The organism is Oceanihabitans sp. 2_MG-2023, assembly GCF_030547245.1.
Taxonomy (GTDB): Bacteria; Bacteroidota; Bacteroidia; order Flavobacteriales; family Flavobacteriaceae; genus Oceanihabitans.
The window spans coordinates 288,357-403,699 of record NZ_JAUOQT010000001.1; the positions used below are offsets into that span (position 1 = coordinate 288,357).

At 31.9% G+C, this 115,343-nt stretch carries 99 protein-coding genes (2 of these 99 cut by a window edge); 44 read left to right on the top strand and 55 right to left on the bottom strand.

Going from position 1 to position 115,343, the window contains the following annotated elements:
- The 3 genes from Q4512_RS01255 to Q4512_RS01265 form a co-directional block, all read left to right on the top strand.
- Positions 1-159, top strand: the final stretch of a protein-coding gene (locus Q4512_RS01255; RefSeq protein ID WP_303420771.1) for an undecaprenyl-diphosphate phosphatase. Its footprint begins 636 nt before the window's first position; 159 of the gene's 795 nt are visible here — the last part of the coding sequence; its start codon lies beyond the left edge, outside the window; its stop codon occupies positions 157-159.
- Position 160: 1 nt separating this feature from the next.
- Entirely contained in the window at positions 161-853 is a 693-nt protein-coding gene (gene truB, locus Q4512_RS01260) for a tRNA pseudouridine(55) synthase TruB (protein WP_303420775.1), read from the top strand.
- Between the two features lie 95 nt (positions 854-948).
- Positions 949-1,617, top strand: coding sequence for a TonB family protein (locus tag Q4512_RS01265; RefSeq protein ID WP_303420777.1), 669 nt, complete (start codon positions 949-951; stop codon positions 1,615-1,617).
- Between the two features lie 54 nt (positions 1,618-1,671).
- Here Q4512_RS01265 and Q4512_RS01270 read toward each other — a convergent pair whose 3' ends face one another.
- Positions 1,672-2,268 (bottom strand): thioredoxin family protein, encoded by a 597-nt coding sequence (locus tag Q4512_RS01270; RefSeq protein WP_303420779.1) that lies wholly within the window; start codon positions 2,266-2,268, stop codon positions 1,672-1,674.
- A gap of 114 nt (positions 2,269-2,382) precedes the next feature.
- On the opposite strand from Q4512_RS01270, the gene Q4512_RS01275 reads away from it, so the two are divergent.
- Genes Q4512_RS01275 through Q4512_RS01285 form a run of 3 tightly spaced genes read left to right on the top strand, consistent with a single transcriptional unit; the run spans position 2,383 to position 4,219 of the window.
- Positions 2,383-2,946: a DNA-3-methyladenine glycosylase I gene (locus Q4512_RS01275; RefSeq protein ID WP_303420782.1), complete on the top strand. Its 564-nt coding sequence runs from the start codon at positions 2,383-2,385 to the stop codon at positions 2,944-2,946.
- A 15-nt stretch (positions 2,947-2,961) separates the two neighbouring features.
- Positions 2,962-3,552: a hypothetical protein gene (locus Q4512_RS01280; protein ID WP_303420784.1), complete on the top strand. Its 591-nt coding sequence runs from the start codon at positions 2,962-2,964 to the stop codon at positions 3,550-3,552.
- On the top strand, positions 3,539-4,219 hold the full coding sequence (locus Q4512_RS01285) for a DUF2490 domain-containing protein (RefSeq protein ID WP_303420786.1): 681 nt from the start codon (positions 3,539-3,541) through the stop codon (positions 4,217-4,219). The genes Q4512_RS01280 and Q4512_RS01285 overlap by 14 nt, the downstream gene beginning before the upstream one ends.
- On the opposite strand, the gene aat is transcribed toward Q4512_RS01285, so the two are convergent.
- From aat to Q4512_RS01300, 3 genes are all read right to left on the bottom strand, one after another.
- Positions 4,203-4,829, bottom strand: a complete 627-nt coding sequence (gene aat, locus Q4512_RS01290) for a leucyl/phenylalanyl-tRNA--protein transferase (RefSeq protein ID WP_303420788.1) — start codon at positions 4,827-4,829, stop codon at positions 4,203-4,205. The two genes, Q4512_RS01285 and aat, sit on opposite strands and share 17 nt — an antisense overlap.
- 89 nt (positions 4,830-4,918) lie before the next feature.
- On the bottom strand, positions 4,919-5,296 hold the full coding sequence (locus Q4512_RS01295) for a DUF3127 domain-containing protein (protein ID WP_303420790.1): 378 nt from the start codon (positions 5,294-5,296) through the stop codon (positions 4,919-4,921).
- A 45-nt stretch (positions 5,297-5,341) separates the two neighbouring features.
- On the bottom strand, positions 5,342-6,196 hold the full coding sequence (locus Q4512_RS01300) for a flavin reductase family protein (protein ID WP_303420791.1): 855 nt from the start codon (positions 6,194-6,196) through the stop codon (positions 5,342-5,344).
- A gap of 278 nt (positions 6,197-6,474) precedes the next feature.
- On the opposite strand from Q4512_RS01300, the gene Q4512_RS01305 reads away from it, so the two are divergent.
- Both Q4512_RS01305 and Q4512_RS01310 read left to right on the top strand, forming a co-directional pair.
- On the top strand, positions 6,475-7,650 hold the full coding sequence (locus Q4512_RS01305; protein ID WP_303420792.1) for a PAS domain-containing sensor histidine kinase: 1,176 nt from the start codon (positions 6,475-6,477) through the stop codon (positions 7,648-7,650).
- 2 nt (positions 7,651-7,652) lie between these two features.
- On the top strand, positions 7,653-8,000 hold the full coding sequence (locus tag Q4512_RS01310; protein ID WP_303420793.1) for a hypothetical protein: 348 nt from the start codon (positions 7,653-7,655) through the stop codon (positions 7,998-8,000).
- Here the strand turns inward: Q4512_RS01310 and Q4512_RS01315 are convergent.
- Complete coding sequence (locus tag Q4512_RS01315; RefSeq protein ID WP_303420794.1) at positions 7,991-8,380, bottom strand: HIT family protein; 390 nt, start codon at positions 8,378-8,380, stop codon at positions 7,991-7,993. The genes Q4512_RS01310 and Q4512_RS01315 overlap by 10 nt on opposite strands.
- Positions 8,381-8,500: 120 nt before the next feature.
- The gene (gene greA, locus Q4512_RS01320) at positions 8,501-8,974 is read right to left on the bottom strand and encodes a transcription elongation factor GreA (RefSeq protein WP_303420795.1); all 474 of its coding nucleotides are present in this window, start codon (positions 8,972-8,974) and stop codon (positions 8,501-8,503) included.
- A gap of 250 nt (positions 8,975-9,224) precedes the next feature.
- On the opposite strand from greA, the gene Q4512_RS01325 reads away from it, so the two are divergent.
- The gene (locus Q4512_RS01325; RefSeq protein WP_303420796.1) at positions 9,225-9,662 is read left to right on the top strand and encodes a hypothetical protein; all 438 of its coding nucleotides are present in this window, start codon (positions 9,225-9,227) and stop codon (positions 9,660-9,662) included.
- A 199-nt stretch (positions 9,663-9,861) separates the two neighbouring features.
- Here Q4512_RS01325 and Q4512_RS01330 read toward each other — a convergent pair whose 3' ends face one another.
- The 8 genes from Q4512_RS01330 to Q4512_RS01365 all read right to left on the bottom strand — a co-directional run bounded on the left by Q4512_RS01330 (position 9,862) and on the right by Q4512_RS01365 (position 17,209).
- Positions 9,862-12,045, bottom strand: a complete 2,184-nt coding sequence (locus tag Q4512_RS01330) for a TonB-dependent receptor (protein ID WP_303420797.1) — start codon at positions 12,043-12,045, stop codon at positions 9,862-9,864.
- Between the two features lie 437 nt (positions 12,046-12,482).
- A complete protein-coding gene (gene arfB, locus Q4512_RS01335; protein WP_303420799.1) occupies positions 12,483-12,890 on the bottom strand; it encodes an alternative ribosome rescue aminoacyl-tRNA hydrolase ArfB in 408 nt (135 codons plus the stop codon).
- A complete protein-coding gene (locus tag Q4512_RS01340; protein ID WP_303420801.1) occupies positions 12,890-14,446 on the bottom strand; it encodes a DUF4301 family protein in 1,557 nt (518 codons plus the stop codon). The genes arfB and Q4512_RS01340 overlap by 1 nt, the downstream gene beginning before the upstream one ends.
- Positions 14,443-15,012 carry an ATP-binding protein gene (locus Q4512_RS01345; RefSeq protein ID WP_303420803.1) on the bottom strand — a complete coding sequence of 190 codons (570 nt, stop codon included), beginning with the start codon at positions 15,010-15,012 and terminating at the stop codon, positions 14,443-14,445. Before Q4512_RS01345 ends, Q4512_RS01340 begins: the two co-directional genes overlap by 4 nt.
- The gene (pnuC, locus tag Q4512_RS01350; protein ID WP_303420805.1) at positions 14,973-15,605 is read right to left on the bottom strand and encodes a nicotinamide riboside transporter PnuC; all 633 of its coding nucleotides are present in this window, start codon (positions 15,603-15,605) and stop codon (positions 14,973-14,975) included. The genes Q4512_RS01345 and pnuC overlap by 40 nt, the downstream gene beginning before the upstream one ends.
- Positions 15,589-15,849: a hypothetical protein gene (locus Q4512_RS01355; protein WP_303420807.1), complete on the bottom strand. Its 261-nt coding sequence runs from the start codon at positions 15,847-15,849 to the stop codon at positions 15,589-15,591. Before Q4512_RS01355 ends, pnuC begins: the two co-directional genes overlap by 17 nt.
- 7 nt (positions 15,850-15,856) lie before the next feature.
- Positions 15,857-16,579, bottom strand: a complete 723-nt coding sequence (locus Q4512_RS01360) for a geranylgeranylglyceryl/heptaprenylglyceryl phosphate synthase (RefSeq protein ID WP_303420809.1) — start codon at positions 16,577-16,579, stop codon at positions 15,857-15,859.
- The gene (locus tag Q4512_RS01365; RefSeq protein ID WP_303420811.1) at positions 16,580-17,209 is read right to left on the bottom strand and encodes a 4'-phosphopantetheinyl transferase superfamily protein; all 630 of its coding nucleotides are present in this window, start codon (positions 17,207-17,209) and stop codon (positions 16,580-16,582) included.
- 133 nt (positions 17,210-17,342) lie between these two features.
- Here Q4512_RS01365 and ahcY point away from each other — a divergent pair, with 133 nt between their 5' ends.
- Together ahcY and Q4512_RS01375 are read left to right on the top strand one after the other, a co-directional pair.
- Positions 17,343-18,659: an adenosylhomocysteinase gene (ahcY, locus tag Q4512_RS01370; protein ID WP_303420813.1), complete on the top strand. Its 1,317-nt coding sequence runs from the start codon at positions 17,343-17,345 to the stop codon at positions 18,657-18,659.
- Positions 18,660-18,994: 335 nt separating this feature from the next.
- Entirely contained in the window at positions 18,995-19,459 is a 465-nt protein-coding gene (locus Q4512_RS01375; protein WP_303420815.1) for a DUF1569 domain-containing protein, read from the top strand.
- Positions 19,460-19,603: 144 nt separating this feature from the next.
- Here the strand turns inward: Q4512_RS01375 and Q4512_RS01380 are convergent, their stop codons facing one another.
- The 9 genes from Q4512_RS01380 to rplU all read right to left on the bottom strand — a co-directional run bounded on the left by Q4512_RS01380 (position 19,604) and on the right by rplU (position 30,447).
- Entirely contained in the window at positions 19,604-20,374 is a 771-nt protein-coding gene (locus Q4512_RS01380; protein ID WP_303420816.1) for a 3-hydroxybutyrate dehydrogenase, read from the bottom strand.
- A complete protein-coding gene (locus tag Q4512_RS01385) occupies positions 20,367-21,149 on the bottom strand; it encodes an alpha/beta fold hydrolase (protein WP_303420817.1) in 783 nt (260 codons plus the stop codon). Before Q4512_RS01385 ends, Q4512_RS01380 begins: the two co-directional genes overlap by 8 nt.
- A gap of 11 nt (positions 21,150-21,160) precedes the next feature.
- Positions 21,161-23,656: a TonB-dependent receptor gene (locus tag Q4512_RS01390; RefSeq protein WP_303420818.1), complete on the bottom strand. Its 2,496-nt coding sequence runs from the start codon at positions 23,654-23,656 to the stop codon at positions 21,161-21,163.
- Between the two features lie 159 nt (positions 23,657-23,815).
- Complete coding sequence (locus Q4512_RS01395; protein WP_303420819.1) at positions 23,816-25,234, bottom strand: hypothetical protein; 1,419 nt, start codon at positions 25,232-25,234, stop codon at positions 23,816-23,818.
- A 39-nt stretch (positions 25,235-25,273) separates the two neighbouring features.
- Positions 25,274-26,140, bottom strand: coding sequence for an alpha/beta fold hydrolase (locus tag Q4512_RS01400; RefSeq protein ID WP_303420820.1), 867 nt, complete (start codon positions 26,138-26,140; stop codon positions 25,274-25,276).
- A gap of 71 nt (positions 26,141-26,211) precedes the next feature.
- A complete protein-coding gene (locus Q4512_RS01405) occupies positions 26,212-27,729 on the bottom strand; it encodes a class I adenylate-forming enzyme family protein (protein ID WP_303420821.1) in 1,518 nt (505 codons plus the stop codon).
- Entirely contained in the window at positions 27,717-29,213 is a 1,497-nt protein-coding gene (locus tag Q4512_RS01410) for a sodium/pantothenate symporter (RefSeq protein WP_303420823.1), read from the bottom strand. Before Q4512_RS01410 ends, Q4512_RS01405 begins: the two co-directional genes overlap by 13 nt.
- Before the next feature lie 275 nt (positions 29,214-29,488).
- Positions 29,489-29,749 carry a 50S ribosomal protein L27 gene (gene rpmA / locus Q4512_RS01415; protein ID WP_303420825.1) on the bottom strand — a complete coding sequence of 87 codons (261 nt, stop codon included), beginning with the start codon at positions 29,747-29,749 and terminating at the stop codon, positions 29,489-29,491.
- A 41-nt stretch (positions 29,750-29,790) separates the two neighbouring features.
- Entirely contained in the window at positions 29,791-30,447 is a 657-nt protein-coding gene (rplU, locus tag Q4512_RS01420) for a 50S ribosomal protein L21 (RefSeq protein WP_303420827.1), read from the bottom strand.
- A gap of 233 nt (positions 30,448-30,680) precedes the next feature.
- Here rplU and Q4512_RS01425 point away from each other — a divergent pair, with 233 nt between their 5' ends.
- Positions 30,681-32,000: a pitrilysin family protein gene (locus Q4512_RS01425; RefSeq protein WP_303420829.1), complete on the top strand. Its 1,320-nt coding sequence runs from the start codon at positions 30,681-30,683 to the stop codon at positions 31,998-32,000.
- Positions 32,001-32,016: 16 nt separating this feature from the next.
- Positions 32,017-34,080: a pitrilysin family protein gene (locus tag Q4512_RS01430; protein WP_303420831.1), complete on the top strand. Its 2,064-nt coding sequence runs from the start codon at positions 32,017-32,019 to the stop codon at positions 34,078-34,080.
- Positions 34,081-34,127: 47 nt separating this feature from the next.
- Here the strand turns inward: Q4512_RS01430 and Q4512_RS01435 are convergent, their stop codons facing one another.
- Positions 34,128-35,003, bottom strand: coding sequence for a DMT family transporter (locus Q4512_RS01435; RefSeq protein WP_303420833.1), 876 nt, complete (start codon positions 35,001-35,003; stop codon positions 34,128-34,130).
- 98 nt (positions 35,004-35,101) lie between these two features.
- Here Q4512_RS01435 and Q4512_RS01440 point away from each other — a divergent pair, with 98 nt between their 5' ends.
- On the top strand, positions 35,102-35,617 hold the full coding sequence (locus Q4512_RS01440) for a cation transporter (protein WP_303420835.1): 516 nt from the start codon (positions 35,102-35,104) through the stop codon (positions 35,615-35,617).
- Between the two features lie 50 nt (positions 35,618-35,667).
- On the opposite strand, the gene gldD is transcribed toward Q4512_RS01440, so the two are convergent.
- The 4 genes from gldD to mutY all read right to left on the bottom strand — a co-directional run bounded on the left by gldD (position 35,668) and on the right by mutY (position 39,345).
- Complete coding sequence (gene gldD / locus Q4512_RS01445; protein WP_303420838.1) at positions 35,668-36,270, bottom strand: gliding motility lipoprotein GldD; 603 nt, start codon at positions 36,268-36,270, stop codon at positions 35,668-35,670.
- 45 nt (positions 36,271-36,315) lie between these two features.
- Positions 36,316-37,620, bottom strand: a complete 1,305-nt coding sequence (locus Q4512_RS01450; RefSeq protein ID WP_303420840.1) for a gliding motility-associated protein GldE — start codon at positions 37,618-37,620, stop codon at positions 36,316-36,318.
- Positions 37,621-37,642: 22 nt separating this feature from the next.
- Complete coding sequence (locus tag Q4512_RS01455; protein WP_303420842.1) at positions 37,643-38,095, bottom strand: single-stranded DNA-binding protein; 453 nt, start codon at positions 38,093-38,095, stop codon at positions 37,643-37,645.
- 209 nt (positions 38,096-38,304) lie between these two features.
- Positions 38,305-39,345, bottom strand: a complete 1,041-nt coding sequence (mutY, locus tag Q4512_RS01460; RefSeq protein WP_303420843.1) for an A/G-specific adenine glycosylase — start codon at positions 39,343-39,345, stop codon at positions 38,305-38,307.
- A gap of 135 nt (positions 39,346-39,480) precedes the next feature.
- Here mutY and Q4512_RS01465 point away from each other — a divergent pair, with 135 nt between their 5' ends.
- Both Q4512_RS01465 and Q4512_RS01470 read left to right on the top strand, forming a co-directional pair.
- Positions 39,481-39,771, top strand: coding sequence for an HU family DNA-binding protein (locus Q4512_RS01465; RefSeq protein WP_303420844.1), 291 nt, complete (start codon positions 39,481-39,483; stop codon positions 39,769-39,771).
- Between the two features lie 430 nt (positions 39,772-40,201).
- Positions 40,202-41,746 (top strand): ribonuclease E/G, encoded by a 1,545-nt coding sequence (locus tag Q4512_RS01470; protein ID WP_303420845.1) that lies wholly within the window; start codon positions 40,202-40,204, stop codon positions 41,744-41,746.
- Positions 41,747-41,866: 120 nt separating this feature from the next.
- Here the strand turns inward: Q4512_RS01470 and Q4512_RS01475 are convergent, their stop codons facing one another.
- The 6 genes from Q4512_RS01475 to Q4512_RS01500 form a co-directional block, all read right to left on the bottom strand.
- Positions 41,867-43,780, bottom strand: coding sequence for an OmpA family protein (locus tag Q4512_RS01475; RefSeq protein WP_303420846.1), 1,914 nt, complete (start codon positions 43,778-43,780; stop codon positions 41,867-41,869).
- A gap of 20 nt (positions 43,781-43,800) precedes the next feature.
- Positions 43,801-44,706 carry a type IX secretion system membrane protein PorP/SprF gene (locus tag Q4512_RS01480; protein ID WP_303420848.1) on the bottom strand — a complete coding sequence of 302 codons (906 nt, stop codon included), beginning with the start codon at positions 44,704-44,706 and terminating at the stop codon, positions 43,801-43,803.
- Between the two features lie 21 nt (positions 44,707-44,727).
- Positions 44,728-51,426 carry a gliding motility-associated C-terminal domain-containing protein gene (locus tag Q4512_RS01485; RefSeq protein WP_303420850.1) on the bottom strand — a complete coding sequence of 2,233 codons (6,699 nt, stop codon included), beginning with the start codon at positions 51,424-51,426 and terminating at the stop codon, positions 44,728-44,730.
- 238 nt (positions 51,427-51,664) lie between these two features.
- Positions 51,665-52,702, bottom strand: coding sequence for an aldo/keto reductase (locus tag Q4512_RS01490; protein ID WP_303420852.1), 1,038 nt, complete (start codon positions 52,700-52,702; stop codon positions 51,665-51,667).
- 38 nt (positions 52,703-52,740) lie between these two features.
- On the bottom strand, positions 52,741-53,700 hold the full coding sequence (locus Q4512_RS01495; RefSeq protein ID WP_303420853.1) for an OmpA family protein: 960 nt from the start codon (positions 53,698-53,700) through the stop codon (positions 52,741-52,743).
- 62 nt (positions 53,701-53,762) lie between these two features.
- Positions 53,763-54,524 carry an exodeoxyribonuclease III gene (locus Q4512_RS01500; protein WP_303420854.1) on the bottom strand — a complete coding sequence of 254 codons (762 nt, stop codon included), beginning with the start codon at positions 54,522-54,524 and terminating at the stop codon, positions 53,763-53,765.
- 133 nt (positions 54,525-54,657) lie between these two features.
- Here Q4512_RS01500 and Q4512_RS01505 point away from each other — a divergent pair, with 133 nt between their 5' ends.
- The 6 genes from Q4512_RS01505 (at position 54,658) to Q4512_RS01530 (ending at position 66,731) form a co-directional block, all read left to right on the top strand.
- The gene (locus Q4512_RS01505; protein ID WP_303420855.1) at positions 54,658-58,080 is read left to right on the top strand and encodes a hypothetical protein; all 3,423 of its coding nucleotides are present in this window, start codon (positions 54,658-54,660) and stop codon (positions 58,078-58,080) included.
- Positions 58,081-58,139: 59 nt separating this feature from the next.
- The gene (locus tag Q4512_RS01510; protein WP_303420856.1) at positions 58,140-58,529 is read left to right on the top strand and encodes a hypothetical protein; all 390 of its coding nucleotides are present in this window, start codon (positions 58,140-58,142) and stop codon (positions 58,527-58,529) included.
- A 66-nt stretch (positions 58,530-58,595) separates the two neighbouring features.
- Entirely contained in the window at positions 58,596-62,909 is a 4,314-nt protein-coding gene (locus Q4512_RS01515) for a CusA/CzcA family heavy metal efflux RND transporter (protein WP_303420874.1), read from the top strand.
- Between the two features lie 3 nt (positions 62,910-62,912).
- The gene (locus Q4512_RS01520) at positions 62,913-64,049 is read left to right on the top strand and encodes an efflux RND transporter periplasmic adaptor subunit (RefSeq protein ID WP_303420875.1); all 1,137 of its coding nucleotides are present in this window, start codon (positions 62,913-62,915) and stop codon (positions 64,047-64,049) included.
- Between the two features lie 31 nt (positions 64,050-64,080).
- A complete protein-coding gene (locus Q4512_RS01525; protein ID WP_303420876.1) occupies positions 64,081-66,054 on the top strand; it encodes a heavy metal translocating P-type ATPase in 1,974 nt (657 codons plus the stop codon).
- A gap of 95 nt (positions 66,055-66,149) precedes the next feature.
- Positions 66,150-66,731, top strand: coding sequence for a DUF3575 domain-containing protein (locus Q4512_RS01530; RefSeq protein ID WP_303420877.1), 582 nt, complete (start codon positions 66,150-66,152; stop codon positions 66,729-66,731).
- 87 nt (positions 66,732-66,818) lie between these two features.
- Here the strand turns inward: Q4512_RS01530 and Q4512_RS01535 are convergent, their stop codons facing one another.
- Both Q4512_RS01535 and Q4512_RS01540 read right to left on the bottom strand, forming a co-directional pair.
- Positions 66,819-68,360 (bottom strand): glycine--tRNA ligase, encoded by a 1,542-nt coding sequence (locus Q4512_RS01535; protein ID WP_303420883.1) that lies wholly within the window; start codon positions 68,358-68,360, stop codon positions 66,819-66,821.
- A 66-nt stretch (positions 68,361-68,426) separates the two neighbouring features.
- On the bottom strand, positions 68,427-69,308 hold the full coding sequence (locus Q4512_RS01540) for a hypothetical protein (RefSeq protein WP_303420885.1): 882 nt from the start codon (positions 69,306-69,308) through the stop codon (positions 68,427-68,429).
- 131 nt (positions 69,309-69,439) lie between these two features.
- Between Q4512_RS01540 and Q4512_RS01545 the strand changes: the two genes are divergently transcribed.
- A complete protein-coding gene (locus tag Q4512_RS01545; protein WP_303420887.1) occupies positions 69,440-70,117 on the top strand; it encodes a ComF family protein in 678 nt (225 codons plus the stop codon).
- Positions 70,118-70,163: 46 nt separating this feature from the next.
- On the top strand, positions 70,164-71,786 hold the full coding sequence (locus Q4512_RS01550) for an Ig-like domain-containing protein (protein ID WP_303420893.1): 1,623 nt from the start codon (positions 70,164-70,166) through the stop codon (positions 71,784-71,786).
- Here Q4512_RS01550 and Q4512_RS01555 read toward each other — a convergent pair.
- The 3 genes from Q4512_RS01555 to Q4512_RS01565 form a co-directional block, all read right to left on the bottom strand.
- The gene (locus Q4512_RS01555; protein ID WP_303420895.1) at positions 71,770-72,552 is read right to left on the bottom strand and encodes an amidohydrolase; all 783 of its coding nucleotides are present in this window, start codon (positions 72,550-72,552) and stop codon (positions 71,770-71,772) included. The two genes, Q4512_RS01550 and Q4512_RS01555, sit on opposite strands and share 17 nt — an antisense overlap.
- Before the next feature lie 262 nt (positions 72,553-72,814).
- The gene (locus tag Q4512_RS01560) at positions 72,815-73,369 is read right to left on the bottom strand and encodes a hypothetical protein (protein WP_303420897.1); all 555 of its coding nucleotides are present in this window, start codon (positions 73,367-73,369) and stop codon (positions 72,815-72,817) included.
- Positions 73,370-73,428: 59 nt separating this feature from the next.
- Positions 73,429-74,571 carry a methionine aminotransferase gene (locus tag Q4512_RS01565; RefSeq protein ID WP_303420899.1) on the bottom strand — a complete coding sequence of 381 codons (1,143 nt, stop codon included), beginning with the start codon at positions 74,569-74,571 and terminating at the stop codon, positions 73,429-73,431.
- 100 nt (positions 74,572-74,671) lie between these two features.
- Here Q4512_RS01565 and Q4512_RS01570 point away from each other — a divergent pair, with 100 nt between their 5' ends.
- The gene (locus Q4512_RS01570) at positions 74,672-76,768 is read left to right on the top strand and encodes a S46 family peptidase (protein WP_303420901.1); all 2,097 of its coding nucleotides are present in this window, start codon (positions 74,672-74,674) and stop codon (positions 76,766-76,768) included.
- A 75-nt stretch (positions 76,769-76,843) separates the two neighbouring features.
- On the opposite strand, the gene Q4512_RS01575 is transcribed toward Q4512_RS01570, so the two are convergent.
- Complete coding sequence (locus Q4512_RS01575) at positions 76,844-77,539, bottom strand: LytTR family DNA-binding domain-containing protein (RefSeq protein WP_303420903.1); 696 nt, start codon at positions 77,537-77,539, stop codon at positions 76,844-76,846.
- Positions 77,540-77,658: 119 nt separating this feature from the next.
- Positions 77,659-78,630, bottom strand: a complete 972-nt coding sequence (locus tag Q4512_RS01580; protein ID WP_303420905.1) for a sensor histidine kinase — start codon at positions 78,628-78,630, stop codon at positions 77,659-77,661.
- 186 nt (positions 78,631-78,816) lie between these two features.
- Between Q4512_RS01580 and Q4512_RS01585 the strand changes: the two genes are divergently transcribed.
- The 3 genes from Q4512_RS01585 (at position 78,817) to Q4512_RS01595 (ending at position 81,162) form a co-directional block, all read left to right on the top strand.
- Positions 78,817-79,713, top strand: coding sequence for a thioredoxin family protein (locus tag Q4512_RS01585; protein WP_303420907.1), 897 nt, complete (start codon positions 78,817-78,819; stop codon positions 79,711-79,713).
- A gap of 93 nt (positions 79,714-79,806) precedes the next feature.
- On the top strand, positions 79,807-80,346 hold the full coding sequence (locus Q4512_RS01590; RefSeq protein ID WP_303420909.1) for a TlpA disulfide reductase family protein: 540 nt from the start codon (positions 79,807-79,809) through the stop codon (positions 80,344-80,346).
- Positions 80,347-80,370: 24 nt separating this feature from the next.
- Positions 80,371-81,162: a thioredoxin family protein gene (locus Q4512_RS01595; RefSeq protein ID WP_303420911.1), complete on the top strand. Its 792-nt coding sequence runs from the start codon at positions 80,371-80,373 to the stop codon at positions 81,160-81,162.
- Positions 81,163-81,227: 65 nt separating this feature from the next.
- Here the strand turns inward: Q4512_RS01595 and Q4512_RS01600 are convergent, their stop codons facing one another.
- From Q4512_RS01600 to Q4512_RS01630, 7 genes are all read right to left on the bottom strand, one after another.
- Positions 81,228-82,997 (bottom strand): MutS-related protein, encoded by a 1,770-nt coding sequence (locus Q4512_RS01600; RefSeq protein WP_303420913.1) that lies wholly within the window; start codon positions 82,995-82,997, stop codon positions 81,228-81,230.
- Between the two features lie 5 nt (positions 82,998-83,002).
- Entirely contained in the window at positions 83,003-83,941 is a 939-nt protein-coding gene (locus tag Q4512_RS01605) for a M28 family peptidase (protein ID WP_303420915.1), read from the bottom strand.
- Positions 83,942-84,063: 122 nt separating this feature from the next.
- Complete coding sequence (locus Q4512_RS01610) at positions 84,064-84,810, bottom strand: succinate dehydrogenase/fumarate reductase iron-sulfur subunit (RefSeq protein WP_303420917.1); 747 nt, start codon at positions 84,808-84,810, stop codon at positions 84,064-84,066.
- A gap of 14 nt (positions 84,811-84,824) precedes the next feature.
- On the bottom strand, positions 84,825-86,837 hold the full coding sequence (locus Q4512_RS01615; RefSeq protein WP_303420919.1) for a fumarate reductase/succinate dehydrogenase flavoprotein subunit: 2,013 nt from the start codon (positions 86,835-86,837) through the stop codon (positions 84,825-84,827).
- 15 nt (positions 86,838-86,852) lie between these two features.
- On the bottom strand, positions 86,853-87,527 hold the full coding sequence (locus Q4512_RS01620; protein ID WP_303420921.1) for a succinate dehydrogenase cytochrome b subunit: 675 nt from the start codon (positions 87,525-87,527) through the stop codon (positions 86,853-86,855).
- Between the two features lie 99 nt (positions 87,528-87,626).
- On the bottom strand, positions 87,627-88,502 hold the full coding sequence (locus Q4512_RS01625) for a hypothetical protein (RefSeq protein WP_303420923.1): 876 nt from the start codon (positions 88,500-88,502) through the stop codon (positions 87,627-87,629).
- Positions 88,503-88,727: 225 nt separating this feature from the next.
- On the bottom strand, positions 88,728-91,568 hold the full coding sequence (locus Q4512_RS01630) for a VPS10 domain-containing protein (protein WP_303420925.1): 2,841 nt from the start codon (positions 91,566-91,568) through the stop codon (positions 88,728-88,730).
- 473 nt (positions 91,569-92,041) lie between these two features.
- On the opposite strand from Q4512_RS01630, the gene Q4512_RS01635 reads away from it, so the two are divergent.
- The 5 genes from Q4512_RS01635 to Q4512_RS01655 all read left to right on the top strand — a co-directional run bounded on the left by Q4512_RS01635 (position 92,042) and on the right by Q4512_RS01655 (position 99,542).
- The gene (locus Q4512_RS01635; protein WP_303420927.1) at positions 92,042-93,334 is read left to right on the top strand and encodes an aminopeptidase P family protein; all 1,293 of its coding nucleotides are present in this window, start codon (positions 92,042-92,044) and stop codon (positions 93,332-93,334) included.
- 159 nt (positions 93,335-93,493) lie between these two features.
- Positions 93,494-95,338 (top strand): PLP-dependent transferase, encoded by a 1,845-nt coding sequence (locus Q4512_RS01640; protein WP_303420929.1) that lies wholly within the window; start codon positions 93,494-93,496, stop codon positions 95,336-95,338.
- 245 nt (positions 95,339-95,583) lie between these two features.
- Complete coding sequence (locus Q4512_RS01645; RefSeq protein ID WP_303420931.1) at positions 95,584-96,909, top strand: ATP-dependent endonuclease; 1,326 nt, start codon at positions 95,584-95,586, stop codon at positions 96,907-96,909.
- Between the two features lie 162 nt (positions 96,910-97,071).
- Complete coding sequence (locus tag Q4512_RS01650) at positions 97,072-98,868, top strand: AAA family ATPase (RefSeq protein ID WP_303420933.1); 1,797 nt, start codon at positions 97,072-97,074, stop codon at positions 98,866-98,868.
- A gap of 158 nt (positions 98,869-99,026) precedes the next feature.
- Complete coding sequence (locus Q4512_RS01655) at positions 99,027-99,542, top strand: DUF4231 domain-containing protein (RefSeq protein ID WP_303420935.1); 516 nt, start codon at positions 99,027-99,029, stop codon at positions 99,540-99,542.
- A gap of 1 nt (position 99,543) precedes the next feature.
- Here the strand turns inward: Q4512_RS01655 and Q4512_RS01660 are convergent, their stop codons facing one another.
- Complete coding sequence (locus tag Q4512_RS01660) at positions 99,544-100,872, bottom strand: aspartate kinase (RefSeq protein WP_303420937.1); 1,329 nt, start codon at positions 100,870-100,872, stop codon at positions 99,544-99,546.
- Positions 100,873-101,082: 210 nt separating this feature from the next.
- On the opposite strand from Q4512_RS01660, the gene Q4512_RS01665 reads away from it, so the two are divergent.
- Positions 101,083-101,739, top strand: a complete 657-nt coding sequence (locus tag Q4512_RS01665; RefSeq protein WP_303420939.1) for a hypothetical protein — start codon at positions 101,083-101,085, stop codon at positions 101,737-101,739.
- Here the strand turns inward: Q4512_RS01665 and Q4512_RS01670 are convergent.
- From Q4512_RS01670 to brnQ, 5 genes are all read right to left on the bottom strand, one after another.
- Complete coding sequence (locus tag Q4512_RS01670; protein WP_303420941.1) at positions 101,736-102,089, bottom strand: hypothetical protein; 354 nt, start codon at positions 102,087-102,089, stop codon at positions 101,736-101,738. The two genes, Q4512_RS01665 and Q4512_RS01670, sit on opposite strands and share 4 nt — an antisense overlap.
- Before the next feature lie 102 nt (positions 102,090-102,191).
- Positions 102,192-102,578, bottom strand: coding sequence for a cupredoxin domain-containing protein (locus Q4512_RS01675; protein ID WP_303420943.1), 387 nt, complete (start codon positions 102,576-102,578; stop codon positions 102,192-102,194).
- A gap of 37 nt (positions 102,579-102,615) precedes the next feature.
- Positions 102,616-103,176, bottom strand: a complete 561-nt coding sequence (locus Q4512_RS01680) for a carboxymuconolactone decarboxylase family protein (protein WP_303420945.1) — start codon at positions 103,174-103,176, stop codon at positions 102,616-102,618.
- Between the two features lie 400 nt (positions 103,177-103,576).
- Complete coding sequence (locus Q4512_RS01685) at positions 103,577-104,416, bottom strand: helix-turn-helix domain-containing protein (protein ID WP_303420947.1); 840 nt, start codon at positions 104,414-104,416, stop codon at positions 103,577-103,579.
- A 10-nt stretch (positions 104,417-104,426) separates the two neighbouring features.
- Positions 104,427-105,728 carry a branched-chain amino acid transport system II carrier protein gene (brnQ, locus tag Q4512_RS01690; protein ID WP_303420949.1) on the bottom strand — a complete coding sequence of 434 codons (1,302 nt, stop codon included), beginning with the start codon at positions 105,726-105,728 and terminating at the stop codon, positions 104,427-104,429.
- 95 nt (positions 105,729-105,823) lie between these two features.
- Here brnQ and Q4512_RS01695 point away from each other — a divergent pair, with 95 nt between their 5' ends.
- The 3 genes from Q4512_RS01695 (at position 105,824) to Q4512_RS01705 (ending at position 107,221) form a co-directional block, all read left to right on the top strand.
- Positions 105,824-106,597, top strand: coding sequence for an alpha/beta fold hydrolase (locus Q4512_RS01695; protein ID WP_303420951.1), 774 nt, complete (start codon positions 105,824-105,826; stop codon positions 106,595-106,597).
- 65 nt (positions 106,598-106,662) lie between these two features.
- Entirely contained in the window at positions 106,663-106,929 is a 267-nt protein-coding gene (locus Q4512_RS01700) for a hypothetical protein (protein ID WP_303420953.1), read from the top strand.
- 67 nt (positions 106,930-106,996) lie between these two features.
- Positions 106,997-107,221: a hypothetical protein gene (locus Q4512_RS01705; RefSeq protein ID WP_303420955.1), complete on the top strand. Its 225-nt coding sequence runs from the start codon at positions 106,997-106,999 to the stop codon at positions 107,219-107,221.
- Here the strand turns inward: Q4512_RS01705 and thiL are convergent.
- The gene (thiL, locus tag Q4512_RS01710; RefSeq protein ID WP_303420957.1) at positions 107,205-108,257 is read right to left on the bottom strand and encodes a thiamine-phosphate kinase; all 1,053 of its coding nucleotides are present in this window, start codon (positions 108,255-108,257) and stop codon (positions 107,205-107,207) included. The two genes, Q4512_RS01705 and thiL, sit on opposite strands and share 17 nt — an antisense overlap.
- A gap of 192 nt (positions 108,258-108,449) precedes the next feature.
- Here thiL and Q4512_RS01715 point away from each other — a divergent pair, with 192 nt between their 5' ends.
- From Q4512_RS01715 to Q4512_RS01745, 7 genes are all read left to right on the top strand, one after another.
- A complete protein-coding gene (locus Q4512_RS01715) occupies positions 108,450-109,937 on the top strand; it encodes a choice-of-anchor B family protein (RefSeq protein WP_303420959.1) in 1,488 nt (495 codons plus the stop codon).
- Positions 109,930-111,276: a hypothetical protein gene (locus Q4512_RS01720; RefSeq protein WP_303420961.1), complete on the top strand. Its 1,347-nt coding sequence runs from the start codon at positions 109,930-109,932 to the stop codon at positions 111,274-111,276. The genes Q4512_RS01715 and Q4512_RS01720 overlap by 8 nt, the downstream gene beginning before the upstream one ends.
- 3 nt (positions 111,277-111,279) lie before the next feature.
- A complete protein-coding gene (locus Q4512_RS01725) occupies positions 111,280-112,053 on the top strand; it encodes an MbnP family protein (protein ID WP_303420963.1) in 774 nt (257 codons plus the stop codon).
- Positions 112,054-112,055: 2 nt separating this feature from the next.
- Complete coding sequence (locus Q4512_RS01730; protein ID WP_303420965.1) at positions 112,056-113,123, top strand: cytochrome-c peroxidase; 1,068 nt, start codon at positions 112,056-112,058, stop codon at positions 113,121-113,123.
- 102 nt (positions 113,124-113,225) lie between these two features.
- The gene (locus Q4512_RS01735; RefSeq protein ID WP_303420967.1) at positions 113,226-113,555 is read left to right on the top strand and encodes an iron-sulfur cluster assembly accessory protein; all 330 of its coding nucleotides are present in this window, start codon (positions 113,226-113,228) and stop codon (positions 113,553-113,555) included.
- A gap of 53 nt (positions 113,556-113,608) precedes the next feature.
- Positions 113,609-115,057 (top strand): Fe-S cluster assembly protein SufB, encoded by a 1,449-nt coding sequence (sufB, locus tag Q4512_RS01740; RefSeq protein WP_303420969.1) that lies wholly within the window; start codon positions 113,609-113,611, stop codon positions 115,055-115,057.
- 70 nt (positions 115,058-115,127) lie between these two features.
- Positions 115,128-115,343: the 5' portion of a hypothetical protein gene (locus tag Q4512_RS01745; protein ID WP_303420971.1), read on the top strand. It continues 204 nt past the right edge of the window; the window shows 216 of its 420 coding nt (coding positions 1-216); it begins with the start codon at positions 115,128-115,130; the stop codon falls past the right edge of the window.

Sequence of the window (115,343 nt, forward strand, 5' to 3'; positions counted from 1 at the left end):
TTCACTTCCCTTTCTATAGGATTTGTTGCTGCTTTTGTAGCTGGACTTTTTGCTTGTACCTGGATGATTTCATTGGTAAAGAAAAGCAAACTTTCTTATTTTGCTTACTATTGTGCTATTGTTGGTTTAATAGCTATAATTTATTCCGCTTTAAGCTAAAATGTTAACCGAAGAAGACTACAAAACAGGACAGGTTTTATTAATAGACAAACCATTAAACTGGACCTCTTTTCAGGTGGTAAATAAGCTACGTTGGGAAATTCGACAAAAGTTTAATATAAAAAAAATAAAGGTTGGCCATGCTGGAACTTTAGACCCTTTAGCTACAGGCTTATTAATTATTTGTACTGGTAAAATGACCAAGCAAATAAACACCTTTCAAGGGCAAATTAAAGAATATACTGGAACTATTGTATTAGGTAGCACAACACCTTCGTACGATTTAGAGTCGGAAATAAACAAAACTTTTTCTACAGACCATATTACAAATGAATTGGTAGAAGAAACGACCAAACAATTTATTGGTGAGATAGATCAATTTCCCCCTATTTTTTCTGCTTTAAAAAAAGATGGAAAACGTTTATATGAATATGCAAGAGCAGGTGAAGAAGTAGAAATAAAATCTAGAAGAATTACTATTGAAGCTTTTGAAATTACACGTTTTGAAAATAACGAGGTCGATTTTAGAGTAGTTTGTAGTAAAGGTACTTATATTCGTTCTTTAGCGCATGACTTTGGAAAAGCATTACAATCTGGAGGGCACCTTTCGGTTTTAAGACGCACAAAAATTGGCGATTATCATATAAATAACGCGACTAGCATTGAAGCTTTTATAGAAGCATTAGATACTTAAAAATCTTTTTTGGCTTTTTTAACGTATCTTTAAGTGTTGCTCACAATCTTAATACGTTATTAACTTACATGCTATTTAACAATAAACATAAAGCTATGTGCATTACGTTTCTAATTACAGGAACGATAGTTTTGAGCATGTTTAACTTTCATATTTTAAAAGATCAAGAAGAAATTATCGAAACTTTCTACGAAATTGAACCTGCAAATGAAATCATAAAAGAACAACGAACTGCACAAGAAAAAGTTACCAAAGCCGAAACAAATAAAGCATATAATCAAAATCAAGAAAGTAAACATTTTGCTTATGCGCAAAAAAGAATTGCTCCACCTAAAGATTATGTAAGACCAGAATTAAGTAATTCGGATTATGGTTTTTCTAATAAAAATAAGCATTTAAAAAAAGAATCAAGAATTGAAAAAGAAGAATTTAATTCCTTTAGCAAAGCAAACGATGTTTTAAAAAAACAACGAAAAGAAAGTAATAATGCGAAAAGCTCGGTTGGTTATTCTTTAGTAAACAGAAAACATAAATATTTACCAACACCAATATATTTGTGTGAAGCAAGTGGAAAAATAGTAGTAAATATTACCGTTAATACTTCTGGAAAAGTTACTGAAGCATCTTATAATAACGCTTCTAATTCTTCAAATAATTGTTTAATAGAACACGCTATTGAATATGCTAAAAAAGCAAAATTTAATAGTAATACAACCCAAGAATCCCAAATAGGTACTATTACTTTTTATTTTGAAGGGAAATAAGAAAGACAAATTACTCCCTTAAACACAGCTTCCTTTATTTAAAGAAAGCTATTATTAGTTTTGTAACAGTTTTAACAAATCATCTACAGCATTTTGACCTTTATCTTTATTGTACCAACGTTGTAAATCTTCTTTAAACTCTGGAGTTAACTTACCATGTTCTTCTTTATAATCATTTACAAGTTGTGTTGCAGCGCTAGGTCTTGGCCCAAATGTATTAACTACTTCTCCAGAAACGTCATCTACCATAATTAGTTTAGGTATAGATTTTCCTCCATTGGTTAAAAAATTATTCATTAGCGCTTCGTTTTCATCACGTAATACAACTTGAAGCTTAATATTATCATTAAGCTCTGCAACCTTTTGCATTGCTGGCATTACATGTGCAGCATCACCACACCAACTTTCGGTAAGCACTAACCAAGTCACTTTTTTATCTAATTTTTCTATTTGTTCTTTAACAACTTCGTTAACTTTTAAGGTTTTATCCCAACGTTTCATACGTCTTGCATTAAGCATTGTGTATTCTACAAGGTTTTCAGATTTATCTGTTCCAGTAGTATCTTTATTTTCGGCTAATTCTTTTACTAAAGTTACATATTCTGGATATGTAATACTTTTATCTAAACTCTCTTTAATTATATTTTGCATATACTTTATTTCTAACAGTAAAAATAATTTTATATCTATTTTTAATTTATGACTTTTATCATATCTATGTCTATCTTTATAACAAAAACTTACAGGTACTAATAAATTGAAATTATGAAAAAGCATAAATGTGGATGGTGTGTTGGAGATGAATTATATGAAGCATATCATGACCAAGAATGGGGAGTTCCTGTTTTTGATGATGAAACTCTTTTTGAATTCTTAGTTTTAGAAACCTTTCAAGCTGGTTTAAGTTGGATTACAATTTTAAGAAAACGCAATAACTTTTTTGATGCTTTTGATCAATTTGATTATAAAAAAATAGCAAAATACAAACAAGACAAAATAGATTCCCTATTAGAAAACGCAGGAATTATTAGAAATAGATTGAAGATAAAAGCGACAATTACCAATGCGCAAGCATTTATGGAAATTCAAGAAGAGTTTGAGAGTTTCTCCAAATACATATGGGCTTTTGTAGATGAAAAACCATTAAAAAATAAAGTCGAAAATTATAAAGATGCTCCTGCAAATACAGCAATTAGCGATGCTTTGAGTAAAGATTTAAAAAAACGAGGTTTTAAATTTGTTGGTTCCACCGTTATGTACGCCTTTATGCAAGCAACAGGAATGGTAAATGATCATGAAGTTGGTTGTTTTAGATATGAAGAAGTATAATTAAATGCACGACACTTGACAAAAATTAACATTACATACACACTTATACTAGCAATATTGTTTCACTGTAGTTTATTTTCACAAGCTAAAAATGAAGTAGAAATACGTGTTACTGCAGCCCAATTTCCGGATATTGCATTAACCTATTTAAAAGGCCTTCCTGAAAACACAAAACCAATAAAACTATTTAAAGAAACAAATAATGAAAAAAGTAGTTTTGAAGCTAAATTTAAGCTTCGCAAAAAGCACTATAGTATTGAATTTAATAAAGAAGGTATACTAGAAGACATTGAGATTTATATTAAAAAGCGCCATATTAATAAACAAACATTTCATAAAATCGATTCGTATTTAACTAAAAACTACAGTAAATATCGTTTTATTAAAATTCAGAAACAATACAGAAACACCACTAATACAAATACATTTTCGGTTTTAAACGAGGCTATCAAGAATACAGATGTGTCTAATATTTTTTATGAAACAATTACAGAAATCACAATTGAAGGAAAAAGAGAAATCCTAGAAATCACTTTTACTAAAGATGGTGTATTTTCAACTTCACAACCTGTAAATTTAGAATCTTACGAACATGTATTATATTAAAAAACTAATATATATAGGTTTGTTTTTTTGTGCTTCAAAAAGTATTGCACAAGAATCTTTTGAGTCTTTAAGTGAATCTGCATTTTCTGTAAATCATAAATTTTCATCTGTTTACAAAGCAAATTTTGCAATAAAATCTAGGGCATATATTTATCAAAATGATAACTTAAGATATAAACAAAGACAAGTAGATATCGTTCACTTCTCTACATATTCTTTAAACCACAATAATAGTTTGAGTTTAGGTATTCAATATAGAAATAGAGATCTATTTGAAGACAAAAGCAATGAACTAAGACTTACACAACAATACAATTTCACTAAAAAAAGATTAAGCAAGCGTTTTGGACATCGATTTAGAGTAGAACAACGGTTTTTAGAAGCTGTTACTGTACATCGAATACGTTATCGTTTTGCATTAGACTTTCCGTTAAAAGGAGACCAACTAGATATTAATGAAGCATATTTTATATCTTCTATGGAATTATTAAATAGCATGAATGCATTATCTGCACCCGAAATAGACCATAGAACAACAGTACAAATAGGCTGGTTACTTAGTGAAAAAATAAACTTACAAGCAGGATTAGAATATAGATTTGAAGCCTTTAATATAATTACAGAACAAAAGCTTTTTATATTAACATCTGCTATTTTAAAAATTTAAGAAAAGCATCTCTAGTTATCTCTTCTGCACCAAGGCTTTCTAGGTGTTTGGTGTATACTTGGCAATCTATAAGTTTGTAATTGGTATTTTGTATAAAGCTTATAAAAGCAACTTTACTCGCATTACTTACTTTAGTAAACATACTTTCTCCACAAAAAACACCATTATTTAAGTCTAAACCATATAATCCAGCAACAAGTATATCCTTTTGCCAAACCTCAACAGATTTTGCATAACCTAATTGATGTAATTTCAAGTATGCTTGCACCATAGTATCAGTAATCCATGTACCAGATTGTCCTTCTCGCTTTGCTATTGCACATGCCTTAATAACCCCTAAAAAATCTTCATTTATAGTAACCGTAAAATCTGCTTTTCTAAGTACTTGTTTCATACTTTTTGAAACCTTCAATTTTCCTGGAAACAATACAAATCTAGGATCAGGAGACCACCATAAAATTGGATCATTTTCATTAAACCAAGGAAAAACCCCCTTTTTATAAGCAAGTAAGAGCCTTTCAGGACTTAAATCGCCACCAATAGCAAGCAAACCATCTTTATCTGCATCTTCTACATTTGGAAATATTATATTTTGATCTAATAGATACATCTGGTAAAAATAAAAAAACCTCGATACCAATATGGTAATCGAGGTTTTTTTTATAAAATTTTCGCTTTTGCGGAAATTAAAAAAGATATTTAGAACGGTAAATCGTCATGATCTTCTTCTTTTACATCTGTTGCTGGCTCAAAAGCTTCTGCTGGTGGTACTGGTGGCATATCTCCAGATGCACTTCCTGCTTGTAAAGCTTCAATTCTCCATCCTTGTACCGAATTAAAATATTTAGTTTCTCCTTGTGGATTAACCCATTCTCTTCCTCTTAAATTGATATTTACTTTTACAGCTTGTCCTTCTTTATAGTTATTTAAAAGGTCTGTTTTATCTTGCACAAACTCTACTAGTATATGTTGCGGATATTGCTCTTCTGTTGTAACTACTAATTCTCTTTTTCTAAACCCATTACTTCCAAAAGTTTGAGTTTCTCCAATCATTTTTACTTTTCCTTGTACTTCCATTTTCTATATAATTATTAAATATTCGTCTGATTTGATATCGCAAATTTACGATAATAACATTTTCCAAGCACTTTCTAAATCATTAAAACTTAAAAAATCTTTTGCTTTTTTGTGTTTTATTTCGGTGGATAAAGAACTTAAATTATGTTCGTTTTTAAAAGCCTTAATGCTTTTTTCTTCTGGCAAGTTTTCAACATTAGCCAACATACCTAAATCGTTTCCTGTTAAGATAGCACTATTTTTTATTTCTTCGGGCAAACTATCTACACCGATTCCTAATGTAGAAAGCGGCTTTGGTATTTCGAAAAAACCTTCTTTTGCACGACTATAATAACTTCCTCCTGCCCTAGCTACTAGATCTAGTAACTCTTGATTAATAGATTGGTCTTGGTTTAATACGCCTTCTTCAATATGTAGTTTTACAACTTCGCAAACCACTAAATTTCCCGCTCCTCCTTCTGTACCTAGTTTTACTACTTGATTCACCTTGCATTCTAATTGAATAGGTGATTCTGCTACTCGAAAAGGTTTTACAATATCGGATGATAACATCGTTAAACCAGCTTTTTCAAACTCGTTTACACCTTCGGGATATTCTGTACTACTTAAAGACATTTGGTGCACTAAATCATAATTTACCACATTAATTACTACCTCTTTTACAGCTTCCACATTTTCAAGCGTATGCTTTATAGTGTTATCTCGTACACGACGAGCTGGAGAAAATATTAAAATTGGCGGATTGGCACTAAATACATTAAAAAAACTAAATGGCGACAAATTAGGATTCCCATTTGCATCTATAGTACTAGCAAAAGCAATAGGTCTTGGTGCGACTGCGCTTAATAAATACCCATGTAATTTTGGTGTTGTAAGCTCTTGTGGTGTAAATGATAGCATGTACAAAATAATTTATTCAAAAATAAGCCTTTTAACGCGCAACAAAAAACGATTTCCAAAAAGCTAGCACAATATTATTAACAGATTTGCATTGTATACTTAAAACAAATATTTTATTGATTTTTATACTTGCTCTTTTTTACTTTCTGTTCGTAAAAAATTTTAACTATAGTTACTACTATTCTAAAAATGGTTGCCTGCATAAAATAAAAAATATCTAATCCTAAATTACCAAAAACTACTAGCTTTAAGTATATTACAAGCTCTAAATATAATGTATGGTTTTTTCAAAAAACAGAAATCTTATTCGATGGATTATAGTAATAGCCTCTTTTGCTATTATTTCGTTAATTTTATGGAATACCTATGTTTTCTTTCAAAAGTTTAAAGCAGAAGAACGCATTAAAATGGAAAACTGGTCTTTTGCGCAAAATGAGTTCTTAAAGGTAGTAAGCGAACTCTCTACAGACGAAAATGCTTCTTCAAATTTAGATTTAACTTTAAAAATACTTAGTAGTAATAATACAACACCAATGCTTGTTGTAGATAAAGATTCTTCGCTGGTTACTTTTAATAATATTGGTGAAGGAACAAAAAAGGATTCTCTTTTTGCAGTTAAAAATACAAAGATATTAATTAAACAATTTAGTAGTGAAAACGTACCTGTAAGCGTAAACTACGACGGTCAAGTTCTTTATTATGGTAATTCGCCGCTATTAAACAAACTAAAATATTATCCGCTAGCACTATTGTTAATCATTATTTTATTTGCTGCTGTAGTTTACTTTTTCTACAGAAGTAATAAAACTGCTATAGAAAACAAATTATGGTCTGGTATGGCAAAAGAAACTGCGCATCAAATTGGCACACCTTTGTCTTCTTTAATTGGCTGGGCAGAGATATTAAAAACAGAAAATGTAAACCCAGATTATATTAAAGAAATTGAAAAAGATATTAGTAGATTACAAACCATTACAGAACGTTTTAGTAAGATAGGCTCTTTACCAAAATTAGAAAAAACAGATATCGTCGAAGAAACCTTAGCTACTTATGATTATCTTAAAACCAGACTCTCTAAACTAATTGATTTTGAGATCATTGTGCCAGAAAACAAAATTTTTGTAAATTTAAACAAACAGTTATATAGTTGGACTATCGAGAACCTTGTAAAAAATGGTATTGATGCTATGAAAGGAAAAGGGACTCTTAAAATTGAAATCAAACAATTAGAAAACAATATAAGTATTAACATTTCAGATTCTGGAAAAGGTTTATCAAAAAAACAATTTAAAGCTATTTTCGAACCTGGTTTTACTACAAAAAAGAGAGGTTGGGGTTTAGGGCTATCGCTTGCAAAACGTATTATTGAAGAATTTCATGATGGAAAAATTAAAGTATTACATTCTGAAATTAATAAAGGCACTACCATGCAGATTGCATTAAAAAGCATTTAATTATGGACAAAAAATGGATTACAATAAAAGAAGTGACCTTAAATAATAATTGTCCAGAATGCTATAACACAAATGGATTACAATTAACGTTTAAACAAAAATTTATAGAAAACTCTCTTTACAGATCGATAACCAACGAAACTACGCAAGCAATATATTGTAAAACTTGTAATACTGCTATTTTTCCTGTAATGTGGACCGAAGACATAGAGCGTGTATTTGCCTATCAACAAAAAGCATTTACACCTAAAAAAGCTTCCATAAAACTAAAAAAGAAAGCTTGGCTATTTATTACGCTATTTAGCGTTTTAATTCTTTGTGGAATTTTACTTGCAATTCTTTATAAATAAGACTGAATAGCTTTTGCTATTTCTTGAAACTCTTGAGTATTTAATTTTGTTTTCTGCATAAAACTTGCATCTTTCATTGTATTTAACGGAATTAAATGTACATGTACATGCGGCACCTCTAATCCTATAACAGAAACACCAACACGATTACAAACAATTGCTTTTTCTATAGCAATAGCTACTTTTCGTGAAAACTGCATCAAACCAATATAGGTTTCTTCGTCTAGATCAAAGATTTTATCTACTTCCTTTTTAGGTATACAAAGCGTGTGTCCTTTAGCATTTGGATTTACATCTAAAAATGCTAAAAACGCATCGGTTTCTGCAACTTTATAACAAGGTATTTCGCCTTTAACAATTTTCGTGAATATAGAAGCCATAAGATAAAAAGGTTTATTTGTAAATATAAAAATTCCTATTTATAACCGAATCGTTTTACGTTAAAAATAGGAATGAAAATTATTGTACCTTAATAAGGTTGCTGTAATGGCAAGAATAAATTATCTAGAAATCTCTACAATATCAAACTTAATAATACCACTTGGCACTTGTATTTCGGCAACATCACCAACACTTTTACCTAATAAACCTTTACCTATTGGTGAATTAACAGATATTTTACCTGTAGCCAAATCTGCTTCACCATCCGCCACCAAAGTATATAACATTTCCATGCCGTTGGTTTGGTTTTTTATTTTCACTTTAGAAAGTACTAAAATTTTAGAGTTATCCATTTGACTTTCGTCGATAACGCGAGCACCTGCTAGTTGATCTTCTAATTTAGAAATACGCATTTCAAGCATTCCTTGTGCTTCTTTAGCAGCATCGTATTCGGCGTTCTCACTTAAATCTCCTTTATCTCTTGCTTCTGCAATTGCCTTAGAGGCTTTTACGCGTTCTATGTCTTTAAGCTGTTTAAGCTCTTCTCTTAATTTTTTTAAGCCTTCTGCTGTATAATAAGATACTTTACTCATAACTTTATCGTTTATATAAAAGATGCTGAAACCTCCTTAGACAAATGCTCTGAGTAAGAGTTCAGCATAAAAAAATCTCGCATACACGAGATTGTATAACAAAAATACAAAATTTTTATATACTTAGTAAAAAATCTAAACAAAAGTACTTTATCTCAAGGTTTTATTTATGAACAAATGTTCCTTTAGTAAAAGTATTAAACACAGCATTGAAAGTACATTTTTTGTACATTGCCAAACAAAAAAAAGAATGAAAAAGTTATTTCTAATAACTATAAGTAGCTTTATAATGCTAGCTTGTAGTAAAAATGATAATAGTAACGACAACGAATTTCTAACCGATATAAATTTTGACACAGGAACGACTATAAACACAAGTTTTCCGCAGTACAATGATTTACTATTTCCTGGAAACCATGTGGTTTTATATACCTATGGTTTAAGTGGTATTGTAGTGTATTACTCAGGAAGCTCCTATATCGCTTTTGAGTTAAGTGATCCTAATCACTATTATCAAAACTGCTCTGCTTTAACTGTAGATGGTGTTATAGCAACCTGTAGTTGTGATGATGACAATTCTTATGATATATTAACAGGGCAACCTAATGGAACTACCACAGGACCCTATGGGTTAAAACCTTATTTTGTGGAAGTAAGCGGAAGTATCATCAGAGTATACAACAACTAAAGCGCAGAAATTCAACACTATAGAATTAAAATAATTTCGTTTTATAGAAAATATTCTATATGTTTTTCATATCTTAGTAGTGGGAATAAATTTTTAATGTATTAATTGATTAAAAAAAAAGCCATTCTATTTTTTAGAATGGCTTTTACTTTAAGGTATAAACTATGTGAATCTCTACTTTAAAATAACACGAGTTAAATTAAAATTTTAATGTAGCTCCTACTAAGAAATTTCTAGTTGCTTGGGGAAAATACCCAGCGCCTTCAATAGTTGTAGTTTCATCAGGTACAGACCATGTATCATCATAGGTATAATAATAACCGTTTGAAATATACTCTTCATTAAAAATGTTATTCACTAATGCAGTAAATGTAATAGACTTTACAAATGCATTGGTTTCTAATTGATAAGAAACATTAAAATCATTTACAAAATAACTATCTAATTTAGATGCTTCACTATCTGTGTTTCCCATATATTGCTCTCCTACATGTTTAGTTAGCAGTGCTAAATCTAGGCCTTTAACTGGATTAAAAACTAAGGCATTAGACAACACAAACTCTGGTGAAAAAGAAATATTTGTTTTACCTAAATCTGTTAAAGCGCCATCTCTATTTACAACAGTACTTTTATTTTTGTTAGAACTAACAGTTATAGCAGGTTGTATGGTTAACCATTTTAAAGGTTTTACTGCTGCTTCTACTTCTAAACCTAATCGATAACTTTCACCACTATTAGTTCGTACTGGATTACCTACATTGTCTCTTTCTCCGGTAAGCACTAATTGTTCATTATACAACATGAAGTACAAATTGGTATTAATACTAAATATTTCTGATTGATGTCTGTAACCTAATTCAAAATCATTTAATTGTTCTGGGTTAACAGTTTCATTGTTTTCAAAATCATCTCTATTTGGTTCTCTATTCGCTCTTGCATAAGAGAAGTATACGTTATCGTTAGTATTTAATGCATAGGTAATTCCTACTTTAGGATTGAAAAAACTATAATTTTCATCAATTAATAATGGAACTCTATCGGAGGTTAAACCTGTTGTTTTATAATCTACAAATCGCAATTGCAAATCTCCAAAAAGGGAAATTTTTTCATTTAATTTAACGGTTGCTTTAGTAAAAAAACTGGCATCTTTTTTCTTTCCATTTCCGTCGTAATAGGTATCGTTTATTTCACTAGAGCTTGCATTTCTTGCCCAAATAATTTCGCCAAAATGATCTCCATCATAAGCACTATAACTTCCGCCAAAAAGCATATCTAACTTATTTTTCTTAAAATTTGCATTGGCATTTACTACATAAAAATCGTTATCTAACCAACGTCTTCGTATTAAATCTGTCGTATTAATGGTTTCGCCTCCTAGAGTTACTTCATCTAAATCATAATCGGCAAAATCTTCATCTTCTTTATACTGCTCAAAGTATCCTTTACCATGCGTATAATTTAAACTTAAATTTGTTGACCAATAATTATTTATACGTTCTGTGTAATGTAACTGATAATGGTCTTGCTTGTAGTTATCTTCTTCATTTTCGTGAAAACGTGTATTGCCATTTTCATCGGTGTACATTCCTGCAACATTGAATGTTCTGTCGTCTTTTAAAACATCTAAATCTTCCAAACCATACCAAGATTGATACGTTACTTCGTGACCACTAAATGTAATTGCTTTAATTAAGCGATTATCGTCAACATAAGCACCTTGTAAGAAATAAGATTTAAGATCTGAAGTAGCTCTATCTATATAACCATCTGATTTTATTTGCGATAAGCGACCTGCAATTTCAAAATGATTATTTAATTTCCCTGTACTAAACTTCACGTTGTGTTTCCTGGTATTGTAACTACCAAAAGAATTAGAAATTTCACCATTAGCAACTTCGGAAACAGCATCTGTTAACACATTAATACTTGCTCCAAAAGCACCAGAGCCATTGGTAGATGTACCAACACCACGTTGTAGCTGCAAACTTTCTACCGAGGAAGCAAAATCTCCTAGATTTACCCAAAAAGTCCCTAACGATTCTGCATCGTTATAAGGTATACCATTAAGTGTAATATTAGTAGATTGTGCATTAATACCACGAACACGAATATACGTGTAACCAACTCCTGCTCCAGCATCTGTTGTGGTAACTACAGATGGTAAAAAATTAAGTAACACAGGAATATCTTGCCCTAAATTTCGCTTAGCAAGGTCTTCTTTACTAACATTTGTATGTGTAATTGGAGAAGTAGCATTTACACGAACGGCTTTTACTAGAACTTCATCTAGCTGCTCTGTTTTAGTAGAGTCTTGTTTTTTTTCTTGTGCATTAGCACGGACTGTTAACACTAAAAGTGTTAAAAAAAGAAATAGGTTTTTCATTACGATTATGTTTTATAATCGAATAAAAAGAGGTAATTATTCTTTTGTTATTAATTGATTTTGTTTGAGCGTATAAACGAATACGATATTAAAATGTTTCTTTTATTTTAAATCATTACATGCATAATTGTATACATAGTCAAATTTAGAATTAAAATTAACATGGTTAACTTTATCATACTCGCTAAAAATATCTTTAAGACATTTTCTTAACGCTCGCATTCCTAAACAGCATTACCTGTTCTAGGTTCAATGGGTATGATCTCAGCCAAAAAGATTTTTGAATTTTGAATTTTTGATTTATGATTTTTTGAATTTATGAATTCAACAATCTCCAATCCTTTAAGCACCCCTTTTTTGAGAACGATGCAAATGTAATGACGAATTATGAATTAATAAAGACTTCTTGTTACAATTTTATAAAAAAAAGAAAGTATTTAATCTAGGTTTGGTTTTTTTCTGTTTGCTTTCTTTTCAGAATTTACGCGTTTAGATTTTAAGCGTTTTATTTTTACTGCTTTAGGGATCTTAGTTGGTTTTCTTCTTTTAGGAACCACTAATCCTTCTTTAATTATTTGAAGGAATCTTTTTATGGCTATTTGTTTGTTTTTATGCTGACTTCTACTTTCTCCACATTGAAAAAGAAGTACATTTTCTTTTGTAAGTCTAGCATGTAGTTTTATTTTTAAACGTTGCTTTTGGTCTTCATTTAATACCTGAGAATCCTCTAAATTAAATGTAAGTTCTATTTTTGAAGAGACTTTATTTACATGTTGTCCTCCAGCACCAGAACTCCGTATTGCTTTAAACCTTAATTCGTGTATTAACTGTTGTTCATGAAACATTAGTCGTTTATTTGATGTGCCGCTTTTAACAAGTCTGTTACAGTTTTTACTGGATTAAAAGTAATTAGTGGTACTTCTACAAAAATGGTATTCCAATATGCCATAGCGCCATTCCAAAGTCCAGGAAGCTCTAAAGCTTTTAAGTCTTTTCCTGTTTTGGTTTTCATAGTAATAAACCCTGTTTTGGGGTCTACAAATTTATTCAAATCAAATTTTTCGCCTTTATAGTTTTTAATACCACAAACAAGGTCTACAGGATTAAAATGGGTTGCATTTTTTAATATTCTTTTTTGTGTTTTATTCTTTTTATCAATTTGTGCAGACTCTACAATTTGAAGGGAGATATTGCCACTTTCATCTTTGATCCAAAATGGTCCTCCTCCTGGTTCTCCTTCATTTTTCACCATACCACAAATTCGAATTGGACGATTTAATTTTTCCTTTAGATATTCAATTTGATAGGTTTCAGAATATTTTTCAAACTCTATATTAATTACAACATGTAGTTTATTCTTTAAAAATTCTGCTATACTAATTAGCTCTTTTTCCGAAAGGGTATTGCATTCTAATTTTTCTAAATAAGCAAATGCTTGTTCTTGTAATTCTATTAATAAACCACCAAGCATTTTCTTATATTCTGCGACTTCATTTTCATATTTAGAAACTACTATATTATCTATATTTTTAATAAAAATAACATCGGCATCTAGTTTATTTAAGTTATTTAAAAGTGCGCCATGACCAGAAGGTCTAAACAGCAAATCGCCATTATCTTCTCTAAAAGCATCATTTTTTGGTGTTACAGCAACGGTGTCTGTAGATTGGCATTGGTATGAAAATGATATATTAAATTTAGTCTTCGTTTTTGCTTTTACAATTTCTTCTACTCGTTTAAACTCAGCATCAAAAATATTTTTATGTTTTTCCGAAATGGTAAAATGTAAGTCTGCTTCATTATTTGAAGAAGCATAAAGTGCGGATTCAAATAAATGTTCTTCAAAAGCTGTAGATACATGATCTTTATATTGATGAAAAGGTAGTAATCCTTTAGGATAAAAACCATAATTAAGCTTTTCTGGTTCTAACATGGTTTTAATAAATTCTAACTTTTTTTCATCTTGCGTAAGGGAGTTAAAATTTGAGATAAGCGATTTAACTTTGTCAAGAACTTGTCCGTAAAAAGGAAACTTTTCTACACCTACCAAAAACAAAGATAACTCTGTAGCTTTATTTCTATTAATGTATGAATTAACACTTTCTTTATTTACATCATATTCTTTTATAAATTGAAACAAGAATTTAAACATTCTTGTTGCAGCTCCAGAAGCAGGAACAAATTTAAGAATAGATTTCTGGTTTCTTTTATCTTCGAAAAATTGAATTGCTTTCTTTTTTTCTGTTTCCGATAACTTTAAAATACCATTACCAATATTTGCAGCATCTTTTAAATTTACAAATGGAATTCCATTTTTAAAAAGTTGTATTTGAGCATTAACTTTTTCTAAAGTAAGGTTTTTAGATGCTATTTGTAGTTTATCTTTTTCTGTAAATTTCACTTCTTTCTATTTAATAATTCATCAATATGTTTTACTGCCATATCTAAACGAGTTTTCTTATCTCCTTTTAGCAAAACATAGGGTCTATTATATTTTATTAATGTTTCTTGAAATGCATTGAACATACTTAAACGTTCTTCTGGTTTATCTCTTAAATCATCTGCTTCCCAAGGAGTGTCAATATACGTTAAAAAGTATAAATCATATTTATTTTCTAGTGCATATTTTTCAAGAATAGGATCACAAATCCCTGAATAATAAGTTTCTGAATACACTTTAGTTTCCAGTAAATCGGTATCGCAAATTAATACAGAATCTGTTTTTTTAGCTAAAGCATTTTCTAATTTAATTTGCCCAATAGCAATTGGCAGCAAATCTTTAGGCTCGCAAGTTTTACGTTCATTATTCCATTTATCTTGCAGGTATTCTCTAGCATATTCGGGTGTCCAGACCGAATTGTAATATCTTGCTAATTGTCTTGAAAGTGTTGTTTTTCCAGTCGATTCCGGTCCAAACAAAACTACTTTTATACAGTTACTTGCTTCTTGTTTAAGCTTTTCTTCCATGCTAAATATCCTAAAATTGCTATAATTGTAAATCCAAAATACTGAAAACTGGTAAAGGTAAATCCTTTATAAAAATACAAAGGAATAGAAATAATATCACCAATAATCCAGTAGATCCAGTTTTCTATTTTACGTTTTGCCATAAGCCACATTCCTACAAAAAACACAGCTGTTGTAACGGTATCTATGTATGCTACCCAACCATTCCATTTATCAAACGTTTTATAAATAATAAATACAAAAACTAATGTTGCGAAAAAGATAGCTACACTTATTTTTTTTTCTTTATTGGTCGTTCTAGAAATTGGAGTAACATGACTAGCATCTACTTTTCGTGTCCAAATATACCAACCATATACACTCATAATAAAGTAATATGCATTAATCATCATGTCGCCTAAAAGTTGCCATTTTAATAATAAATACACGAATATACAGGTGCTTACCATTCCTGTTGGAAATACTAAAATATTGTTTTTTCTAGAAAACCAAACCGATAGAAATCCAAAAACAACTGCAACAATTTCTAATACAATATCTAGTGTTTGGTAATCGGCATACTGCCCAAAAAGGAAATCAAAAATGTGGTTCATAATCACTTCTATTGGTTTTAACTACCTTCATGGTTAGTACCGAAATATCTACTTCTTGAAAAGAACGTTTTATCTCTTGTGTTAAGAAAGGCATCAAGGTATCGTAATCTCCAAAAATTTGTGTGCTTAACGGATTTTCTAAAACCTTAAATTCAGAATCTCGTAAAGCTTTAATAAATTGAATTACATGTTTTTCATAATCATCCTGTAAAGGAGAAAGAGTAAGATCTACAGATATTTCCATATGTTTTTTATTTTTTTAATTGATTAAAGAAGGATTCATCTTCTTCAAAAGCTGTACCAATAACTACCAAATCGGCTCCTGCTTGGTATGCTGCATCTAATTGTTCTTTACTACGTATTCCTCCTCCAACAATTATTGGAATTCCCAATTCTTCTTTTACTGCGCTAATAATAGAAGAAGGAATCGCTTTTTTAGCGCCACTTCCTGCTTCCAAATAAATAAGTCGCATACCAAGTAACTCGCCTGCTTTTGCTGTATCTACAATAGCTTGTTCATTATTAATTGGCATTGGTGCTGTTTGCGTAACTCGCTGTACAGCTGTTTCTTTTCCGTTTTCTATTAGCAAATAACCTGTTGGTATTACTTCTAAATTGGTATTTCTTAATTTAGAAACTGAGGCTATATGTTTTCCTATTAAATATTCCGGATTTCTTCCAGACAACAAAGACAAGTACAATATAGAATTAGCTTCATTGGTAATTTGCGATATATCTCCAGGGAATAAAACGATTGGTAAATTGCTATGCTTTTTTAATGCTATAACAAGGTTTTCGGTTGCAAATTCTTCCACAGTACTACCTCCAACAAAAATATGTGTCGCAATCGAATTGTTTAATTTTTGCATAAAACCATCTAAGCTTTCTGGTTTTGCTTTATCTGGATCCATTAAAACAGCTAGCAGTTTTTCACGCTTCTCAACAGCAGATAATATGTTTGGGTATAACTTCATTTAGGCAGGCAATACATAAGCACAAGTAAAACCTTCAAACTCAAAAAAAGTAGTTTGGTATCTGTGTTTTGTTTCTTCATAATCAATCCAAGCAATTGTGGCAGCTTCTTCTACAGTAAATGGAATTACTAGAGTATGCTTCAAAAAACTTAAACCTGGAGTAGCAAACAATTTATATAAAGATTCTTTTATACACCAAATAACAGTTAGTTTATTAATGTAATTATCTGCCTTCTTATCTAAATAAATGTTTTCATAATCTAAAAACTTATGCGCGATAACTCCAATTTTCTCGCGTTGTTTTTCAATATCAATACCAACAACAGCATCACTTACTACAACTGCCGAAAACGTAAAAGAATGCGTTATAGAAATATGCTTACCATCTTTTAAATGCGGCTTACCATTTTCGTCATACATTAAATCTTGATCGGTATAACCAAAAGCTGCAAGTAAATGGCGAACACTTAGAAAACCGCGTCTATGCAGTTCACTTTTCATACTCAAAACGCGTTTCATATTCTCTGGTTTTAAAGTAATAGGATCCAGCAAATCTGTATAAGATTCTGTAATCTTCCAGATTTTAACAGTAGTTTGTGAGTTTGGTGTAAGAGTTTTATAAATAGGCATTTAATATTCTAAAAGTTATTAGTTATCTTTGCATCGCCTTAGGCGAATTTGGCATTTAATGATATAGCGAATTTAGTTATTTAAGCCATAAACCCAAAGGCAAGTACAATTTTAAAACAAGATAAAAAATAATATGAGTACAAAAACTGTTGCTTACGTACCTAATAAGGTAAAAGATATGTCGCTTGCGGCTTGGGGAAGAAAAGAAATTAATTTAGCCGAAGCAGAGATGCCAGGCTTAATGAGTTTACGTGAAGAATATAAAAACGAGCAACCTTTAAAAGGTGCACGTATTGCAGGATGTTTACACATGACGATTCAAACTGCTGTTTTAATTGAAACTTTACAAGCTTTAGGAGCAGAAGTTACTTGGAGTTCTTGTAACATTTTCTCTACACAAGATCAAGCTGCTGCTGCTATTGCAGATGCAGGAACTGCTGTATATGCATGGAAAGACATGACCGAAGAAGAGTTTGATTGGTGTATCGAACAAACCCTTTTCTTTGGGGAAGACAGAAAACCATTAAACATGATTTTAGATGATGGTGGTGATTTAACCAATATGGTTTTAGATAAATACCCAGAATTAGCTGCTGGAATTAACGGTTTATCGGAAGAAACAACAACAGGAGTTCACAGACTTTACGAAAGAGTAAAGAACGGAACATTACCTATGCCAGCAATTAATGTTAACGATTCGGTTACAAAATCGAAGTTCGATAACAAATATGGTTGTAAAGAATCTGCAGTAGACGCTATTCGTCGTGCAACAGATATTATGTTAGCTGGAAAACGTGTAACCGTTTGTGGTTATGGTGATGTTGGTAAAGGTACAGCTGCTTCATTTAAAGGTGCCGGGTCTATTGTTACCGTAACAGAAATCGATCCTATTTGCGCATTACAAGCTGCAATGGATGGTTTTGAAGTAAAAAAACTAGAAACAGTTGTTGGAAATAGCGACATCGTGATTACAACAACTGGAAATAAAGATATTGTACGTTCAGAGCACTTTGAAGCTATGAAAGACAAAACAATTGTTTGTAACATTGGGCATTTTGATAACGAAATCCAAATGGGTTGGTTAAACGAAACACATGGAGCAACAAAAGACACGATCAAGCCTCAAGTAGATAAATATACAGTAAACGGAAAAGAAATTATTATTCTTGCCGAAGGTCGTTTAGTAAACTTAGGTTGTGCAACAGGACATCCAAGTTTTGTAATGTCTAACTCGTTTACAAACCAAACGTTAGCACAAATTGAACTTTGGAATAACAAAGAAGCTTACGGAAACGATGTATATATGCTACCAAAAGCTTTAGATGAAAAAGTAGCAAAATTACACCTAGCAAAAATTGGTGTAGAGCTTACAGAACTTAAACCTTACCAAGCAGAATATATTGGTGTAACGGTTGAAGGCCCATACAAACCAGAACATTACAGATATTAATCTGTTATTTCCGCGAAAGTGGGAATCTCATTAATTGAAACTAAATTATATTTAAATCCCAAGCATTCATGTTTGGGATTTTTTTATTGTCACTTCGAGTGCCCTGATTTTTATTGGGATGTATCGAGAAGTTGGGCAATCTGTTTTTGGTAGAAAAAACCAAAAACAACCAGGCTTTACACTATATCTTTTTTTCGTACCTCAAAAAAGGATGCCGTTGCAATCCTTATTGCGGACTACCCTTATACAGCCATTGCTAGAAGTAACAAAGTACAATCTGTTGGTTTTATTTTTCGTTTTTAAATAAGTACCTTCACACTTTAAATATAAAAAACATGAGTTTAAAAAAGGCAACACTAGTACTTAACACCTTAGAATCGCATATAGAAAACCATAATATTTCTAATACTAAAGTATCTAAAAGCGATATTGCCTGGCATATAGACCACAGCCTTAAAGTAATTAATAGCGTTGTTATTTCACTACAAAAATCAGATCCAGATACCTTTAAAAACAATTTTAGCTTTTTAGGGAAAATATTTTTTACACTTGGTTTTTTTCCTAGAGGAAAAGCAAAAGCGCCAAAATATGTAAAACCACCAGAAGTCATCTTAAAAGAAGATCTTTTAACTCAAGTACAACAAGCCAAAACGAATATAGAAACAATAGCTAATTTAAACGAGAATGCTTATTTCAAGCATCCACTATTTGGACATATTAATAAAAAAAGAGTTACTAAGTTTTTAGTGCTACATACCACACATCATTTAAAAATTATAGAGGATATATTGACAAAATAGTAATATTACAAAATACACTTTGCTTATTTTAATACTATAATAAAACTCGTCTTCCTTTTACGATATAAAAGGAAAAGGAACGATTATAAACAAAAAAATGCCTTTCTGTTTCCAGAAAAGCATTTTTAAAAACTAAAACAAAAATTACTGTGCACTCCAACCTCCATCTAATACAAAGGAAGAACCAGTCATGGTTGTAGCGCTGTCTTTTGCTAGAAGTATTGCCATATCTGCAATAGCTTCTAGAGGAACAAATTGTTTTACCGCTTGTTTTTTAAGCATTACTTTTTCTACAACCTCATCTTCGGTCATGTTATGCGCTTTCGCTTGATCTTTTATTTGCCCTACCACTAATGGTGTTTTTACATAACCAGGACAAATAGCGTTACAGGTTATATTAAATGGAGCACCTTCTAAGGCCAATACTTTGGTCATACCAATAACACCATGTTTTGCGGTTACGTAAGCCGATTTAAATTCGGAGGCACGAATACCGTGCACAGAAGACACATTAATAATTCTTCCAAAATTTTGTTTTTTCATCTGTTTCCAAACCGCTTTAGAAGCATAAAAAACAGCATTCATATTAATCGCTATAATATTTTCATATTTGTTATTTGGAAAATCTTCAATGGGAGACACATATTGAATTCCTGCATTATTGACCAGCACATGTAATTCTCCAAATGTTTTTATGGTTTCTGCTATTAAATCTTCAATAGCTTCCGATTGCAATAAATTAGCGTTAGAAAAGGCTACTTTCACTTTATACTTATCGCCTACTTCATTAGCAATTTCAGCTCCATTAGGCTCTAACCCATGAAACATAATATGGTAACCTTCTTTAGCAAATTGTTTCGCAATTCCTAAACCAATTCCGCTAGTACTTCCAGTAATGAGAACGGTTTTATTCATTTTTTAAAAATTTTTGAAGTGTTGTGTTAAAAATATCAGGCTGATCTATAACAACGCCATGTCTAGAATTATTAATTACAACTAAAGAAGCATTTTGTAATTTATTTACATACTTTTCTTTAAAAGAAACTGGCGTATAATCCATGTCAGAAGCAACGACTAACGTTCTAATCGTAATATTTTTTATTCTATCACCTAACCCCCAATCCATTAAGGTTACAAAAGTTTTATAGTACGCATTGTAATCATTTTTTTTGCATCGTTCTTCAAACTTGTTTCGCATATCTATTTGATGTGCTTCTGGAAACATATTAAACGAGATTTCTTTGGCTAATAGCGCTATTCCTTTTGTCTCCAGAAATGCTGTTCTATTTTTTAAAAGATCTTCTCCTATTTTACCCATGTCATTAAAATCTGGACCACTATTTACGATTACTAGATTTTCTATGTACTCTGGAAGTTTGGAAGCCATTTCAAAAGCCACAGCTCCACCCATAGAAAAACCAACAACAGTTGCTTTTTTTATATGTAACCGATCTAAAAACTGCTTTACATCTTCTGTCATTAAAGCTACACTATAAGCGTCTAATGGTTTTGTAGAATCACCATGACCTCTTAAGTCTACAGTAATAACACGATGTGTTTTAGAAAAGAAAGGGACTTGGGCGTCCCAATCTTTTTTTGTGGATCCTAAACCATGAAGAAATAGAATAACGTTTCCTTTTCCAGTATCTTCATAGTCAAGTTCTATATCATTAACTTGTATTTTTGACATGGTTTGGAAGCTTAATTAATAGTTTCAGGTTTCTTTTTAAAGAAGTTTATTTTGTATTTTAATTCGAAAGAAACAAGTGTTTCAATGACAGGAGAAGCTACAAACTCTCTATTTTTAGCGTTAAATAAGTTTGTTATACTTAAACCTAAAGATAGATTATCATTAAAGTTATAACCTGCATTTGCATCTACAGAGAAACCACCTAATTGTCCATAGTTCCAGGTTCTTCCTACTTGTGCATTCTCAACTATTTCATTAACACCATCTCCATCTTGATCTTGTGTTTCTGCAGCTACGTTTATACCAGAGAAGAAATCGTATTTTTCAACAAATCTTCCAAAAAGGGCTCCATAAAATTTACCTTTGCCATAATGAAGACCGACACTAAATTTATGATTAGGAGTATTGATTGGTAATTCACTTTCTAATACTTGACCATCTAAATTTCCATCATTATCTAAATCATCTTTATCTAGGCTTCTATCAAAATAAGAATAGTTTAAAGAAGTTCTAAAGTTATCATTAAAGTAATAGTTTAATCCTATATCTAATCCATAGGTATCTACATGACCAAAGTTTAAATAGGTTAAAATGAACGAACCATCTGAACCTTCAACAACATCTCCAATTGGTTGGTCTCCAATATGTGTTACGTTATTTCCATTTGCTGCATCTGCAATATTACGCAATGGACTAATAAAGTTATCGGATTGGTTATAATAAGCGTTAGTATCTATAAATAATTTATCTGATAATTTTCCTTTATACCCTATTTCGTAAGAATTAATTGTTTCTACTTCTAGCCTTCCTATTTTAGTACCATCTGTAAGTGTAAATCCTTCTCCATTTCCTAACACTAAACCTCCAAATAAGTTTCCTTTAAGATTTAAAATAGATGGAACAGCGATTCCTTTTCCGTAGGTAATTCTAAAAGTTCCGCTTTTTACTTTTTTAGTAATTGCAGCTTTAGGTATAAAATTAGAACCATATAATTCATGATTATCTATTCTTCCTCCCAACAAAAAGCCCCATCCAGAATCTGGTAATTTATACTCTAATTGTGTATAAATACCTGTTTGATCTAAATTTATTCCGTCTTCATCTAAAAGATATGTACCATCAGAATCTGCCATATCTAATTGGTATTGCGCTCCTAATGTTAGATAAAATTTGTTCCAATTATTATTGTATTGCGCTTCTGCATTAAAACGTCTAGACGCATCTTTAAAAAGGGCACCACGCTGTAATGCTAAACCATCTCCTTGATTAGGCCCCGTTTGAAACCATTGTTCTGTAAGCGAACGATCTAGAGCCTCAGCTTCTGTAAAACCATTTTCAATAAAAGAAACATAATTTTGTGTACGTTGGTTTATTGCATAAGTATCGTCTGTTTTACTCCACGTATAGTAGGTATTAGCAAAAAAGTTTTTGGACACGAATTTTAACTGCGCAACATCTATACTCCAATCTTTAATTTGATTACGTCCTGCATTTGTGATACCTAAATTATTACTATTACTATGCCCATAATATCCTGAAAGTTCCGAGCTTTTAGTTGGTTTATAAAATAATGAAGCTCCATATTTTTGACTATCAAAATCACGATCTAGATTCAACTCTTTATACGCAGTTGTTCCTACATATACGCTATCGGAATAGTTAAACTCTTTTCCTTGAGATCTTTCAAAGTGGAATTTATAAGCAAATTTATCATTAAGTACCTGTGCATGTCTTAATCGCATAGTAACTACATTTTGATTCCCAGCACCTACTGCAAAAGTAGTACCTTCTGAACCTCTTGGGTTTTTAGTAATCGTACTTACTAATCCGTTATGCGCATTTGGCCCATATAATGTTCCGTTAGGTCCTAATAATATTTCAACACGTGATATATCGTCTTTGGTTACCGTAGAAAAAGATCCCATTGGCAATCCTGTTGCTATTAATGTAGATAATCTATCGTCTGTTACTTGTAAATTTTTAGAGTTAAACGCAGAGTTAAAACCTCTAATATTAATTCCTGTTCCTAAAACACCACTTCTTACAAAATCTACCCCTTTTTGCCTTGCTGCCAATTCACCAATATTAAAACTAGGAAATTCTTCAATATCTTTTGCAGTAATAACATTTACTGTAGCTGGTACATCTGTAATTTTTTGTGGTTTTTTACCTGCAGTTATAATAACTTCATCTAAAACGCTATTAGATTCGTTTAATGTCGCATTTAATTTTGTTGTGCTATTAGCCGTAACTGAAACACTTTGCGTTGCCGTTTGAAAACCAATATAAGAGATAGACACATCATGAGTACCTTCGGTTACATTTTCAATGGTAAAATTTCCATCAAAATCTGTTACACCACCCTTGTCTATACTTTGAATGTACACAGCCGCTCCTGCTAAAGGCATACCACTAGCATCTGTAATTGTTCCTGCTACGCTTCCAGTATCTTGCGCATTAATAACCAAAGAACTAATTATGGTTAGTAAGAAAAGTAGTTTTTTCATAATTAAGAATATTGTTTTAAGTTAGATTATGATGGCAATCTATTGTGAAAAAGAAAATAAACAAACAACAAAAACACAAATGACAAGTGTGACTTTTAAATTAAAAATACGATTAAATCCAATATAATTTTTAAAGAAAAGGACTATTGCGGCTTAAAACTAGATGTGTGACTTTAGTTTTAAAAAAGCCTCAGGTAGATTGTTTGAGAGTGTATCTATAACCTTTATCATGAGTTGTTTTTGATTTTTTGTTGGCTTAATTCCTTTAAGTGGTGCTTTAATTTCATCTAACAAACGAGAAGAATTTATTTTTCCTTCCATGTACCTAGAAAGCGATATACTCCATGAAATATTAGGAACATAATTACTTTGTTTTTGTCGCTCGCTTTCTTTTTCTATAAGATTAAATTTAGTAGAAAGCTTAAGTACTTCTTCATACTTTTCTTGTATTACCAAAACATTTATATACGATGTAAAGAAGTGATGCCAACGATGTTTAATCACCTCTTTTTTATATTTCATTAAAAACGTTTTAGCTGTAGCTTCGGCAAGTTTATTGTTTTTAAGCTCCGACAAAACACGAATTTGATACGAACAATAACCTATCTTTTGATGATAATTATGTGTTTCTTTATACAATTCTTGATAGGTTTTTAATAAGGCAAATGCTTTTTTTGGACTATTATTTCGCAATAGTATAGCCGATAAATTATTTAAATACATGAGCGTATCATTGTTATTTTGCCTAATAGACAAATAACCATAGAATTCGGCTTCCTTAAATTCATCTTGCTTAGAGTGCAACAAAACGCGACTCGCGTAATAATTAGAAAGAATGCGCCTAGAGTACATTTCACCTTGACTAAAATAATAATCAATCTGGTCAAAAATACTTTTTAACTTATTATTTTCGTTATAATTCGTATAAATAAAAGCAAGTAAAACAAAGGCTTGGTACCTGTTTTTACCGTCCATATTTTTATTATTAAACACATCCAGCAACCACGTTTCTAAATGCTTGGTCTCGTTATTATTTAACGTATATTGATTGGTAATTTCTGTTGTGGCAGTATATAGTTTTTCGTTAATCTCTTTAACTTCCATATAATTCACTTTATATGTCTCTATAAAATCTGCAATTATTTGATGGTCTTTATAGCGCATTCGCACCAATAAATATGATTTATATTCTTTGGCTAAATCGTATAAATTTTGAAAATTAAATTCAATATTCTTATAAGAAGAAATGTAATGAAGAAATTCTTTTTCTTCGCTAGATGCAATAGCATCCGTTAGTATTTTTTGTTTAAGAGACATTAGCCACCCAATGGTTGCATCGACATCGATACTTGCTAATTTTTTTTCAACCCAATCTTTAAGGTAGGAGTATTTTCGTTTATTAATAGAAGTATCAAACGCAATAAACTCTTCTTGAGATAACGCATTAGTTATTAATAACTGAATTATTTGAAGTTTTTCAGGATCCGTAAATTGATACCTATTTTGAAGGTACTTCGCTTCATTTGGCAGAATGGTTTTACTAAATTCAGTGAACTTCTTAAGCTTTGTTTTCATCATATACCAAATGAAATTTATATATTAAATACGGATTCCTTTTTAATTAGCAATAAATTGATCAAAAAGCTTATTAACTTCGGCTGCTTTTTCAAATTGCACAAAATGACCAGCATCTTCAACAAATGACACGTTTACGTTTTCTATTTTTTCGGAAGCTATTTTACCAACATCCGCTATAGTTAGTGTAGGATTTAAATAGCGATTAGGGATAAGCATATCTTTATTTCCAAAAACAACTAATGTCTTTTGCTTTATATGTTCTAAATCGTTAAAAACAGGATCATTTAGCATGCCTGAAATGCTGTTTACAATTGCAGTACAATGTGCATTAAAATCGGAAGCCAATTTAATTCGTTTTCGATCTTCAATCATCTTTGAAGTATCTTCTGGTAACGCATAAAAGTTTAAGGCATAGTTTTTTTCAATTTGTGCATCTGTAGTGTTTTTTACCATATCAACTGTAAAAAAGCTTTTTAGCATATTTGCTCCAGCTTCCGAAAACTGTTCTAAACCAGCAGGAGCAACAAGAATTAATTTTTGAACATCTGTTTTATAAGTTGTAGCTAACTTAACACTTGCTTGTCCTCCCATAGAATGCCCAATAAGAATCACATTTTTTAATTCTAATTCATCAATAAATTGGTGTAAAATTTCAGCGAAATAACTCGGTGTATAAGTTGCTTCTGGTTTTGCCGATTTACCATAACCCGGCAAATCTAAAGCAATACATGTGTATTTTTCTTTTAGCGAAGCAATGTTTTTAGACCATGCGTCCGAATTACTACTCAATCCATGCACAAACAAAACTGTTTTTTCTCCATTACCTTCTTTAATGTAGCTTATTTCGGTACTGTCTATCATTACTGTATGCGATTTAAAATCATATTGAGAAATTATTTCTTTCATAAGTTTGTCTGATTTTTGCGAGAATATAGTTGTGATAAATAAAGTAAAAACAAAGAATAACATCAATTTTTTCATGATTGTGATTTAACGGTATTAAAATATTTAAATAATTTTTTTCTAGACACCTTCCCTATACTTGTTAAGGGTATCTCTTCTAGAATAAAGAGGTACTTAGGATGTTTAAAAGCCACTAGGTTTGCTTTTAAACTTTCTCTAATCTCCATAACAGAAAGCTGTTTGTTTGCTGTAGTTACAAACGCTATGCCACACTCTCCCCACTTCGCATCTCTAACACTTAAGACCACGGCTTTTTTTATATCTTTTATACGCTCTAATTGCACCTCTATTTCTTGTGGATAAATATTTTCACCTCCAGAAATATACATGTCATTTTTACGTCCTTTCATATATAAAAAACCCTCCGCATCACTATACGCAAAATCTCCTGTAAACAACCAGCCTTTTTTAATTTTACTATTTGTTTTTACCGAATTATTCCAATAGCCAGGAGTTACAATATTGCCTTTTATACAAAGTTCTCCTACCTCATTTGCTTTGACTTTGTTCCCGTTTTTATCTACGATTTTTAAATCTAAATAAAAATTTGGCTTCCCAATCGAGTTTGGCTTAAGTTCTGCCATTTCATGATGTAGAGATGTTATACTGGGCCCAGCTTCTGTTAAACCATAACCAGGTCTGATATGAATGTTTTTTTTTGTTTTCCAAAAACGCACTAGCTCTGAAGCCACTTTCTCTCCACCAGAAATAATATATCGTAATTTCTTTAGATTGACATCTTTAAAAACGGATGTTTTCTGCATCATTAATAACATCGTAGGTAAGGCCATAAATAAAGTGGTTTTATTAAGCTCTAAAAGGCACAGTATTTTTTCGGCATCAAACTTTTCAAGCATTCCAATATGTGCACCTTTGTGTAATAAAGGCGTAATAAAAACATTCCAACCAGATGTGTGATATGGAGGCAAGGTATTTAATGTAGAATCTCTAAACGTTATACCTAATTGCATAGAGGTGTTTAGGCTATTCCAGAAAAGCATTTTATTAGTATAAATAACACCTTTTGGATCTCCAGTAGTTCCTGAAGTATAAAAAATAAATAAAGGATTATCTTCTTTTATTGAATATGTTTTTTCTTGGGTATTATCTAAGGTATTAACTGTAGCTTGAAAATACGATTCTAATTTATTAAAAGGTATATTTTTAATATTTTGAATTGGTAATTGCGCTGCTTTATCTTGATGATTATCATTATAAATAAATAAACTTGGTGTACAGTCTACAATTAACTTTGCTATTTGATTAATTGGTTGGCGATAATTTAAAGGAACTAGTATAACTCCCATACGTTGACAAGCTACAAAAAGCACAATATACTCTAGGCTGTGCTCGGCTAAAACAGCTATTCTATCTCCTTCTTCTAAATCTAATTCTATTAATTTATTAATTAACCTATTGGCATACCTATGCAAATCCTTATACGAGTAACTTTTATTTGCATCGTAGGATGTTATAGCAATTTTTTCTGGGGTATAATCGGCCCATTTGGCTGTCCAATCTAATGTGTCCACTTTTTATTTTTTAAATCTAATTTATAAAATATATAACCTACTAATACAGAAACTACAATACCAATTGCAGCAGAAACACCTGGGTTATTTACCGGCTCTTGCATGTATGGAGTAATTCTTCCGTAGTAAATACCAAAATGAACAACAATTGCTGTTATACTAGCAATAAAAACAGATCTAGTAGAAACGTTATTTAAAAATGTTCCAAAAAGAACTGGAACAAATGCAGCAGCAAAGTATGCATACACACCATTTTGAGCAAAAATTGCCACACTTACATTTGGGTTTTTAATTTGTTGCCAACTAAGCAAAAAGCTTACAACACCAAGAACAATAATAACTACTTTATTAATAGAAATTGTTTTATCGGTAAACCTATTTTTAAACAAAGGGTTAATAATATCTGAAGTAATTGTTATAGATAAAGATTGTATTAAACTTTCTAAAGTAGATAGTCCTGCAGAAATTAAACCTACAACAATAACTAGCCCAACACCTATGGAAAACTTGGTAACTACATAGGTTGGTATAATTTCGTCCATTCTAAGTTTTTCTCCATTAACCATAAAATCTGGAAAACTAATTCTTGCATACAAACCTACCACAACCACTAAAAAGAAAACAATCATAAAAGCAATACCACTAAACAGATAGCTATTAATCTTACTAGCATCTTTTAATAATAAAGATTTTGTTATGATGTGTGGCTGACAAACAACAGCAACCCCTATAACGATTTGCGTTGCAATGATTTCAAAATAATCTCGAAAAAGAAAACTGGAAGCGTTTGTTGGTTTTGTTAAATTTGGATCAATAGTATCTAATTTGTTAAAAAATCCAGTAATACCATCCGAGAAATATTCAGAACCAGAACTAATCAAAATAATCGCAACTATAAACATAATTATTGCCTGTATGGTATTGGTGTATACCATAGAATTAGCTCCACCATACATCATATACCCAAAAACAAACACGGTAATACCTAAAAGAACATAAAAAGGATCTGCATTTAATGATTTGGAAATAACCTGAGTAAGCCCAACATTAATAAGAACAATAAAAGTAATAAGTAAGAGCGCAATAATGCCAAAGAAAAATGCATAGTTTTTACTTTTATAACGTTTACCAATCCATTGTGCCATCGTTGTAGCTTTTACTGCATTACCTTGTTTAACAAATCCTTTTGTAAACACAATTAGAGAAACAAAAGCAGCAATTGGTAGTACTACTGCAAAAGAAATCACACCGGAAAGACCATAGAGAGCTATAAATCCTGGATTAATAATAAAAGTAGCAGCACTTGTCATTGAAGCTGCCAAAGATAGACCAACAACCCAAGAAGGGAAGCCAATATTACCTACAGCATAATCTTTAATACTTGTATTTTTCCTTGCACCTCGTACAACGAAAAACAATATTACAGCAGCATACACTGCTAATAAAATCCACATATAGGTCACTAACTTATCTGATGCTATCATTTATATTTTTGTCTTTAAAAACAAATAACAAACTTTATATTATTTTGATTTTAAATATTTATCTTAATAAAGGTATGACTTTTACAAATTAAAACACAAAAATAATCAAACACATTGTTTTATTAGTAAAAACAGATTATGTGACTTTTACATCAACAACTATTATTACAGGAATATTATTCGTAATCCATTTTATCTTTTTTAATTATAGCGCATAAAAAAACACCTTTACTTAAAAAGTAAAGGTGTTTTAGTGTGTTTATAAAATAAAATTCCTAAGCCTCAAAAGGCTCAATAGAAACATAAGATCTGTTATCTTTTTTCTTTGTGAATTTTACTAAACCATCAACTTTAGCATGTAAAGTATGATCTTTTCCTTGGTATACATTTTCACCAACGTGGTGTGTATTACCTCTTTGTCTTAATATGATATTTCCAGCAATAGCAGCTTGTCCACCAAATATCTTAACACCTAAGCGTTTTGATTCTGATTCTCTACCATTCTTCGAACTACCAACTCCTTTTTTATGAGCCATTGTCTTAAGGTTTTATTTGTTATACTTAAAGTAGTTAGCGATTAAGCTTTACCACCATCTAATTCATCTTGCCATTTCTTTAACTCATCCCACTTACCATCAGCAGCCATTTGAGCTTGCGCTGGCCAAGTATCTGTTACGTGGTTACCACGAACATCTGCAATGATTTCAGAAATTTTTGCTGCATCCGTTTTAGCTAATTCAGCAAAAGTTGCAATTCCTGCTTCTACTAAAGTAGATGCAATTTTTGGTCCAATACCTTCAACTTTCTTTAAATCATCAGCTTTACCTGTTGCTTTTTTAGCAGCTGGTTTTGCTTTAACTTCTGTTTTTGGAGCAGCTTTTTTAGCTGGAGCAGCTTTTTCAGCCTTAGCTGGTTTAGCTCCTGAAGCTACAATGCTTTCAATTACGATTTCAGATAAAGCTTGTCTGTGTCCATTTTTAACACGGTAACCTTTTCTTCTTTTCTTTTTGAAAACAATAACTTTATCACCTTGAAGGTGCTTTAAGACTTTTGCACTTACTTGTGCTCCGCCTATAGCTGGGGCGCCTACAGTTACATTGCTACCATCTGCAATTAAAAGAACATTGTCGAAAGATATACTCTTTCCTTCTTCTGTTGCTAAACGGTTAACAAAAACTTTTTGGTCTTTTTCAACTTTAAATTGATGCCCTGCTATCTCTACAATTGCGTACATAGCGTAACGTTTTTATTAATTAATTTATATAAAATAATCTCATTTTCCTTAGAAAACGGATGCAAATATACTTCTAATTTATTAAACCACAAACGTTTTATTAGTTTTGAATGATATAATTTTAATTTTCTGAATTTGTTAACAAATACCATTTCGTGATTGATTACTTTTGAATACCTGTAACTTTTAATTAAAGATACAGACAAACTATTAAATCTTTAAACAAACACACAATGAAAAAACGCATTTTGGCTTTAACTTCTTTATGCATCGCTGGTTTTACAGCAACTGCTCAAGAAGTTAAGTATGAAGAGTACGATTTAGATAACGGCATGCATGTTATCTTACACAAAGACAACTCTGCACCTGTAGTAACAACTTCTGTAATGTATCATGTTGGAGCAAAAGACGAAAATCCTGAAAGAACTGGTTTTGCTCACTTTTTCGAACACCTTTTATTTGAAGGAACAGAAAACATTGCACGTGGAGAATGGTTTACTATTGTTAGCTCTAACGGAGGAAGCAACAATGCCAACACCACTGACGACAGAACATACTACTACGAAGTGTTCCCTTCAAACAGTGTAGAGACTGGCTTATGGATGGAATCGGAAAGATTAATGCACCCTATTATTAATCAAATTGGAGTAGATACACAAAACGAAGTAGTTAAAGAAGAAAAACGTTTACGAGTAGACAATTCACCTTATGGTAAGTTTTTTGAAAACGTTAAGAAAAACATGTTTAAAAAGCATCCTTATCGTTGGACAACCATAGGAGAAATGGCTCATTTAGACGCTGCAACTTTAGAAGAATTTCAAGCATTTAACAAAAAATTCTATGTACCAAATAACGCTGTTTTAGTGGTCGCAGGAGATATAGACGTTCCTTCGGTAAAAAAAATGATCCAAGACTACTTTGGACCAATTCCTAGAGGTGAAGAAATTATTAGAAACTTTCCAAAAGAAGACCCAATTACAGCTCCAATTACAGCTACTGCTTACGATAGCAATATTCAAATCCCTGCTATTGTAGCTGCTTACAGAACTCCTTCTATGAAAGAAAGAGATGCCTATGTTTTAGATATGCTTTCTAGCTATTTAAGTGACGGAAAATCTTCAAAACTTTACAAAAAACTAGTTGACGAAAAGAAAATGGCTTTACAAGTTGGCGCATTTAATAGTAGTCAAGAAGATTATGGTACGTATATTTTATACGGATTACCTTTAGGTGATGTAAAACTTGAAGACGTTTTAAAAGAAATTGATGAAGAGATTTTAAAAGTACAAAATGAGTTAATCTCAGAAAGAGATCACCAAAAACTTCAAAACAAATTTGAGAATCAATTTGTAAATTCTAATTCTAGCGTAGAAGGTATTGCAGGTTCTTTAGCAACATATTACATGCTATACGGTGACACCTCTTTAATCAATAAAGAAATCGACATCTACAGATCTATTACGAGAGAAGATATTCAAGCGGTTGCTAAAAAATACTTAAATGCAAATCAGCGATTAGTAATGGAATACTTACCAAAAGAAAAAGATCAATAAAATAAAAACATATAAAATGAAGACTAAAATACTTACCATATTAACATTGTTTTTAATGTCTCTTGGCGCAGAAGCACAAGTAGACAGATCTAAACAACCAAAAGCAGGTCCTGCTCCTAAAATTGCATTAGAAGTTCCTGGAGAATTCGAGCTACCAAACGGATTAAAAGTCTTAGTAGTAGAAAACCATAAATTACCTCGTGTTTCTTACAGTTTAACCATAGACAACAAACCCGTAAAAGAAGGAGATATTGCAGGAGTTTCTGGATTACTAGGAAGCATGCTTGGAAATGGAACTACAACAATCACTAAAGATGCATTTAATGAAGAAATAGACTTTTTAGGTGCAAGAATGAGCTTTAGATACAATGGAGGTTACGCTAGTTCTCTATCTAAATATTCGGATAGAATTTTAAAACTAATGGCAGATGCTGTTAAAAACCCTTTACTAACAGAAGAAGAGTTTCAAAAGGAAAAAGAAAAAGCTATTGAAGGTTTAAAGTCTAATAAAAAAAGTGTAGATGCAGTAGCTTCAAGAGTAGGAAGCGCATTAGCTTATGGAACACATCATCCTTATGGAGAATTTGTAACCGAAGAAACTATCAGTAAAGCAACACTTAATGATGTTAAAACTTTTTATGACAGATATTACACGCCTTCTAATGCATATTTAGTTGTTGTTGGCGATGTAGATTACACAACCATAGAAAGGCAAATCAAAAACTACTTCTCTTCTTGGGAAAGCAATTTAAATGTAGTTTCGACAGTCCCAGAAGCAATGCCAAATGTTAAGTATACACAAATTAGTTTTGTAGATATGCCAAATGCCGTTCAATCTAACATTTCTTTAACTAGCAATGTAGATTTAAAAATGAACGACCCAGATTATCATGCACTTTTAATTGCAAACAAAATCTTAGGTGGTGGATTTAATAGTTACTTAAACATGAATCTTCGTGAGGCTCATGGTTATACTTATGGAGCTCGATCTAGTATTGGAGCAGATAAATACGCATCTCGTTTTAAAGCTGGAGCAGCAGTAAGAAATGCGGTAACAGATAGTGCCGTTGTTGAAACTTTAAAAGAAATAAAAAGAATTAAAGAAGAACCTGTTTCTGCACAAGCACTAGAAAACGCAAAAGCAAAATATCTAGGAGACTTCGTTTTAGCCCTAGAAAACCCTCAAAACATTGCTCGCTATGCATTAAACATTAAGACAAACGACCTACCTAAAGACTTCTACACAACGTATTTATCAAAAATAAAAGCTGTAACTATTGAAGACGTAACTAGAGTCGCAAATAAATATTTTGGTACAGATAGCGCAAGAATTGTTGTGGTTGGAAAAGGTAGCGAAGTATTAGAGAATTTAGAAAAAATCACCTTTAACGGAAACAATGTACCAATTAAATATTATGATGCTTACGCCAATCCTGTAGAAAAACCAAACTACAACATAGAAATGCCTAGTGACATAGATGCAAATACGGTATTAAACAAATATATTAATGCTATTGGAGGAAAAGCAAATCTAGATAAAGTAAATTCTGTTTTTATTACTGCTGAAGCGGAATTACAACCAGGAATGATGATGAACCTTGAGCTGAAAAAAACGGCTAAAAACCAATTTGCTCAAGAAGTAATAGCAATGGGACAATCTATGATGAAAACCGTTATTGATGGAGAAACTGGATACTCTATTATGCAAGGACAACGTACCGATATGAATGCTGATGACGTTAAAAAAACTCAAGTAGAAGGATCTCCTTTTCCTGAAGTAAACTATTTAAATGGTGGCGTTACTTTAGAAAAAATAGAAGATGTAGATGGTGAAAAAGCATACAGAATTAAAATCTCTGAAGAGCAAACAAACTTTTATAGCGTAGAAACTGGATTAAAAATAAAAGAAGAAAAAGCTACTCCTATGGGAGCTTCTTCAATAACTTTTACAGAATACCAAGAGGTATCTGGAGTAAAGTTTCCTTTTAAAATGAATCAAACTATGGGACCTCGTAAATTTGATTTTATTGTAAAAGAAATTAAAGTTAACGAAGGTGTTACTGATGCTGATTTTGACTAGTCAAAATCTTTAAACAAAATAAAACCGAAGGTAACGCTTCGGTTTTTTTATGCTCTTTTTTGAGATAAATAAACACCAATTAATATAACACCAGAAGCAAAAGCTTGCAACAAACTAAACCCTTCTCCGTCTAAAATCCCCCAACCTAATGCCACAATTGGCATTACATACGTTACCGATGAAGCAAAGACAGGAGTAGACATTTGCACTAATTTATTAAAAAGTACTTTAGCTAAAGCTGTACCAAAAAAAGACAATAAAGAAACATACCATATAGACATGCCAAGTTCTGGCTTACTAAACGTCTCTTTGGTGAAAAACCCGGCACACAACAAAACCAATATTGCTGGAATAAAAATAACTACATAATTTCCTGTTGCAATAGCTAAAGGTTTAACCTCTTGCAAATACTTTTTAATAACATTTACATTTACGGCATACATTAAAGTGGAAGCAATAACAAAACCCGCATACATATAGTTTTGATGCGGATTCAATGCTGCTCCTTGTAAAATTAAAATTGCAGTACCTATAAAACCTATAACAACACCTAAAACCTGTTTTCTTGTAGAAGCTATTTTAAACACTGCAAAACCAAATAAAATAGTATTTAAAGGAACTAGTGAATTTAAAACAGAAACAACAGCACTATCGATTTCCGTTTCGGCAATAGCAAAGAAAAAAGCAGGAATAAAAGAACCAAAAAAACCTGAAATAGCAATCCATTTCCAATCTTTCTTTTTTATAGTTTTCACTGTTTTATACCCTGATATAAACAAAAACAACCCAGTTATTATTGTTCTTAAAGCACCTAATTGATATGGATTTAAACCTATAAGCGCTTTTTTAATAAGTATAAATGAAGTTCCCCAAATTAGAGATAAAACAATAAGATAAACCCATTTTTTATTATTCTGAAACATGCATTACTTTTTAATAGCACAAAAGTGATACTTTTTAACACAATTTACAGCAAATAATTATTAGATTTGTAAACATTAGGATAACAAAAACTTATACAATGAAACAAATAAAAAAAATATTAGTTATTGCCGTAATTGCAATAATTACTTTTAGCTGTAAAAAAGAGACTAAAGCAGAAGTAGTAACGGTTGAAACAGAAACTGCGGTTAAAACTACAAAAGCAGCCTTAGACCCAAATGCAACATATGCAAAAGCTGAATTTACCATTGAAGGTATGACTTGTGCCATTGGTTGTGCAAGAACTATTGAAAAGAAATTAGCTAAAATGGAAGGCGTAAAATCTGCAAAAGTAGATTACGACAAAAAACTAGCAATGGTGGAGTACGATAATGCTAAAGTAACTACAACTTCTCTAGAAGAAACGGTATCTAAAGTTGGTGACACTTACACTGTTAAAGAAATGAAAACTGTAGAATCGTTTACTGCTAAAAAGGCATGTAGTGCAGATTGCAAAAAAGCATGTTGTGCTAAAGAAGGCGTGTCTTCAGATAAGAAAATGGCTTGTGCTGCAGATTGCAAAGAAGCATGTTGTGCCGATAAGACTAAAGCTTAAAACAATAAATAAATTGTTTAAAAAAAAGCTTCTCATTGAGAAGCTTTTTTTTATTTCCAGGTAACAGTTTCCATGATTCGTTGTATATCTTTTTGTAGATAATTTGCAGCTGGAAGTATAGAGTCGAAATTTGGTTTTGTATAAAAATATAAGGAGCCTGTTAAAAAATGATCTGTACTATCTGTTACATAAAATTGGGATTGCGATGCAGCATTACCACCTACTTCATAAAACATTCCGTAAACTTTACGATCTTTATTTTCATAAGGTCTTTCTGCAATTTCATCTGCCTTTTGCGTGTGTTCTTGCGTAAAATTTTGGGCGTCTCGCAAATAAGAAACTAATTTTTCTTCGCTTTTGTTTATTGCTTTGTATGTTAAATAAATAGTTCCTTTTAAAGCTGGATATTCTAAATTAACACCATAACTATCAACACCACTTAGTTTCCTAGTCTTAACCTTTGTTGCCAATTCGTTTTTTTCAAAAGCAAACGGCATATTAAAGCTTGTTTCTTTATACTTAGGCTCGGGATATTCCAAACGTAGTTTTGCTGCTGGCTTAGGCGTTGTTTCTTTTCCGCAGGAAATTATTAAGAAACATAGCATAAAAGAGAAACGTATTAATATGCTATAATTTTTTATGTTATATTTCATAAAGTATTCTGTTTGCAATATCAGTTTACAATTTAAATCGAGATATTAAGGTAGGGTAACTTTTACACGAATAATTCGTTTTTTATCTAATGCTTCTATAGTAAAAACGTAGTCTTCAAAAACTATTTTACTATTCGTTTTCGGAAAACTTTTAGAGGTTTCCAATATAAAACCCGCAATAGTTTCGGCCTCTCCTTTATTGTTTTCAAATATATCTTGTTCTTCTAGTTTTATAATTTTATAAAAGTCTTTTAAGGCTGTTTTACCTTCAAGAACATAGTTTTTATCATCCAGTTTAGAATAGATTAATCCTTCGTCATCAAACTCATCACTAATATCTCCTACAATTTCTTCAATAATATCTTCTAAAGAAATCAGCCCAGAGGTTCCTCCATATTCATCAACAACAACTGCTAAATGCACTTTCTTTTCTTGAAACTCTGCCATTAAATCATCCAGTTTTTTATTTTCTGGCACAAAAAACGGCTCCCGAAGTAAGCTTTTCCAGTCCATCTGCTTTCTATCGATATAAGGCAGCAAATCTTTAACGTATAAAACACCAATTACAGTATCTATATTATCTTTATAAACTGGAATTCTAGAATAGCCATTTTTAATAATCTCTGGAATTATTTCTGCATACTTTTGCTCAACATTTAATGCGAAAATATCTATTCGCGGTCGCATAACTTGCTTGGTATCAGTATTCCCAAAAGAAACAATACCTTGCAGTATTTTTTGCTCTTCTTTAGTTGTGTCTTCATCACTAGCAAGTTCTAATGCTTGTGAAAGCTGATCGACACTAAGGTTCGATTTTTGTTTACCAAATTTATTATTTATAGCAAGGGTTATGCTTCGCATTGGCAAACTAATAGGAGAAAAAATTACATCTAAAAAACGTAGTGGATAAGCCATAAATGTGGCAAACTTCAATTTATTTCTAATTGCATATACTTTGGGTAAAATTTCACCAAATAGTAATATTAAAAAGGTAACTAAAACAACTTCTAAAATAAATTTTATAATAGAAGAGCTAATACTTTCAAACATAAAATTCCCTAAATATGCAAACAGAATTACAATTGCTATATTTATAAAATTGTTTGCTACTAGTATGGTTGCAAGTAGTTTTTTTGGTCTTTCTAATAAATAGGAAATAATTTCCGTAGGTTTTGTATTTTGTTCTAAACCTTCTTCGATATCAGCGTCTGTTAATGAAAAAAAGGCTACTTCAGCACCAGAAATTAGTGCAGAACAAAGCAATAGTACAAATAAGAGCACAAAACCAATTACAATTGAAAAATCAATTGCTAAACTTATTAATAAAAAACTCGAGGGCTCGGGATCCAAGGATTATAATTTTAATTAAACTTTAAAAAGGAAGGTCATCATTATCATCTTCTATAACTGGAGCGCTTGCTTTTGGTTGTGAAGCTTGCGGCTTAGGTTGTTGTTGTTGTGCAGTATTATTTGCATTTCCGCTTTCATTTTTAGTTGTTAAAAAGGTAAAATCATTACATTGAATTTCAGTAGAGAAACGATCATTTCCACTTTCATCCTGCCATTTTCTGGTTTTAATTCTTCCTTCTATATATACTTTATCGCCTTTACTTAAATATTTTTCGCAAATTTCTGCTCCTTTATTACGTACAACTATATTATGCCATTCGGTATTTGTAACGCGTTCGTTAGTTTGTTTATTCGTATAGGTTTCATTCGTTGCAATAGGAAAACGACCTACACAACCACCTCCTTCAAAATAATGCATTTTTACTTCATCTCCTAAATGCCCAATTAGCATTACCTTATTTAGTGTACCTGACATAATATCTTTTTTTTACAATGAATTCTTCTTTAATTTTTAATTTAAAAACGAAAAAAGAGGAATAGACAAAATTACGCTTTTGCAATTGATAAACTTAAAATTAATAAAAAAAAATGAAACTTCCATACCAAGCTTAATATACCTAAAAAACTATAAATTATGCTAGCTCCTTATTTAACTATAAAAGACTAATCAGAAACTCTAAAGCTTTAAAAATTAAAAGCATCTATAAAATTAGAAACTAAAATAGGAACTGGATATTTTTTTATTTCATTTATCGAAATACCCTTTAAAGCTAGTCGGTCTATCTCAATAATCCAGAATTTAGTATATAAATGTTGATGCGATAATTTATGAATAATTTCTTCTTCATTATATAAGGACAAATTAAATATAGTATCTCTTGTTAAATCATGATTTTTTAATTGTGCAGTCATAGAATTAAAAGTCATACTTTGTTCACTTTCAATTAAAGGGAACTGAAAGAGGTTTTGCCAAATACCTTTACCTTCTCTTTTTTCTAAAATGGTATCCCCTTCTCTAGAAACAAAAACTAAAAAATTAAAATGTTTCTTTTTGGGTTTTAGGCTTTTCTTTTTTACCGGTAACGCTGTAATTAGGTTTTTCTGCAAAGCAACACAACTGTTTTGCAATGGACAAATAGTACAATCTGGATTTTTGGGTTTACATTGTCTAGCACCAAATTCCATAATAGCTTGGTTAAATGTAGCAGGATCTTCCTTATTTATTAATTTTTGTGCTAATATTTTAAATTCTTTTTGACCCTGAGTACTATTTATAGGAGTGGAAATACCAAAATATCTAGAAAATGCTCTATATACATTACCATCTACCACAGCACAAACCTCATTAAAGCAAATAGAAGCAATGGCACTAGCAGTATAATCACCAACGCCTTTAAGTTTTATTAAATCTTTATAATTATCTGGAAATTTACCATTAAGCGCATTAACTATATGTTTAGCCGTTGCATGTAAATTTCTAGCTCTAGAGTAGTAGCCTAAACCTTGCCACAATTTTAAAACCTCTTCCTCTTCTGCCTCTGCAAGTCTAAAAATGGTTGGAAAATTAGTAACAAAAGCTTCATAATATGGTAACCCTTGGTCTACTTTTGTTTGTTGTAAAATAATTTCAGACAGCCATATAAAGTAAGGATTGGTAGTTCTTCGCCATGGCAAATCCCTCTTATTTACTGAATACCAGCGTGTTAAAGTTTTATTTATTATCATTTAATATATATAGTAACTGCAAAAATAAACGTTTATTAGGTTAAATTTTAGTGAATTAGGTTTGAAATATTGAAATTTAAATTCCTATATTTGCATCCCTTAATAACTGATTACAATAATTAAAAATAATAGAAAATGACTAAGGCTGATTTAGTAGCAAAAATTTCTGAGAAATTAGGAATTGAAAAAGGAGATGTTCAAGCAACTGTTGAAACCTTTATGGATGAAGTAAAAACATCTTTAGAAGGAGGAGACAATGTATACTTAAGAGGTTTTGGAAGCTTTATAATTAAAACTAGAGCTGAAAAAACTGGTAGAAACATTTCTAAGAATACAACAATAAAAATACCTGCTCATAATATTCCAGCATTTAAACCTGCTAAAGTATTTGTAGAAGGAGTGAAAACAAATGTAGACGTTAAGTAAGACGCTAAAATAATATTAATTTAAAAAACAATCAACTTATGCCAAGTGGTAAAAAACGCAAAAGACACAAGGTTGCTACGCATAAGCGTAAAAAAAGAAGACGCGCTAATCGTCACAAAAAGAAGAAATAGATTAAAAAAGTAGTTAATAGCTACTTTTTTAGTTTATAGCAAACGTTCTTTGAAATGAGTTCTACAAAAACACGTATTACCTTGCGTAGTTTGAACTCCACGGATTTAAAAAATCCTGTGATTTCTAATCATAGTTAATATTAACTATGATTAGAATAAATAATGTATAATCCATCTGTACAATTTAGTTACTGGTCAATAGTTACTAGTTATTAGTTGAAAGCTTTAATGCTTTTTACTTTCTTAACGCTTTAACTCTTCAACCTAGTAACTTTAAAGTATGGATAAAAATTAACAAAATGGATAAAGAATTGATCATTAGATCTAGTTCCAACCACGTTGATTTTGCCTTATTAAAAGATGGAAAACTTATTGAATTACAAAAAGATGAAGATGGTAACAACTTTTCTGTTGGCGATGTGTTTATTGCCAAAATACGAAAAGCTGTTCCTGGTCTAAATGCTGCATTTGTTAATGTAGGCTATGAAAAAGATGCATTTTTGCATTATCATGATTTAGGACCAAAACTACCTTCCCTTTTAAAATTCACAAAAAGTGTAAGCACAGGTAAACTAAATGATTTTTCATTAAAGAATTTCCCATTTGAAAAAGATATTGATAAAAACGGAAGCATTGCTAACGTTATAAAATCAAATCAATCGTTACTAGTACAAATAGTAAAAGAACCAATATCTACAAAAGGCCCTAGAATAAGCTCTGAGCTTTCTATTGCTGGTAGATATATTGTTTTAGTACCATTTTCTGATCGAATTTCTATTTCTCAAAAAATAGAAAGCAAAGAAGAAAAAGAAAGACTAAAACGTTTGGTTAAAAGCATTACTCCAAAAGGTTTTGGTGTAATTATTCGTACAGTAGCAGAAGGCAAAAAAGTAGCTGAACTAGATAAAGATTTACAAAATTTGTTAGGTCGTTGGACCGCAATGTGTAAAAAGCTACATAAAGCACACCATCCAAGTAAAGTATTAGGCGAGATGAATAAAGCTTCCTCTATTTTACGAGACATTTTTAATGATTCCTTTACAGGAATTCATGTCGATGATGAAGCGCTTTACATTCAAATTAAAGAATATGTGCAACAAATTGCACCTAAAAAAGAATCGATAGTTAAATTGTATCAGTCTAACGTTCCAATATTTGAAAAATTTGGAATAGAAAGACAAATTAAAACCTCTTTTGGAAAAACAGTTTCCATGGCAAAAGGAGCATATTTGGTAATAGAACATACCGAAGCGCTTCATGTTGTAGATGTAAATAGCGGAAACCGTTCTAACAAATCCAACTCGCAAGAGGATACAGCACTTGAAGTTAATTTAATTGCTGCAACAGAAATGGCCAGACAATTGCGTTTACGTGATATGGGTGGAATTATTGTTGTAGATTTTATTGACTTAAATACTGCTGAACATAGAAAAAAGCTTTTTAATCATCTACGTGATGAAATGAAAGATGATAGAGCTAAACATAAAATACTACCTCCAAGTAAATTTGGATTGATACAAATTACTAGACAAAGAGTAAGACCAGAAATGAACATTAAAACCAGAGAAGAAAACCCTAATGGTTTAAATGGTTCTGAAGTTGAAGCTCCAATAAATATTGTTCCAAAGATTAAACATGATATGGAACAGATATTTAAAAAAGACTACAAAAAGGTGACCCTAAACACACATCCTTTTATAGCAGCCTTTTTAACTAAAGGTTTTCCATCGATACGTTCAAAATGGTTTTTTGAACATAAGAAATGGGTGAAAATTTTACCAAGAGATGCTTACACGTATTTAGAATATCATTTTTTCGACAAAGATGATAACCAAATTAAATAACTTAAAAAGCCTTACTTTAAAAAAGTAAGGCTTTTTTGTTTTTATACCTAATTAGAACTGTTCCAATAAAAAACCACCTCAATAGAGGTGGTTTTTAAACTTATTTAAGAGGCCTTTTTATTAAGGATTATTTGGACCTCCGCTAACAATAATAAACTCACTACGTCTATTAAGTTGGTGTTCTTCTTCTGTACAGTTAGAAGCACAGTTTACAGCTGGCTCATTTTCTCCTTTACCAATACCAGATATTCTAGCAGCATCGATACCTTTAGATATTACATATTGTACAGTAGTTTTAGCTCTACGATCGGATAATCTTTCGTTGTATGAACTAGAACCTCTACTATCTGTATGTGATTTTGCATTAATAACCATATTAGGATACCTATTCATTACTTGTACCAGTTTGTCTAACTCGAACGCAGCTTTTGCTGTAACGTTAGATTTATCGTACTCAAAGTAAATAGGATTTAATTCTACACGATCTGCTTTTACTATCTCTTCTATTGGATCTAAAGCAATAGCTACTGCTATTTCTTCTTCATCTGTACCTTCAATAGATATTTTATTGCTTTCGTAACCATCCATAGTAACTTCTAAATCAGTGTCTGTATCACATTCTACAATAAATTCAGCAATACCCTCTGCACTTGTAGGTTTAGATGCTAATTTGTTTCCTTTATCATCATATAAAGTTGCCATAGCTCCAACTAAAGGTGCTCCAGTTACTTTATCTGTTACTGTTGAAGTAATTTCTACATCACATAAAGGTTGTAATTTTTTAATACTATAAATATCATCGCTTCCTTTACCTCCTTCTCTGTTAGAAGAAATAAAACCTTCTCCAGATTCTTCGTCAATACTAAATGCAAAATCGTCTCCATTACTATTCACAGGAATACCAACATTACGTATTTTAGACATTTTACCATCTATTTCTTTAGTGTAAAACACATCTAGAGCTCCAAGACCTAAATGTCCATCTGAAGATAAGTACAACGTTCCGTTATCGCTTATAAAAGGAAACATTTCACGTCCTTCTGTATTAATTTTTTGTCCAAGATTTTTAGCTTCTCCAAAAGTACCATCGCTGTTAATAGTCGTTTTATAAATATCTCCTTGACCAAATCCTCCAGGCATATCGGAAGTAAAGTAAAGTGTTTTACCATCTGCACTTACAGAAGGATGATCTGTATTATAGTTATTACTATTAAATGGTAATGGCTCTATGTTAGACCAACCGCTTCCTGACTTAGTAGCTTTAAATAAATTTAAAACACTAAATTTAGTATTTGATAAAGAATCTTTTTGGTATTGTTTTTCGTAGAAACTCTCTCTAGAAAAATACATAGTGTTTCCATCTGGGCTAAAAGCTACAACTCCTTCATGATATTTTGTATTGATATCACTTCCTAATAAGCTTTCGTTTTGGTAAGTACCATCTTCTTCAACTGTAAACTCATAAAGATCTAAGAAAGGTTGTTCGTTCCAACCATATTCTCTTCTTGCTTTATTTCTAGCTGAAGTGATATACAGTTTTCCATTTTTAAGAGCACCTCCAAAATCGGAAACTTCAGAATTGATTTCTAAATTTTGAACATTAAACTTTTTTCCTTTTTCTAAAATTTTAGGTAAATAATCTGGATTTTCTTTAAAAGCAATAGCTCTTACATCTGCTGGTCTCATACTAGCAAATTTTGTCATCCACTCGTTAGACTCTTCATACTTTCCATTAGCTTTAAGCATCTGTACATAGTTGATCATTGTTTCTGGATCTTGAGACGTTTCTAATGCTTTAGCATACCATTTTTCGGCATCTACTGTATTAAAAATATTGAAGTTTGCTTCCGCTAAACGTTTGTACACATACTCATCTGCGTTACCCTTTTCAACTAATTTCTCATAAGATTCTATAGCCTTATTAAAATCAAATCTTGAAAAGTGCTTATCTGCAGTACTAGTATTTTTGTTTTGAGCAGTTAAACTTAAGCTACTCAATAATAGTAATGTTATAAATATTTTTATGTTTTTCATAATATCTTTAGCTTAAGGGATTAGAAGTAACGAGGTGAACGAGATACACGTTTTGGAAACGCAATATCAAAATTAATAAATACCTCGTGTGATGAACTTGTAGTATAATTTAAATCGGATTGAATAGCATCATAAGCATAGCCAATTCTTAAACGTGGCGTTACCATAAAGTTTACCATACCACTAAAAGAATCTTCTAAACGATACCCTACTCCTACCTCTACAATATCATACATAAAAAGATTGGCATTTACATCAAAACTTGAAGGTGCATCAAATGCAGTTTTAAACAAAGCGTGTGGTTTAAGTTTAAAATTTTCTGATAAACTAAATACATAACCAGCTGCTGCAAATAAGTGTTGTGTTTCTGAACCTATATTTAAACCATTTGCATCTAAGTGCGTAGCATTTAAGATATTTGGCATAGAAGCAGAAATATAATATTTATTCGGTTTATAAAAATACACACCTGCACCAATATTAGGTGTCACTTCACTTATATCTTGAAAAAGATCGTCATCGGCATCGGTTAATTCTAAATCACTTAAACCAATATCATGAAATGTAGCACCTGCTTTTAAACCAAAAGCTAGTTTATTATCTGCTCCCAAAGGAAGTGTATAAGAAAAATCTGCGTAAGCATTTGTTTCTCTTACTGGACCAATTTCGTCACTTATAAAAGAAAGACCTAAACCAACTTTTTTACCTACTGGAGAATGAATTGCAAATGTTCCTGTTTTTGGAGCGCCTTGTAATCCAACCCATTGGCTTCTATAAAGCATACCAATAGCAACTCCTTCATAAGAACCTGCATATGCTGGATTAACAACATTCATGTTATACATATACTGTGTGTACTGCGGATCTTGTTGTGCATGCATTTGAACAGCAAACAAGAAAGCGAGAATAATATATAATTTTTTCATTTTCATTAATTAGTTAGTTAATTAGTTTTCTCTATTTAAATATATCCAAGATGTTCTTGTTTTATTCCCTTGGTATTCCATTTTATAGAAATAGGTTCCTACAGGAAGTTCATCTCCAGCGTCCGACTGTCCATACCATTCATTAGTATAACTTCTTTTTGAATATACTTTTATACCATGTCTATTAAAAATTTCTAGTCTACTTACGTCATATCCTGTTAAATCAAAACTATCATTTTTACCATCATTATTAGGAGAAATACCTTGCGGTATAATACAATTAATACTTTCTACTAGAACTTCATTACTTTCTACACAACCACTATCAGAAGTAACCTCAACAACATAGTTGTATGAACTACCTGACATAGGAGGAGTAAAGAGACTTCCATCAATTATAAATACATTATCTCCTATTACATTTGTTTGTAATAGTGAATTCATATCGTCGTACAATGCAAAAGTTGCTGTAGAAGGGTTAAAGCTATTACCTATAGGTTCTACGGTTAGCTCATAAATAGCTCCATTACAGTCACCAATTATTGTAAAGTCAAATACATCCGTCAATAAAGTTAAATTTTGTATACTTGAATTCGGGCAAATACCAGAAGTTGTATACTCTATAGCATATGTTTCTCCAACAGTGCCTCCTGTTACTTCACCAGTAAAAGAATCAATCATTGCACCATCTATTGGTAAAGGATTGAAAGCAAATGTTCCTCCAGTAACTTGAACTGTTTCTACATAACCACCATCACATGTTGCAGTCATTGTGAATGCCGCATCATCTAACATTAATGTAGTTACTGATTGAGAACTTGTTGTTGGGCAAGTACCTGAAGTGGTATATTCTACTGTATATGTAGTTTCATTATCTCCTCCAGTAATTTCTCCCGTAGCACTATCAATTATTGCACTATCTGTTGGTAATGGGTTAAAAGCAAATGTTCCTCCTGTATCTCCATCTATTATTGCTGTTGCTCCATCACAGGTTGCAGTTAAAGTAAAAGCAGCATCATCTGCAGGTAGCGTTGTAACCATTTGTGAACTAGTTTCTGGACAAGCTCCTGAAGTGGTATATTCTACTGTATATGTAGTTTCATAATCTCCTCCAGTAATTTCTCCTGTAACACTATCAATTATTGCATCGTCTGTAGGTACTGGGTTTAAAGCAAATGTTCCTCCAGTATCCCCATCTATTGTTGCTATTCCACCATCACAGGTAGCAGTCATTGTAAATGTAGCATCTTCTGCTGTTAAAACTGTTACCATTTGAGTGCTTGATTCAAAACAAGGTCCAGCAGTAGTATATTCTATCGTATATGCTACTTCAGGAGTTCCTCCTGTTACCGTACCAGTTGTTGCATCTATTACTGCGCCATCTGTTGGTAAAGGGTTAAGTGCAAATGTTCCTCCTATATCTCCATCTATTGTTGCTGTACCTCCATCACATGTTGCAATCATTGTAAAAGAAGCATCCTCTAAAGGAGATACCGTTACAGTTTGTGAGGTCATAGAAGAACATGTACCAGTTACTGAGTATTCAACAGTATACATAGTACTAGGGGTTCCTCCAGTTATTTCACCAGTTGTTGCATCTATTACTGTACCATCTGTTGGTAAAGGATTAAATATAAACACTCCTCCAGAATCGCCAGTTACATTAGCCGTTGCTCCATCACAAGTTGGAGTCATCGTAAACGAGGAATTACCACCAGGTAATACATTTAGTATTTGAGTACTAACAGTATCACAAGTTCCAGGTGTTGTATATTCAATTGTATATACAGCACCAGAAGTTCCTCCTGTTACTTCACCAGTCGTTGCATCTATTATTGCACCATCTGTTGGCAGAGGGTTAAATGTAAATGTTCCTCCTGTATCTCCAGTTATTGTAGCTGTACCTCCATCACAGGTTGCTGTCATAGTAAACGAAGCATCTCCTGTAGGTATTGTTATAGTTTGCATACTTGATGAAGTACAAATATTAGTAACAGAATACTCTATAGTATACATTGTTCCAGGAATTCCTGCTGTTACTTCACCTGTTGTTGCGTCTATAACCGCACCATCTGTTGGTTCTGGGTTAAAAGTAAACACTCCGCCAGTATCTCCGTCTATTGTCGCTGTAGCTCCATCACAAGTCTCTGTCATTGTAAAAGAAGTATCAACATTATCTTCAACCACTTCTATTGTTACTTCATCTGTTAAAGTGGATGTACCACCTGTACAAAGTTCATAAGTTACAGTAGCTGTATAGGTAGTCGTTTCTGTTGGTGAAACAGTAATATTCTCTACATTTCCTAAAGAAGTTGCTCCATCAAACCATTCAAAAGTATAGTTTGGTACTCCTTCAGAAGGAGCAAATCTCCATGATTCGTTTGTAGCTGTCCATGCTCCTGTATTTCTTCCTGGAGGAGTAAATGCTACAGTACCTGGTATATTTTGTACACCAATTACAGCACGACCACTATTCCATGTGGAACATAAAGGCTTATCAAATACATTAACATCAATATTATTTGATGATTCATAAAGTATTATTTGAGAACTAGACAATAAATTATTACATGCACCACTAAAATGAGCTACATCAGTATAATTAACAACAAACTGTCTGTATGGTGCTGAACCAATAACTAGATAATTAATATCTCCAGTTACCGAAGGGTCAATATCATGCCCTACACCAAAAATATTTGCTTCAGCTAGTGTTGCATTAGTATTATTAGGTAATGTATCACCTGCACCCATTGCCCATCCATTTCCGGTATTAGCGTTTTCTAATTCAAAGGATAAAACACCATTAGAACCTACTAATATCTGATCGTAAACTTGTCCGAAGAAACAGAATTCAAAACCAATATCTAAAACATCAGACCAAGTATCATCAATATCAAGACTAGTTGGTGTACCTCCAACAGTTGAAGGTAATGGACAAGTATCTAAACCGTTAATTATATATGTATTAGTATCTTGACCAAATAAATGAAAATTAGCTTCTAAATCTGTTGAAGTATCATCACAATTCACTGTAGCGTCTTCACCAGCATATATTATAGAACACGGATTTGGTGGTGGTGGACAAATAAATGTTATTGGACTACTAATAACGTCACAGGTATCATCATCAGACTTAATAGTAGTTATTGTTACTACCGTATTAGCTGGGTATGGACCCATTGTAATAACACCTACTGCTGTAGCAGTTTGTACCGGACTACCTTGATCATCTGATATCAAGATAGAAGCAGAACCACTTAAATCTGTAATATTAACTTCTAATACAAAATCTGGGTTATTAGGATCTGTATCACAATCACCAACAGCATTAAAGCTAACTTCATGTGGTATACATATTGTTTTAAAGCTTTGCTCTATACAACCTACTGCAGGTCCGTTATCATTATATGGTACTATTGTAACAAAATATTCTGTTGCATTAGTTAATACTCCAGGGTCATAAGTTAAAACATCTCCAATATCTATATTATTTGCTATATCTGTAGCTCCAGGTGATGTCCCCATAGAAATGGTATAACCTGTAACAAATATAGAAGCTGGTGTCCATGAGATATCCGTATCAATAGCAACATCAATGTCTCCATTTACTGGCGCTGTCATTTCAGCATTACAGTTAGGGACTGCATTTGCATCAAAACACGCTACATCAAAATCCCATTGGGCATTATTTGCATTTCCACCACAATTAATAGAACCATCAGAATTTACTGCAATTGTGATACTATTACCCGATGAAACAAATATTAATCCAGATAAATCTCCTCCATTATTATCGTTATACAGTTCTGTTCCATCCGAATCTGTTACAATCAATTCATCACAACAACTCTCCATATATCCTGCATTAAAGAATACTACTAATTGAGAACCATCACTACTTGCAAATACAAATTCTGTTGTGTCATTATCTGTGTAACAATACGTTGTATTTAACAACTCTCCAGTTGCACAATCTACAGATGCTGGTGTGGTAAAGTCAACCGGTCCTTCCCAATCACTTAAGTCGTCTGTTCCACAAACAGCTCTTACATAAATTTCATAATCTACTCCAGATGTTAAACCTTCATATAAATAAGGATTAGCTGTTGTTTGAATAATTTCAGGTTCTGTACCGTCAGGATAACCTGTACCTAGAGGTTGTACTATAACCTCCCAGGTTGTTGCTACTCCTGTTTCTGTCCATCCTATTTCAACAGAATCTGGATTTAAAGTAACAATAGTTAAATCATCTGGTCTAGGACAAGTTGGAGGTGTACAATTAACAATATCAGAAAAGATTTGTGTTCCTTGTATTCCACCACTACCACTTGGCATGGTGAAAACCTCATCATCAAATGCGTTAAGAACTGAAATAGTAACTTCGTTTGCAAAAGCACCACCTGTATTCCAAAACAACTCAAAAGGTACACCATCACAAAGTGGAACTTGAATTTCAAGTGGTCCACTTCCGGTAGGTAGTTCTAAAATTTCTAATTCAATATTATTTTGAGATACTGTCATCGTATTACCATTCCATCCATCACCAAAAGTATCTTCTAGAACAAAAGTGTAAACACATTGATCAATAGCGTCACAAATTGTAGTATCAAAATTAAGAGGTCCTTCCCAATCACTTAGGTCATCTGTACCACAGATTGCTCGCACATATATTTCATATTGTGTTGCAGGGTCTAAATTTTCATAAATATAAGGATTATCTGTTGTTTGAATAATTTCTGGTTCTGTACCAGCTGGGTAACCAGTACCTAAAGGTTGAACTATAACCTCCCATGAAGTAGCTGTTCCGGTTTCTGTCCAGCTAAATTCAACATTAGTCATGTTAACTTCTACTAAAGCTAAATCTGTTGGTCGTGGACATGAAGGAGGCGTACAATTAACAATATCTGAAAAAATTTGCGTCCCTTGTATTCCACCACTACCACTAGGCATGGCAAAAATTTCATCATCAAATGCATTTGAAACGGAAATAACGACTTCGTTAGCAAAAGCACCACCAGTGTTCCAAAACAATTCGAACGGAATTCCATCACATAATGGTATTTGAACCTCTAAAGGCCCTGAGCCTGTAGCCAATTCTAAAATCTCTATTTCTAAACCATTTTGAGAAACTGTCATGGTATTACCATTCCAACCGTCTCCAAAAGTATCTTCTAGTGTAAAAGTAAAAACACATTGATCCACTGCGTCGCATTGGTATGGATTTAATTCTGTAATAAAACTATTCTCACTACAATTCACTGCAGAACCATTATCATTATATGGTGTAATAGTTACATAAATTGTAGTTTCATATGGCAATAAGTTTGCTGGCGTGTAAGAAAGAGCATTTCCAAGATCTTCATTATCAAGTATATCTGTTCCTCCTGGAGTAGTACCAATAGACACTACATAACCTGTAACAACTACAGATGCTGGAGACCATGTAATCACAGTAGCTACATCTACATTTGTTGCTCCATTTGTTGGAGCTGTTAAAGATGCATTACAGTTTGGAACTGCAGCTGTATCTACACAGCTAACATCAAAATCTAAGGGTACATAATTATTAGCAGAACAACTACCTGAGCCATCACTATCTATCTCTATAAACACGAATCCTGAATCAGCGATTACAGAAACACCTGCCATATCACCACCGTTACTATCGTCATACAATACTGTTCCTGTATTATCTATACCATCATATATAGTTACTTGATCAAAGTTATTTGCTTCCATTTGACCTGCGTTAAAAAACACATTCAATGGAGCACCATCGGAACTTTCAAAATTCCAAGTCTGAGTATCATTATCAGTATAGCAATACACTGTATTAATAGGCGTTCCTGTTGCACAATCTACAGGTGCACTTGGATCTGCGCCTGTCGTAAATGTGTATTCAGTACATCCTACTGCGTTTCCACTTGCGTTGAAAGGAATAACACTTACATAATATGTAGTTGAATATTCTAAAGTAGGTAGATCGTAAGTAGTAGATAAACCTGTAAATTCATTATCTACAACATCCACTCCTCCAGATGTTGTACCAACAGTTAAAATATACCCTGAAGGTATTCCAGTTGCCGAAGACCATTCTAGATCTGTATTCACGGAAACTCCAGTACTTCCATCTGTTGGTGTAATTAAATTAACACAAGATGGTGGATCTGGCACTACTTGACTTACAGAAATATTATCTAAATAAACATAATATGTTCCTGCTGCCCAGTTGGTATTTATACGTAATTTAAAATCGGAACCATTAGGTACATCGGCAGATGGAACAGATGTCGTCCAATTAAAACAAGTAGCTGCAGTAGTATGATTTATATCATTAATGGTATCTATAGTTGTCCATAGAGCTCCATTATTAATAGAATACTGAACCAAGATTTCACCCCAACCAGGAGCGGTTGCTTCAATAGCTCCAGCCCAATCTACTATTTTATAGTCAAAAGCAATTGTTAAATCAGTTCCATTTGACTGTCCAACTATGTTTGGTGAAGTAAGGTGTGCTTCTAAATTAGAATCATCTAAATTTGCTCTAACAGATCTACCATCACAATTTTCAACAAATGCTACACTATAATCTTCTGCATCACTTGTCCAACCTGCTGGTAACGTAAATCCGGAATCAAAATTTTCTACTAAACCTACTTGGGAAAATCCTATTAAAGACATAAACCCAAATAATAGGGAGAGGGTAATTTTTTTCATTTTATGGTTAAGGTTAGTTACTAAAATATTAAACATCTAATTTGCTGTTAAACAAACCGTTATATTTAATTGAAATTTATTTAACAAAACATCTAATAAAAATTGATGTTTCAATTAAATACCTAAAGTATAAAAAAAGATTAGCCCTAATAAATTAACTTTACTTTAATAGATTAAATACCTTTATTTACGATAAAAGGATAAAAATGTTAACAAGTAAGTGGTTTTTGCAAACCCACTATGCACTTGGATTAGGTATTGCTTCGTGTACCTTCTTTATTTGACTCAAAATCTCACTAGTAAGCTCCAAATTTATACTATTTATATTTTCTACTAATTGCGTCATTGTGCTGGCTCCAATGATATTACTTGTAACAAAAGGCTGTTGTGTTACAAATGCTAAAGACATTTGTGCCAAACTCATCTTATTAGCTTCTGCAATTTGTAAATATCTTTTGGTTGCTTCCGAACAAGAATCACTACTATACCTTTTAAATCTTGGAAATAATTTTAATCGCGAATCTGCTGGTGCTGTTCCGTTAATATACTTACCAGAAAGCACACCGAAAGCCATGGGCGAATATGCAAGTAAACCTATATTTTCTCGCATAGCGATTTCTGCCATGTCTCCTTCAAAAACTCGATTAAGCAAAGAATATGCATTTTGAACCGTTATCATTCTAGGCAAATCATACTTTTTAGATTCTTCTAAATAGCGCATTGTTCCCCAAGCTTTTTCGTTAGAAATTCCTACTTGACGAATTTTTCCTTCCTTTACAATTTTATCTAAGGTATGTAAAATCTCATTAAAATTATCTTGCCACTTATCCTCAGAGTTGTGTTTATAATCTCTAGTATCGAAAGTATTTGTTTGCCTTTCTGGCCAATGCAATTGATATAAATCTATATAATCGGTTTGCAGTCGTTCTAAACTTTTATTAACAGCATCATTTAGTGCTTCTGGCTTAAAACCGTTGGTTCTAATATGCGCTGTATAATCTCCAGGTCCTGCAATTTTGGAAGCCAAAACCACTTTTTCTCTATTTCCTGACTTTTTAAACCAGTTTCCTATGATGCGTTCCGTTTCGGCATATGTATCTGCCGTTGCAGGTACAGGGTACAATTCTGCAGTATCAAAAAAATTAACACCTTGATCTAATGCATAATCCATTTGTTCAAATCCTTCTTCTTGGGTATTTTGATTACCCCAAGTCATGGTTCCTAAACAAATTTTACTTACTTTAATATCTGTATTTGGCAGTGTTGTGTACTTCATGGTTTTCGCGTTTCAGTTTAAAAAATCTTGAGAAGCTATTAGATTTCATTTAGTAGCTTAGTAACCTCATCTAATTTAGGAGTTAAAATAACTTCAATCCTTCTGTTTTTTGCTTTTCCTTCTGCGGTTTCATTACTCGCAATTGGAGCAAATTCTCCTCTTCCTGCAGCTGTTAAGTTTTCTGGTACTATTGCATTATTTTCTCTTAAAATATTCACAATTGCTGTTGCTCTTTTTGTAGACAAATCCCAATTACCAGAAATCTGACCTGTACCTTTATAAGGATCGTCATCTGTATGCCCTTCGATTAAAACTGCAATTTCTGGGTTTTCGCCTAAAACATTTCCTAATTGTTGTACTGCTTTCTTACCTTGTGCACCAACTGCCCAGCTACCAGATTCGAAAAGCAATTTATTTTCCATAGAAACATAAACCTTACCATCTCTTTGTTCTACTGTTAATCCTTTTCCATCAAAGTCTGTTAATGCTTTTGAAATGGCATTTTTTAATTGAGTCATTGCTGCATCTTTAGATGCGATCATATTCTCTAGCTCTGTAACTCTATTAGAACGTTGTTCTAGTTCGCTTTTAATATTTTCAAGTCTAATATTTTCTGCTTCTAAAGCTTGTTCTTTAGCCTCTAATTGCGCCAAAAGCTCTCTGTTTTTCTTTGAGTTTTCAGCCAAAGAAGCAGAACTGTTTTTTTCTAAAGCATCGTAAGAAGCCTTTAAGTTTTCTAGATTTGTTTTAGACGCATTATAATCTGCTTGTAATTTATCGCGGTTTGCAATAGCAGTATCATAATCCTTTTTAAGGGTAGCATAGTCATTTTCTGTTTTATTATTTGCCCCTAAAAGAGATTCATTTTCTTCTGAGAGTTTTTTGTTTTCCTTTTTAAGACTCGCATACTTACTCTCTAAGTCTTTATATACTTTTGGAGAAACGCAGGAGGAAACTAAAATTGTAGCTATTACAAGAATTACTATTTTATTTTTCATATTGTATTGGGGTTTTATTTTAGTATTTAGTATTGAAAAATAGTTACTAACTACTATTTCCTTTAATTTTCTATTTCTACCAAAACTGGACAATGATCACTATGCACAGCTTCTTGAAGTATAACGCTTCTTTTTATTTTTTCTTTCAATGGATTAGACACCATGGTATAATCTAAACGCCAACCTTTATTATTTGCTCTTGAGTTTGCACGATAGCTCCACCAACTATACTCTTGTTTTTCTGGATGTATAAAGCGAAAAGCATCTACAAAACCACTATCTATAAAACTACCAATCCATTCTCTTTCAATAGGAAGAAAACCAGAAACGCCTTTCATTTTTGGATTATGAATATCTATTTCTTCATGACATATATTATAATCACCGCAGATAACTAGATTTGGAATCTCTTTTTTTAGGTTATTAATATATTCTTGAAACATATCCATGTACTCCAATTTATGATCTAATCTTGCCGCATTAGTTCCTGAAGGCAAGTATAAACTCATTACCGAAATACCATCAAAATCTGCTCGAATATTTCTTCCTTCAAAATCCATAGATTCTATTCCTGTACCAAATTCTACATGATTGGGTTTGGTTTTACTTAAAATAGCAACACCACTATATCCTTTCTTTTGTGCAGAAAACCAATAATTATATGTGTAACCAGCTTCTATAAAAAGATCTACATCTAATTGCTCTTCTATTGCTTTTATTTCTTGTAAACAAATCACATCTGGATTTGCAGCTTCAAGCCATTTAATAAAATCTTTTTTAAGAGCTGCGCGAATTCCGTTTACGTTATAAGATATAATTTTCAATGGTATATTATTTTAAAATGGTTATGTTTTAGCTAAAATAAATAATGCTTTACATTTACACTAAAATTTTAAAGCCCTTTTAACAAAAAACTATCAACAAAATATTTTAGGTTTTTTGTAGTTTTAGTAACGCATGAAGTGTACATACTTTCTTATTATCTTTTTCATTGGTTTTGCGGCAGTTGCCCAAAGTCAAGAATCTAATTACAAAACGAAAACAGTTCTTGTACAAGATAGTATTGCTATAGATAGCGTTAGTATTAATTCGAGTTACTTTCAAATTAAAAGAAAAGACAACTCGATAATTGACTCTACCTATTACTCTGTAGATTTTAAAAAAGCAATATTGCGCTTTAAAAAACCTATACAAACAGATTCCATACAAATAAATTACTTAAAATATCCAGCGTTTTTAACCAAAACCTATAAACAGTTAGACGATAAAGTTATTGTAGAAAACACCGATAATCAGCAAATTTTATACAAAATTAAGCAACCTAGCGAATCGAATACATTTACGCCTTTTGATGGTTTAACTACTTCAGGAAGCATTTCACGAGGTGTTATTATTGGAAACAATCAAAACTCGGTTTTAAATAGCGAATTAGATTTACAAATTACAGGAAAACTTAACGATAAAGTTTCACTAAGAGCCTCTATTCAAGATGCAAACATTCCATTACAAGAAAGTGGTTACTCGCAACGCTTAGACGAATTCGACCAAGTATTCATAGAACTGTTTAGTGACCATTGGAAAATAAGAGCTGGTGATGTAGACTTACAAAATACAAATAGTGCTTTTGCTAATTTTTCTAAACGCGTACAAGGGCTTTCGCTTGGTGCAACTTTAAACCACTCCAATTCTAAAACCAATATTTTTGCAGCTGGAGCCATTGTTAGAGGGCAATTTACCTCTAGTCAATTCACAGCACAAGAAGGAAATCAAGGCCCTTACAAACTCCGCGGACCAAGTGGCGAATTATTTGTACTTGTAGTTTCTGGTAGCGAAATTGTTTATGTAAACGGAATTGCTTTAGAACGAGGAGAAAACAAAGACTACATTATTAATTATAATGCAGGAGAAATAATTTTTAACGCCACCTTCCCGATTACAAGCGAAATGCGTATTACTGTAGACTACCAATACAGTGAACGAAACTATTCTAGACTAGTTGTTTATGGCGGAAGTAATTACGAAAGCGAAAAACTAAAGCTTGGGGTTTCTGTATACAGTGAAAATGATGCAAAAAATAACCCGCTGCAACAAAACTTATCTAGTGAGCAAGTCGAAATTTTAGCAAATGCAGGAGATGACGAAACTCTAATGACTGCACCTTCAGCAACAGCAGAAGCCTATAATGAAAATAGAATATTATATAAAAAGGAAATAATAAATGGAGTAGAAGCTTTTGTGTTTTCTAACAATGAAGAGGATGAATTATTTAGTGTAAATTTTTCATTGGTTGGCGATAATCAAGGAGATTATATAGTGAGTAGTATTAATGCAATCAGTACTATTTACGAATATAATGGAGCAGGACAAGGAAACTACCAACCTATCACACAACTCGTTGCTCCAAATAAATTACAGATTGCTGTTTTAAACGGAAACTATGCACCAACCAAAAAAACAAATATTGGTTTTGAAGTTGCTGGTAGTAAAAACGATTTGAACTTATTTTCTAACATAGACGATAACAACAACGATGGTTTTGCAGCAAAAATAGAACTAGAACAAGCTATTACTAAAAACGATAGTTTATGGAATATCCATGCATTTGCCGATGCAAATTACATTCAAGAAAATTTTAGAACTATTGAACGATTATACAATGCTGAGTTTATTCGCGATTGGAACATTGAGCAATCTACAACCAATCAAAACGTGATTAATAATGGCAACCAAACCCTTTTTGCTTCTGGCGTTGAAGCTTCTCATCATAAAAAAGGATTTGCTAAGTACCAATTTGAGTACCTAAATTATTCAGAAAATTTTAACGGAAGCAGACACATTTTTTTAGGGGATTTAAATTTAAAAAAATGGCAAATACTTTCCAATTCTAGCTTATTAAATGCAGAATCAAACCTAAACAATTCTACTTTTACAAGAACCTATAACAGGATTACCTACAGCCTAAAGAATGCTTGGGTTGGCACAAGGCTATCATTAGAAAACAATGAGCAAAAAAACAAAGAAACAGATAGTTTCACAGCATTAAGTCAGCGCTATAAATCGTATGAAGTTTTCACAGGGATTGGAGATAGTACCAAAATTTTTGCCGAAATAGGTTACAAACACAGAGTAAATGATAGTTTAATGGCTGGTAACCTTCAAAAAGTAAACACATCTAACACCTACTATGTAGATTCTAAAATTATTCAAAATAACAATACAAATTTATCGCTTTATGTAAATTATAGAACTTTAAAAAATGTGGATGCAAACCTAGATAATGAAGAGTCTTTAAATTCTAGAATGCAGTTCAGTCAAAAATTATTTAAAAACATAATTCATTGGAACACGGTTTACGAAACCAATTCGGGAACCCTAGCACAACAAGAATTCACTTATGTAGAAGTTGAAGCAGGACAAGGTGCTTATACTTGGATCGATTATAACAATAACAATATTCAAGAATTAGAAGAATTTGAAATTGCACAATTCTCAGACCAAGGTACTTACATAAGGGTTTTATTACCAAATCAAGTATTTGTAAAAACACATCAAAATAGATTTAGCCAAACACTAACACTAAATCCACAACAATGGTCTTCGAGTGAAAATGGTTTTAAAAAAATAGTATCGAAATTTTACAATCAGACTTCCTATTTAATCGATAGAAAACAAAAAAGAGAAGGTACTTCTTTTAACCTCAACCCATTTAAAGATGACAAAGAAAAACAACTTGGTTTACAGTCTAACTTTAGAAATGTTTTCTTTTTCAACAGAGGCAAACAGCACTACACAACATCGTATACTTTTTTAACTAACAGTTCAAGAAATCTTTTAACTATAGGTTCGCTAGAAGCAAACGCTAAAAGCCACCAAATTCTTTTTAATCATAAATTTGCAAACAGTTGGTTGGCAAATTTATTAACTAGCTTTAACACCAATGAAAGCAAAAGTGAAAATTACATAAGTAAGAATTACAATATTGAAGAAACGCAATTAAACCCCAAAATCTCTTACTTATTAAATGACAATACTCGTTTTGATATATTTTACCAATACAGCAACAAAGCGAACACCATAAATGACTTAGAAGCATTAAAACAACAAAAATATGGCGCTTCCTTTGCTTTTTCCAGCAAACAACAAATGGCAATTTCTGGAGAATTTAATTATTTTTCTAACGCCTTTACAGGAAATGCAAATTCACCAGTTGCATACCAAATGCTAGAAGGCTTACAACCAGGAAAAAACTTTACATGGACCTTTTTAGCACAAAAAAAACTAACAAAATACTTAGATTTAAACCTTAGTTATTTTGGCAGAAATACAGAAACTAGCAAAACTATTCATACTGGAAACATACAATTAAAGGCTTATTTTTAAGACAATTGTAACTTTTGTTACCTCATAAAGATTACTAATTTTGTAATTTAGCAATCGTTATGAGTAAAGTATTAGCAATTACATATTCATTTTTGATTCTTATACAGAGTTTCAATATTAATCTAGAAGATATTTCTAAGGTTAAAGCATTGCTGGATCATGCTCAATTTCACAAAGAAGTATATGGTGACACTTTTTTTGAGTTTTTAACAGAACATTATGGTGAAGTTAAAGATGACCACAAAAATGACCATAAAGAGCATAAAGACTTGCCTTTTAAAGATAGTCATCACATGTGCACGCATATAAATACTTCTTTTATAAATATTCACAATACTTTCGATTTAAACTATCATGAGTTTATTGAAATTCCTTTTAATTTCCATTACACCGAAACCATAACAGATTCTGAAAAACCTTCTATTTTTCAGCCTCCCAAAATAGCATAATTCATTATAGATTTTTATTCCTGTAAATAAAAACAGGTATTTATTATTTCTTAATTAATATGAATTATGTTAGAAAACATCATCAAATTCAGCTTAAAAAACAAGCTGATTACTTTCCTTTTTACTGCTTTTATAATCGGTTTCGGAATTTTTTCTTTAACCCAAATACCAATAGGAGCCGTACCAGATATTACCAATAACCAAGTACAAGTTATTACTACATCTCGCAACTTATCTACACAGGATGTAGAGCAATTTATAACATATCCTATAGAGCTTGAAATGGCAAATTTACCTGGAGTAGAAGAAATTCGTTCTGTTTCAAAATTTGGTTTATCGGTAGTTACCATTGTATTTAATGACGATTTAGGAACTTTTTTACCAAGACAACTAATTGCTGAAAAAATAACATCTGCTTCAGAGCAAATTCCAGATGGCTTTGGCACACCAGAAATGGGACCAATTACAACAGGTTTGGGTGAAATCTACCAATATATTTTAGATGTAAAACCGGAATTTAAAGACAAATATACCACAACCGATTTGCGAACTATTCAAGATTGGATTGTAAAGCGTCAACTTTCTGGAATTCCTGGTGTAGTTGAAGTGAATACTTGGGGAGGATTTTTAAAACAATATGAAGTATCTATAAATCCAAACAAGTTAGCTGCTATGCAAATTTCTATTGCTGACATTTATAATGCTTTAGAGAAAAACAACAGCGTTTCTGGCGGTGGTTATATTGAAAAAAATAGTCAAGCCTTTTTTATTCGAGGAGAAGGTTTAGTTAGTTCATTACAAGACATTGAAAATATTGTTGTTAAAAATGATGGTACTCCAATATACATTAAAGATGTTGCGAATGTTGGTTTTGGTAGCGCAACTCGTTTTGGTGCTATTACAGGAAATGGTGAAGGTGAAAAAGTTCTAGGACAAATCATGATGCTTAAAGATGGTAACTCTAAAGCAGTGATTGATGCTGTTAAAAAACGCGTAGCATCTATACAAAGCACGCTACCTAAAGGCGTGTATATTAATGGTTTTTTAGAACGAAGCGAGCTCATTGGTAAAACCACATTTACAGTTGCCGAAAACTTAATACTAGGTTCTTTAATCGTGGTTTTTGTTGTGGTTTTATTGCTTGGTAATTGGCGGTCTGGTTTGGTAGTAGCTTCTGTAATTCCGTTAAGTTTATTATTTGCTATTATATTAATGCGTCAATTTGGTGTAGATGCTAACTTAATGAGTTTAGGTGCAATCGATTTTGGGATTATCATTGATGGAGCAGTTATTATTGTAGAGTTTATTGCTTTTCAAATCATGTCTAAATCAGCGCATCTTTCCGAAATCAGTAAAAACGAAAAACAATCTGAAATTGATCAAATAACATTAAAAAGCGCCTCAAAAATGATGAATTCAGCCATTTTTGGTCAATTAATTATCTTAATTGTATTTATTCCAATTCTCTCTTTAAACGGTATTGAAGGCAAAATGTTTAAGCCAATGGCAATGACATTTAGTTTTGCATTAATTGGAGCAATGATTTTATGTTTAACCTATGTTCCTGTGGTTTCCTCTTTGTTTTTAAAACCTAGTAAACAATCTAGCAAAAACATTTCGGTTAGACTAATGAATTTTCTAAATAAAGCATACCAACCAGTTATAAATTGGGCTTTGAGTAACAAAAAAATAGTAGTGTTATTATCAGCTGTTTTATTAGCTTCAAGTGTTTGGATTTTTAGTAAAATGGGAGGCGAATTTGTACCTACTTTAGATGAAGGTGATTTTGTAATTCAACCTGTTTTAAAAACAGGAACATCACTCAGCAAAACCATAGAGATTACCACCAGAATTGAGCAAGTTTTATTAGATAATTTTCCTGAAGTAGAACAAGTAGTTACACGTATTGGAGCTGCTGAAGTACCAACAGATCCAATGTCTATGGAAGAAAGTGACGTCATTATTAAACTAAAACCTAAAAAAGAATGGACTTCTGCAAAAAGTAAAGACGAATTAGCAGATAAGTTTAAAGAAGCATTAACCGTTATTCCAGGAATGGAAGTCGAGTTTACACAACCCATTGAAATGCGATTTAACGAGCTAGTAACTGGTGTTAGAGCAGATGTTGCTATTAAAATTTTTGGTGAAGACTTAAGCGTTTTAGCAAACAAAGCAGATGAAATAAAATCTTTAATTGAAAATGTAGAAGGAGCTGCAGATATTTCGGTTGAAAAAGTAGCGGGTTTACCTCAAATGAGTATCCAATTCAACCGAAGTAAAATTGCACGTTACGGATTAAACATTCATGATTTAAACAAAATTATTTCTATGGGTTTTGCAGGTACATCTATTGGAAGTGTTTATGAAGGAGAAAAACGTTTTGACTTAGTGCTTCGTTTGCAAGAAAACAATAGAAAAAACCTGGGAAGTCTTCAAAATCTATATGTAGACACTCCTAATGGGAATAAAATTCCGCTTCGCGAATTAGCAGCAATTAGTTATACTTCTGGTCCTGCGCAAATTTCTAGAGATGACACCAAACGCCGTATTGTTGTTGGTATTAATGTTAGAAACAGAGACTTACAATCGGTTGTAAATGATGTACAACAAATTATTGAAAGCAAGTTAAAATTACCTGTTGGTTATAGCATAACCTATGGAGGACAGTTTGAAAACCTACAAAGTGCAAAAGACAGATTATTAGTAGCAGTTCCTGTAGCTTTAATACTTATTTTTATCATGCTTTACTTTGCATTTAACTCTATAAAAGAAGCCTTAATTGTGTATTCTGCAATTCCGCTTTCTGCAGTTGGAGGTGTATTATTATTATGGTTAAGAGATTTACCTTTTAGTATTTCTGCAGGAGTTGGTTTTATTGCATTATTTGGTATTGCAGTACTTAACGGAATTGTTTTAATAGAACATTTTAAAGAACTAAAAGCGGAAGGTTTTAACAATATTGAAGAACGAATTAAGAAAGGAACATCAGAACGTTTACGACCTGTTTTATTAACAGCAGCAGCAGCAGCTTTAGGGTTTTTACCTATGGCAATTTCAACAAATGCAGGAGCAGAAGTACAGCGGCCTTTAGCTACTGTAGTTATTGGTGGCTTAGTTACCGCAACCTTTTTAACCTTAATTTTTTTGCCAGTTTTATATGCTTGGTTTGAAGAAAAAAAGGAACTCAAAATAAATAAACAAACAATTACATCTGTAGTTATTTTGTTATTAACTTTTAGTACTCAAGCACAAAACAAACCACTAACTATACAGCAAACTTTAGAATTAGCAATTGAAAATAATGCGAATTTAAAAGCAGAAAAATTAAAAATTGAACAAGAAAATGCACTCGTTGGTTCTGCCTTTACTTTTGATAAAACGGATCTGTATTATAATTACGACGAAAGTAATTTGGCTATAAACAATAAGCCTTTAAAAATTTTTGGTGTTTCTCAAGACTTTAAATTTCCAACGGTTTATTTTGCTGAAAAAAAACGAAATCAGTCTAAAGTTGATCTGCAAGAAGCTAATTATAGTTTGCAATTATTGCAAGTTAAAAAACAGGTTTATACTAATTATTATCAATTAAGTTATGCTAAGAATAAAGCGGAAAATTATAAATATTTGGATAGTTTATATACCGATTTTGCAAGAAAAGCAGAGCGTCGCTTTGAGTTAGGCGAAACCAATTATCTAGAAATGATTACTGCTAAATCTAAACAAAAACAGCTAGAAACGCTTTATAAACAGTCCCTTTTAGAGGTTCGTTTATATAAGGAACAACTTAAAAAAGTAGTACAAGTAGATTCTATTACTATTGATGATGGATTACTTAAAAAACTACAGGTAGAAAGTTTAATTGCAAATCAAGATGCTGGATTATCGGTTTTTTATGCTTCTATAAATTACCAGAAAGCACAAGTAAAATTAGAAAAGCAAAGTCTGTTACCTGATTTAAATGCGGCATATTTTCAAGGAACTAACAACGAATTAAATGATAACATTAAAGGCTATCAATTAGGAGTTAAAATTCCAATTTTATTTGGTGGTCAACGCTCCAAAATTAAAGCTTCAAAAATTGCTCAAGATGTCATTTTAGAACAAAAACAAGATTATCAAACCAAATTAAATGCAGAATATCATTCGTTATTGGCAAAGCTTCAGCAGTATGAAGAAGCTATTCAATATTATGAAACACAAGGAAAAATACTTTCTGAACAAATTATAAAAACTGCAATTCGAACTTTTAAAGAAGGGGAAATCGACTTCTTTCAATACATTCAAAGTTTAGAAACTGCAAAAGATATTCAACTGGATTATTTAGTGCAGTTAAACCAATACAACCAAACTGTAATCACCATTAACCACTTAACATTATAAAAAATGAAGAACATATACATCCTATTATTTTCCATGGTTTTTGTAGCCTGCGGAAATTCAGAAAAAAAAGAAAAGCTAGTTTTAGGTAATCAAGTACAATCTGATAAAATCACCATTACAAAAGCACAATTTGAAGGTGAAAAAATGGCATTTGGCACATTAGCCGAATACGATTTTAATGAAACCGTAAATGTAAACGGAATGATTGATGTGCCACCAAACAACAAGTCAAGCATTACTACTTTAATAGGAGGTTTTATTACTAAAACACCTTTATTAATTGGAGATCGCGTAAAAAAAGGACAACTTTTAGTAACCTTAAAAAACACAGAATTTGTTGAAATTCAACAAAACTATTTAGAAGTTGTCGAAAAATTAAATTATTTAAAATCAGAATTCAATAGACAAAAAACCTTGTTTAATGAAAAAATCACTTCAGAAAAGAACTATTTAAAAGCCGAAAGTGATTACAAAAGTAACCTTGCACATTATAATGGTTTGCGTAAAAAATTACAAATGATGAACATCAATCCAGATCATGTAGAACAAGGTCAAATATCTTCTACTATAAACTTATATGCACCAATAGCTGGGAATGTTACAAAAGTTAATGTTAGTAACGGAACTTACATTTCACCGAGTGATGTAATTATGGAAATTATGGATATAAATCATATACATTTAGAATTATCTGTCTTTGAAAAAGACGTAATGAAAGTTAAAAAAGACCAGAAAATATGGTTTAAAATTCCTGAAGCATCAGATAAAACTTATGAAGCAGAAGTACATTTAGTTGGCACTACCATTGATGAGCAAACTAGACGAATAAAAGTACATGCACATGTAGATGAGGATAAAGAAAATTTTATTGTTGGTATGTTTGTAGATGCAGCAATTATTGTGGAAACTAATAAAGGAAAAGGTTTACCAAAAGAAGCAATAATGAAAGTTGATAATGATTTTTTTGTTTTAATTTTAGAAGAAAAAAAGGACAAAGAATATCATTTAGAGAAAGTAAAATTAAACATAGGAAAACAAACAGAAACAAACATTGAGGTTTTAAATACCGAAGCTTTAAAAGACAAACAAATAGTTATTAAAGGCACAACTATGCTACTAAATAATAGCGAAAGTGAATAAAGTCTCAAAGCTAAAAAGCTATAATAATTAAATGAATAACATTAAAATCGACTCACACAACCACAGCCAAAATTTAATTTTTGGTAAAAAAACAGAACTTTATTTTGCAATTCTTTGTGGTACTTTTTTGGTTATTGGGTTTGGTATTGAAAAGTTAGCAGATTTACCTTTCACAATTTCTTTAATTAACTATCTAATAGCTTATCTATTTGGAGGTTATTTCCTTACTATTGAAGCCTATAAAAAAATAATTAAAGCTGGTTTTGATATTGATTTTTTAATGATAGCTGCAGCCATTGGAGCTGCATACATTGGTAGTTGGACTGAAGGCGCTTTATTATTATTTTTATTTAGTTTAGGTCATGCTTTAGAGCATTATGCTATGAATAAAGCTAAAAAGTCTATCGAAGCTTTAAGCGATTTATCTCCCAAAAAAGCACTTATAAAAAAAGGAAATCAAATTATTGAAATACCAATTGAAGACTTAAAAATTGGTGACATTATTGTGGTTAAACCAAACACCAAAATTGCTGCAGATGGTGTTATTCTTTCCGGAAACAGCAGCATTAATCAAGCTCCAATTACAGGAGAGAGCATGCCTGTTGATAAAACTGCAATTGCTTCAACAAAGAACTTACCCGAGTTTAAACATATTAACAAAAAACACATTGTATTTACAGGCACTATAAATGGCGATAATAATATTGAAGTACGGGTTTTAAAACTAAGTCAAGACTCTACAGTTGCGCGATTAATTAAAATGGTGAGTGAGGTAGAAACTCAAAAATCACCAACACAAAGATTAACCAAAAAGTTTGAAAAATGGTATGTTCCAATAGTGATAATTGTAGTCACACTTTTATGTTTTGCTTATTTAATTATAGACGAATCTTTTAACCAAAGTCTATACAGAGCAATAACTGTTTTAGTAGCAGCAAGTCCTTGTGCTTTGGCAATTTCTACACCAAGCGCTGTACTTAGTGGTATTGCTAGAGCTGCTCAAAAAGGCGTTTTAATAAAAGGTGGAAAAGCTTTAGAAGACTTAGGAAGTATTAGTACCATTGCATTTGATAAAACAGGAACTTTAACCGAAGGTAAACCAAAACTAACCCATGTAATTGCATTAAACAATTTTGAAGAAAAAGAGTTTTTACAAATAGTTTTAGAGGTAGAGAGTCTGAGTAATCATCCATTAGCAAAAGCAATTGCTAAAGACATTAAAAAACTACATAATTTAAGTTTTAAAGGTATTGCAAAAAACATGGAAGCCATTCAAGGAAAAGGAATTTCTGCATTATATAACAACACAAATGCTTTTATTGGTAATTTAAAGTTACTACAAGACAAAGAAATTGAAGTAAAGGATACTATAAAAACCAAAATGGAAACGCTGTTAGAAAATGGAAACACAGTAATGCTTGTCGCTTTTAAAAAGGAAGTTATTGGTATAATTAGCGTTATGGATACACCAAGAGAAACAGCAGCAAACACACTTAAAAAGTTAAAGAGCATTGGAATAAAACGCATGATTATGTTAACTGGAGACCATCAAAATGTTGGAAATGCTATTGCAAAACAAATAGGTTTAACAGAAGCAAAAGGAAACCTATTGCCAGAAGATAAAGTGAGTGCTATTAAAAATTTAATGACAACAGATGGCAAAATAGCAATGGTTGGAGATGGTGTAAATGATGCTCCTGCAATGGCTTTAAGCACTGTAAGTATTGCAATGGGAGCTGCAGGAAGTGATGTCGCTTTAGAAACTGCAGATGTTGCCTTAATGTCGGATAAAATCGAAAACTTACCCTTTGTAATTGGTTTAAGCAGAGCGTCTAAAAAAATCATTAAAGAAAACATTTTTATAAGTTTAGGTGTCGTTGCAATACTTGTTCCTGTAACCATTTTAGGACTAACTAATATTGGGGTCGCCGTTTTATTTCATGAAGGATCAACTGTTGTTGTTGTTTTAAATGCTTTAAGATTATTAGCATATAGAGAGGATTAAAAATAAATGAATTTCACGCAACCTTTTCATACTTTTACCATCTACTAATGGTATGACTTTTGATTAGATTAAAAAGAATTTTAAAAAACAAACAAATGAAAAATGCCCTTTTAGGATTAATACTATTTTGCTCCTTTGCCACTTTTGCGCAACAGGATATGCAAAAAGAAAAAGTAAAACACAGTGAAATTAAAGTAAATGCATTTAACCTTATAGTCTTTAAAGCTGTAGATTTTTCTTATGAATATTTAATTGATTCTGAATCTTCAGTAGGAGCTTCTGTTCTTTTTAATTTACAAAATAGAGAAGACAGAGAATTTGAAGACGGACCTATTTACAACGAAAAATTTGCATTTACTCCATATTATAGACGTTACTTTTCTAGCAAGTACGCATGGGGATTTTTCTTAGAAGCCTTTGGAATGTATAGCATACAAGAAGATACGGATGAAGATTATATTTACAACTCCTTTAATGATGACTACGAATATATTTACACCGATGAAACATCTAACAACCTAGCATTTGGTATGGCAGTTGGCGGAAAATTCGTAAGCAAAAAAGGCTTCTTATTTGAAGTATTTGGTGGTGTTGGTAGAAACATATCTACTTCTAACAACGATGTTGGTTCAGAATTTGTACCAAGACTAGGTACAACACTTGGTTGGAGGTTTTAACATAAAAAATACTTGTAAAATTTAAAAAGCCCAAGTTTTAAAACTTGGGCTTTTGTTTTATAAGATTATTGCTTTCACAAGAATTTATTACATCTTCTGTAGCCAATGTTTTACATCTACCTCAGCTTTAATTAAATCTTTTAAATCTTCAATCTTTACACGTTTTTGTTCCATAGTATCTCTGTGTCTTATGGTTACTGTGTTATCCTTTAAAGTATCATGATCTACAGTAATACAAAATGGTGTTCCGTTTGCATCTTGACGTCTGTAACGTTTTCCTACAGCATCTTTTTCGTCATAAAACACATTAAAATCCCATTTTAAATCCTCTACAATTTGTTTTGCTACTTCTGGTAAACCATCCTTTTTCACCAAAGGAAAAACGGCTGCTTTTACAGGAGCTAAAACTGCTGGTAATTTTAAAACGGTTCTTGTAGTATTATTTTCTAATTCTTCTTCCATTAAAGAATTTGAAAATACTGCTAAAAACATTCTATCTAAACCAATAGATGTTTCTAAGACGTAAGGTGTATAACTTGCATTTTCTTCATGATCGAAATACTGTAATTTTTTTCCTGAAAATTCTTCGTGCTGTTTTAAATCGAAATCGGTACGAGAATGTATACCTTCTAACTCTTTAAAACCGAAAGGGAATTTAAATTCAATATCTGTAGCAGCATCTGCATAATGAGCTAATTTTTCATGATCATGAAAACGATAGTTATCTGCTCCCATCCCTAAAGAAAGATGCCATTTCAATCTAGTATCTTTCCAGGTATCAAACCATTCCTTTTGTGTTCCTGGTTTAATAAAGAATTGCATTTCCATTTGCTCAAACTCACGCATTCTAAAAATAAATTGCCTTGCAACAATCTCATTTCTAAATGCTTTTCCTGTTTGTGCGATACCAAACGGAATTTTCATTCTCCCTGTTTTTTGTACATTTAAGAAGTTTACAAAAATACCTTGTGCAGTTTCTGGTCGTAAATACAAATCCATTGCTGTTTCTGCAGAAGCACCAAGTTTGGTACCAAACATAAGGTTAAACTGTTTCACATCTGTCCAATTTCTTGAACCACTTAAAGGACAAGCTATCTCTAATTCTTCAATTAAAGCTTTTACATCTGCTAAATCTTCTGCTTCTAAAGATTTTCCTAAGCGCTTTAAAATAGTATCTATCTTTTCTTGATATCCTAAAACTCTTCCGTTAGTTGCAAGAAATTCTTCTTTATTAAAAGCTTCTCCAAAACGTTTTTCAGCTTTTTTAACTTCCTTTTCAATTTTTGTTTCAATTTTTGCACAATAATCTTCCACTAAAACATCTGCACGATATCTTTTTTTAGAATCTTTGTTATCTATTAAAGGATCGCTAAAAGCATCTACGTGACCAGAAGCTTTCCATGTTGTTGGATGCATAAAAATTGCCGCATCTATACCAACTATATTATCATGCATTTGCACCATGGCTTTCCACCAATAGTCTCGAATGTTCTTTTTAAGCTCTGCTCCATTTTGAGCATAGTCGTATACTGCACTTAATCCATCGTAAATTTCACTACTCTGGAAAACGTAACCATACTCTTTTGCGTGAGAGATTACTTTTTTAAATTGATCGTCTTGATTTGCCATAGATTGCAAAAGTAAAAAACCACTCCATATTAATGGAATGGTTTTTAAAAAATTATGAGTTATTTTTTAAATTAATTGAATGGAACTACTTCCTATTAAAGTTGCATTTTGAAATACATCTATATTATAAATCCCAGGGTTTAGTTTTTCTTTGTTTTTAATACTTATTTTTAGGCAAGCAGTAATTTGTTCCGAAATGTTTTTTATAGTTGTTTTTCCGCTATATCTAATTTTTAATCCTTCATGGTTTAAAATCCCTCTTTCGGACACAATTTGATCTTTAGCGTCTAAAATCTGAACATAAATATTTTTATTTCCTTTATCTGCTGCTGTATTACCATCGAGTACGACACATACTTCAAATTGATCTACTTCACTTAATTTATGGGTTTCGTAAACTTTAGAGTAGCGAATTGTTAACGCCTTCACTTTTATATTATTCGCTTTAAGCTTTCCTGTTTTGTTAATAATAGTATTTAACTTTTCATTTTTTTTGAATAAACTAGCTATTTCTAGTTTTTGATTTTCAAATTGTTTTGAAACAGAGTCTACCTTTAAATTTAATATTTTATTATCGCGAACAAGGGAATCGATTTGGTCAAAAATAACTTCTCTCTCGTTTTTAAGAGTGTTTATTTGACTTCTGTATTTAGATATTAATGATAAATTGGTTTTCTTTTCTTCTATATCACTTAAAATAGTTTCCACCTTAGATTTAGATACTTCTAATTTTGTTTTTACAAATTCGTTTTCAATAGAAACATCATTATAAAGTGAAATCATTTCCGTTAATTCATGCTGTACAAGTTTTGTTTCTTGTGCTAAAAATTCTTTTTGATTTTTAAATGAATTAAAACTGGAAATACTATAAGATCCTAAAATAGCAATTGCTATTACCAATGTACCAATAATTAATCTGTAGTTAAAAGTTTGAGGGAAAACTAGCATATTATTTATTTTACAAATACTAAGCTAAATATTTAGTTTAATATATTTTATTTTAATCGTTAAAGTATCTAAAATAATTGTTGAAGCAATTTCTTTAGTCTTTTAGTATTAATTTTTGTAAGTTTAATATTATGTTTAAAGCGGTTCTTGATTTATTTTTTCCAAAAGTATGTTATGCTTGTTATATGCATTTACAAGATTCTGAAATGTATGTTTGCACTTCCTGTAGACATAATTTACCAATTACTAATTATCATTTTAATGCAAACAATACTGTTGAAAAAATATTTTATGGACGTGCAAAAGTAGAACAAGCAACTGCTTTACTTCGCTATGAAAAAAAAGGTATTGTACAACAGCTAATTCACAATTTAAAATATAGAGGTCATGAAGAAATAGGTGTATTTTTAGGCCAATGGCTTAGTAACGAATTAAAGGATATACCTGCATACAAGAATGTAGATGTCGTTATTCCTGTTCCTTTGCATAAAAAGAAACTAAAAAAAAGAGGATATAATCAGGTAGCAAAATTTGGTCAAGAAATGGCTAAAGGTTTACAAATAGAATATAATGACTCCTCTTTAATAAAAATAACAAATACTAAATCTCAAGTAACCAAAAAACGATTTGCGCGTTGGCAAACAAATCATGAACTCTTTGCTATAGAAAATATCGCACTAATAGAAAACAAACATATTTTGCTTGTAGATGATATTATTACAACGGGAGCAACCTTAGAATCCTGTATACAAGTGTTAAATAGAGCTAAAAATGTTAAAATAAGCATAGCAAGTATAGCAATCGTGTAATAGCTATTTTGTTAATGGTAAATATGTTGTTACTTTGTACAAAATCATGAAATTTATAATGCGTAAAAAGCTTTCCAATTTAATTTTTAGTATAACAATAGGTTTAATTATAATTAGTTGTGCTAACAGAGGAAACCCTTCTGGAGGGCCTAAAGATATTACTCCTCCAAAAATAGTTAAATCTACTCCAGAAAATTATGTTACAAATTTTAATGGAAAAGAAATTAAAATTTATTTTGATGAGTATGTAAAAATTAAAAACCTGTCTAAACAGCTTATTATTTCTCCACCAATGGATCCTGCCCCAGAAGTAACTCCTCTTGGTACAGCAAGCAAATACATTACTATTAAAATTAATGACACTTTATTAGAAAACACAACGTATGCCTTTAACTTTGGAAATAGCATAACAGATAACAACGAAGAAAACCCGTATTCGTATTATAAATATATATTATCTACTGGAAGTTATATTGATTCGCTTTCGGTTAAAGGTGAAATTTTAGATGCTGCTTTACGTAAACCTGAAGATTTTGTATCTGTACGTTTATATGAAATAGACAGTACTTTTAATGATTCTATAGTTTATAATAAACTACCTAAATACGTAACAAACACTTTAGATAGCACTACTACTTTTAGTATAGACAACATTAAAGCTGGAAAGTATATGCTTGTTGCTTTAAAAGACACTAATGAAGACAATAAATTTCAACAATTAACAGATAAGATCGGCTTTGTAAAAGACTATATTACAGTACCTACAGACACTACATTTACTATAAAATTATTTAAAGAAGAACCAGATTTTACTGTCATTAGACCACGATTAGTGGCTGGTGAAAAAATAGCTTTTGGTTATCAAGGAGATTATAAAAACACAGAAATTAAAATTACTTCTGTTGTACCTGAAGATTTTAAATATACCATTACAAAAGACCCTAAAACAGATTCATTAAATTATTGGTACACTCCTAGATTTAAGGACACAGACTCTTTACTTTTTACAGTGAAAAACAAAAAATACACAGAAAATTTTACAGTAAAAATAAGCGAACAACCAAAAGACACTTTAATAATTGGGGCACTTTCAAAAGGAAGCATAAATTTTGAGGATGACTTTAAGATTACTGCAAACACACCACTTATTGAATTTGATGAAAAAAAACTTACTATTTTAGATAAAGACTCTATTAAAATAGCATACAAAACAACATTAGATACACTCGCAAATACCTACGCTTTAGCTTTTGATAAAACGGAAGACAACAAATATAGTATACAAATTCTACCAGAAGCATTTACCGATTTTTTCAACAATAAAAATGATACGTTAAACTACAAGGTAAACACAAAAAACTTTGCAGATTATGGAAATGTGAGAGTAACCTTATATAATGCGAAATACCCAATAATAGCGCAACTAACAAACGATAAAGGCGAAGTGAAATTTGAAGTATATAGCACAAAACCAGAACCTTTAGATTTTAGATATTTAGATCCTGCTAAATATTATTTACGAGTAGTTTTTGACGCAAATAAAAATAAAAAATACGACTCTGGTAACTATCTAAAAAAGCAACAAGCGGAACGTATTAGTCATTTTAACGAAGTTATTGAAGTTCGCGCTAATTGGGATCCAATAATAGATTTTACACTTTTAGATTAAAATGATCTTTATCTCCTAAAAACTGTAATTTATCTCTATGCTTTTTAATGTGATTTTTATCTAGAGTTACAACTTCAGTCTGCTCCATTCCTAAAACGATATTAGAGACTTTTTCTCCTAGCACATTATACACTGCTGAACTACCAGAGTATTCATACCTATTAATATCGAAACCAACTCTATTTACACCAACACAATACGTCATATTTTCAATTGCTCTAGCTTTTAGTAAAGCATCCCAAGCTGTAATTCTTGGTTTTGGCCAATTCGCAACATATAATAATAAATCATAATTTTCGGTGTTTCTAGCCCAAACTGGGAAACGCAAATCGTAACAAATTAAAGGACAAATTTTCCAACCTTTATAATCTACTATTACTTTTATATTTCCAGCTTGATATACTTTATCTTCGCCAGCAAGTGTAAATGTATGTCGTTTATCATATATTATTACTTTAGCATCAGGCTGCACAAATAAAAGTCGATTATAGTATTTATTCTCTTCTGCTATAATAAGACTTCCAACAATAGCAGTATTATTTGTTTTTGCCATTTCTAACATCCAACTTACCGATTCTCCTTGCATTGTTTCTGCATAAGTAGATGCATGCATTGTAAAGCCTGTAGTAAACATTTCTGGAAGGATAATAAGATCAACTTGCGTTTCTAAAGCTTTTATTTTATTAGTAAAATGCAATCTGTTTTCTTTTGGGTTTTCCCAAATTAAATCCGACTGAACTAGTGCTATTTTTAGTTTTTCTTGCATACCTTAAAAGTACTTCATTTTTACTAATTTTAAAATTATGAATGTAACTTTTACAAGATGTACTACAAAGCATTTGAGTTTGATATCACAAATATCAAGAAAGACATTTATTGATGCTTTTAAAAAGACAACAATCCGGAAGACTTTAAAAACTATTTAGATTTAGCTTTTAGTAAAAAACAGATGTGATTCGAATTAAAAAAACCCAGACATATCTTTTTACCTTATACATCTGGGTTTGAATTTTGTTCGCTATTTTAAATTAAATCTTTCTTAATTTTTTATCCGCTTTATCAATATCCTTATGAAGATCATCTAGTTTTTTAAGCCATTTTGTTTCCTCTTGAGGAGAAAGTTTTCCTTTATATTTAAGTTTGTCGTATTTTTTTTGAGCACTTTCTAATTTCTTATTTGCACTATCAAAAGATTTTTGAGCTTTTTCTTTTTTCTTTAAAGCCTTTTCTGCTTGTTTTTGTTTCTTTTCGGCCTTTTTTAATTCTTTTTCATTCTTTTTTAGCTCTTTTTCTCGTTTTTCTTCTTCTTTTTGAGCTTTTTTGATTTTCTCTTCTTTTGCTTCTTTTTCAGCTTTATCTGCTTTTTCTATTGCTTTTTTAGCGGCTTCTTCGACACGTATTCCAGCAGCAGCAGCATTAATTTCTTGAATAATTTCTTCACTTAATGTATTCGTAACATCTTTACCTCCTGCATAAATTTCATCTCCTTTAACGGTATATGCTTGTTCGTTAATTTTTACTTCTTGAGCAGTAATAGAAATGCTTATACTGAATAGGAATACTAATGCTAATATTTTTTTCATGGTTTTATTTTATTATTTAATTTAGGATTGCAAAGATATTGCCAAATTAAACAGAATTTCTAAATTTTATTTAAAATTGCTGCAGCTTGCTTTAAAGTATCCTTTGTTTTTGCGAAACAAAAACGCAAAACTTTATCATCTTTATTATTATCGTTAAAAACCGATAATGGAATTGAGGCTAGACCATTTTCAACCGTTAAGCGTTTCGCAAAATCGATATCATATTCACTAGTAATTTCAGAAAAATCTAAAACCTGAAAATAGGTTCCTTTCGCTGGTTTATATTTAAACCGAGAATCTTTTATACAACTTAAAAACAAATCTCGCTTTTCTTGAAAAAAACTAGAAAGCTCTAAATAATTATTTGGTTCTTTTAAATAATCTGCCAAACCTTTTTGCATCGGATGATTTACCGAAAACACATTAAACTGATGCACTTTTCTAAACTCAGCCATAAGTTCTTTAGGTGCGCAACAATATCCCATTTTCCAACCCGTATTATGAAAGGTTTTCCCAAAGGAAGCAGTTATAAAACTTCTAGCTTTTAAAGCTGGAAATAAACATACACTTTGGTGTTTTTCTTCATCAAAAATAATGTGTTCATACACTTCATCACTCAATACTATAATATTGGTGTCTTTAGTTAATTCTTGAAGTTGTAACAAATCGGCTTCAGCAAGAACACTTCCACTAGGATTATGTGGTGTATTAATAATAATCATTTTAGTTTTACTAGTAATTTGCTCCTTTACAGTATTCCAATCTATTTTATAATTGGGTGCATTTAATTGTATTGAAATAGTTTTTGCTCCTTGCAATTCGATTGCAGGTTGATAACAATCGTAAGCTGGTTTAAAAATAATAACTTCGTCTTCAGGCTTAATAAAAGCCGAAATTATGGTAAAAATTGCCTGTGTTGCTCCAGCAGTAACCGTTATTTCTGTTTCTGGATGATAGCTTGAATTGTAAAGCAAAGCAAACTTATTTGCAATGGCTTTAGTTAACTCTAAATTTCCTGGCATTGGTGCATATTGATTGTAACCAGAACGCATCGCTTGATTAACAAAATCCATTAATTGTGGATCACTATGAAAGTTTGGAAATCCTTGCGATAAATTAATAGCGCCATGTTGGTTTGCTAAAGCACTCATTACCGTAAAAATAGTAGTACCAACATTAGGGAGCTTAGATATATGTTTCATAAGGATAAAGATAGTTAGTTTAAGCTATATTATTTTTAAGATTTAACAACTTTTTACTCCTTGGTTTTTTATCTTTGGAAGCATTCAAAAAACTATACATATGAAATTTTTTAAATTCTTATTACTTTTTATTACGCTGAATATTTCGGCACAACAAGGTGGTATGTGGATTCCTTCGTTATTAGAAGGTATGAACGAAACCGAAATGACAAATCTTGGTAGCAAGCTTACAGCACAAGATATTTACGATGTAAACAACTCTAGTCTTAAAGATGCTATTGGTCATTTTAATGGTGGTTGTACAAGCGAAGTTATTAGTGATAAAGGTTTAATTTTAACAAATCATCATTGTGGTTTTAGTCAAATACAATCGCATTCTTCTTTAGAAAACGACTATTTAAAAGATGGCTTTTGGGCTATGTCTTTAGAAGAAGAATTACCTAACGAAGGTTTATTCATCGAGTTTATTGTTAGCATTACAGACATTACAGAAGAAGTACTTGCTGTGGTTAATGAGAACTTAACCGAAAAAGAAAAACAATCGGTTATCGACAAAAACAGTAATGGTTTAATGAAAAATTGGCCTAGAGAAGCTTGGCAAGATGTAAAAGTGAAATCTTTTTACAATGGGAACCAATACTTTTTATTTGTTACCGAACGTTTTGAAGATATTCGTTTGGTTGGTGCTCCTCCGTCAAGTATAGGTAAATTTGGAAGCGATACAGACAATTGGGTTTTCCCAAGACATACGGGAGATTTTTCTATGTTTCGTATTTATGCAGATGCAAATAATAGACCTGCTAAATATAGTAAAGACAATAAACCCTACAAACCAAAACATTTTTTACCAGTTTCTTTAGATGGCGTTGCCGAAGGAGATTTCACCATGGTATTTGGTTTTCCTGGAACAACCAATGAATATTTACCCGCTGTAGCAATAGAGCATATTACCGAAGAATTTAACCCTACTAATATTGCAATTCGCGAAGCCGCTCTAAAAGTTATTGATGCTAAAATGAAAACTAATGATGCCGTTAGAATTAAATATGCATCTAAACAGGCACGTATTGCAAATGCTTGGAAAAAATGGATAGGTGAAAATTTAGGTATTGAAAAAAGTGATGCTGTTGCAAAACGTCGAGCTTTTGAAGCTACTTTTACCAAAGCATTAAACGAAAAAGATCTTAATGACAAATACGGAAATATTTTACCTCAGTTTGATAAACTATATAGTGACTTTGGACCAATAAATATTAAAAGAAGAAACTTTATTGAAGTATTTTTAGTAACCAATGAGTTAATGCAAATGACCTTTAGAGCATACCAAATGGAAGAAGCTATTACTGCGAATCCAGAAATTTTCGATAAAGCGAAAGCGCGTTTATCGGGTACTTTAAAAAGCATCCATAAAAATTATGATGTAGATGTAGACAAAGGAGTATTTAGTAATGTCATGCCTTTTTACAACAAAAATGTAGATGCTTCTATTTATGACAAAACTGCTTTTACTAATCTAGAAGATGCTTTAAAGCTTTTAGATGGTGACGCTAAAGATGTACTTAAAAAGCTAAACAAAGATGCTGCATACCAGTATGCAAAGCCTATGATTGCAGAGTTTTACAATACTATTAATAAAGAATTTGAAGAAAAAAACCAACCAATAACAGCTTTACAAACGAAGTACATGACTGCTTTAATGAAAGCATTACCAGAAGCTCGTTATTTTCCGGACGCAAATAGTACGCTTCGTGTAACTTACGGACAAGTTCGAGGTTACTCGCCTAGAGATGCTGTTTATTACAACCCTGTAAGCTATTTAGATGGTGTTGTAGAAAAATATGTTCCAGGAGATTATGAGTTTGATGTTCCAGAAAAACTATTAGAATTACATAAAAACAAAGATTACGGACAATATGCAGATAGCAACGGAAAAGTACCTGTTTGCTTCTTAGGAACCAACCACACTACTGGAGGAAACTCTGGAAGCCCTGCTATTGATGCACATGGAAACCTTGTTGGTTTAAACTTTGATCGTGTTTGGGAAGGTACCATGAGTGACATGAATTACGATCCAGAAATTTGCCGAAACATTATGGTAGATTTACGTTATGTACTTTTTATAGTAGATAAATATGCAGGAGCTACACACCTAATTGACGAAATGCAATTAGTGCATCCTAAAACAGATAAGCAATAAAATAGTATTCTGTTTACAGTCACAAATATCAGACCTGTCGGTTTTTAAAAAAATCTGACAGGTCTTTTTTTTGTTTTAAGAAATATTTAATTTAGATAACAATGCTTGCTTATAGGTTCTTCCAATAGGAATTCTACTTCCTTGCACATAAATTTCATTACCAGAAATTTTATCTACATACTTTCTATTTATAATAAACGATTTATGTACTTGTATAAAGGTTTCTTCGGAAAGTTTTTCGTTCCAATTTTTAAGCGAATCTATAAAAGACAACTTCTTATTTTTAGTAGTAATGGTAACATAATTTCTATCGGATTCTAAATACAAAATATCATGAACTACAATTTTATGAAGCGTTTTATCTACATTTAAAAACAAGGCTTCTTGCTTATTTTCTTCAGTAAGATACATTGGCTTATCTACTCTCTCTTTTGCTTTATTAATTGCTTTCAAAAAACGATCAAAGCCAAATGGTTTTACTAAATAATCTACAATAGTATCTAATTCAAAACTACGAACCGCATAATCTGGATATGCAGTAGTCATAATAATTGCTGGAGGGTTTTTAACCGTTTTAATAAAATCAATTCCAGAAATATCTGGTAAATTAATATCTAAAAAAACAACATCTACTGCTGTTTTATTTAAAAACATATTCGCCTCTATTGCTGCATTAAAAGTTCCTTGTAATTCTATATTAGGAAGTTTACTCAAATAATTCTTCAAGATTTTTTGAGCAGGAATTTCGTCTTCTATTATAATACAAGTCATATGTTATGGGATTACTTTCCTTCTAATGGTATTGTTTTTTTTCTAATTATATCGAGAAGCTGATGCAAATATTCTCGATACAGAATTGCAAAAAAGCAATTTCACTCGAATGAACAATTTTAACTTAAATTCAATTTTAAATGCACTTTATATACTTCATCTTTAAAAACTTCTAATTTATAATCTTCTTTATAAATAAGTTTCAAGCGCTTTTCTAAGTTTTGCAATCCAATTTTAAAATCTTCGGTGCTTCCTTTTTCCATATCATAGTTATTACTACATACGCATTCTAGAATACCATTTGCTTCAGTAATAGAAACAGAAACAGCACTATGCAAAGTGCTATGTTTAAAAGCATTTTCTATAAGACAGATTAATAATAATGGTGCAATTTGTTTGTTTGAAGATGTTATAGATGTATAGTAATTTACCTGCTTTACACCTTCTGTTCTTATGCTTTGAAAAGTCATATAGTTATCTATAAACTGTATTTCTTTATCTAGAGAAATAGTTTTCGAATTACTTTCGTATAATACATGCTTCAAATTATCGGATAGCATTAAAATAAGTTCTGGAGTTTCGGTTGGTTTTTCTAAAGCATAGGAATAAATAGTATTCAAATTATTGAATAACACATGCGGATTTATTTGCGATTTTAAAAACTTTAACTCCATTTCTAAATGTTCTTTTTTCACCTGTTCTACTTCCTCTTGTTTGTCTAAAAAACGATACAACATCCAGATAAAAGAGAAAAATATTAATGGAACCAAGGTTTGCCATAAATAGTCACTTAAACATTTCATTATAGAACAACCACATTGCGCAAACACGTTGCAATATAATTGTGTTGCAAAAAAGGAGATTCCTGCAAAAACAAAAACATACAAAATGTACAATCGTTTTTTTATAAAAAACGGAAGCAATACAAAATGGTTAGCATATACAATAACTATTAGTATAGATAAATACTGTAAAAAAGGATTTTCATGCCAATAAAAACGTGAAAAAACAGAAAGCGACACAAATACAAAAAGCATCCAAAATAAGATGTGTACCAATATTTGTGAGGTATGTTTTTTAAGTGTAATCATAAGTTTTGCTGAAAGTAATCAGAAATGATGTCATCCTCAAAAATTATGTACAAAAACCTGTTTTAAAGTTACAAACTACCAAAATAAATGCTGTTTGTTGTTTTAAGTGTGCAGTTGGTAACAATAATTAGTTGTTTTTTAAAAACCATATTATGTTTGGTTCCCTAACACATCAAATCAAAAAAAATGAAACGAACAGTCTTTTTATTAATCGCAATTTTAAGTTTTTCTATTGCATTTTCGCAAACTCTAAATCAAGAAATCAATTATGGAGAAAACAAAAAAATGCTCCTTGGTCCTATCAACAAACAAGGGCTTGAAAAAGCACCATATAATGAATGGTTTACAAAAAGTCAGGACACTTATGAAGTGAATGAAAAAATAACAGAAAAACTTAAAGACTCTTTAAAGAACTATACCATTAAAGTTTTTTTAGGTACTTGGTGTGGAGATAGCAAAAAAGAAGTACCTAGGTTTTACAGCATTTTAGAAAAAGTAAATTTTTCAGAAAACCAATTAGAAGTTATTGCATTAGATAGAAGTGATGAAGCTTATAAACAAGGACCAAATGGTGAAGAGAAAGGCATGAATATTCATCGTGTGCCCACTTTTATTTTTTATAAAAATGGAGAAGAAGTAAATAGAATTGTAGAACATCCAAAAGAAACACTAGAACGCGATATGCTTAAAATAGTGAATGGAGATCGCTATTCTTCAAATTATATAGCCGCAAACTATGTGCAAAACTTATTAGAATCTAAATCCATTGATAGTTTAAAAACAGAAGAATCTAACCTGGTTTCAATGCTATCGGAATACGTAAAAGGAAGTAGAGAATTAAACACTTTAGGCTATGTTTATTTAAGAGCAAAAGAAATAGATAAGGCCATGTATGTTTTTGATTTAAACACGAAAATTTTCCCATATAAATACAATGTTTATGATAGCTTAGCGGAAGCGTATTTTGAAACAAAAAATCACACAGAAGCTTTAAAAAACTACTACAAAGTATTAAGTCTAAATCCCGAGGATAAAAATGCTCCAGAAATGATTGAGAAAATTAAACCCAAAATGAAAAAATAGCAAAGTGCCTTTTTTGTAAAAAAATACCATGCAGCATTTAAACTATTTTTAAAAACAGCAGTCTAATTAAAAAAGTGAAATTTTAATTAGTAAATGAATTTATTAATCCCAAAAAACTCAATATATATTGTTTTATTTCTTCTTTTAAGTTTTAGCTGCAAAGAAAAAAAAAATACTACTAAAGTAACTTCAAAAACAAACGAGATTAATATAGACAATATCAACATACCGGTCTATAATTTCAATGCTTTAGAACCTTTATTATACACAGATTCGAACAAAACCTATATTGTCAATTTTTGGGCTATGTGGTGTGCTCCTTGTGTAAAAGAACTACCATATATTCAGGAATATGCGGACAAAAATCCGGATATTGAAGTTTTATTGGTAAGTATGGACTTTATTAAAGATATAGAAACCAAACTCAAGCCTTTTCTAAAAGAAAGAAATATCACTTCTAAAGTGGTTTTATTAGATGATCCAGATGCGAATACTTGGATTGACAAAATTGATCCCAATTGGTCTGGAGCAATTCCATTTACCATAATTTTCAACAATAAAACCCGTAAGTTTTACGAGCGTTCTTTTGAAAGCTTAAAGGACCTTGAACAACAAATAACAGAACATTTTTAACACCAAAACAAATTTAATTTAACGATGAAAAAGATTAGTATTCTAATTGCAATTATCTGCTTATCTGCAGGTATTTTAACGTCTTGTAAAAGCGATAAAAACAAAAAAAAGGAAGAAACCACAGAACACCATAAGGATGAAAAAGGACGTCATTTACATGGAGAAAACAAAGAACACCCAGAACATGGAGATAGAAAAGGACCTCCACCACATGGTGAAAAAGGACAACATGGAGAACGTAAAGGACCACCTCGTGGAGGTTTACCAGAAGAGACAAGGACTTTAGAAGAAATTGGAGGTTACTTAATTGGGGATACAGCAGAAGATTTTTTACTTAAAAACGTGGATGGATCTATGGTTTCTTTAGCAAGTATTAAAAATGCAAAAGGATACATAGTAACATTTACTTGTAACGAATGCCCGTTTTCTAAATTATATGAAGATCGACTAATTGCTTTAAATAACACCTATGCAACAAAAGGATATCCTGTAGTTGCTATTAATAGTAATAATCCTAGTAATGAAAAAGAAGGGTACGAAGCTATGCAAACGCGTGCTAAAGAAAAAGGGTTTACATTTCCTTATTTAGTAGATGAAGGACAAAAATTATATCCAAAATATGGCGCAGTAAGAACACCGCATATATTTTTATTAGATAAAGATTTAACAGTACAATATATTGGTACTATTGATGATAATGCAAAATCCCCAGAAAACGTAAAAACAAAATATGTGGAAGATGCTATTGCTGCTTTAGAAAAAGGAGAAAAACCAAATCCTAGCACAACAAAAGCTATTGGGTGCCCAATAAAATAATTTCTATTTTTTTAGAATGAAATAAAATGCAAGAGCTAATACTATTAGTTCTTGCATTTTTTTGTTTATACTATCTCCATTTTCTTCAACAAGAAACTAGCATTCATATTTTGACAAATACCTTGTTTTAGTTTGTAGTCAAAATACAATTCGTCATTTACAATTTCTGCATCAAAATAGTAGTTTTTAACTTCGGCTAACTCTTTTTCAATTTCGCATAAACTTAAATCGTGCGTTGCAATAATTCCTATGGCATTATTAGATACTAATTTTTCTACAAATTTTCTAGAACCAATGGCTTTATCTGTAGAGTTTGTACCTTTTAGAATCTCATCAAGAATGATAAAATATCTATCCGCTACTAACGTGTCTACAATAAACTTTAAGCGTGTTAATTCGCTAAAGAAATAAGAACTATCATCTGTAAGCGAATCTGTAGTTCGCATACTTGTAATTAGTTTTATAGGATTGTATTTACTTGCTGTTGCACATACTGGCAAACCAACATTTGCCATAACAATATGTAAAGAAACGGTACGTAAAAAAGTACTTTTTCCTGCCATATTTGCCCCTGTAACAATAAAGAATTGTTGATCATTAATCGTTAAATCACTATTTACTCTTTTGGTAGCATCTAGTAAAGGGTGTCCTAAATTTTTAGCTTGAATAACAATTTCGTTATCTACAATTTCGGAAAACACAAAGTCTGGATGGTTAAATGTGTAATTTCCAAAAGTATTGTAAGCATCAAAAAAAGAAACCACTTCAAACCAATGTGCAACTGTAGTTTTGTATTGAGCAATCCATTGTTCAATATGATACGCATTTTTTAAATCGATTAATAAAAAACCGTTTCCAAAAATGGCTGAAACAAGATTATGTCTATTGTCTAGAGCATCTAAATACTTTGAAAACTGAGAGAAAATTAACGAAGCTTCTTTTTGTTCTTGTTTTATTTGCTCTTGCTTTTCTTTTAATAAAGGGGTTAAAAACGTCTCACTTTCTATTTGTTCTAACAAGGAAGCGTATTGTTTAAATGTATCTTTAACTTGATCTGTATTTGCTGCAAGTACATTTATTTTTTTTAAATAGACTCCAGATACCCCTAAGCCCAAGAGCATCCAAAAAACTAAAAATAAAAAGGAGATTACTTTAAAGATTGCTAATAGTAAAATAACTACAGATCCAATGGTAAAAACAAAAGGTAAAACACGAAAGACATTTGGTAAAAATGCATGGTGTTCTTTTAGCCAATTAATAATTTTTATTGCTGGAGTTTCTATTTCTATTAAGCTTGCTACTGCCGAAAAATGTTGTCGCCACTTTGGTTTATTAGCTAATTCCTTAATCGCTTCTTGACGCGATTTTATCCCTTCAATATTATTTGCAGTAAGCGCGTTTACTAAAGTATTTGTTCCTTCTTCTGTTGCTGTTCTATTTATAAATTGAAAGAAAGATCCTTTTCCAAATAAATCTACATCCAAACTAAATGCATGATTTGGATTTTGGTATTGTAGCCCTTCTTCTCTATCTTTAAAATCTCCTGATGCAATTTTTAGTTCTTCTTCATTAATAGCAACAAGTGCTTTTTTTAAATTATGCTGGTATTTTAAATCGGTATATTTAGATAGTAAATAGATAAAAGCAACAATACCAACAAGTGCAATCCCTATGGCTACTGGGTAATTGTTAAAAGTAAAATAAATACCAAAAGCGGTAGCTAAAAACACTATTAGCCTTGCAAAACTTAAACTAGTTAGTTTCTTATATAAGCTTTTAACCTCTATTTGATATTGTTCTAATTCTTGTTGGTAAAATGTAGTTGAGTTTTGCATTTTGTTTATAATTCTGTGCTATCTAATGTCTTAAAAACAGTAATAATTGTGGTTACTGCATTTTGATAAAAATTAGGATGAATATTCTCGTAATCGTCTGTTGGTTTATGGTAATCTTTATGATCTTCTACACCAAAATAAATAAATGGAATTTTGAATTTATGAAACGATGCATGGTCTGAAGCATTAGTCCAGTCCTCTAAAGAATCACTACCGTCATGACCAATAAGAAGTTTTAAATTTTCTGAAGATGCTATATTTTTAACTGCTGGTTCTAAATGTTTATAATAGCGTGTTCCTATGGCAAATAATTCGTTTTTTATACTTCTACTAATCATATCCATATTGATATTTAGCTTTATACTTTCTTGCGGAATGACGCTATTTTCTACAAAATATTTTGAACCTATTAAACCTAATTCTTCTGCATCTACAGCAGCCAAAATAACAGAATGCTTTGGTGGATTTTTCTGGAAATATTCCGCGAAAGCGAACAATGCCGAAATACCCGAAGCATCATCATCGGCGCCATTAAAAATCTTACCACCTTGAATACCTTCGTGATCGTAATGAGCAGAAAGCACGATAAACTCTTCTGGTTTTTGTGTCCCTTTAATTAATCCGAGAACATTAATCCCTTTATACGCTTTACTTCTTCGTGTAAAGTTAAAATGCTGTTCAAAACTTTCTGTAAGTGGGAGCACTTGTAAATTTTGAAATTTATTTACGATATAGTTTTTTGCTTTTTCTGCTCCAGCAGTTCCTGTTCGTCTTCCTTGAAAAGCATCAGAAGATAAAACTTGAACGTGATGTAATAAGGAGTCTGCATGAAACCAATCTTGCGCTATTATTTCAACTGCTACTTTTGGTGTTTCGGTTTGACTCTTGCAATTGGTAAAGGATATAAACAATAACAATAAGCTGGCAAATGTTCTATAATTCATATTAAAAAATTAAAGGATAAAGCTAAACAAAAAATCTCAAGATTGCTCTTGAGATTTTAATTTATAATGAGACCCTAAAACTACACTCCAACAAGCGTTGTGGACTGTTTAGGGAACAAATATTATCCTTTTAAACTTGCTGCTAAATACTCACGATTCATACGTGCAATATTTTCTAATGAAATTCCTTTAGGACATTCCACCTCGCAAGCTCCAGTATTGGTACAGTTACCAAAACCTTCTTCGTCCATTTGCTTCACCATGTTTAAAACACGATCTGTAGCTTCTACCTGACCTTGTGGCAACAATGCAAATTGAGATACTTTTGCTCCTACAAATAACATTGCAGATGAGTTTTTACAAGAAGCAACACAAGCACCACAACCAATACATGTAGCAGCTTCAAAAGCGGTATCTGCATCGTGTTTATTAACAGGAATAGCATTTGCATCAATAGTATTACCTGAAGTATTTACAGAAATAAATCCTCCAGCGTGCTGAATTCTATCGAAAGAACTTCTATCTACAATTAAATCTTTTACTACAGGAAATGCAGTTGCTCTAAAAGGCTCAATAGTAATTGTATCTCCATCTTTAAACATACGCATGTGTAACTGACAAGTAGTGACACCACGATCTGGACCATGAGCTTCCCCATTAATATACAAAGAACACATTCCGCAAATTCCTTCACGACAATCGTGATCGAATGCTACTGGCTCTTCATTATTATTAATTAATTGTTCATTTAAAACGTCTAACATTTCAAGGAAAGACATATCTGGAGAAATATCGCTGACTTTATAATCAACCATACTCCCTTTATCACTTGCGTTTTTTTGACGCCAAATCTTAAGTGTTAAATTCATATTCATAGCTTTCCTTATTTATAAGATCTTTGTTTTAATTCAATATCCTTAAACTCTAATTGTTCTTTATGAAGAACTGCATCACTTGGCTCTCCTTTGTATTCCCATGCAGCAACATAAGCGAAGTCTTTATCGTTACGTAATGCTTCTCCTTTTTGCTCACCATCTAACTCTACAGAGTCTTCTCTAAAGTGTCCTCCACAAGATTCTTCTCTATTAAGAGCATCTTTAGCGAATAATTCTCCAAGTTCTAAGAAATCTGCAACACGACCAGCTTTTGCCAATTCTTCATTGTATTCTTCGTTAGTTCCAGGCACTTTTACTTCTTTCCAAAATTGTGCTCTAAGTTCTTTTATTTCGGCAATTGCTTCGGTTAAACCTTTTACATTTCTAGACATTCCAACTTTATTCCACATGATTTTCCCTAATTTCTTATGGAAATAATCTACAGAGTGTTTACCTTCATTAGTAACAAAGAAATTTAATTTCTCTTTTACTTCTTTTTCAGCTTCTTCAAACTCTTTGGTATCTGTTGCAATTGGTCCTGTACGAATATCATCCGATAAATAATCACCAATAGTATATGGTAATACAAAATAACCATCTGCTAAACCTTGCATTAATGCAGAAGCTCCAAGTCTGTTTGCACCATGATCAGAGAAATTTGCTTCTCCAATACAGTATAAACCAGGAACGGTTGTCATTAAGTTATAATCTACCCAAACACCTCCCATGGTATAGTGTACTGCTGGATAAATCATCATTGGTGTGTTGTATGGATCTTGATCTACAATCTTCTCATACATTTGGAATAAGTTTCCGTATTTATTTTTAATTACTTCTTGTCCTAATTTTTTAACAAGAGCAGCATCATTTTCGTTTAATCCTTTAACGTGAGCAGTTTCTTTTCCATAACGTTGAATTGCTGAAGCAAAATCTAAAAACACAGCTTCACCAGTTGCATTTACACCAAAACCTGCATCACAACGCTCTTTTGCTGCACGAGAGGCAACATCACGAGGTACTAAGTTTCCGAATGCTGGATAACGACGCTCTAAGTAGTAATCTCTATCTTCTTCTGCTAAATCTTTAGGTTTTAATGTTCCAGCTTTAATAGCCTCTACATCTTTCATGTGTTTTGGCACCCAAATACGCCCATCATTACGTAAAGACTCCGACATTAACGTTAGTTTAGACTGATGATCTCCAGAAACAGGAATACAAGTTGGGTGAATTTGCGTGTAACAAGGGTTTGCAAAGTAAGCACCTCGTTTGTGGGCTTTCCAAGCTGCTGTTACATTAGATCCCATCGCGTTAGTAGATAAGAAAAACACATTACCATAGCCACCAGTTCCTAAAACTACAGCATGTGCCGAGTGTCTTTCGATTTCTCCAGTAATTAAGTTACGTGTTATAATTCCACGAGCTTTTCCATCCACCTTTACAACGTCTAACATTTCATGACGGTTGTACATTTTAATTTTACCACGACCTATTTGACGGTTCATGGCAGAATATGCTCCTAATAATAATTGTTGTCCTGTTTGTCCTGCAGCATAAAATGTTCTTGAAACAAGAACTCCACCAAAGGAACGGTTATCTAATAACCCACCATATTCACGTGCAAAAGGAACTCCTTGAGCCACACATTGGTCAATGATATTTGCTGAAACTTCAGCCAAACGATAAACGTTTGCTTCACGAGAACGGTAATCTCCACCTTTTACAGTATCGTAAAACAATCTGTAAGTAGAATCCCCATCTCCTTGGTAATTTTTTGCTGCGTTTATTCCTCCTTGTGCTGCAATAGAGTGTGCACGTCTTGGAGAATCTTGAAAGCAAAATGCTTTAACGTTATATCCTAGCTCTGCTAAAGTAGCAGCAGCAGATCCACCAGCTAAACCTGTACCAACAACAATAACATCTATGTTACGTTTGTTAGCAGGATTCACTAAGTCGATATGATTTTTATAGTCTGTCCATTTATCTTTAATTGGACCTTGAGGTACTTTTGAATCTAAACTCATAGTAACTATTCTTTATTAGTGATTAAAATGGTGAAACAATGCAATAAAAATGAATCCTAGTGGAATGATGATTGCATATGCTTTTCCGAATCCTTTTAATCCTTTAGTGTATTTATTATTTGCTCCAGCAGATTGAAATGCGGAGTTAAAACCGTGTAATAAATGTAGTGCTAAGAAAACAAAAGCAATACAGTATAATGCAACTCTCCAAATATCTACAAATTTATGTTGTAGTTCTTCAAAGTATCGATACTCTCCATTAGCTAGCAAACCAGTCATATCCCCTTGAATATACTTGGTATTGATTTCTGGCAACCAAAAATCATAAAAGTGTAAACAGATAAAAGCTAAAATTGCTAGTCCGCTGTAAATCATATTACGACTCATCCAGCTAGAATTGGCAGCACCATTGTTTTTCGCATAGCTAATTGTACGTGCTTTTTTGTTTTTAATTTCTAGTACAAATCCCATTACAAAATGGAAGATAACACCAAAAATTAATACGGGTTGCATCACATATTGAATCACCCAAAAGGTCCCCATAAAATGAGAAACATCATTAAAAGCATCTGCACTAAATACAGACAATAGGTTAATTGCAAAATGTTGTAATAAGAAAACCATTAGGAAGAGTGCCGAAAGTGCCATGGCAAACTTTCTTCCAATCGAAGAATTTAAAATTCCGCTCATTATTTTGTGTAGTTAGATTATAATATACACAAAGATAATAAGCAACACGAACGCAAACAAGCTAAAATGGATTTTAAAATTTATTTAGAATGGATTTAATTAATCGACCATAGGAATCAGGCCACGAAGCCCCATATCTACAACTTGTTCTCCTGCACTTGGCTCATATTTTCCATCTATATTCACTTCTGTCCACTCGAAACTATTATTAGTCGAAAATGATAAAGTAACTATTACATCCTCGGTTTCGTCTCCAGAAATAGTGAAGCCATTTTCAAATTCTCCGGTTACCACACAAGAACCTTGTGGAATTGGTGAAGAATCAAACAATGGATTTGGAACTGTTGTTGCTCCTTCTGGCGCTTGACCTTGTGTGGTAAAACCTAAAGTTTCAAAAGCCCAAAAACCTTGTAGTTTATTTTCATTTACTGCTATTTCATTTCCATTTAAATTAAAAGATGTGATGTAATTATTATAACCAACAAAACTGGCTAATGTTCCTGTATATTCATTTCCGTTTTCGGCTAAAAAATCGATGTTCCCTTCTTGATAAGCTAACGAAACACGAACCCACTCATAATCTCCTGCATTTATTTCACTTATTGGCAGGGTTATAAAAGTTTCATTATTTCCAGCAAATTCTGCATTTTGAAAATTTATCGCTTTTTCGCCTCCTGATGTTGTTTCATCACCAGAAAAAATAATTTCTCCTGCCCCTAATGCTGTTAAACCATTTGGGGCAAACTCAATATAATTCGCACTCATTTTACTAATAGTTGGCGATTGTGCTGCATTTCCTGTAGCAACAGCTACCGGTTGTCCTGTATTACCTAATCGCTCTTGTGTTGGATTGAATTTTAATTGGATAATTAAGTTTGCTTCGGAAGTATTCTCAGGTTCGTTATTGGCATCTTCTGTACATGAAGAAGACAAAATAAGGAAACAACTTAAAAAGAAAATGGATACAGCTTTCATATTAATTAGTTTTTATTAATAACTGAAAAAGTTGAAAAATAGTATGTTAGGTCTTTCTTTGATTTTCGCTAAGGGAATTAAATGCAGCTGTTTTTTCGAATGCTTTGCGAAGCATGAACAAATGGTATCGAGAACTATTATTACAATAAAGTTCATATTTCTCGACACAAATCTTACTCGTTTTCAATCGTAAAATTTACTTGAATTACCGAATTATAGATTCTATTATTTAATTTCGAAAGCCATTTTCTCGGAATCTATTTGAACAAAATATTTTCCTCTTGGCAAATAATACTTTCCGTTTTTAGCTTCATTAATATCGATACTTGTATTTTCTTTTAGTAATATTTTCCTTCCGTTTTCTGGTATAGAAAAATCATAATCTACATAGTTAAACCCTTTATCGGCTTCTACCGAAATGGTTTTTAAAGCAGCTCCTCTTTCCGAAAGGATTTTAATTTCTTTTTTACCAGAAATACGCACATAAAACGAAATTGTTTCTTGTGGTTCCAAAGCATCAAACCATTTACTCCAAGAACTTCCCCAACGTGAGGAATAAGAAATCTCTTCTATAGGAAAAAGCGTTGTTTTTTTACTTAATAAATTCGCATTCATTTTCTGCAAAGGCGCAATATTTGTTTTGTAAATACTTCTTCCGTGGGTACCTAACAACAAATCTTTTGCTTCTGGCTGAATCACCAAATCATGAATAGCAACTGCTGGTAAATCTTTAACAAATGCTTCCCATTTCTCCCCTTTATTAAAAGTGACATATGCACCATTATCGGTTCCTAGATAAAGAATATTCTCATTTTCAGGATCTTCTTTTATCACATTTACAGGAGACATTGGAAGGTTCGATTTTATGCTTTTCCAGGTATTTCCGTAGTCTTCGGAAACATATACGTAGGTATTAAAATCGTCCCAACGATACCCATTTAAAGTAATATACACACGTTCTTTTTTATGTTGCGAAGCGATAACGCGAGTAACCCAAAGATCTTTTGGTAAGTTTGTTGAAATGTTTTGCCAGCTTCCTCCTGCATTTTTGGTAACATGTACAACACCGTCGTCGCTTCCTGTGTAAATAATTCCGAACGCAAAAGGCGATTCACTAATAGATGTTAAGGTTCCATATGCAACATTTCCTTTTTTTCCTCCTTGGGTTAAATCTTCACTAATGGCTTTCCAATCGTCACCTTGATTCATAGAACGCATCAATTTATTCCCTCCCAAATACAGAATGTCTTGATTATGAGAGGATAATAATATTGGTGTTTGCCAATTAAATCGATACGGTCTTTCGCCCAACTCATGCTTTGGCTGGATGTATTTATTTTCTCGTGTTTCGGGATTTATTCGATAATAATTCCCAAACTGATACCCTGTGTACACCACATTTGCATCTCTACTATCAATTTGAATTTGCATACCATCCCCTCCCATAATACTTTCCCAAGGGTTCTGTCCGCTTTGTTGCCAAGCTTTATTTTGTGATGCATTATTGGCACCAAACCAAACACCATTGTCTTGCAAACCACCGTATACATTGTATGGCTTCTCATTATCTACATTAATAGTATAAAACTGGCCTACCGCATTTACATTTAGCTTTTCCCAGCTTTCTCCATCGTCGTAACTCATATTTAAACCGCCATCATTTCCATTTATTAAATGCCCTGCTCTATTAGGGTTTACCCAAAGCGCTTGATGGTCTGCATGTACATTTTCTTTACTAATAGAAGTAAATGTTTTACCACCATCTTTAGATTTTAAAATTGGAACACCCATTACATAAATACCATTTTCATCCTGAGGATCTACACGAATTTCACCAAAATAATACCCATAACTATAATACAAATCGTCTAGAAAATCTTCGTGTGTTTTACTCCAAGTTTCACCGCCATCTATACTTTTATAGACTTCAGCTCCTATTACAGGAGTATCAAAAAGCATGGAATTAGCATCTTCTAAATATGCAGCTACATCTATAGGTTTTACATTGCCACTTCGTACCATTTGCTTTACATTTTCGGCACGATATTTTTCTTGAAATCCATTCCTTTTTAAAAAAGTATTCAATTTTTTATCTGCTAACTTTAAGAAACTTTCGGTAGTCATGGTTTTAAAATCTTCTTTTGTTAAACCACTTTTTCCTGTTTTTTTAGCTTTATTTTCTCTTCGGAATTGATTATCATGCAAAGCATAAATAGTACTATCATCGTAAACTGACAATCCAATTCTACCCACACCATTCCCCGTTGGAAACCCACTAGATTCTGTAGAGATCTTTTTCCAAGTTTCGCCAGCATCTACACTTTTATATATAGCAGAGTTGCTTCCGCTGCCTTCAAAATGCCAAGCTTTTCTATCTCTAGTCCACGAAGCTGCAAACATGATATTGTAATTATTTGGCGCATGTTGTATGTCTATTATTCCGCTTGACGCATCTACAAAAAGAGTTTGTTTCCATGTTTCCCCACCATCAGTAGTTTTATATATTCCTCGTTCTGTATTAGGAGAATACAAATGACCAATTACACCAACCGTTACTTCTTGAGGGTTTTTAGAATTTATTAAAATGCGACCAATATGATGCGAATCGGGAAGCCCTACATTCGTCCATGTTTTTCCATTGTCACTCGATTTTAAAATACCTATTCCAGAATACGAGGAACGCGAAGAATTATTTTCACCAGTACCAACCCAAAGTGTTTTGTTTTCCCAATCGACTGCTATATCACCAATATTTTGAGTTTGCGATGTATCTAAAACAGGAACAAAAGTCGACCCATTATTTTTGGTATACCATAATCCTCCAGAAGCGTAAGCAACATAAAACTCAATCGTATTTTTTGGATTCACCGCAAGATCTACGACACGACCACTCATAATGGTTGGGCCTATATTTTTAAAAGACACATTTTTTACCAATGAGCTTTCCATAAGTAATTGTTTCTCTTTTAACGCATCTTGAACCAAACTAGAAGAAGTTGCTGGTTGTTGCGCTTGCATATTAAAAAAAGCCACTAACGCTAAAGTACATGTGAAAATCGTTTTCATAAAAAATTAAAATTTAATTCTTGAATATAAACAAACTAGGGATAGCCTCAAAACTTCAGTTGTTTTTTAAAATTGTAAGGAATTATTATTTACAAATAAATTTAACAAAATACCCGCTAAAACACCATTAGAACAATAACCACTTTACGAATACCGTAATAATTTTAGTGATTTTCACACCAACTAGCTAATTAAATTCTAATAAAACGGAAAAGTATTTACCATGCATTATTTCACTTGCTCCTCAAGCTGTTAACGGAAACGTAGCAGAAGGTGCTACTCGTGGTATTGTTATTGTTGCTATTGCTCTTATAAAGAAAGCCATGAATAAAGAACAATAAAATTCCTACTACGATTCTTAAAAGAAGCCTAAATTTTGAGGTTCTTTTTCATTTCAACACTTTTAAATTGTTATTTTTACAAAAGAATAAACAACCAATTTTCACTTTCGTGGAAATGAAAAAATATTTTCGATGAAATACCACCAAATAGACAATTCGCTTTTCATAAAAAACAGAAAAAACTTTGCAGCACAAATGAAACCAAATAGTTTGGCTGTATTTAACTCAAACGATATTTATCCAATAAGTGCAGATAGCACCATGCCTTTTCAGCAACACAGAGATATCTTTTATTTAAGTGGTGTAGATCAAGAAGAAAGCATACTGGTACTTTTTCCAGATTGCCCAAATCCAAAACATAGAGAACTTTTATTTTTAAAAGAAACGAACGATCATATTGCGGTTTGGGAAGGTGAAAAACTCACCAAAGAAGCTGCCTTAAAAACTAGTGGAATAAAAACCGTGTATTGGTTACAAGACTTAGAAAAAGTCTTATTTGAAATCATGACACAAGCAGATACAGTTTATATAAACACCAACGAACATTACAGAGCTAATGTAGAAACAGAAACTAGAGAAGACCGTTTTACCAAATGGTTAAAAAACAAATATCCTGCGCATACTGTTGCAAAAAGCAACCCTATTTTACAACGTTTACGTTCTGTAAAAGACCAAATAGAATTAGACTTAATGCAAACCGCTTGCGATATTACCAACAAAGGTTTTAGACGTGTTTTAGCATTTACAAAACCAGGCGTTTGGGAATACAATATTGAAGCAGAATTTATGCACGAATTTTTAAATAATCGTTCTAAAGGTTTTGCATACACACCAATTATTGGTTCTGGAAACAACGCAAATGTGTTACATTATATCGAAAACAACCAAGAATGTAAAGCTGGTGATTTAATATTAATTGATGCTGCTGCAGAATACGCAAATTACGCGAGCGACATGACGCGAACCATTCCTGTTTCTGGAAAATATAACGACAGACAAAAAGCAGTATACAACGCGGTTTTAAGAGTAAAAAACGCTGCTACAAAAATGCTAGTTCCTGGAACACTTTGGGCAGAATACCATGTAGAAGTTGGTAAATTAATGACCAGCGAATTATTAGGTTTAGGTTTAATAGACCAAGCAGATGTTAAAAACGAAAACCCAGATTGGCCAGCATACAAAAAATACTTTATGCATGGAACTTCACATCATATGGGATTAGACACTCATGATTATGGTTTACTACACGAACCAATGCAAGAAAACATGGTGTTTACCGTAGAACCTGGAATTTATATTCCAGAGGAAGGTTTTGGAATTCGTTTAGAAGATGATGTAGTGATTCAAAAAACGGGAGAACCTTTTAATTTAATGCGAAACATACCAATTGAAATAGAAGAAATTGAAGATTTAATGAACAAATAAACCTTTCTTTTTAAATAAAAAAAAGCGAGCTATATGGTTCGCTTTTTTTATGAAAAAAAATTCTTTTTTTTAAACGTTAGGAAGTCGATAACAAATCGTCTGAACACTTTTAAAAACAAGCGAATTAATGTAAATTACCAACCTATTAAAGGTAAAATTATGGAAGCGAATACAATGCTAAATTATATTACAGAAGTCTTAAAAAATATGCCAACAGATTGGTTGCAACTTACAACCCATAGACTAGATATTTATAACGAAAAATTAGCGAAAAGTGAATTTTTAGAACAGTTTGAAATCTTATTTAATAACCATAACGCAAAAACGGAGGCATTAAATAATTTACCTACTGCTTACGACTATATTCGTTTAGGACATCCATTATCTTGTGTATTAGAATGGACGATTGCAAACTTGCAAAACCTAAAACCAGAAAACGCAATCAGTTTTTCATCGAAAACCACTCCTGTCTTAGCTATTCTTAGAAAAAACCTATTAGACAATAAAAACACCCAGATTAATTATACCGGCGAATTACCTGCGTTTTTAGATTCCGAAATACTAAAAAGTGTGTATGGCTATGCATTCGACTTAAAAAAAGTTGAAAGTAGTGAAGCTGTTTCAAACTTTAACGGAAGCACTATTTTTATAGCACAACAAGATGAAATTAGCGCTAGTAAGCTTAACACAAATATTGATTTTTATATAAATAGCTACGCGAATCTAGGAAGTATTTTATTAGTACATGGTGAAGAAAATGAAAGTTACATTTCGGAAATACAACACGTACGACGAAGAGAAACCATTGCCATGACACCTAGTAACTGCCTTATTGTTTTAAAAGCACTACTGGAAAAAACCGCTTTTAATACAAATACTAGCGAAATACAAGCCAACAAAACCAGCACCTTAAAATCGATAACCTCTATTACAGGAACCACAACAAAACCATTGGTAGGTTCTAGCGGATTATCGATTCAATATGCTATTATGATGGGTTTAATTCATGATGCACAAGAAAACCACAAAGGAAAAGCGATTAAATTTATTGTACCTCCAAATTGTTATGGAGGCACCAACGATCAAGCACGACGTGTTGCAGCATGTATAGACAATGTAGCAGTAGTAGATTTACCAGTAGATGGCGACAACGACATGGTAAAAAGTATCGATACGGTTTTAACGAACATTGCGAACCAAGATGCGATTCCATATATTATTGCCGAAATACCAACAAACCCAAGAGTAGAAGTTCCAGACCTTATACAATTAAAAAATGTCTTGCACCAAGAACGCAAAACAGCAACTGGCAATCTTGCAATAGCTCCTGTTTTTATATTAGACCAAACTTTTTGTCCGAATGTGCTATTTTTAGGTGAAGACAAAATACTAGGAAGCGTTAAAACCATTTCGTATGCTAGTGGTTCTAAATTCCCAAGTGGTGGAAAATGTACCGCAGGATATTGTGTTGGCAATACAAAAACCGAAGCTTTATTAGAAAAAATAGAATTGCACCTCAACCTTTGCGATAACGAAGCAACAGCTCAACAATATGCTATATTAGCCAAGCAATTACCTTCTATGAATACTAGAATTAAAGACGCGTACACCAATACACGAGCTTTTGTAAACTTTATTGAAGAAACCTTACCAGCAGCGAAAATTAATTTTGTTTCTGAGGAATTAGCAGCACAAGGATTTACACCTTCTGTTTTTTCTTTAGATTTACCAACCAAAGGGAGCACTGCCCAAGAAAAAGAAAGCTATAAAAGAGCTTTAAACCACAAGTTAATTAACCTAATGATTACTAAAATACCTAACGAAAGTAAGTATTGTGTAAGTTACGGACAATTAAAAGGTTGCTACTGGACCATTCCTGCGACCTCTACACAGGGCACTACCAAAGAAGGAGATAAAGATTATATTGCACGTGTGGCACTTTCGCCTAACATGGATTTAGAAAGACATAAAAAAGTGTTTTTAGAATTTGTTGCAAGTATTTAACACACCTAATTACATAAAATTAAAAGCCTCTTATTAGAGGTTTTTTTTATGCTTATTTTTAACAGTGTGACACCCAAAAAACATAAAGAACACAATTTTTTAGGTTGTCTTTATAGAAGAAAAATACGTAGTACTACGTATTTTATTTGATTGTAAGAAAGTTTAGATTTGAGGAGATGCTTTTTATTTGATATTATTAATAAAAAGTTGGGATATAACACTTTGTGTGTCATTTAAAACATCATATGAAAAAATATCAATTCGACCAGAAGCCTAATACAGTATTTTCAGAAAATGCTATAAAAATGATAGAAAAAATCAAAGGTTCTGATTATTCCGTCTTGGTAGGTAGAAATAATTGTGGTAAGTCCTTTCTTTTAAAAACAATAACACAGAGTTTAGGTAAACAAGCGTCTTATATCGGACCAGCGAGATACAATAACTTTAATACTTTAGGTCACTACACACCTAACCGAAATAAAAAAGATGATAGATTCAGGCATTTCTTGCAACAATGGCAGAGAGAAAATCAAAATTTTGACAACTCACCAATAAACCTTCAACAAGCTATTGCCCAATTAAATGATAATCAACGAATACAACTATTTCAAATAATTGAAGATTTATTAGGCTCAAAACTTAATATTGAATATATAGTTCCTGAAAATACAATGTCACAAAAATATGTTAGTTGTGACGGGCACAACATATCCTATACAAGCAGTGGTTTAAGATTAATAACAACTTTGGTAACTTGCTTAATTGATGACGATTATGACACATATTTAATTGATGAACCTGAACTAGGAATAAGTCCAGAGGCTCAAGGCATATTGGCGGACTTTCTTTTTAACAGAGATACTAGAAAAAAATATTTCCCACATATCAAAAGATTAATACTAGCTACTCATTCCACAATTTTTTTAGACAGACTTAATCTAGCGAATAATTATTCCTTAATAAAAGAAGGTGACATTATTGATATAAAGCAAACTCAAACTATTTCGGACTTTAATAATATTCATTTTTTCTTACTTGGTAATAGATTAGAAGCTCTATACCTTCCTTCTTCAATAATTTTAACGGAAGGAAAATGTGACCAGCATTTTATTTCAAAAGTACTTGAAACAAAATATCCCGATTTACAATTCAGCGTAATTAATGCAAATTCAGATAGTAGAATTAAAGAAATTGTAAATATTGCAGGTAGTTTATTTAAAGACTTACAAAAAAGCCCATATCGCACAAGAATCATTGCTGTTTTGGATAAAGTGCACGACACGTCTGTTGAGCAAACTTTAATTAAAGCAGGAATACCAAAGGAAAATATAATTATTTGGAATGAAAATGGGATTGAATATGTATATCCTGAATCCATAATTAATGTGATTTATGGAAGTGGGAATACTATAGAAATAAAAGAAGATTTAGTATCAAAAAATGGTATTGATTACAAAAAATGGGAACTATGCCAAAACGTTGTTAGTAAAATTAATTCAGATACTAAATTCAGTCAGGAAATGAAAAGCAAATTCTTTGATACAATTGAAAGAATTGCAAATATGAAATAAAAAACGAACGCACAACAATGGCTATAAGTAATTGCTTGTTCTCGCCTACTTTGGAAATTCCGTATGAATTTCCAACTTGGTGTGTACTTATAAAGTTAAGTGCTAAACCACGCAACTACTCATAGCCGAGACCGTTACCCACAAGCTAAACCAAAATCACGAATGAAATTAGAAAAGTTAGAAATTAGAGGATTTAGAAAGTGTAGTATTATTGATATCCAACTTGGAGATGCAACTTTTTTAATTGGAGAAAACAATGTCGGAAAGTCATCAATTTTAAGGACTATTGAATTATTGTTAACCACAAACACACCAACAGCTGATGACTACTCTAAAATCTTCAATGTAGACACAAATTGTATCGAAAATTTCAGTACAGAAATAGTGCTTGTCGGAACTTTTACTGATGTACCAGTAGAAGCTGATAGATGGATTGGTTTTAAAGGCAGAGTTTTTATTGAAAATGAAAAACGAAAAATAAAATATAAAAAAACTTTTTCGACAAATAAACCTAAATATGAAATTTGGGAGCAAGATAAAGAATTGAAACCAGCAGTATATGATGGAAATAAAATAACGATTGACTCAATAATTGCAAGTGGAATTGAAGAAAATATAGTCAAAGAACATTTTATTGAAATTGCGAACACTCAAAACTTAACAGTTACTAAACATAAAGGACTTCTTGACGCGTTCACTTTTGTATGGGATTATCAAGATACTTTCAATTGGATTAATAACCCAGGCGGTATTCCTCAAAATATAATATCCAAGTTGCCAAAATTCATCCTAATACCAGCTGAACATAAAGCAAATGAAATAGACAGTGATAAGAAAACTGCATTAGGAGAAGTTATGTCTACAATTTTTGACGATGTTGTAGAAAGTTCAGAAAATTTTGACAAAGTAAAGGAGTACTTTGGAGAATTAGAAAAAGAAATTGATACCGAAAACACCGATACAATTTTTGGTAAATTAATGGTAAGAGTTAATACGACTATAAAATCGATTTTTCCAGATTCAGAAATACAAGCTAAAGTAAACTTATCAGACCCAAGTAGTTTTTTAAAACCCAAATATGACATCAAGTTAGGCTCAAATATTATGACAGACGTTTCGTATCAAGGAACAGGTATGATTCGTTCAACAGCATTTTCATTACTTAAATTTAGAGAGGATTGGAAAAAGGAACGTGATGGAGATTTAAGAAATTTAGTAATTTGTTTTGAAGAACCAGAACTGTTTTTACATCCCAATGCTTCAAATCAAATGCGTGATACAATTTATGAATTAGCTGGTTCGAGTAACCAAATAGTTTGTACATCTCATTCCCCATATATGATTGACCTTTCAAGAGAGAAAGAAAATCAAGTAATAAATAACATATCTATACAAGGTGATTCTTTTGTGAAATCTACAGCTTTTTCGGTTACTAAAAAATTTCTTGAACTTCAAGGTAATGACAGAGATTACGTAAAAATGCTTGTGAAAATTGATGATTACTTTGCAAGAGCATTTTTTGCCAAAAAAATTATCATAGTTGAAGGAGATACAGAAGATGTTGTTTTACGAAAAACAATTAGTGTCCTTCCGAAAAACACCAAAGACAGAATTGTTTCTGATTATCAATTCATTAAAGCAAGAGGGAAAGCAACTATACCACCACTATTAAGGTATTTCAGCTCATTGGGAATAACTGAATATTTTGTTATTCACGATAGAGACCAAGGAACACCTAGAGCCGAAGACGTTAACCCAAGAATCCTAACAGCATTAGAGGAATCTGAAGATAAACGTGTAATGTTAGAAGAAAATATTGAAGATACTTTAGGTTATGATGCACCATCAAAAGACAAACCTTTTAAAGCTCATTTAGAAACGAAAGATTGGGAGAAATTTGAAGATATACCTGAAAATTGGCAATCAGTAATAAATAAAGTATTTGAAAATTATATATAGAAAGCCTGCAGCTAACACCGTATAAAAAAAATGCTTATTTTAGTATAAACAAAAGCGCATTGCTTTATTTAATTTCTGAATTTCCCATTGGGAATGCTTCATTAAAAAAACGCCCCTTTTCTTAGACAAAACCGTTACTAATAATTAATACTCAAATTATGAATAGGTGGCATTTTAATTCTAAAGAAAATTTCAAATCATATAATGAATTGATTGAGAGGAGTGCATTATCTGAAACAGATAAAATCTTATTTACAGTTAGTTGGCTCAATTATTTAAAATATCTTGACAAGATCGCCATAAAAGACAGCTTGTTTTTTAATGTTTTGCAAATACTCATTCTTGTGGTTGGCATCTTAATTCCAATTATTGAACAAACCGAACTAAATTCTAAAATTGGAAATTCTTCGATAACAGTAATTAGTGTTTTAGGGATTACCATAGCTATAGCAACAGCGTTAATTCGACATTTTAGATTTGAAGAACGATGGAAACACTACAGAAAAAATGCAGAAATTATTAGAAATGAAGGGGAAGACTTCTTAGCACTAACTGGAAATTATGAAAGCTCTAAAAACATCCATCACGCATTTAAAAAGTTTATTGAAAACATAACGGTTATTAAAAGACAAGAAGTGGATTCCTATATTATTAAAGTTAGAAAAAAAGAATAAACTACACCCCAACAACAGAGCTTTCAAAAACATAACGCTGTAGTTTTTTCAAGGTTTCAAGTTTATCGCTAGTATTAATAAGCAATGAAATATTATTATTGCTTCCTCCATACGAAATCATACGTACATTTACATCTTGTAAAACCTGGAATAAGTTTGGTGTATCTGCATGGTAAATAATGGCATTACCTACCAAACAAACAATACTCATAAAATCGTCTACTTCTACTAAAGCAAAACGCTCCAATTCTTCTACAATCGATTGTAAATGTGTAGTATCATCTATAGTTAACGATACTGCAATTTCGGAAGTAGTAATCATATCGATAGCCGTTTCGTAACGCTCAAAAATTTCGAAAACTTTCTTTAAAAAACCATGAGCTAGTAACATTCTAGCCGATTTAATCTTTATTGCTGTAATGCCATCTTTTGCAGCAATTGCTTTTATACCTTCGCCATGCACTTGATTGGTAATTAAGGTACCATAAGAAGCTGGCGACATGGTGTTTTTTAATCGCACAGGAATATCTAATGCACGAACAGGCATCACGGTTTGTGGATGTAAAATTTTTGCTCCAAAATAGGCAAGCTCTGCAGATTCATCAAAAGACAAATTAGAAATAGCTTTGGTATTTTCTACAAAACGAGGATCGTTATTATGAAAACCGTCAATATCTGTCCAAATTTGTACTTCTTCCGCTTTCACTACAGATCCTATAATAGTTGCTGTATAATCGCTTCCACCACGTTGTAAATTACTAATTTCACCTTCGGCATCTCGGCTTATAAAACCTTGCGTAATGTAAATATCTGCATCTGGAGTTTCGGCAATAATTCGGTTTAAATTCTGCTGAATATAATAATTATCTGGCTCGTTGGTTTTATCAATTCGCATAAAATCTAAAGCAGGTAATAAGGCTACATTTATATTTTCTTGTTGTAAATAATGACTAAAAATAAAGGTAGATAGCAATTCGCCTTGCGCAACAATTTGGTTATACAATAATATATCGTGCTTTGTATTTACCAAACTATTTAAGGTATCAAACACATGGTTTACATAATCTAAAACCGTTGCATGTAATGCCACATTTGTAATTAAGGTTTTTACGGTTTTTTGATAGTTCTTTTTAAGCGCGTCAATAACAATTAATGCTTCGTCAACATTACCATTTTTAATGTAATCTGAAATTTTCACAAGCGCATTTGTAGTTCCAGACATGGCAGACAAAACCACCACTTTTTTTTGTCCGTCGTTTATAATGTTTTTTACATGAATCATATTCTCAATAGACCCAACCGATGTACCTCCAAACTTTAATACTAACATATTACTTTACATTTTATAATGCTAAACTACTTTGTATGCTACTAATAGCCATGAAAATGAAAAAATTATACTATTTTTACACAGATTGTTAAATAATTAACAAATAAGGTTTTTCATTCTGCATCCAATATAGAAGGACAGAAGCAATAAACAAAGTGAACAAACAAGCTCTCGACGGCGTTCGAGGAGCCCAAGAAAAGAAACAGAAATATGAAAACCATAGCCTCTTGTGTAGAAGACATATTAATAACACAACCTTTTTTAGAAGAAGCACTATCTAGAAGTATTATTAATTATTCTGCTTTAGCCGAAGAATTGAAAGTTCCAATTAGCGATATGTTACGAAAGCCTGTAAAATCTGGAGCGATTATGATGGCATTACGCAGATACAATACACCTAATACTTTGCGACACTCGTTAAAACTAAAAAGCACTTTACAAAAATTAGGAGACATTACAGTGCGCTCGAATTTGAGTGATTTTACGTTTCAAAATTCGGAAACCCTAATTCAAAGTCATACTAAGATTTTAGAGCAAGTAGAAAATAATAAAGATATATTTTACGCTTTTACTAGAGGTATTTATGAAAGTAATATTATTATTTCGAGTTCGGAAAAGAAAGCTATTATAAAATGTTTTGCTACCGAAAACCAAATAGGTGTTCAAGAAGGTTTATCGGCAATTAGCGTACGTTTACCAAAAGACAATTCGAAGATATCTGGTTTATACTATCAAATTTTTAAGCGATTGGCTTGGGAAAACATTCCGATTTACGAGGTGGTTTCTACAACCAACGAATTTACCGTTTTGGTTGAAGATCATGTGGTAGACAAAGCGTTTTCGGTAATTAAAAATCTAAAGAATTAATACTCGGTTTTTACTAATTCTCCGGAAGCTATTGCGGCTTCGTAGCTTGCTTTAACACTTGTTAAAAAACCAAAAAACTTCGTTCCGTTTTCCTTTTTTAAAACTACATAAGTTTTATTATTATCTTTTGTAATCACCTCATCTACTAAAACCTTATTATGTATTACAGACGAATAACTAGCCAGCTTACCACGTTTTACTAATATATTTAATTGTGGAAACGAAATATGATTATAAAATTTTCCTGAAGGTGCTTTAACAATTAATGTATCGCCTACTTTTGGCTGATTATTAGCAAAAGAGATAAAAAAAACACAAATAAAAGATATGGTACATAGTAATTTTTTCATGGTATAAATTTTTAAATTAATATAAGAAAATCTAAAAAAATAAACAAAAAAAAGCGAGCTTTTCACAGCTCGCTTTTACACTAAAAACTATTAATAAAACCACTACTCTACAGTTAGCGTATATTGTGGTGTTTTGTTAAAAGGGCAAAAATATTGGTACGTTCCTTTAGCAAGGGTTACTTCTTTTGAAGATTCTGTTTTACCATGTTTAACCATTTGCGAAACATAAGCATCTGCAATATGATTTTTAGGATCTGATGCATCTTTTCCAGCTTCAATTAATACCAATCCAACTTCTGGAGCTGCATTATTATTAGTTACTTGAAACACATATGTTCCTTCTTTAAGCGTTAATTCTTTTTGTGTAAATTCTCCTAATGTTTGCTCTAAAGCTACTGTTGTTACAGCTTTGTTTTTAGTCATTTGGTCTTGTGCTGTAGCGGTAATTGAAAATGCTACTAAAAAGAATGCGATAAATAAATTTTTCATGATTTTGTATTTTAAATGTTTGTAAATTATTAATGAATTAATTGTTGGTTACAGTAAACTTTCCAGCTTCTACACTTGGGAAATCTACTTCTGTTTCTGCAATATGATTTACATAGTTGGTTAGTGTATTAGAAACTACATTTAACACGATTTCTAAAATATCACCATCATTATATCCTGCAGCTTTTACTTCTTGAATGGCTTGCGTAGATACTTGACCTCTGTTTTTTGTTACAGCTTGTGCAAATTGTAAACCTGCTTGTGTTTTTGCATCTGCAGCAATTGCTTGTCGGCTTAATTCTGTTTGCTCCTCTGTTAAACCATTCATTTTACCTATTGCTGTATGTGCAGACAAACAATAATTACATGCGTTTTCTTCGGCTATTGCTAATGCTAATTGCTCTCTAAATTTGTTATTAAAGTTTCCGCTAGCTGTTAATTCGCCTAAACTTAAATAGGTTTGTAAGGTTGCTGGAGAGTTACCAAATACTTTAATTAGGTTGGGTATAAAACCTAATTTACTTTGTACTGCATGGAATAATTCTTTAGATTTTCCTGTGGTAGTTTCTGGGTTTAATGTTTCGATTCTTGTGCTCATACTATTTGTTTTTGTATTCCTGCGAAGGCAGAAATCTTATTATTATTTATTTAAATTTTATTGTATTATTTACTCTTGACTATTACAATCGCAAATTTTGTTATCTGGTTGTGCTTCGTCGTATTCTTGAAATCCCCAACAATTTGGACATTGTGTGCTTTGTATTTTTTTCATAATTTTTGTTTTGTTGTTAATTACAATGCAAAGATGCAACGAGAATACACTTGAAAAAATGGACAAAAGTTCCTTATGCTTGGACTTCCATGTTTTTTAAGCTTTTATAGAGAGTGGAACCGGTAATTATTGCGTGAAGGATGGAAATGGCATCCTTTTTTTGCTGCCATAAATGGCAAAAAAAGATACAATGTACAGCCTGACCTTTAGGGTCACGCCCAAAAAATTAATGTTCTTTTTTAAACTGAAGAGGTGATTTTAAGGTTCCTTTTTTAAAGAATCTTGTAAAATAGGCGGCGTCATTAAAACCTAAACTGTAGGCAATTTGTTTCACGGAATCGTTGGAATAAATGAGTTGTCGCTTGGCTTCGAGGATAATTCTGTTTTTAATAAAATCGCTAGGTGTTTGTGTTCCTATCTTATTAAAATGTTTGGTTAAAGATTTTGGGGAGAGTCCTAACCTATTTGCATATTCTGTTACCGTATGTAGTGTTTTAAAGTTTTGCTCTACTAGTATGCTAAAGTCTTTAAAGAGTTTGGTTTCTTCATCTTTCTTAATGGTATGATGTTCTTTTTGTACGCGAACCGCATGAATAATAAATTGTTTTAAATAGGTTTGCAGCATATCGTATTGTGCTGCTTCGTTGGTTTTAAACTCTTCGATTAAGCCTTCTAATATAAACTGTAGTTTTTGGGTATCCCTTTCGCAAGGTTTCACAAAAGGAGTTTCGTACACATTATTAAATAGAATACCATTGCAAGCAACTTCTTTATCGTGCGTTTGAATACAGTAGAAATCACGAATAAAAGAAATTTTGTAGGCTTCTTGGATTTGTTCGGAATCTATAGAAAAAACCTGCCCTGGAGATAAAAAAAAGAGTACGTTATCTTGAAAATCATAGCTTTCAAAATCAATATTATATATCCCGTTTCCTTTTTTAATCCAATAGATATTATAAGCATCTACCTGTTCTGGCTTATTAAAAACACAGGCTTTTTCAAATTGAACAACGCGCAATGAAAATATATTTTTATAGGAATATTTTGTAATGTCCTGCTCTGCCATAGGGTAAATATTAATTAGGTAAAGCTTTAGTCGTAAAAGTTTTAAAATTTAACAAAACAAACCCAATAAAAGCTGGCAAAACCCAACCTAAACTATGTTTTGCAAGCGGAATAAGATTAACGACTTTACGTAATCCATCTGACGGACTTAAAAAGCCTAGCACGTCTGGAATACTAAAGACAAAGGTTAGTAAAACAACAACGCGAAACACCAATTTTGTTGCATATTTATTAGGAATTGCGTTTAGTAAAATGAGTACAATAGTTATTGGATAAATAAATAATAAAACCGGTAATGCAATTACAATAATGGAGTTAAAATCTAACTGACCCACTACTACACCAAACACACAAGCAATAATTGCAGTAATTACATATACCGTTTGCGAGTTTTTAATTATGCCTTTAAAATAATCTGCTGTTCCTGTTACTATACCAACCGCTGTAGTAAAACAAGCTAATGCAATTAATATACTTAAAACGGTATTACCAAAAGTACCTAATGCCTGTTTCGTGATTCCTGTTAATAAATTTGCACGTTGCATATCGCTACTTAATTCGTTATTAATACTTATCTCAGACCCATAAAATGCACCAACAGCTATTAATCCTGCGTAAATAATAAACAAACCAAATCCTGCGATGATTCCTGATTTTTTAATGAGCTCTTTTTTAGCATCAAAAGACTCTTTATTTTTTAAATTTATAGATATAATAATTACTGCTCCAACAACTACAGCCCCAATTGCATCGAAAGTTTGATAACCTTCTAAAATTCCGTTTACAATAGGAGTTTCAAATTGTGATGGGTTGGTAATCATTTGTGTCGAAAACAAACCAATACCAATTACCAAAAGCAGCATTATTACTATAAAAGGAGTAAGATATTTACCTATAACATTTAATATTTTTGAACGATTTAATGCAAATAATAACACGAAAAGAAAATACACACTACTAGTTAATAATGGGGAGCTACCAAAGTTTGGGTGAATGGCAATTTCATGAGTAGCTGCTGCGGTACGCGGCGACGGAATTGCAATAGCAATACCATAAATTAGAACACAATATACCAAACTAAAAGTAGGCGATACTTTTTTACCGAAATCGTATAAAGTACCTTGTAATTTAGCATGTGCATAAATACCTATAATAGGAATTACAACGGCAGTTATTATAAAACCTAAAATAACCCAAAACCAATTTTCACCAGCATTATATCCTAAAAGAGGAGGTAACAATAAATTTCCTGCTCCAAAAAACAACGAGAATAAGGCAAAACTTATTATTAATAATTCTTTAGTTTTATTCATATTAATAGATTCAAAAAAAAGGAAAATTTTAATTTAAATTTCAGAGTTGTGTTTTATTAAAACCCTTAATTATCTTTGCACAATATAGTTTAAATATGATTTTAGAACACAAAGGCATTAATCTTTTTTATACAGATCAAGGGGAAGGTACTGCAATAATTTTATTACATGGCTTTCTTGAGAACAACACAATGTGGCATGCGCTTTTACCAAGCCTAACCAAAAAACACCGTGTTATTTGTATCGATTTATTAGGACATGGAAAAACACCATGTCTAGGCTATGTTCATACTATGGAAGAAATGGCGGAAGCTGTTCTAACCGTTTTAAAACATTTAAGATTAAGAAGATATTATATGATTGGTCATTCTATGGGTGGTTATGTTGCTTTGGCTTTCGCCGAAAAAAGCCCAGAAACTTTAAAAGGTTTATGTTTAATGAACTCTACTTATCAAGCTGATGGAAACGAGATGAAACAACTAAGATCTAGAGCTAATAAGATGGTACAAACTAATTTTAATAATATGGTGCGCATGTCGTTCGCTAATTTATTTAGCGAAAAAAGCAAAACGATATACAAAACAGCATTTGACACAGCTTTAAAAGAAGCTTTAAAAACACCAGTTCAAGGATACATCGCTTGTCAAGAAGGAATGCGTTTAAGACCAGATAGACAAGAGGTTTTTAAATCACTAAACTGCAAAAAGCTTATTATTATAGGAGAAAATGATCCTGTAGTAGATGGTGAAAAACTAGTAGAAGAAACAAAAAACACAAACATTGAAACGGCTATTTTTAGTGAAGGTCACATGAGTCATATAGAAAATCACAATTCACTTTTGAATGCAATAATGCATTTCATCGAATAAATAATACTTTTTATCGTTTATTTGATTTTTTTTTATTAGGTTTACTACAACCAAACGCTAATAAAATGAAAAAACCTACTAACAAACCTGCTTTTATTCCAAATTTAGTTTGTTCTGTTTTTGGACACAAATTTGAAGTTTCAAAAAAAGTAACTTACCATGTAAAGGAATACAAATGCTGCAATTGCCATAAACAAATGACCACGAATAGTAATGGTAATTTAATTCCGCTAACTCCTAAATTTGAACAAATAAATTCTGTTTTAGAGCGTATTTACAACAACAAAGCAACACGTTTACAGGAAAAATCTTACGCTTCATCGATTAGTTAGACAAGCCTTCTAAAGAATTCACAAAAAAAAGTTAGCTTAGTTATCTCTAAAAGAACTAATTAACTATATGAATCCAATTCACTGTAGCGTATTTGGTCATGATTTTAAGGTTACAAAAGATATCACAGCACATGTGAAGGAATATCAATGTAAACATTGTAAAAAACAAATGACTACTAGTGGTAATGGCAATTTAATTCCGTTAACTCCTAAATTTAAGGAAATCAATTTGGTATTAAAAAGCATGCATTACAAAAAAAAGAAACGAAAAGCGCTTATTCTTGATCGTTAAATGAATTCCAACCTTGTGCTTGCAGAGGTATTTTAGTTTCTGCTCTAGTAACTAAATGCATTCCTACATTTGGCTCTGTCATAAAACCAATTACTGTAAAATTAGGATTGGCTTTTATTTTAGGATAATCTTCTTGAGATATTGTAAAAAGCAATTCATAATCTTCACCTCCACTTAAAGCTACTGTTGTACTATCTAAGTTAAACTCTTCACAAGTAGATATAACTTGAGGATCTAAGGGTAATTTATTTTCATATAAATCACAACCAACCTTACTGTGCTTACATAAATGCATAATCTCGGAAGACAACCCATCACTAACATCAATCATTGCAGAAGGTTTAACCTTTAAATCTTTAAAAAGCTTTACAACATCTCTTCTTGCTTCCGGTTTTAATTGTCTTTCTATAATATACGCGTAAGGCTCCATATCTGGTTGACTATTTGGGTTTACCAAAAACACTTGTTTTTCGCGTTCTAAAACCTGTAATCCCATATATGCTCCACCAATATCACCAGTAACTACTAATAAATCATTAGGTTTTGCACCACTTCTATACACCACATTTTCTTTTTCAACTTCTCCAATTGCTGTTACAGAGATTAGTAATCCTGAAGTAGAGGAAGTCGTATCTCCTCCAACAACATCTACACCATAAATTCCTGCAGCTGTTTCAATTCCTGCGTATAATTCTTCTAATGCTTCTAAAGGAAAACGATTAGAAACAGCAATAGAAACGGTAATTTGAGTTGCGTTCGCATTCATTGCAAACACATCCGACAAGTTAACAACAACAGATTTATACCCTAAGTGTTTTAAAGGCATATAACTTAAATCGAAATGCACACCTTCGACCAATAAGTCTGTAGTAACTACAATTTGCTTTTTCTTAAATTCTAAAACAGCTGCATCATCTCCAATACTTTTAATGGTAGATTTTTGTGACACTTTAAAATGCGAAGTTAAATGGTCTATCAATCCAAATTCTCCTAAATCACTTAATGAGGTACGTTGTTGGTTTTTATCTTCTATCATGTTGCAAAAATAAGAAGCTTATTATTAAAAATATGCCATATTATTAAATAAAAAAGAAGAAGTGATTATACCAAAATGAAAAAGAAGCAGTTTTAACAGTGTGGATAAGAATATTTTAGATAATTCTTCTAATTTTGCTTAAATACATTGAGCTTTTTTTAGCAAATAAAGAAGTTTTTTAAATTTAATAGTATGTCAAAATTCTTGAAAAAGAAATATTTATTACAAAGATTGGTTTTTATCACTCTATTAGTACCATTAATTTATTCCTGTGATAATGAGCCCGTAAATATAATTATCACTCAAGATTCTGATATTGATGGAGATGGAATTACAGACAATATAGATAACTGTGTAGAAATAGCAAATCCAGACCAAGCGGATACAGATAATGATGGTGTTGGAGATGCATGTGATCTTGTAGCAGATGCAGATACAGATGAAGATGGAATACCTGATAATATAGATAACTGTATAGATATGGCTAATCCAGAGCAAACAGATGCAGATAATGATGGTATTGGTGATGTATGCGATCCTGTTTTAGATATACCTTTATTTGAATGTATTGATGGAATGGCAGGACCATACCCTTGTGACGGCTATAATTTAATGTCCCATGTTCCTGTTTCCGTTTTAGCTAATACAATGGGAAATCCTGAAGGAAGTGATATTTGGGGATGGACTGACTCTTTAACTGGTAATGAATATGCTATAATAGCCATGACCAATAGTACTGCTTTTGTAGATATCACAAACCCAATTGAACCTATTTTTTTAGGAAGATTAGATACTGCCGAAGGCGCCAATTTTTGGCGTGATGTAAAAGTGTATAATAATCACGCTTATATAGTAGCAGATGGAAACCAAAACTTAAATCATGGTATGCAAGTATTTGATTTAAAAAAATTAAGAAACGTAACAAATCCTCCAGCAAACTTCACATCAGACGCACATTATACAGAGTTTGGAAAAGCGCATAATATTGTTATAAATGAAGATTCTGGATATGCATACGCAGTAGGCTCTAATACATTTGGTGGTGGAGCGCATTTTATTAATATTCAAAACCCAACAAACCCAATAGCAGAAGGTGGTTTTAATGGTTATTCGCATGATGCACAAGTAGTAACTTATAATGGTCCAGATTCGGACTATACTGGACATGAAATTTTAATAGGAAGTAATGAAAATGAAATTGTAATTGCAGACATATCAGACAAAGCAAATCCTATTACTATTTCAACAATCGCATACAATAATATTGGTTATACACATCAAGGATGGTTTACAGAAGATAAACAATATTTCATTCTTGGAGACGAAACAGATGAATTAGGCTTTGGTAATAATACTAGAACCATTATATTTGACTTCAATGATTTAGACAATCCTCTTTTTCATGCAGATTATTTTGGCCCAACTGCAGCCATAGATCATAATGGTTATGTAAAAGGAAATACTTATTTTCAAGCTTGTTATTCTGCTGGATTAAGAATGATTGATATTACAAATATTGCTTCTGGTACATTGATAGAGTCTGGTTTTTTTGATACACATCCAGAAAATAATAATACAAGTTTTAATGGCGCTTGGAGTGTATATCCATATTTCGCAAGTGGCAACATTATTATTAGTGATATAGAAAGAGGTCTTTTAATAGTAAGAAAAAGTGAATAATAAATTAAACATTCTTTCCACCTTAATTGTAAGCCTTACCGTTATTTTTTTAAATAGCTGTAAGTCAGATGACAATGCAACATCTTCCGGAAATGCTTTTTTAGGTGAAATTGAAGCTATTTCTACATTTGGTGGTACAAAAAATGAAAGCGCACAATCAATTGTAAGCACACAAGATGGTGGTTATGTAATTCTTGGTCATACACAAAGTAAGGATTTTGATATAACAGATAAAACAAATGAAAGTTATGATTATTGGGTTTTAAAATTTGACGAAAATAACCAACTGCAATGGAACAAAACTTTTGGTGGTTCTGGAGATGATAGAGGGAAATCTATAGTACAAACATTAGATGGTGGATATGCTATATTAGGACAAACTAATAGTGCGAATCAAGATGTTACTCAAAACTCAGGCTATTACGATTTTTGGCTGGCAAAACTGGACAATGCAGGCAACCTAATTTGGGAGAAATCTTTTGGATATTCTGGTTTAGACATTGGGGTTTCCGTTATTCAAACTACAGACAATGGATTCCTACTCACTGGAGTTTTAGATGTAACAGCTTCTGGTGGAGAAGGTAACACGAAACAATCACACGCAAGACATGCAGGTGGCGATTATTGGGCTATTAAAACAAACGCATCTGGTGATATTGAATGGAGTAAATATTATGGAGGATCTTATTCTGAAGTCCCTAATGATGTTATTGAAACCAATGATGGCTATATTATTGTTGGCTCTTCAGATAGTGATGATATAGATATAAGCAATAACAAAGGGGATTATGATTTTTGGGTTGTAAAAATAAATACCACAGGAAGTATTGTTTGGGAAAAATCTTTTGGCGGATCAGAAATTGATGAAGCTTGGTCTATTACAAACACACAAGATGGAAATTATATTATAGTTGGAGACGCAAGAAGTAACGATCAAGATATTAGCAATCCGTATGGAGCTTCCGATTTATGGCTTATTAAAATAAACCCTCTCGGAGCTATAATTTGGGAAAAATCTTTTGGAGGCTCTAGTTTCGATTCGGGTAGATCTATATCTAATGCACAAGACAATGGCTTTATAATTTCTGGGAGTACCAGAAGTATCGATGGTGATTTAAGTGCTAACAACGGACAAAATGATGCATGGGTATTAAAAATAGATGCCAATGCCAACATAGAATGGCAAAAAACAATTGGAGGCTCTACTATTGATTACCTTTACGACGCTATAGAATTGCCAAATAAAAATATAATTGCTGTTGGAGAATCTAGTAGTAACGATTTCGATTTAACAAATAACAACGGTTTTACAGACCTATTAAAAATAAAAATAAAATAAAAAATGAAAAAAATTTTAGCCTTAGCTTTACTTACTTTTTTAAGCTTTTCTTGTTCAGAAGACAATGGTAATAATTCAAATGAAGATGTTTCTGCTACTTTTAGTTTCTCGCATAATTGGGATGGAGCAGAAGTGAATAATACCGAGTTCAACACCATTCAATTCACTAATGCAAATGGAGAGCAAATGAGTATCGAGAAATTAAGGTACTTAATCTCTAACATTAGATTAGAAAAAGCAGACGGAGAAACGCTATACACAAGCGGGCATTTTCTAGTAGATGTAACCAATGATGTTAATTTAGTGTTTCAACCATATACAGCAATTCCAAAAGGAGATTATACTAATGTAATTTTCACTTTTGGTTTTAACACCGAAGATAATTATAGCCAAACCTATACCGATTTAAATGCAGCTTCGTGGAATGTTCCAGATATGCTTGGTGGTGGTTATCACTACATGCAATTAGAAGGTAAATTTATAGATAATACAGATACCGAAACAGGTTATGCATATCACGCAATTCGAGCAGTGGACAACTCAGATCCTATCGGCCTATTATTTCAAGATACTTTTATCGATGTAGAATTAGGACCAGTCTCTATATCTAAAGACCTAACTTTTAATATAGATATGAATATTGCAGAATGGTTTAAAAACCCAAACCTATGGGATTTAAACACATTACACAATATGATGATGCCAAATTTTAATGCACAAATAACGATGTTTCAAAACGGGCAAAATGTATTTTCTTTAAATGAAATTACAGAATAAAAATGAGGCATTGGTTAGTATATAGTATTCTGTTTATTATCTGCTTGTCTTGTTCTAACGAACCCTCAGGCTCAAATACATATGTACCAACTCCAAGCCCATTACAAATACCTCAAGTTTTTGAAGACAATATATTAGCTCCTATAATTCCAGTAAATAACATACAAACAGAAGAAGGAATAATTTTAGGAAAAAAACTTTTTTTCGATACTATTTTATCCGAAAATAACACGCAAGCTTGTGCTTCTTGTCATAATCCAGGAAACGCCTTTACAGATCCAGCCAGATTTAGTGTTGGTATAGACGGAAGCATTGGCACGCGAAACTCCATGCCTTTATTTAATATGGCTTGGAACTATGATAAAAAATTCTTTTGGGATGGTCGTGTATTTAGTCTAGAACATCAAGCACTAGAACCTGTTACAAACCCAATAGAAATGAATAACTCATGGGAAACAGTTATAACCAGATTACAAAATCACTCAGAATACCCGAAACTTTTTGAAGAAGCATTTGGCACTACACCCATAACAAAAGAACTAGTCACAAAAGCACTTGCGCAATTTGAGCGAATCTTAATTTCAGCAAACTCGAAATTCGACAGATATTTACTAGAAGAAGCAACACTAACGCCTCAAGAAGAAAACGGATTAAACGTTTTCATGGACGAAACCAAAGGAGATTGTTTTCACTGTCACGGGAACCCAAACAATCCTTTATGGACAGACAACTTATTTCATAACAACGGTTTAGACGCAGTATTTACAGATATTGGCTTAGGAGAAATTACAGGAGATCCAGCAGATAATGGTAAATTTAAATCTCCTTCTTTACGTAATCTTATTTTCACTGCTCCTTATATGCATGATGGTCGTTTCAACTCTCTAGAAGAAGTAATAAATCATTACAGCGAAGGTTTACAAGACTCACCAACCATAGATCCATTAATGAAAAAAGTGGATGAAGGTGGTGTGCATCTTTCCGATTCAGACAAAGCAGATCTAAAAGCTTTCCTCTTATCGCTTTCAGACCCATCATTTATTAACAATCCTGCTTTTAACAACCAATAGATTTTTCTTATTAAAACATCACTAATATAATGTAAGCTTATATGGAAATCCATGACTTATATTGTATATTTGCACTCTATTTAGATAAATCAATTTAATAATATGATAAAAGTTTCAGAAACAGCTAAAAGAAAAGTTATAGAACTTATGACTGATGATGGCTATAATGCAGCAACAGACTATGTTCGTGTTGGTGTAAAAAGTGGAGGTTGCTCCGGTTTATCTTATGATTTAAAGTTTGATAAAGAAAAGCAAGAAGAAGATAAAGTGTTTGTAGACAACGATGTAAAAATTATTGTAGACAAAAAAAGCTTTTTGTACCTAATAGGAACAACACTAGAATATTCTGGAGGATTAAACGGAACCGGATTTGTTTTTAACAATCCAAACGCTAACAGAACTTGTGGTTGTGGTGAATCTTTTTCACTATAAACCAATGTAAATCTTTCTATTCATAAGAAAGAATTTAAAATTAAAATCGAGATATGAGTAAATATACAGAAGACGATCTAAGAGAAGAACTTAAAACCAAAGAATACGAATATGGTTTTTACACAGATATTGAATCTGACACTTTTCCTATTGGATTAAATGAAGACATTGTACGTGCTATTTCTAAAAAGAAAGATGAGCCAGAATGGATGACACAATGGAGACTAGAAGCTTTTAAGGTTTGGAAAGAAATGAAAGAACCAGATTGGGCTAATGTACATTATACCAAACCAGATTTTCAAGCAATTGCATATTACTCTGCGCCAACTTCTGTAGACCCAAATAAAACATTAGATGATGTAGATCCAGATTTACTAGCAATGTACAAAAAGCTAGGTATTTCTGTAGATGAGCAGAAAAAAATGAACAATATTGCCATGGATATCGTGGTAGATTCGGTTTCTGTTGCTACAACTTTCAAGAAAACACTAGCAGAAAAAGGAATTATATTCATGCCTATTTCGGAAGCCATTCAAGAGCATCCAGAATTAGTGAAAAAATACTTAGGGACCATTGTACCTACAAAAGACAACTTTTATGCAGCTTTAAACTCTGCAGTTTTTAGTGATGGCTCTTTTTGCTACATTCCAAAAGGTGTAAAATGCCCTATGGAATTATCTACATACTTTAGAATAAATCAAGCTGGAACAGGACAGTTTGAAAGAACACTTGTTATAGCAGACGAAGGTAGTTATGTATCGTACTTAGAAGGTTGTACTGCACCAAGTCGTGACGAAAACCAATTACATGCTGCAGTTGTAGAGCTAATTGCACTTGATGATGCAGAAATTAAATACTCTACAGTACAAAACTGGTACCCAGGGAATGCAGAAGGAAAAGGTGGTGTTTACAACTTTGTAACCAAACGTGGTTTGTGTGAAAAGAATGCAAAAATTTCATGGACGCAAGTAGAAACAGGTTCTGCTGTAACCTGGAAATATCCTTCTTGTGTACTAAAAGGAGATAATTCTGTTGGTGAATTTTATTCTATTGCAGTAACTAACAATTTTCAGCAAGCAGATACTGGAACCAAAATGATTCATTTAGGTAAAAACACAAAATCTACTATTATTTCGAAAGGAATTTCAGCAGGAAAATCACAAAACTCCTACAGAGGTTTAGTACAAGTAAGCTCTCGTGCTGAAAACGCTCGTAATTTTAGTCAATGTGACAGTTTACTAATGGGTAATGAATGTGGAGCACACACATTTCCATACATAGAAGCAAAAAACAAAACAGCTCAAATAGAACACGAAGCAACAACGAGTAAAATTGGGGAAGACCAAATATTTTACTGTAACCAACGTGGTATAGATACCGAAAAAGCTATTGCATTAATTGTAAATGGTTTTAGTAAAGACGTATTAAATAAACTACCTATGGAATTTGCTGTAGAAGCTCAAAAATTACTAGAAATTTCGTTAGAAGGAAGTGTAGGATAATATAATAGACCTAGACAGGTCTGCAACGAAATATAATCAAAGTTTAATTAAATTAATTTTTTAAGTACCAATGAAAAAATTAGTATTCTTATTAGTATTAGCAGTAACTTTTACAAGTTGTAAAAACGAATCAAAAAAGGAAAACACTGAAGAAACTACGGAAACAAAAGACGGTAGAACAGCAAAACAAAGTGATGGATTAACCTTACTAAAAGGTGAGTTCGTTTATTATGCAGACGCAGCGGTTTTACAAACACACAACCAAATTTACGGCGTGATCCTAGAC

Coding starts and splice junctions, on each gene's coding strand:
- truB (WP_303420775.1), top strand. CDS start 161: ATGTTAACCGAAGAAGACTACAAAACAGGACAGGTTTTATTAATAGAC.
- Q4512_RS01265 (WP_303420777.1), top strand. CDS start 949: ATGTGCATTACGTTTCTAATTACAGGAACGATAGTTTTGAGCATGTTT.
- Q4512_RS01270 (WP_303420779.1), bottom strand. CDS start 2,268: ATGCAAAATATAATTAAAGAGAGTTTAGATAAAAGTATTACATATCCA.
- Q4512_RS01275 (WP_303420782.1), top strand. CDS start 2,383: ATGAAAAAGCATAAATGTGGATGGTGTGTTGGAGATGAATTATATGAA.
- Q4512_RS01285 (WP_303420786.1), top strand. CDS start 3,539: ATGTATTATATTAAAAAACTAATATATATAGGTTTGTTTTTTTGTGCT.
- aat (WP_303420788.1), bottom strand. CDS start 4,829: ATGTATCTATTAGATCAAAATATAATATTTCCAAATGTAGAAGATGCA.
- Q4512_RS01295 (WP_303420790.1), bottom strand. CDS start 5,296: ATGGAAGTACAAGGAAAAGTAAAAATGATTGGAGAAACTCAAACTTTT.
- Q4512_RS01300 (WP_303420791.1), bottom strand. CDS start 6,196: ATGCTATCATTTACACCACAAGAGCTTACAACACCAAAATTACATGGG.
- Q4512_RS01305 (WP_303420792.1), top strand. CDS start 6,475: ATGGTTTTTTCAAAAAACAGAAATCTTATTCGATGGATTATAGTAATA.
- Q4512_RS01310 (WP_303420793.1), top strand. CDS start 7,653: ATGGACAAAAAATGGATTACAATAAAAGAAGTGACCTTAAATAATAAT.
- Q4512_RS01315 (WP_303420794.1), bottom strand. CDS start 8,380: ATGGCTTCTATATTCACGAAAATTGTTAAAGGCGAAATACCTTGTTAT.
- greA (WP_303420795.1), bottom strand. CDS start 8,974: ATGAGTAAAGTATCTTATTATACAGCAGAAGGCTTAAAAAAATTAAGA.
- Q4512_RS01325 (WP_303420796.1), top strand. CDS start 9,225: ATGAAAAAGTTATTTCTAATAACTATAAGTAGCTTTATAATGCTAGCT.
- Q4512_RS01330 (WP_303420797.1), bottom strand. CDS start 12,045: ATGAAAAACCTATTTCTTTTTTTAACACTTTTAGTGTTAACAGTCCGT.
- arfB (WP_303420799.1), bottom strand. CDS start 12,890: ATGTTTCATGAACAACAGTTAATACACGAATTAAGGTTTAAAGCAATA.
- Q4512_RS01345 (WP_303420803.1), bottom strand. CDS start 15,012: ATGGAAGAAAAGCTTAAACAAGAAGCAAGTAACTGTATAAAAGTAGTT.
- pnuC (WP_303420805.1), bottom strand. CDS start 15,605: ATGAACCACATTTTTGATTTCCTTTTTGGGCAGTATGCCGATTACCAA.
- Q4512_RS01355 (WP_303420807.1), bottom strand. CDS start 15,849: ATGGAAATATCTGTAGATCTTACTCTTTCTCCTTTACAGGATGATTAT.
- Q4512_RS01360 (WP_303420809.1), bottom strand. CDS start 16,579: ATGAAGTTATACCCAAACATATTATCTGCTGTTGAGAAGCGTGAAAAA.
- Q4512_RS01365 (WP_303420811.1), bottom strand. CDS start 17,209: ATGCCTATTTATAAAACTCTTACACCAAACTCACAAACTACTGTTAAA.
- ahcY (WP_303420813.1), top strand. CDS start 17,343: ATGAGTACAAAAACTGTTGCTTACGTACCTAATAAGGTAAAAGATATG.
- Q4512_RS01375 (WP_303420815.1), top strand. CDS start 18,995: ATGAGTTTAAAAAAGGCAACACTAGTACTTAACACCTTAGAATCGCAT.
- Q4512_RS01380 (WP_303420816.1), bottom strand. CDS start 20,374: ATGAATAAAACCGTTCTCATTACTGGAAGTACTAGCGGAATTGGTTTA.
- Q4512_RS01385 (WP_303420817.1), bottom strand. CDS start 21,149: ATGTCAAAAATACAAGTTAATGATATAGAACTTGACTATGAAGATACT.
- Q4512_RS01390 (WP_303420818.1), bottom strand. CDS start 23,656: ATGAAAAAACTACTTTTCTTACTAACCATAATTAGTTCTTTGGTTATT.
- Q4512_RS01395 (WP_303420819.1), bottom strand. CDS start 25,234: ATGATGAAAACAAAGCTTAAGAAGTTCACTGAATTTAGTAAAACCATT.
- Q4512_RS01400 (WP_303420820.1), bottom strand. CDS start 26,140: ATGAAAGAAATAATTTCTCAATATGATTTTAAATCGCATACAGTAATG.
- Q4512_RS01410 (WP_303420823.1), bottom strand. CDS start 29,213: ATGATAGCATCAGATAAGTTAGTGACCTATATGTGGATTTTATTAGCA.
- rpmA (WP_303420825.1), bottom strand. CDS start 29,749: ATGGCTCATAAAAAAGGAGTTGGTAGTTCGAAGAATGGTAGAGAATCA.
- rplU (WP_303420827.1), bottom strand. CDS start 30,447: ATGTACGCAATTGTAGAGATAGCAGGGCATCAATTTAAAGTTGAAAAA.
- Q4512_RS01425 (WP_303420829.1), top strand. CDS start 30,681: ATGAAAAAACGCATTTTGGCTTTAACTTCTTTATGCATCGCTGGTTTT.
- Q4512_RS01430 (WP_303420831.1), top strand. CDS start 32,017: ATGAAGACTAAAATACTTACCATATTAACATTGTTTTTAATGTCTCTT.
- Q4512_RS01435 (WP_303420833.1), bottom strand. CDS start 35,003: ATGTTTCAGAATAATAAAAAATGGGTTTATCTTATTGTTTTATCTCTA.
- Q4512_RS01440 (WP_303420835.1), top strand. CDS start 35,102: ATGAAACAAATAAAAAAAATATTAGTTATTGCCGTAATTGCAATAATT.
- gldD (WP_303420838.1), bottom strand. CDS start 36,270: ATGAAATATAACATAAAAAATTATAGCATATTAATACGTTTCTCTTTT.
- Q4512_RS01455 (WP_303420842.1), bottom strand. CDS start 38,095: ATGTCAGGTACACTAAATAAGGTAATGCTAATTGGGCATTTAGGAGAT.
- mutY (WP_303420843.1), bottom strand. CDS start 39,345: ATGATAATAAATAAAACTTTAACACGCTGGTATTCAGTAAATAAGAGG.
- Q4512_RS01465 (WP_303420844.1), top strand. CDS start 39,481: ATGACTAAGGCTGATTTAGTAGCAAAAATTTCTGAGAAATTAGGAATT.
- Q4512_RS01470 (WP_303420845.1), top strand. CDS start 40,202: ATGGATAAAGAATTGATCATTAGATCTAGTTCCAACCACGTTGATTTT.
- Q4512_RS01475 (WP_303420846.1), bottom strand. CDS start 43,780: ATGAAAAACATAAAAATATTTATAACATTACTATTATTGAGTAGCTTA.
- Q4512_RS01480 (WP_303420848.1), bottom strand. CDS start 44,706: ATGAAAAAATTATATATTATTCTCGCTTTCTTGTTTGCTGTTCAAATG.
- Q4512_RS01485 (WP_303420850.1), bottom strand. CDS start 51,426: ATGAAAAAAATTACCCTCTCCCTATTATTTGGGTTTATGTCTTTAATA.
- Q4512_RS01490 (WP_303420852.1), bottom strand. CDS start 52,702: ATGAAGTACACAACACTGCCAAATACAGATATTAAAGTAAGTAAAATT.
- Q4512_RS01495 (WP_303420853.1), bottom strand. CDS start 53,700: ATGAAAAATAAAATAGTAATTCTTGTAATAGCTACAATTTTAGTTTCC.
- Q4512_RS01505 (WP_303420855.1), top strand. CDS start 54,658: ATGAAGTGTACATACTTTCTTATTATCTTTTTCATTGGTTTTGCGGCA.
- Q4512_RS01510 (WP_303420856.1), top strand. CDS start 58,140: ATGAGTAAAGTATTAGCAATTACATATTCATTTTTGATTCTTATACAG.
- Q4512_RS01515 (WP_303420874.1), top strand. CDS start 58,596: ATGTTAGAAAACATCATCAAATTCAGCTTAAAAAACAAGCTGATTACT.
- Q4512_RS01520 (WP_303420875.1), top strand. CDS start 62,913: ATGAAGAACATATACATCCTATTATTTTCCATGGTTTTTGTAGCCTGC.
- Q4512_RS01525 (WP_303420876.1), top strand. CDS start 64,081: ATGAATAACATTAAAATCGACTCACACAACCACAGCCAAAATTTAATT.
- Q4512_RS01530 (WP_303420877.1), top strand. CDS start 66,150: ATGAAAAATGCCCTTTTAGGATTAATACTATTTTGCTCCTTTGCCACT.
- Q4512_RS01535 (WP_303420883.1), bottom strand. CDS start 68,360: ATGGCAAATCAAGACGATCAATTTAAAAAAGTAATCTCTCACGCAAAA.
- Q4512_RS01540 (WP_303420885.1), bottom strand. CDS start 69,308: ATGCTAGTTTTCCCTCAAACTTTTAACTACAGATTAATTATTGGTACA.
- Q4512_RS01545 (WP_303420887.1), top strand. CDS start 69,440: ATGTTTAAAGCGGTTCTTGATTTATTTTTTCCAAAAGTATGTTATGCT.
- Q4512_RS01550 (WP_303420893.1), top strand. CDS start 70,164: ATGAAATTTATAATGCGTAAAAAGCTTTCCAATTTAATTTTTAGTATA.
- Q4512_RS01555 (WP_303420895.1), bottom strand. CDS start 72,552: ATGCAAGAAAAACTAAAAATAGCACTAGTTCAGTCGGATTTAATTTGG.
- Q4512_RS01560 (WP_303420897.1), bottom strand. CDS start 73,369: ATGAAAAAAATATTAGCATTAGTATTCCTATTCAGTATAAGCATTTCT.
- Q4512_RS01565 (WP_303420899.1), bottom strand. CDS start 74,571: ATGAAACATATATCTAAGCTCCCTAATGTTGGTACTACTATTTTTACG.
- Q4512_RS01570 (WP_303420901.1), top strand. CDS start 74,672: ATGAAATTTTTTAAATTCTTATTACTTTTTATTACGCTGAATATTTCG.
- Q4512_RS01575 (WP_303420903.1), bottom strand. CDS start 77,539: ATGACTTGTATTATAATAGAAGACGAAATTCCTGCTCAAAAAATCTTG.
- Q4512_RS01580 (WP_303420905.1), bottom strand. CDS start 78,630: ATGATTACACTTAAAAAACATACCTCACAAATATTGGTACACATCTTA.
- Q4512_RS01585 (WP_303420907.1), top strand. CDS start 78,817: ATGAAACGAACAGTCTTTTTATTAATCGCAATTTTAAGTTTTTCTATT.
- Q4512_RS01590 (WP_303420909.1), top strand. CDS start 79,807: ATGAATTTATTAATCCCAAAAAACTCAATATATATTGTTTTATTTCTT.
- Q4512_RS01595 (WP_303420911.1), top strand. CDS start 80,371: ATGAAAAAGATTAGTATTCTAATTGCAATTATCTGCTTATCTGCAGGT.
- Q4512_RS01600 (WP_303420913.1), bottom strand. CDS start 82,997: ATGCAAAACTCAACTACATTTTACCAACAAGAATTAGAACAATATCAA.
- Q4512_RS01605 (WP_303420915.1), bottom strand. CDS start 83,941: ATGAATTATAGAACATTTGCCAGCTTATTGTTATTGTTTATATCCTTT.
- Q4512_RS01610 (WP_303420917.1), bottom strand. CDS start 84,810: ATGAATTTAACACTTAAGATTTGGCGTCAAAAAAACGCAAGTGATAAA.
- Q4512_RS01615 (WP_303420919.1), bottom strand. CDS start 86,837: ATGAGTTTAGATTCAAAAGTACCTCAAGGTCCAATTAAAGATAAATGG.
- Q4512_RS01620 (WP_303420921.1), bottom strand. CDS start 87,527: ATGAGCGGAATTTTAAATTCTTCGATTGGAAGAAAGTTTGCCATGGCA.
- Q4512_RS01625 (WP_303420923.1), bottom strand. CDS start 88,502: ATGAAAGCTGTATCCATTTTCTTTTTAAGTTGTTTCCTTATTTTGTCT.
- Q4512_RS01630 (WP_303420925.1), bottom strand. CDS start 91,568: ATGAAAACGATTTTCACATGTACTTTAGCGTTAGTGGCTTTTTTTAAT.
- Q4512_RS01635 (WP_303420927.1), top strand. CDS start 92,042: ATGAAATACCACCAAATAGACAATTCGCTTTTCATAAAAAACAGAAAA.
- Q4512_RS01640 (WP_303420929.1), top strand. CDS start 93,494: ATGGAAGCGAATACAATGCTAAATTATATTACAGAAGTCTTAAAAAAT.
- Q4512_RS01645 (WP_303420931.1), top strand. CDS start 95,584: ATGAAAAAATATCAATTCGACCAGAAGCCTAATACAGTATTTTCAGAA.
- Q4512_RS01650 (WP_303420933.1), top strand. CDS start 97,072: ATGAAATTAGAAAAGTTAGAAATTAGAGGATTTAGAAAGTGTAGTATT.
- Q4512_RS01655 (WP_303420935.1), top strand. CDS start 99,027: ATGAATAGGTGGCATTTTAATTCTAAAGAAAATTTCAAATCATATAAT.
- Q4512_RS01660 (WP_303420937.1), bottom strand. CDS start 100,872: ATGTTAGTATTAAAGTTTGGAGGTACATCGGTTGGGTCTATTGAGAAT.
- Q4512_RS01665 (WP_303420939.1), top strand. CDS start 101,083: ATGAAAACCATAGCCTCTTGTGTAGAAGACATATTAATAACACAACCT.
- Q4512_RS01670 (WP_303420941.1), bottom strand. CDS start 102,089: ATGAAAAAATTACTATGTACCATATCTTTTATTTGTGTTTTTTTTATC.
- Q4512_RS01675 (WP_303420943.1), bottom strand. CDS start 102,578: ATGAAAAATTTATTTATCGCATTCTTTTTAGTAGCATTTTCAATTACC.
- Q4512_RS01680 (WP_303420945.1), bottom strand. CDS start 103,176: ATGAGCACAAGAATCGAAACATTAAACCCAGAAACTACCACAGGAAAA.
- Q4512_RS01685 (WP_303420947.1), bottom strand. CDS start 104,416: ATGGCAGAGCAGGACATTACAAAATATTCCTATAAAAATATATTTTCA.
- brnQ (WP_303420949.1), bottom strand. CDS start 105,728: ATGAATAAAACTAAAGAATTATTAATAATAAGTTTTGCCTTATTCTCG.
- Q4512_RS01695 (WP_303420951.1), top strand. CDS start 105,824: ATGATTTTAGAACACAAAGGCATTAATCTTTTTTATACAGATCAAGGG.
- Q4512_RS01700 (WP_303420953.1), top strand. CDS start 106,663: ATGAAAAAACCTACTAACAAACCTGCTTTTATTCCAAATTTAGTTTGT.
- Q4512_RS01705 (WP_303420955.1), top strand. CDS start 106,997: ATGAATCCAATTCACTGTAGCGTATTTGGTCATGATTTTAAGGTTACA.
- thiL (WP_303420957.1), bottom strand. CDS start 108,257: ATGATAGAAGATAAAAACCAACAACGTACCTCATTAAGTGATTTAGGA.
- Q4512_RS01715 (WP_303420959.1), top strand. CDS start 108,450: ATGTCAAAATTCTTGAAAAAGAAATATTTATTACAAAGATTGGTTTTT.
- Q4512_RS01725 (WP_303420963.1), top strand. CDS start 111,280: ATGAAAAAAATTTTAGCCTTAGCTTTACTTACTTTTTTAAGCTTTTCT.
- Q4512_RS01730 (WP_303420965.1), top strand. CDS start 112,056: ATGAGGCATTGGTTAGTATATAGTATTCTGTTTATTATCTGCTTGTCT.
- Q4512_RS01735 (WP_303420967.1), top strand. CDS start 113,226: ATGATAAAAGTTTCAGAAACAGCTAAAAGAAAAGTTATAGAACTTATG.
- sufB (WP_303420969.1), top strand. CDS start 113,609: ATGAGTAAATATACAGAAGACGATCTAAGAGAAGAACTTAAAACCAAA.